Source organism: Bacillus sp. PK3-037, assembly GCF_054161355.1.
In genome coordinates, this window is the sequence record NZ_CP096408.1 from 2,186,078 (window position 1) to 2,301,420 (window position 115,343).

The window sequence follows — 115,343 nt, forward strand, 5'->3', positions numbered from 1 at the left end:
AGCTTACTAAGCAACATATTGTCTCCAATGCCTACTGTGCACATAAGCCCGAACTCTCTCCACATACTGCTTTGGATCGCCTGGCCATTTCTTCAGGATCTTCTTTTCCTGCATCTAAAAAAGATTCATTAATTCTGTTGTTAATTAGTTTTTACCATAACATATAGTTCTATTAATCAATTATAAGAAATTTGTTCATCCTAATGGTTGAGGAGAGTCAACCTCATTTTATCTTCATTCCTTATGATATTTAGTGACATAATTATGTAAAAGTTGTCCTCACTCATGCGAGTCAAAGGGCTTTTTAGTGCTCGTTTGAAAACCCTTCATCCGGATATCTCAATACATCCTTTTCTATACAGGCCTCTGATCACTTGTTCCTCGGTTGATGCCTTTACAAATAATGCTGTGCTTCAAATAGATTATAGGCGAAGTTAATGTTGCTTTTCATCTTGAACGAGACAGTTCAATGATCTAAAGTTGTAAATCGAGCTATAAACAAAGCATCCCGGATGTTACTCTATCACTAAGTCGTAAACTCCTCGTTTGATTCTATAGACAAATTACTTCTAAATTTGCCGTTAATATAACGGCTTTTTCTCATTTCTAAGTAGATAAGCGAATCTTGTTTACCTCCATACAATAGTACTACATTTTTCACTATTGTCTCCTCTGCCCTAGCAAATAAAAAACGGCAGGAATTCTATTCCTGCCGTTTCATATTGTGTACGATTCCGAATGAGCCGGAACAGACACCCCTTCCCTGATTATGTGAGAAATAATAGAGTACGTACTACTTCAATTTTTAAGTTGTCCCACCTTCGGAAAGCTGTATGGGCAAATACGTTTCAAGTGGTAAATCATCAAATTCGCCTTCAATTTGTTTTTCTAAAATCTCAATGGCCGTTTTGGAGATTAATTCAACCGGCTGTTGGATCGTAGTCAATTCTGGCAGAATAGCCTGAATGGTTTCTGTTCCGTCATAACCAATCACTTTTAATTGACCTGGAATGTCTTTTCCACGTTTTTTGGCTTCCGTAATGACTCCGGCAGCTATGATATCATCACTGGCAAAGATTCCATCAACTGCAGGCTGTTCATCAAATAGTTTTGAAATGATGTTCCGATAGTTTTCATGAAACGGCACTTCATATGTAATAGGCTGTCTTCCGTATTCACGCATAACATCTTCATATGCTTTTCTCCTGAGATTTGCAGGTGTTTCAAGTTCAATCGGCCCATTGATGTGAATGATGTGCTGACAGTCCTTTTGTATCAGTAGTTCTGCTGCCTTTTTTCCTCCAGCAAAGTTATCTGAGCCTACGACAGGAACTTTTTCCGATAAGTAATGGTCAATTGCGACAATCGGCAGATTTTGCTGGTGGTAATTGAGTATTCCCCGGTTGTAAGTAACGGCGATGACGCCATCCACTTGATTTCTAATCAGCATTTCGAGATATTTTTCTTCTTTATCTATTCGATTTAAACTGTTGCAAAGCAGCAGTTTATAGCCCATGGACGTGCAGATGCTTTCAATATAAAAGGCGAGTTCACCGAAAAACGGATTGCTGGAGTTTGGAATGATAAGCCCTATTAAATTGGTACGCTTACGAAATAAAGAACGGGCCAAATCATTTGGAAAGTAATTGATTTCTTCCATCGCCTTGTAAACTTTATCTTTTGTTTTTTCGCTAATATAGCCGCGATTATTTAATACCCTCGAAACGGTTGTAGATGAAACTCCCGCTATTTTTGCAACATCATGAATGCTAGGCTTCATTCCCTTTCCCCCTGCTTTACTGAAATGGCTTACAGTACTCATCACGCACTTATTTTAGAGAATCGGACTGACATGTGCAAGGATTTTCCATAGATCATATTGCAATACATAGGTTTGTTCTTTACATTTAGAATTATGAATAAATTTATGTCAACCGGTTGACACATGGAACCGGTTGACATACAATTCTTTTTGAAAGCGCTTTTACATTTTTGTGCAAAAGGAGGGAAATTAATGAATATGAAAAGATTAATGTTAGGAAGTTTGTTGTTGCTGCTCATGTTTGCAGTCTGGGGTTGTAACAAAAGCGACAGCGCAAACAGCAGCGGAAAGAAAACGATTACAATGTGGGTGCACGTATCGGATGATAATGAGGAAGGAAAGGTATATCAAAAGCGAGCGGATGCTTTTAATAAAAAGTACGCTTCAGAAAATGTCGAGGCGAAAATTGAATTCATTCCCCGAAGCGGTAACGGTGGAGGTTATGAAGACAAAGTGAATGCGGCATTAACAACGAACACCCTGCCTGATGTCATCACTTTGGACGGACCAAATACTGCGGCTTATGCGAAATCTGGCGTAATTGCACCTTTGGATGAGTTTATTAAAGACCAGGATGATTTATTGCCAAGTATTAAGCAGCAAGGCACCTACCAAGGGAAACTGTATGCCATCGGCGTCAGTGAATCGTCAGTCGGCATTTACTATAACAAAAAAATGCTTAAGGATGCCGGAGTTGATTTGAAAACGCTACCAACAGTAAAAGATCCTTGGACATGGAAAGAATTTCTTGATCTTTGCAAAAGGCTGAAAAATAAATACGATAAACCAGCTATCGATATGCAATTACAGTCAAAAGACGAAATATTGACTTATGCGCTCTTACCGTTTGTTTGGTCAGCTGGCGGGGATATTCTTTCAGAAAATGGAAAAAAAGCGGATGGCGTCTTTAACAAAAAACCAACCGTTGAAGCGATGACGTTTATACAAACGATGCTTAAAGAGGGCTATACAACACGCACCCCTGTCAAACAAGCGTTTGAAACGGAGAAATACCCGATGAAGATGAGCGGCGTGTGGACAATAACCGATCTGAAAACAAACTTTTCCAACGTCGATTATGGAGTGATGCCATATCCTGTATCGCCAAAAACCAAAAAGCTTGTCTCTCCTTCAGGAAGCTGGCAGTTCGCAATGACACAAGCGTCTGAAAATAAAGAGTGGGCAGCAAAATTAGTAGATTGGATGACGAATAAGGATTCCAATATTGAATTGAGCCGATCGATCGCCGCCCTGCCTGTACGTTATTCATCAGAGAAAGTGCTGACAAAAGAATTTTCTTATGAAATGAATGTCTTTATGCAGCAGCTGAAACAAACAGGCCATGCTCGTCCGGTGACACCGGCATATCCGCAGGTAACTCGAGCATTTCAACAAACAATCGATGACATTAGCTTTTATGATCAAAACCAGGATATTCAAAACGTGCTAGATACACGTGTAAAAGAAATGCAATCTGCCATCGATAAGGCAAACTAACAGGTGGACGCCATGAATAAAACCATATTGAAAGAGACTAGGCCGGCCTTTCCATTAGAAAGAAAGACAGTGAATAAAATACGCTGGCGGGAAAACGCAGTCGCATATATGTTCTTAGGGCCTGCTTTGCTTATTTTATTCATGTTTCTTGTGATTCCTTCCATTATGGCTGTGTACTACGCATTTACAGATTACTATTTGTTAACGCCTGATTTGCGTAAGTTTATCGGCTTTGATAATTTCATCAAACTTTTTCAGGATCCAATATTCTTAAAAAGTTTGGGCAACACCATTACATTTGTCGTCGTTTTGATACCGCTTCAGATCGGGACAGCACTTGGGCTTGCCCTCCTATTGAATAAAAAACGCAAAGCCAACGCTTTTTTCAAAGTCGCATACTTTAGTCCTGTCGTCATGTCACTGGTTGTCATCTCCGTTTTGTGGATGTACTTGCTGAATCCGAATGAAGGTATGATAAATAATGTATTGGCGCACTTCGGTCTATCACCACAGCCTTTCTTGACGAGCCCTAAGCAAGCAATCTTTACGATCGTTGTCGTTTCCGCTTGGCAAGGAGCAGGGTTTCAGATGCTCATCTTTTTAGCTGGTTTGCAAAACATTCCCGAGGATGTCTACGAGGCGGCGCAATTAGATGGCATGAATAAATGGCAGCGTTTTATTTACATTACATTACCTTTGTTAAAACCGACATCTGTTTTTATCTTTATCACAACGCTGATCAGCGCGTTTAAACTCCTTGTTCAGCCCATGGTTATGACTCAGGGCGGACCAGTCAATTCAACGATGACGGTTGTCTATTATATTTATCAAACTGGATTTACCGATCGGATGGTCGGATATGCAAGCTCGATCGCGCTCTTGTTTGGAACAATTATTGGATTGGTGACACTCGCACAACGCAAGTTGGTTAAGGAGGATGAAGACCATTGAGACGTAAGTTCGGGCCTTTGACAATTCTGGAGTATACGTGTCTTGTTTTGCTGGCCGTTCTATTTATCTTTCCGCTCATTTGGATGATTGCATCTTCAATGAAACCGGAAGCGGAAATTTACAATAATATGAACAGCTTCAAAGCGTTTCTGCCCTCTCTTCATCTGGCAGAATGGTTTTCATCCTATAGGGAAGCGCTGACTCGGTTTGATTTGCTTATGTATATTGGTAACAGTCTTTTTTATGGTGTGTGCGTAGCAGCCGGATCTGTTGTGATTAACGGAATGGCAGGGTTTGCATTCGCCAAATTGCAATTTTCAGGGAAAAAGATGCTCTTTGGCATTTTGTTGGCGCTTTTAATTGTACCGTTTGAAACGATTTTAATCTCACAGTTTACAATTATTCATAAAATCGGTTTGGTCGATACACGCCTTGCCGTTATTTTGCCGGCATTAGCGGGGGCATTCAATATTTATTTGTTCAGAAACTTTTTCATGGCAATTCCGGAGGAAATGATTGAATCGGCCAAGCTTGACCGAGCAAATACATGGCAAATCTTCTGGCGGATTATGATACCGATGTCTAAACCAGCTGTCGCCACTGTCGGCACCTTAGCCTTTATCGGCAGCTGGAATGATTATATTTGGCCGCTAATGGTTTTGACGGATAAGTCGAAATTTCCGATTCAAGTTGCGATTACAGCTATCAACAGCACAGAGCCTGTCTACACAAATCAAGTTATGGCTGTATTGACGATTTCCACCATCCCATTGATCTTGATTTATATTGTGGCTCAGCGCTACATTTTGGAAGGTCTTAGCGGTTCAGGAACAGGTATTAAGTAGATAACAATGTTGGGTTAAAGGAGCTGTAGAAATGAAAGGCTCAAAAAGTTTGTATTGGAAACTGAGCGCTTATCTTTTCTTTTTCTTTTTCACATGGTCTTCCAGCTACTCTTTGTTTGCGATTTGGTTGGGACAGGAAGTCAAATTGAATGGATCGGCGACTGGGATTATCTTTTCTGTAAACGCTATCTTTACTTTATGCATGCAGCCTTTATATGGCTTTATCTCTGATAAACTTGGGCTGAAGAAAAACATATTATTTATGATTAGTGTACTTATTGTTTTTACCGGGCCGTTTTATATCTTTATCTACGGGCCGCTTTTACAATATGATGTCTTCCTCGGCGCCATTGTCGGCGGTATTTATCTAGGAACTGCTTTTCTTGCGGGAGTTGGCGCTATTGAAACCTATATTGAAAAGGTCAGCCGAAAATATCAGTTCGAATACGGCAAGACAAGGATGTGGGGTTCACTTGGCTGGGCGGCAGCAACATTTTTTGCAGGACAGCTGTTCAATATCAATCCGAATATCAATTTCTGGATTGCGTCCCTTTCAGCAGTTATATTGGTGGCCATTATTATCTCCATAAAAATTGAGATGACGGATTATGATAAGGAAAGAGCGGATTCAATCCGGTTAAAAGACGTAGGAGGACTTTTTCTATTAAAAGACTTTTGGTTTTTAATGTTGTACGTAATCGGAGTGACATGCGTGTACGGCGTCTATGATCAGCAATTCCCGATTTACTACGCTTCTTTATTTCCCACTTCAGCTATGGGGAATCAAATTTTTGGATATTTAAACTCATTTCAAGTATTTCTTGAAGCGGGCATGTTGTTTTTGGCCCCCTTTATTGTTAACAGACTCGGTCCTAAGAAAAGCTTAATTCTCGCGGGGCTTTTGATGTCTTTCCGAATTATTGGGTCTGGAATTGTCATCGGACCGTTCGGAATTTCATCGATGAAACTTATTCATGCTTTAGAATTACCAATCATGCTGATTGCGATTTTCAAGTATTTAGCCGCCAATTTTGATACACGTCTTTCATCAGTTCTTTATCTTGTCGGCTTTCAATTTGCATCTCAAGTAGGTACATCGATTTTCTCCCCGATTGCGGGTGGTTTATACGACAGTATAGGTTTCCGTCAAACATATCTATTCATGGGAACCCTGGCTCTATGTTTCACAATCATTTCAACCTTTACTTTATTAGATTCAAAGAAAGGCACTGCATATGCTCATCGTTTTCATAAAAACAGATATAGAGAGGATGTCACGAATGGATAGAATCCAACAGGCAGAGGAAGCTTTGAAAAAAGCGGAGGAAAAGATGAACACTCGTTATCGATTAGGGTACCATATTATGCCCCGGGCAAACTGGATAAATGACCCGAATGGGCTTATTCACTATAAAGGAGAATACCATGTCTTTTATCAGCATCATCCGTATGATGAGAATTGGGCCCAAATGCACTGGGGCCATGTAAAAAGTAAAGATCTCATACATTGGGAACATCTTCCGGTTGCTTTAGCCCCTGGTGACTCTTTTGATGAAAGCGGCTGTTTCTCAGGAAGCGCAGTAGATTTCAATGGAAAACTTGCTTTAATTTATACAGGGCATATTGTGATAGATCAAGAGAAAGACATTTTCTATCAAAACCAAAATATCGCTGTCAGTCAAGATGGGATCGTGTTTGAAAAGATTCAGGAAAACCCTGTCATTGCGAAACCGCCGGAAGACAGCTCCCGCCATTTCCGCGATCCTAAAGTATGGAAGCATCGGAACAGCTGGTATATGGTAGTCGGTAATTCAACGAAAGAAAACGTTGGACGAGTTATTTTATACCGCTCGCCCAATTTGCGAGATTGGGAATACAAAGGTGTTCTTGCCCAAAGTGATGGAGATCTCGGCTATATGTGGGAATGTCCTGACTTCTTCGAATTGGGCGGCAAACATGTCTTGCTGATATCTCCGCAGGGTATTGAAGCAGACGGTGATTTATATAAGAATTTGCATCAAACCGGCTATTTAATTGGAGAATATAATGATGAAACCAACGAATTTGTGTATGGCGCTTTTACAGAGCTGGATCACGGCCATGACTTTTATGCTGTACAAACGTTATTAGATGATAAAGGACGCAGAATTGCCATAGGCTGGATGGATATGTGGGAATCTGAGATGCCGACAAAAGCAGATGGATGGTGCGGCGCTTTGACATTGCCGAGAGAATTAACATTGCGGAATGATCATAAAATTTTGATGAATCCTGTGGAAGAAACTAAGTTGTTGCGAGAATCAAACCATCTGGAATGTACGAATCAGTTGATTTCAGGGAATTACTTGGCAAAAACAGCCGAAGAGCTTCTTGAAATTCAAGTCGTGTATGATTTAACAGATTGCAATGCGGAATCAGTAGGTTTGAAGATTCGAGGCCTTGAAGAAGAAGAAACAGCTATCAAATACAACATAACTGATCAAAAGCTCTCACTCGATTGCTCTAAGATGGGGAAATCGCGAGACAGTTTGAGAAATGCGCGGCTAGAAGCAAATGGAAAGCTGACACTGCGTATATTTATTGACAGATCATCAATAGAAGTATTCGCCAACCATGGAGAAATAACGATGACTAGCCGCATTTATCCGAAAAAAGACCGATTGGGAATTGAGCTGTTTTCTGAGAAAGGCGCAGTAAGGGTTGAGGAATTCACCTACTGGACTTTAAAAGACATCTGGAAGGAAGATGAATCGCTTGAAAAAAATATTTTGCATCGGTGAAACACTGATTGATTTTATTCCCGTCCAAAAAGAAAAGGCTTTACAAGATGTCACATCCTTTGAGCGCGTTGCCGGCGGCGCGCCGATGAATGCGGCAATCGCTGCTGCAAAATACGGCGCGCATGCCGTCATGCTGACGAAGATTGCTAACGATCATTTCGGGGATTATATAGTTGGCGTACTTAAAGAAAATGGCGTAGATACTTCTTATATTATTCAAAGCGATGAAGGTGAAACCGGATTGGCATTTGTATCCGTAGACAAGTCTGGGGAAAGAAGCTTTCATTTTTATCGTAAAAATGCCGCTGATTTGCTGCTTTCACCAGATGAGTTGATGTCGGAAAGGTTTAATCAAGGAGATATGCTTCACTTTTGTTCAATCGATTTAGTTGAAAGTCCAATGAAACAAACCCATATCAAAGTTATTGAGGACTTTCAAAAAAATGGTGGAATCATTAGCTTTGATCCCAATATCAGGCTTCCTTTATGGCCTGATGAAGAAAGCTGCCGTGAGACGATTCTCAACTTCTTGCCTCTTGCGGATATTGTAAAAGTGTCCGATGAGGAACTGCAGTTTATCACAAACATTGATGATGAACAAGAAGCAGTCACGTCGCTTTTCACCGGACTTGTTAATGTCGTTGTTCTGACAAAAGGAAGCGGCGGTGCAGCGATTTATTTAAAAAATGGCGAGTCGTACGAACATAAAGGGTTTAAAGTCGCTGTTTCCGATACAACCGGTGCGGGCGATGCCTTTATCGGCGGTTTTTTATCTGAATTGATGTCAATCGGCATATCAAAGGAGACGCTGTGCGAACAAATAAGTAAACATCACCAGCGCTTGCTGACGTTTGCTAATGCAAGCGGAGCTCTCACTGCTTCTGTTAAAGGAGCAATTCACGCTGCACCGGGCAGACAGCATGTACTAAACTTTATTTCGGCGAGGACGGAGATCCAAGAGAAATAAGAACTTAGAAATAATCCACTCATATCACTAAAGAAGAGTGGATTATTTCTCTTGCACTGTACCAACTTTTTAAACCCAATTTAAATTTGTACACTATTAAAACATAACAAGGGGGATATTAATGATAAAAGAAAAAGAGAAAAATGTTAGCCGGAGATGTATATGATCCGTCGGACCCCGAGTTAGCAAAAGACAGACAAAAAGCAAGTCAACTTGTTAGAATTTGCAATCAAACTACAGAAACTGAAGTAGTTAAACGGGTTAATTTATTGAAAGAGTTACTTGGTTCATCAGGAGAAAACGTATATATGCAACCCAATATTAGGTTTGATTATGGATATAACACTTATGTAGGTGATAACTTTTTCGCAAATTTTGATTGGACAATTTTAGATGTATGTGAAGTGCGGTTTGGTGATCATTGTATGCTTGGACCTAGTGTACAAATCTATACGGCTACACACCCACTTCATCCAACAGAACGCAATTCAGGGTTAGAATTAGGAAAGCGATCAGAATATGTGTCGATCGCTTTCTGAAGATTATTGTGATCGTTCGCTAAACCATAAAAAACCTCTAACAATTGTGTATTATCGTCCTTACCCATCTAAGGATCTTTCTCTATAGGTTTATAGCAAACGTCATACTCAATTTCATCTGATGTTTTTTTACTTTCTAAATAACATACCCCGTATTCCTGCAAAAAGTCCTTATAATCTGAAGGTAATTGATTGCCTATATTCATTTTTATTCCTTTGAGTTCTTCGTTTGTATTAATGCTGGGATTTGTTTTTACATCAATTGAAAACTCTTTCAACTTTTATTTGATATTATTGAATCTCGCATTAATACTCCTCCATTTGTATGGAAAACGAGTTAAAGACCTTCTTTACAGTTTTAATCGTCCCAGTCTTCATCCTCTTCCCAATCATCTTTCGCTTCCTGAATCTTATTATAAAAAAATTCAATAAAGCTTTCTGCAGCAGTATCTTTATAACCAATTACCCTATCCCATTCAACTACAGGGCATTCTCCGTCTTTCACTTTATTTGTATCTAGACAGTAAGCAAAGTAATCAACATCTTCAATAACCACAAGTCCATCAGGAAGGCCATAGTGTTCTTTATATTCCTTAGTTCTATTTACAACTGATGCATGATCAAAGTTGTAGCCTAAAACTAAAACACCGAATAAACCACCAGCACCATATTTTTCTAAAAACCATTTATAGCTATTGGGAAGATCGCATTGGAGGATTTCTTCAATGCGATCAATGTTTTCATGACTTGCCCCTTCTGTAAATATAGCATTTTGTTTATTTTCATTAATAAAGTCTTCAACCTTCGAATAAATCATTTAAACACCTCAATTCGCATTCTCAAATTGTTTCGCTCTCCACTTCCAATATCTCTTTCTAAAGCTTTCGTATTGGGCTTTTAAAACCTTATCATTTCTAAAACTTTCACCATCAGACTTAAGCTTATGAATGACATCACTATATTTTGTATGTAAACTGTTCGGGATTTCAAGCATTGGGCCAGGTTCTTCTTGAATCAAGTGATGTAAATTAATCTGTGTGCCATCTTTTGCATAAGGGGCATTCCCGTTTTTCATTAGTTGAAGATTTGTAACGCCGAATTCTGTTTTTTGATTAATATCTATATCTTTCAAAGTATACACTCTTCGGCTTACATCTTTAACTTTCCCCTTCGCCTTTACCTTCCCCTTTATTTCATACGCTTCATACTTTTCTTTATTTAACCATGGTGGATTAATCTTTTGTCCAGTAAACGGCTTTCTTGTTCCATCTGGTAATTTCTTCGCATTAGTCAAAAGTTCATTCTTAAGGTTTTGGCTATCAACCACATTGTATGGTACGTTATCTGCTAGAGCAAGTTTATACTTAGGGTTATACGGAAGCAAATCTGGAATCTTAACGTCCTTCATTTTCTTCCCTGCTTGCCCTGCCTTGTTTATGACCTTACCCGCTGCATCTGCTTTGTTAATGGCTCCTGCACCTTTGGTTCCAAAAACAGCTACAGCCACTGAACCAACAGCATAGGTAACCCATCTTGATCTAGAATAGGCATCTCCATTCACCATATCTTTTTGATATGACTCTTCTATTGCTGCTGAAATAGCGTCATATGTTTTCACTGGATGAATAACTGCATTCCCCAGTGCTGAGAGTGTTTCTCCCGGATCGGTGATGAAGTCCCATATGCCGGTTACAGTGTCTTTACCAACATCATATAAGCCTACTCCTACACCTTTTACGATGTCCCAGGTGATTTCTCCTGCTCCCTCTAGCTGCTTCGCTTGTTCAATTTGTACTGCAAGCTGAACTTGAGCTGGCTCGAGATTCTCGTAGCCTACTTTCTTAGCAATCTCTACATATTCATCTGGGTCAGATACACCGTCATTAAGCTTCTTTTTCAATTCCTTTATTTCACGTTCTTTAGCTTCTTCTTTCTTCACGCTTAAATAAGCTTCAGAATGCTTTTCAATATCGCCTTTTTTCTTATGTATGTCACTTTCTCTATACGCTTTGGCGTTATAGTGAATCGGAGTAGCGTTTTTTCCTTTGCCTGTTGATTCCTGCAGCTTTTAAAGTCTTGCTGAATAAATTGTTCGTTTGGTTCTGTTACAGCGTAGTCTGTTTTTAAATCCTCATCAAGCTTGTTTAGCTTATCAATTGTTTTTTCACGTTTGTCATCTGCGGAAGAAAGTTTGTCTTTGAAGTCTTCTGTTGAGAATATTTCAAGAGGAAGGATGTCATTGATGTCGTTTAATATGTCTTTCATTGCTTTTTTCTGTTCAGACATAATGGATTTTGATTTTGTGTATGCATTCACTAGCTCATGTTCTAAAAAAGATTCTTCTATGTAAGCATCAGACATCTTGGCGTCTTCAAGCTTTGCAGAAACGCTGCTTAAGAAAGCAATCTTCATGTCAATCAGATCAATCCATTGGTCGGTCACGCCAACATGGTCATGATAAAATGCTTTAATGTTATCAGCACCTTTACCAGAAAATTCGCTGTCATCCAGGTCAGTTACGTCTTTAAACGCTTTTCTGAGCTTCACCATTTGTGACCTTAGTTCCTTGTACTCTTTGGTTCTTTTATCCGCTTCAGAAAGCAATGAATCAGCCTCAAATACCTTCATATCATTCTCCTTCCCAGCTCATTCTATGTAAATTTTACCACAAATCTATTTCAATAACAGAAAAAGACAGCCTAAAGTTGACTGCCTTATACATTGTGCTATCTTGTTCTATAATAATTTTCTGCGGTATAGTAGCGCCATTCCCAAAAAGCTTCCCCATTGGAGAGTATATACCGGTCTAGAAATATCTCAAAATTTAAATTTAAAGGTGTATACTCACCCATTTGAAATATAAAGAGATAGTTGGGATCACCTTTATCCAATTTATCTTTGTCAATCAACAAATGGCAGCCTTCTAATAAGTGACCAATTGGGATGCCATTGATCTCTTCAAACAAATCCTCATATTTTAATTCTTCTTCAATCTCTTCAAGGCTAAATAAATAAAGTCCTCCACCTATATTCTCCCCATCAGCTAGTATCTGAAAAATTTTCGCACCATTATGTAATGTAATAAACTTCTGATAATCATCTGGAAGGGTAAGCTGGTGTTTAGCCGCAAAGCTTTGAATGTCATTCAGGGTTGCTTTGTCCTGTGAAAATGTAACGAGGAACTCCATGATATATCCTTCAGGACAAAATAATTTAATGGCTCCTTTTTCATCTAAAGACTTTTCAAACCGTTTACAGTCTTATGAACAAAGTTAGTCAAATAAATCACCCCATATATAAATGATATTATTATCGCAGAATACATGGTAAATGAAACTTAAATACTTTAAGCATTAACAATTTTATTCATGATTGAAGCAGCGTTAGTAGTGAACAAAATATAAGTGTTATTTGCTGTTTTAATCACTACCCTATCCGTAGAGCCATAAGGAAACCCAATCCTAACCGCACTTTTTTCCTCTCCCCCATAGTTTGGATCAAGGAATACATCGTTAATTTCTTTGATTTGAATTTCAATTTTGGATAATTGCCAATTGATTACTAAGTTTTCTTTTGATTTTTCAACTTTAACCCCTATCATAAGCACGTTCCCCTTTTGACTATAAATTCAGTAAAATTTTAACATGACCCGATCAAACATAGACTGAAAAAAGAACATGTTAAGGAAAAATTAAATTCACAATAATTGGATCCCGGATTGTAATTATTCATGTTCTACCGATATAGATAGAGAACAAAAATTCTAAAGAGGAAATGAAGCTGAAGAAAGTAATATTAGGCTTTGCTGCATTCACTTTGAGTTTATCATTGGCTGCCTGCGGCTCAAATGATACTGAAAAAAGTAGTACGAATCTAAAGAAACACAACAAGTTTCTTAGGATGCTAAACAAAAGGAAGCTACTAAAGAAAAAACAGCTGACAAATCCGATTCTAAAGACAAAAAGGAATTAGTGGATGTAACCTTAGACAAGGTTGTTGATGGAGATACGATTAAGGTTAAATACAACGGGAACGTTGATACAGTATGTTACTTACTCGTAGACACTCCTGAGAGTAAAAAGCCAGATTCTTGTGTTCAACCATATGGCGAGGATGTATCTAAATGAAACAAAGAATTGGTTAGCGACGGCAAACTGCAAATGGAATTTGATAAAGGTGACCACCGAGATAAATACGGAAGACTGTTAGCTTACGTTTATGTCGATGGCAAGTCTGTTCAAGAGACATTATTGAAAGAAGGATTGGCCAGAGTTGCATATGTTTATGAGCCAAATACGAAATACATAGACCAATTCAGGAAAGATGAGCAAGAGGCAAAATCAGAAAAGCTTTCTATATGGAGTAAGAATGGTGATGTGACTGACAAAGGATTTAATGCTGTGTTAAACAGAAAAACACTGCGGTTAATAAAGCAACAACATCTAAACCGGCAGCTAAACAGTCTACTACTCCAAAGGCATCAAGTGAAACTTCGACTACTACTGAAAACGAAGCATCTTCAGCGTCAACTGGAGAAACAGAAACGTTTAAAAATTGTACAGAGTTAAGAAAGAAATATCCGAATGGAGTACCTAGCTCGCACCCTGCTTACCAATCTAAAAAGGACAGGGATCATGACAACTATGCTTGTAAACGTTAATTTTGAAAGCCCCTTGTGGCTTTCTTTTTTAGCATGTGATATAAAAAACCCCTCCTCTAAATAGAGGAGAGGAATAATTTATAGAGAACCCCAGATAGATTTACCATCTGTATGTCCGGTTTTTTCATGTATAGTTCTATTTACTAATTGCAATCTGCCTGTATTTTCGTGTGGTGCCATATATACTCTCGTGGAGTTTTCCCATTTTTAATGTCTTGAATCTGATACTTATTGAATTTTTCCGCATGCTCCCAAGTATTAATTGCCTTCAAAGATGCGTTTGCATTCTTAAATTGTGTACCATTTGAAGATTTAATTAGACTCATAGGGAGATTATAATTGTATTTAGATGCAAAACAAGAAAACCTTTATAATTAAATTTCACACCAGTCTTAGAGTGCTTCTTTCCTGCAAGCTTACCATTTCTGACTGCAATATTCTTTGTAGTTGACTTTAACGTTTGCTTAACTAGAAGATTATCTCCGACCCGACTGACAACAGCAATTGCAGGTGGAATTAACCAAGCCCATTGAGCATGATAAGATTCATCTTCCCCTACATCATCAGTTTCTGGTTCAGTGGCGCTTTCAGTCGGAGTTACAACATTCTCTTCAAAATCACTATCAGGAACATTTTCGTCTTCAATGATTTCTTCTTACGTAGCTCCGTCCTCTAATAAATCTTCATAAACAAGAACATCTGCTAAATTATCATAATACGAATCTTCCGAAACATCAGAGTAATCTTCGTATGTATCCTCTTCATACTCGGAATCAACCGGATTTTCATCTGATCCTTGAACTTCTGTTCCAGGTTAAACCGGCTGTTCAATTACTGCGCTTCAGCAAAGTTCGGCAATACAAAAGTTAGCAGCAGAAGCAACTCAAAACGACACTCAAAATCTTCTGATAGCTTTTCATTAAATCCCTCTTTTCTTTAGGATTTTTAACACACTTCCATTCCAGTACAAACGATGTTAAAATAAACAATAATAGGAAGATAATACTTATTTTACAAAAAGTCTTTAGGTTGATCTAGTATAATCTCAGTATCTTCATTTTTAGACTTTATTAACTCTTGAGCAGCTTCTTGTACGATAGTTTTTAAATTATTTGACTTTATTTGGTGTGAGTATGATGAAACAACTGACATCAATACGTCAGCCAATTCAAAAGCCATGTCACCTTGTGCCCCTAAGGAATTATGTTTAATAATGTTCAGCAACCATTCTAGGTCTTCAACACTTTGGATTGGAAAAAGAGAAATCCTATGAATCTCCATAGGGTTCTTATTAACAAGAATTTTTTCGACTTCTTCCTTCTGAATAGCATCTGGATCATTTGGATCAATGCTAGGAATTTTATCAAAATCTAAATTTTCGTCTTGAACTTCTTCATAATCATGTGTGTATAGCTTTGATAAAAATTCATCAAATGAATCTGCAATCTTAAAGTCATTATTTAATTCAAGGTCAAAATAATGAACAGGTGGATTTTCATTAGTTAGACGATAATCTAATGCAACCCAATTGTGTCCATCCCCTTGTATTAACAATAATCTTTGTGGTAGACCCCACTCTTTTATTAGGTATTCACTCTCTAATATGCCTAAATCTTTTCCTATTCCTCTTATATGATCAACTTCAATGTGGTCGTCAGCCCAAGATGTCTCTTGATCTGTTGGGAATGCATTAAAATTAATCAACCCACCATTTTGTTGAATGATCAATTTTTTATATTGTTCAGGCAAAGTTAAGTTTAACTTTTTTTCAACATTCTTTATTTCATTATCACTGATGTCTGTTAACCTAAAAGGATCATATTCACTGCTCTCCCAAAACTCACTCATTGTATTACCTCCTATGGGCTATGTAATGATTCTCCAAGACTATACGCTTTTAAATTCGGAAAGTTTCACCAAAGTTGTGTTGGAAAATAAAACAGGCGGTGATGTTTTTCACTTGAGGTTTGTCTTAGAAGAAAAGCCAGAGAGTATGTGAGGGAAATCTCTGGCCTATAGTGGCTGATATACCAACTATGATACATATACAGGATCCTTTATATGTAGGATGTATTCAAGATAAGGTATATATGTTTAATGACCAGTTTGAGTTACGCCTGATATCTCCTGCTGCTAGAACCAACATTTCTAAAGAGTAAGGAAGCAATCAAAGCTAAAACAAAATAAACAACTACAAACCCGCCCCAGAAGAAAAGCGCTTCATCGAATGGAAATCCAAATAGTCTAAAAATAACCCTGTGAACAATACCGGTAATAATAATCAGTATGCTTGTAGAAATTGCAAAAGTAATATGTTTCATCAAAAACAACTCCTTACGAAAGATTTATTACTCTATCAGAGCAGCCAGCTATTTCTGGATCATGCGTTACACATATGATTGTTTTCCCCATTTTTTTCAACTGATGGAAAAGAGAAAGAATAATGTTCTTGTTGTACTCATCAAGATTTCCGGTTGGTTCATCGGCCAGAATGATATCGCAGGGTTTTAGAATAATCCTAGCTATTGCTACACGCTGTTGTTCACCACCGCTCAACTGGTATACCTTTTTCTTTAAAAAGCTTTTATCTAAGCCTACCATCTCTAGAGCTTCAGATAGCTTGTTTTTGTCAAAGTCTTTTGCGTATGCTGTGGAAAGCAATAAATTCGTTAATACAGTTTCATTATCCATGAGCACATAGTTTTGAAAGATATATCCTAAATTCTCTCTCCTTAACTTCATCACCTCTTTAGATTTAGGATTTTCATAGCCTAAAATCACAACTTCACCTTCATCTGGATAATCTAAGAGGCTGATTATATTTAGAAGAGTGGTTTTGCCAGAACCGCTCTTGCCAACAATAGAAACAAATTCATTTTCCTCTATGTGAATCGAAAAGTTAGAAAGAACTGATTTTCCATCAAAACTTTTGGATATGCTTTTAAGTTCGATCATAATCTGTCTCCTTTTAAAATCTTATTCATGTTTTTCCTGTTCAAATAAAGGCTGAGGAAATACAGAATAATCATCTCAATTCCAATGAACAATACAATCAAGCCTATTAATTCATAGATTTTATAATAAATACTAAAGCAAATTCCTATCAGACAGTTAGACACAGTCGACAATATGATTAAGCTCTTATTTCTAGCCCAGTATGAATATCCAAATATCTCTTTTAGGTAAAGTCGATAAGCATTTGCGCTGTAGTATGACCATATATAAGAGATAAGGAAGGCTACTGACAATATGAGTGTTATTGTTAATCCAATTAGATTCTGGATGAACTGATTTTGAATTCGTGCTATTTGGTCGCTTAATTCTTGATAGACCGATATCGCAGAACCAATCAGCTCTTTTGTATCTGTTTTATCTAAATAAGGGATGATGTGGTCATATGCCATACCTTTTGAGGCATCAGAAAAGAATAAACTTGAGGTTGCATATGCACCTATAACTGATGAATCAACATTATCAGTGAATACTATTGCAATTGGATCAATAATATTGTTTTTATTGTTGCCGAGCATACTATTATAAGTGAAGTATTCTTGATTATTTTGAGTATATATTATTTTGATTTTCAACCGCTCTTTTTTCAGCGTATTCAATGGTTGCTGAATTTCTTTGTTATACATATTGTCTACTTCAACCTTATCGAAGAAAAATTGATCTTTGTAAGCTTTGAGGATTTTTTCTTTGTCCTTAGCGTATTTTTTTGGAACAAGTAAATTCAATGTGTTTTGATCGAAGGTTAACTGTTTTTCAGTAATCGTTTTTCCGTTAATTCCTTTAATGGTGTTTACTTTTAAATAATTAGGACTAATCGTTACGCTTCTTCCGGATGGTGAATAAATTTCATTTTCTTTTGTGGTATTCAATGTATAGAAATAAACTGGAGTTTTCCCATTCATTTTCAGTATTCCATAGTTTTGAGCATCCATTATAAACGCATCTTTATGTCTTTCTAATTCATGATAAAGCTTTCGTACCTTCTCGTTTTTTTCTCTATCAATTTTTAAATCACTGTAGTTTAAACCTGTATTTGCAAAACTGGTTTTATAAACTGTTTGTGTCTTATTCCAATAAGATTGATTGTCTAGCCGTTGTTTTAAATCGAACAAATTAGAGAGGGATGAAGCAAAAATATTAAAAAGTAGGATTGTTATAATTAACTTAAAACCCAATGACAGCCATTGAAACTTTTTAAATGGTATGCCGCCTTTTATCGTGGCGCTTATATTGCTGTTGTTATATAAAATCAAAGTAACAATAATTGTGTATACTATCACTAAGAATGTCGCAATTATTGCATTTCGCATGTACATTTTAACGTACACTGTTAACCAGTCGTTCAGGTTGAATATAAAAGCCAGAATTACAATGAGAAGGGCGCCGCAAACTATGATCATAACAAGTGGTTTTAAAAACATTTTTGGGAAAGTTAACAGTGATTTGGTTTTTGAATATCCCCATAGCTTCTGTAAGAGAAGTTGCTTGCGATTTTTAAGTATGAAATAAAGGATGCCTATAAACAAGATTAACATGGAAAGCAAAGCTAACAAGAGTAATGCGGTGCTGAACACAGCAGAGTCATTTAAACTGATGTTTTCTTCTATACTGACATCGCCATAGTCTGAGAATAGCTTTTTAGCTTGTTCAATTACATCTTCATCCTCGGATGAAATATAAAATCTATTTCCTAACCCTACGTTGTTTATTTGGTTTAAATTGAAGTATCTGATTTTCCAGGTTGATAAAGGGAAATCAATAGTACCAATCAAATTTTTATCTGATTCATTTGCTGTTTTATTGAAATTAGATATAAACCTATCTCTTATTTTGATTGAAGGTTCATCCTTAAGGTTTGAAGCGTAGATATTTAAGGTCTTCTCGTCTAAAAAATTGTATTGAGTAATATTCACGTTCTCCATTTTTGAAAATTCAGCTATATCCTTAATGAAATCATCATTTTTAAAGTGTGCTTTGTTGTAATTAATAATTAGCGTTTGTTTAATAGAGAATAAAGTATAAAAAACTTGCTTATTCAGAGTATAGTGATAGCTGGATATGTTCATTGAGAGTAAAAATAGAATGAACAATATATAAATCGTTTTCTTCATTGGATAGCCTCCATAAAAAGAAATCCGGTGCCTTATATTCAAGTTTTGACGGCACCGGAAGTAGATTAAAAATCACTTTTTTATTGTCTGTTTTATTTCGTATCCCAAAAAGCCCTATTTCCCCAAAGAGTTGCATACACTGAAGCGTAGGTATACCCTTCATCTTTTTTCTTCCATTTAGATGAAAAGAACCTTTCTCCGCCAGCCTGCGCACTTGATTAGAGTCTTTTTAGTATGATTGTAATTGGATTTAACTTGCCCATCTTCGAAATCGTGATACCAAGTACCGCCACCCGCTTTAGTTTTGGTCAATTTCATGATTTGTATTAAATGCCTTGTTTCATCCAAGTTCACTTCTCCGTGTGTAGCCTCATCTGAAGAACTAGCAAAAACGACAGAAGATGATACTAGTAAAGTAGCTCCCAACACCATTGAAGCAAAAACCTTCTTTTTCAATATAACCTCTCCTTTTTGTTTTCACAAGAATATACTGCGTTCTTTCTTGTTAAGTATGAGTATTACACTTAAAAAGTTATGTCACTTCGTGTTGAAAAGACCTTCAATACCAACATGACGAACCACGACAAAAAAACTGATTATGTTACCATATCCCTCCTCCCTCATACACCCAATATAAGGAAAAGTCGGGTTTATTTGATCCCCACAATGACTTTTAATTTTTTTCAAGTTCAAATTTCCTATGAGATTAGAAAGTAAGTGAAGACATAAGGTGATGTAAGCGTGGGAAGTTGAGAGTTAAAATAACGTTTTCGCTCAAATCAGGGATAGATATGCATCATCTAGTTTTAGAGGGAAAGAAAAAAAGCCACTCTTGATTAACAGAGTGAGTTTATGAATGTGTTCTATATAAAACTCTTTAAAATGGGAATTTTATTTAGAGTCAGGAGGAGAAATTTATTCCAACATGCTAGAAACTTACTTGTCTGAATTTTTGATTGTCCCTCGAAAAACTAAGTACTAAAATGGGATATGTTACTAAGAAAGGTGGGATAGTATGGCTAGTTTTAGAAAAAGAGGAACTACATAGCAATACAGAATAAAACATAAAGACCCTTTAACACTAGAGCAAATCGAAGTCTCCAAAAGTGGATTTTAAACAAAAAAAGAGGCACAGTTAGCTGCAAGACAAGAAGAACAAAGATTGATAGGTGATTTAGAAATTAACGGAGGAGAAATCCTTTTAAAGCATTATCTTAAAGATTGGCTCGCTCAATATAAACAAGAAAATGTTAGAAAAAACATTTACATTCTTCACGAACGAAATGTTAATACAAAAATTCTCCCTATTTTAAAGATTAAACTAAAAGATATTAAACCCTTACGTTATCAAAAATTCATTAACTATTTAGCAGACCAAGGATACAAGCAAAAGAACAATTGAAATCATTCACGGGACAATGTTCAACGCTTTAGCTACTGCAGTAAAACCTCTTAAAAAAATTGAAGAAAACCCATGTGAAGGGGTAACAATTCCAAGGGCTAAATCTAAGAAAAAAGAAAAGTTAGAATACATTAAGTCAGATGATATTACCCTCTTCCTTAAAGTTGCAAGACAAGATAATTATTTGTACTATATCTTCTTAAAACTTTACTTGAAACAGGGATGCGAAAAGGAGAAGCAGCTGCTTTACAAAGAAAAGATATTGATCTAAAAAATAACTTCATTAACAAATCTTTAGACTTCCAGGTTAAAGAGGGAGAAGAAATATTCGGGGAAACAAAAACATATGAATCCGAAAGAAGAATTAAAATCAGCAATTCATTAGCAAAAGAATTGACAGCACATATGAACTACTTAAATGATAATAGAATAGTTTTTAATGAAATTTACGAACATGAATTTGACCTAGTTTTTTGCAGACAGGATGGAAAACCTTTGCCTAAGTCTACCCTCTTCAATGCACTCAATCGCATTCTGAAGAAAGCTGGATTAGAAAAAATGCCAATTCATGGTTTAAGACATACTCATGCTGTCCTTCTTCTAGAATCAGGTGCAAGTATGAAGTTTGTTCAAGAAAGACTCGGACATAAAAATATAACCATCACATCAGACGTATACTCTCATATATCTGAGAAGCTTGAAAATACATCAGTGGACGGTTATGAAGAATATATGAATTCACTTATGTCTTAAATTTTTTTATTGTTTTTGGTGGTCAAAAAGTGGTCAAACTAGTTAATTCTAGCTATCTCACTTATTTTGACCACCAAGTTACTAATCTAAAACCCTAATAAATCAAGGTTTATCAAATTAATACTGAGACATATACTGTTCGCGTTCCCAAGGATGAACTTGTGTACGGAACATATCCCACTCAATTTCTTTTGCTTCGATGAAGTGCTCGAATAGGTGCTCGCCTAAGGCTTTGACCATCACTTCGTTTGATTTGAATTCGTCTAATGCTTCAGCAAGTGTTGCAGGCAGGTCGACGATTCCGTTTTCCATGCGCTCTTCTTTGCTCATCACGTAGATGTTGCGGTCGATTGGAGCTGGCGCTTCTAGTTTGTTTTTGATTCCATCTAAACCTGCAGCAAGCAAGACGCTAAGTGCTAGGTAGGGATTCGCAGCTGGATCTACGCTGCGCACTTCAACACGTGTGCTGATACCGCGGGAAGCCGGGATACGGATAAGCGGGCTTCTGTTTTGGGCGCTCCATGCAACGTAGCAAGGTGCTTCATAGCCAGGAACAAGACGTTTGTAAGAGTTCACTGTCGGGTTTGTTACTGCTGTAAAGCTTGTTGCATGCTTCACGATACCTGCAATGAAGTGTTTCGCTGTTTCACTTAACTGAAGATCTGCGTTTTCATCATAGAATGAGTTAACGCCATCTTTGAAGAGTGATAGATTACAGTGCATACCTGAACCGTTCACACCGAACAACGGTTTTGGCATAAAGGTCGCATGCAGACCGTGTTTGCGGGCAATTGTTTTAACAACTAGTTTAAACGTTTGGATGTCGTCACAAGAGCGGACTGCACCAGCATATTTAAAGTCGATTTCGTGCTGGCCAGGCGCTACTTCGTGGTGAGATGCTTCGATTTCAAAGCCCATCTCTTCAAGCTCGAGAACGATATCGCGGCGGCAGTTTTCTCCCAAGTCAGTTGGAGCTAAGTCGAAATATCCGCCTTTGTCGTTTAATTCAAGAGTCGGTTCGCCTTTTTCGTCTAATTTGAATAAGAAGAATTCAGGCTCAGGTCCTAGGTTGAAATCACTGAAGCCCAGGTCTTCCATTTCTTTCAGAATCCGTTTTAAGTTGTTTCGCGGGTCACCTTCGAAAGGTGTGCCATCCGGATTGTAAATATCACAGATGAAACGTGCTACTTTACCTTTTTCAGCTGTCCATGGGAAGATAACAAATGTATTTAGATCAGGATACAGGTACATATCTGATTCTTCGATGCGAACGAAACCTTCAATAGAAGATCCGTCAAACATGACCTTATTATCAAGTGCTTTTGGAAGCTGGCTTACAGGAATCTCAACGTTCTTGATTGTTCCAAGAATGTCGGTAAATTGCAGGCGGATGTACTTGACGTTTTCCTCATTTACTAATTTTACGATATCTTCTCTTGTATACTTTGCCATTTCGTAAAACTCCTCCTCTAAAAGGTAAATGTATATAGCAAAACAGTTGCTAACGGATTAATGAAAGAAGCGGGACATGTCGCCTTGACGGAATGTATTTCCTCTTTGAAAACGGCCGGCTTGCATAAGCTCGTTTTTCAGGAGCTGTCTCAGTTCGTCATCAGACAGATCATGTTTCATTGGTTTCTTCGTCTTCTCATTTTGTTTCTGTTCCGGCTCGGCCGATGCTTTCGCCAGAATTTGTTTAATTCCTGCCATGTTTACACCTTGTTCAATCAGGTGTTTAATTTCTAACAGTTTATCTACATCATGAAATGAGAATAACCGTCTATTCCCTTCGCTTCTAGCTGGAAATATCAGTCCATTTTCCTCATAATACCGAATTTGTCTTGCTGATAATTCGGTCAATTGCATGACAATTCCTATTGGAAATAAAGGCATTGAGCGGCGAATGTTATCACTCATCTCAATTTCCTCCTTTTCTTAACTTAGTTTCATTATAGGTGATGTTATATTTTGTGTCAATAACATGTAAGGATTCTTAACATGAAATTCAGTGAAAATTTTAAACTATTCAAATTAATTTCTTATCCATTAAAGAATCCACTGCACTGCATATGGCATTTTTCACATGCGCATAGGTTAATCCTCCCTGCACATACGCTACATATGGCGGGCGGATAGGGCCATCAGCTGATAATTCAATGCTTGCTCCTTGTATAAATGTGCCCGCTGCCATAATCACATCATCTTCGTATCCTGGCATGTAGGCTGGATAAGGCGTCACGTGGGCATTGATCGGCGATGCATATTGAATGGCCTGGCAAAAGGCAATCATCTTTTCTCTGTCGGAAAACTCAACGGATTGTATCAAATCTGTTCTTTTCGCATCCCATTTCGGGTTTGAAGTGAAGCCCAGTTTTTCAAGGAATCTCGCTGTAAACACCGCTCCCTTTAAGCTTTGTGACACAACGTGAGGCGCCAAAAAGAAGCCTTGATACATTTCCTGGAGCGAATAAAGAGACGCTCCGGCTTCACGGCCGATGCCCGGTGAAGTCATTCGGTATGAACAAGCCTCGATCCATTCAGATTTTCCAACGAGGTACCCGCCTGTTTTGGCAAGACCGCCTCCCGGATTTTTAATAAGAGATCCCGCCATGAGATCGGCGCCTACATGGCAAGGTTCCAGCTCTTCTACAAATTCTCCGTAACAGTTGTCCACAAATACGATAAGATTTTCATTGATTTCTTTTACAAAGCGGATCATTTCTTTGATTTCACTAATTAAGAAAGAAGGACGATTGGCATATCCTTTTGAGCGCTGAATGCCGATCACCTTTGTCTTCGGATTGATAGCTGCAGCGACAGCATCGTAATCTATTTTTCCGTCTTCAGTCAGGTCAACCGCATTGTAGCCGATTTGAAAATCCTTTAGCGATCCAGCATTTTCTCCGCCTCTGACGCCGACAATTTCTTCTAACGTATCATACGGCTTGCCTGTGATATAAAGCAGCTCGTCGCCCGGTCTGAGGACACCGAATAAAGCAATGGAAATCGCATGTGTGCCCGAGATAATTTGAGGCCTGACAAGCCCAGATTCTCCGCCAAACACATCTGCATAAATGCTTTCAAGTGTATCTCTTCCGACGTCATCATAGCCGTATCCTGTAGACGGCGTAAAATGAGTGTCGCTGACCTTGTGTTTTCTATAGCTTTGAAGCACTCTCCATTCATTGCGTTCACTGATTTCTTCTATTTGTTTATGAACGCCGGCAATTTCCGTTTCCACTTCCATTGCTGTTTTTTTTAATAAATCTCCGTGTGTTAAAGTTTCGAACATGTCCTTGTATTCCCTTCTTACATATACTTCTTCAATTCACCGATGATACTTTGCTCTTCTTGTACATATCCTGATATGTCGTACAGTTCGTTTTCTTCATTAAAATGAAAACGGTCAACCATCGTTTCGGATTTGATTCTGGAGAGAAGCTTGCCCTCACTTGCCGGTACCTGCGCTTCAAAAGGCGTTAACAGCTCTTGGCGCAAATAACGCTGGATGGCTTCTTTAAACTTTTCAGCATCCTCCTCAAATCTCGCACTGACCATGATATGATTCTTTCCAACGGACGGGATAAAGTCAGGCAGCTTTTGATCGCGTTTGTTATAAGCCGTCAGCACCGGGATATCATCTGCTTCAAGCTCTTCCAGTAAGCGAAGCACCGTTTTTTCGTGCCCTGTGTACTCCTCATTTGAGGAATCAATCAAATGCAGAATCACATCCGCTTCTTTTACTTCTTCAAGCGTTGAGCGGAATGCAGCGATCAGTGTCGTCGGAAGATCTTGAATAAATCCGACCGTATCTGACAGGAGCACGCTGTAGCCGCTTGGCAGCACCATTTTTCTGGTCATAGGGTCCAGCGTGGCAAACAGAAGGTCTTCTTCATAGCTGTCAGCGCTTGTCAAGCGGTTAAACCACGTTGATTTCCCCGCGTTCGTATACCCGACAAGAGCGATTTGCAGCACACCGTTTTTCTTTCTTCTTTCACGGTAGCGGCTTCTATGGCGAATGACAGCGGATAACTGCGTGTTAATTTCATGAATGCGATTTCTAATATGGCGGCGATCGGTCTCCAGTTTTGTTTCCCCCGGTCCTCTGGCGCCGATCCCTCCGCCTTGCCGGGAAAGGTTGATCCCCTGTCCCGTCAGACGCGGGAGAGCATACTGGAGCTGAGCCAGCTCGATTTGAAGCTTTCCTTCTCTTGTTCTTGCTCTTTTCGCAAAAATATCTAATATCAATTGCGTGCGGTCGATGATTTTCACTTCAATCGCAGTTGCCAAGGACTTTAGCTGGCTTGGTGACAGTTCATCATTAAAAATAAGAAGATCGGCTTCAAGCTCTTCAACGAGCGTCTTCAGCTCTTCAACCTTCCCTTTTCCTATATATGTAGCTGCGTCAGCCCGGTTTCGTTTTTGCGTGACGCTGGTCAATACCGTTCCATCTGCTGTTTTTGTCAGCGATGCAAGCTCTTCCATGGAATTTTCAAAATGCTCATCTGTGATATGCGGCAGCTGACATCCGACTAAAATGGCCTTTTCCTGTCTTGTTTCTTGTTCGTTCAAATGGACGTTCCTTTCTATTGCATATTGGGCAGTAGTATTATCATACCAAACCCTGCATGTGTATACCACAAATCGATTGCTGCGAAAAGCAAGAAATACAATAGAAAAAAAGACCTCTCACAGGAAGAGGTCTATATCGAGCCAGCGGTATCTTCTTTGATTGAAAGATCTTGGCTTTTAATGGTCATCAAATCGCTTTTTAAGTATTGGTCGCCCATTAGAAGTCTCATGGCTTGCGCTCTGATCGATTTTTCTATGACATTTCTGACAAAACGGCCATTGCTGAATTTAATGGGACTTGTTGTGCTTTTGACTGTCATTAAGTAATCCTTTAATTTCCATTCAGCTTCCTGACTGAGCTGGTATTCCCGCTCTGCGATCATTCGTTTCGCAATTTCCATAAGCTGATTGACGGAATAATCCGGGAAATCGATGGAGATGGGAAATCTGGATTGGAGACCGGGATTCAATGATAAAAAATGCTCCATTTCCCGTGAATATCCGGCAAGAATTAAAATGAATTCATGCTGTTTGTCTTCCATATGCTTGACGAGCGTGTCGATCGCTTCTTTCCCAAAGTCCTTTTCGCCGCCCCTTGCAAGGGAGTAGGCTTCGTCTATAAACAAAATGCCGCCTAATGACTTTTTGATTAAATCCCTCGTCTTTTGGGCGGTGTGGCCAATGTATTCCCCGACCAAGTCAGCACGTTCCGCTTCGATCAGGTGGCCTTTTGACAGTACGTTCATTTCAAAGAACAGCCGGCCGATAAGCCGTGCAACTGTCGTTTTCCCAGTTCCCGGATTTCCTTTAAACATCATATGCAGCGCTTGCTTTCCCACCTTCAATCCCTGCTCCGCACGTTTTTGATTGACAAAAATCCAAGCGTATATTTCCTTAATGTTTCGTTTCATTTCCTCCATACCAACCAGTGTGTTCATCTCTTTTTCTATTTCCTTCAAAATGCCGTACTTAGCTTCGTTTTTTTGCAAAGCCGCTTGATATTCCGCCTCTGCCTCAGCATTTGTCAGCACCTGCTTTTGTCCGTTAAGAATAATGTTGATCTGTCCGTTGTTTTTATAAGTCACAGCGCGCTCCAACATTTTCACCTCTCAGTTCTCTCTATATGATATTCAAGCGTATGCCTTATGTGACAAACGCCTATCACGTGTCGAAACAAAATGCTTTTTTTCGGGAACAATGGGGAATCCTGCGCTTTCCCGAGAAATACTTTATTTCTTATTGTATTCACAAACACAGGGTGGACAAACCAAGAGATTTTATTTTCAGCAAATTTGTTAGAACAATCAGCTATGAAGGTGGTATTTCTTCGATGTATAAACCTCAATTAGGATATTTTCAATGCGCAGATATGCTTGTGATGAGCTGGGGAATTTGCGAATTACCAGATATACTTTCCTTTCACTTCAGTAGGTTGACATGAAAGTAAACCCCAGTCTGCATGAACGGCGTCTACTTCAACAGCTGAGCTTCTCTTACTGTTCGTCAATTGTGACAGCTTTTCTTTCGGTCCGTCGAATTTGATTTCTCCCTCCTCAATCAGGATGATTCGTTTACATAAATGTTCAACGTCATCAATTTGATGGGAGCTGAGAAGATAGGATGAAGAAATTTCTGTGTATTCTTCTTTTCGCAGGATATCTAAACCGATTGTCGGCTCATCGAGAAAGAGGATTTTCGGATGATGTATAAAAGCCAGCATTTTTTCGAAAAACACCCGGGGAATCAACTTTCCTGAGAAAAAAGCGTTGACTAATCCTAGGATGATGTCAAATCCCCACACTTCTTCAAATACAAATGCCAATAATCCGATGAAGAACTGGAGAGCAAAATAATAGCACCGAGGAAAAGACTGAGTATAAACGTTAACCCATGCGAACCATTAGTGAGAGATATCAATAGGAAACAAAAAAATGTCTGAACGCTATCTTCAAGCTGACCTCCGAAACCACAGTCGGTCCGTAAAAAGAGACCGTTTGTGTATGTCAGCATCATTTACCCCTCCGCTTTCTGCTGAATTCGATTGAATAACCACCTTTATTAAACCGACTAAAAGACAAACTTTTAGCAACCTTCCTGTCGCATCCTGTTGAATTGTGCGCTTTCCCGAGAAATAATTTTTCGGGTAACAGGGGTTATTTCCTCATTTTTCTGCCGGATGATAATCGTACAAGCAGAAGCGGTCTTTTTTCATATCCTGTAATGAGGTGATGGAGAATGGTTAAAATTTTTATTGACCCAGGTCATGGCGGGTCCGATCCAGGCGCAACAGGCAATGGTCTCCAAGAAAAAACGTTAACCCTGCAAATCGCTTTAGCTTTACGCACGATATTGACAAATGAGTATGAAGGAGTTTCTTTGCTGCTTAGCCGGACAAGCGACCAATATGTCAGCTTAAGCGACCGGACAAATGCTGCAAATAACTGGGGAGCCGATTTCTTTTTATCCATTCACATTAATTCCGGGGGCGGAACAGGTTTCGAAAGCTACATTTATCCGGGAGTCGGAGCACCGACAACGACTTACCAATCGGAGATTCACTCTGAAGTCATACAAGCTGTCGACTTTTCCGATCGCGGTAAAAAAACAGCAAACTTCCACGTATTAAGGGAATCCTCAATGCCTGCCCTGCTTACGGAAAACGGTTTTATTGATACGGTTACTGATGCGAACAAGCTTAAAACGAGCAGTTTTATTCAAAGCTTGGCAAGGGGACATGCAAACGGGTTGGAGCAAGCTTTCAGCCTTCAAAAGGCATCCAACTCAGGGTTATATAAGGTTCAAATCGGGGCTTTTAAGGTCAAAGCAAATGCGGACAATCTTGCAACCAGCGCAGAGTCTAAGGGCTTTGACGCCATTGTGCTCTTAAAGGACGGATTATATAAGGTTCAGATCGGCGCTTTTTCTTCCAAAGATCATGCCGATGCCCTTGCTGCCAGAGCTGAGAATACCGGCTTCGACGCTATGGTCTTCCTAGAATCATAATACTGCTGCGGACGAGCATGCCTGATAAAAAACCCGGTTCCTCTTCATGAGAAACCGGGTTTTTTTATTCAAGAATGTCAACCACGAATTGCGACCATGTTTCCAGACGGTTATAAATGTCTGTTTGTTTTAGTTCAGAAAATTTCATCCATTTACCCGCGATTTGCTCTTTCTCTTTGACTTCCACATGTGAGCCTGGCTTTAATTGAAGCGCAGATAGAATACCGATATGCACTTTGCCGACACTGCTGTCATCATCATTTATCAAACCTAATGTGACAATGGCCTGTTTATTCTCTTCTTCGATTTGCAGTTCTTCATCAAGCTCCCGGTCTGTGTTCAGCTTTAAGACCTCGGCAAAGGATGCAGCTCCTTCAATATGATTCATATGGCCGCCAAAGCCAAGAGAAAGCTTATTGTGAAGACGTGATTCTCCGCCGCCAGCCAGCCGCTCATAAAGGAAAACTTCATCCTCGCGTTTAATGACGACATAAGGAATCGGCTGCTTATAATGAGGATCTTCTTCTGCGTCTCCCCTTCTCATTTCAGAATAGGTCGCCTCAATTTGAGCCATAATTTCTGCTACTCGGGCATCTTCACTGTTTACGCCTTGAAAAGTCAATTTTTCTTTTTTAAACACTTCATCGCGCGGAGCGACCAAGATGATTTCATCCATTTTTCCCATGATTACTGCGTCCTCCTATTTCAACCTTCAAGCCGAAAAGAGCAGATATTATATCTGCTCTTTTTCATCATCAAAGAAAAAGTCATCATCTTTGATCGGCTCAACGGTCGCTTTTTTGTACCCGTTCCCCTTCATGGAGAAGAAGTCATGTGATTTTGTTTTTGTATTTAATCCGTTTAAAACGATCGGATTAATGTCTTCCTCTTCAAAGTAAGGATCAAATCCAAGGTTCATCAGCGCTTTATTCGCATTATAGCGGATGAACTTCTTGACATCGTGCGAGAGTCCGACTTGATCGTATAAGTCCTCGGTATACTCAAGCTCATTCTCATAAAGCTCATTCAAAAGGTCAATGGCAAATTCGCGAAGCTCTGCTTTTGTTTCTTCTGTCTGCTTATTGTAGATTTCTTGAGCGAGAAGTCCGACATAAACACCGTGAATCGCTTCATCACGAAGGATCAGGTTGATAATTTCACCGCTTTGCATCAGTTTTCCTTGTCCGTAGAAATATAACGGATAATAGAAACCGCTATAGAATAGGAAGCTTTCTAAATACACAGATGCAACCATTGCTTTGAACAGTGAAATCTCGTCATCTTTTTTAATCGCTTTGTAGAGTCCGACGATGATTTGCGCTTTTTTCTGCAAAAATTTGTTTTGTTTGACCCATTCGAATACTTCATTAATCGTTTCAGTCGGTGCCAGTGTCATGAAAATATTAGAGTACGATTTTGCGTGAACGGCGTTCTCCATCATCGCCATAAAATTCAGCACGGCTTTCCGCTGGTGGCCGTCTACGTGTTCAGCCACGATCGGCATTCCTGTATTCCCCTGCTCTGTATCAAGAAGAGTCAATCCGGCCAGTACCTTCATATACGTGTCTTGCTCGTTTTTCCCGAGGTACTTCCAAGTGAGGAGATCGCCGTTTAAAGCAATCTCTTCCGGAAGCCAGAACTGTTTCACATTTTGGTTATAGAACATTTGGGTAAAGTCGTCTTCATGCTTTGACCAGTTTGCTGCGTCATAAATTTTCGTCACTATAAACTCTCCTTTAATCAAACAACACAAGAAAGGCAGCTGTCTTGCCCAGTATCTTTCGTTCTTGCATAGTAAATGGTTTTAATTCCTCTGTGATGTGCATACAAATCAATCCGGTTTAAATCACGAGTCGTCATTGTATCTTTTAGGAACAATGTAAAGCTGATTCCCTGATCAACGTGCTGCTGGATTGTCGCGATCATATCTACGACTTTGAACATATCCATATCATAGGCTTCTTTGTAGAAGAACCAGTTATTAGATGCAAGCCCAGGCATTGGGTAGTACGTTTTTGAGTTGCCGTATGTTCTTTCTTCAATCCGTTCCATAATCGGCATGACAGATGCCGTGCTTGACTGAACGTATGAAATCGAGCCTGTCGGCGCAATGCATAATCTGTAGCTGTGATACATGCCGTGTTCAGCGACAAATGCTTTTAATTGTTTCCAGTCCTCTGTCGTCGGGATATGCATACCTTCAAACAGATTTGCGATTTTTTCGTATTTCGGCGAGAAATCAGCTGAAACGTATTTATCGAAGTATTCACCAGTTGCATAAGTTGATCCTTCATATTGATCAAACGTCTCGCCCTTCTCTTTTGCGATCTCTGCAGAACGCTGGATAGAGTAGAAGTTCACCATCATAAAGAATGTGTTCGCAAAGTCGCGCGCTTCTGGACTTTCATACGCGATGCCATTTTGCGCCAGGTATCCGTGAAGGTTCATAGCGCCGAGACCGATTGATTTCATCGCTTTGTTTGCCCGTCTTACAGCAGGTGCATTACGGATATCAGTCGTTTCAGATACGTGAGTTAAAGAATCAGTCGCAAGCTTAACAGTCTTTTCGATGGATTTGTGCTCCATCACGTTGAGAATGTTAAGCGATCCCAGGTTGCAGGAAATATCCAAACCGATTTCATCTTCTACATCGTAGTCTGTGTAAGAAGAAACCTGAGATGCCTGCAGCACTTCAGAGCAAAGGTTAGAAAATTTCACCTTTGAAATATGGTTATTCGCATGTACTTTGTTGACATTATCCTGGAACATGATGTATGGATAGCCTGATTCAGAACGAAGCACCGCAAGTTTTTCGAGCAATTTCCGCGGGTTGATTTTCTCTTTTTTCACCCGGGGGTTGTCGACAAACTTATCGTACATTTCATTCATGTCCATTTCGTCCATGTGCTGTCCGTACTCTTTATAGATGGTATGCGGATAGAATACATAAGCCGCTTTGTCCTCACGCGCAAGCTCAACGAACTTGTCCGGAATGACTACACCGATAGAAAGTGTTTTGACGCGCACATCCTCGTCGGCAGAAATCTTTTTCGTATCGAGAAAATCATTGATATCGCGGTGGAAAATGTTTAAATACGCCGCACCAGATCCTTGTCTTTGTCCCATTTGGTCAGCATAACGGAACGCGTTATCAAGAAGCTTCATAACGCCTACAACGCCTTTTGTGGCATTTTCAACATCTTTGATGGCTTCACCTTTCGCGCGAAGCTTGGACAGGTTAAGAGAAACCCCGCCGCCCAGTTTAGAAAGCTGCATGGAGATATCGATCGCTCTTGAAATGTCATTTAAAGAATCATTGACTTCGAGCAAGAAGCAGCTCACCAGTTCTCCGCGGCGTTTTCTGCCAGCGTTCAAGAATGTCGGTGTGCTCGGCTGATATTCCTGATTGATCATCAGGTTGACATATTCTTTTGCTTTCTCAGTGTCGCCGTTTGCGAAGAACAGCGCAACAATTGAGATCCGGTCCTCATAACGCTCGAGGATTTTTTTCTTGTCATTCGTTTTCAAAGCATAGTCATTATAGAATTTAAACGCACTCATGAAGGAAGGAAAACGAAACTTCTTAGCGTAAGCTGTCTTAAACACTTCTTTAATGTCTTCAAAAGAATAAAGGCTTAAAAATTCTTCTTCATAGTATTGATTTTCAATCAAATAATCCAGCTTCTCTTTTAAATCGTGAAAGAATACTGTGTTTTGATTGATATAATCTACAAAATAGCTATGTACAGCCTCTTTATCCTTATCAAACTGGAATTTTCCATCTTTTTGGATCATGATTTCGTTATTTAACTGGATCCATTTTGGCACTTGATTTTGTGACAACTCTTTCTACCTCCTGAGTAAACAATTCAACGTCTTTAGATGTGCCGCTGAGTTCAAATTTGTGCAAAATCGGCACCTGATATTGTCTTGAAATGGTATCGGCGCTTTTCGCAAAGTTATCGCCCCATACTTTATTGCCGCTCGCAGCGACTCCTAATAAGAGATGGGCGTATTTTTCGAGAAATGATTGTGTTGATGCCGGTACCTGGCCGAAGTTTGTCGTGTAGGTGACCAAAACAAACGGAGTGTCCTGGTGGTCAATTTCGTCCACCTTGCGTATTTTCTGAAAGTCTATTTTATTCACAAAGCGCTGAACATTCCCTGTTTTTGAATCAAATATGATTTGTACCACGTTTTATCACGACCTATCAAAAAATATGAATCTCTCAACTACTAACACTATATATAGTATACTACCCTCTGGCAAAAACACAATATATAGATTCGTTTTAATAAAAAATTCATATTTTCTCTCTGGCACCCTCATCAGGGCCCAAAAAAGAGAGCAGAACGAGAATCATCTCTCATCCTACTCGAAGTGTCGTTTTTAAGCCGATGTATATCATAACATGAAAAAAAACTGCTTAGTAGTCTAGATTTTTTTTTCTTATACTGTCACAGCATTTTTCGCTTTCGACTGTTTCTTCTATTTCTGCGTCAGCGCCGATTTCTTCTAAAACTGCCTTCAATGCGCTTATAATTGAGGCTTCTCTGATTAATTCTTTTCCATTAACAATAATACTCGTTCCATATTCATAGCAGGAATCGTCTTCACAGATTTCTTCCCAGTGATTGACAATAATCTTATGCTTCATCATTTCACCCTCTGTATGTTCTGTGTCAGTATTCAGTTTAGCGGCCTGCGTCTGCTTTGTAAAATTCCATGCTTGTGAATTTTATTCAAGCTCATCAGACGGAAACGCTTTTTTAAGCTTTACCTTGTTATCAGCCTCATTATACTCATAAATTTCTATATTGCCGTCATTTACGATTCCAAAATGATTATTTTCGAGCGGAAATGAACTTGGCTGGGGCGTTTCATAAGAATCTCCGCTATCTGTTTCAATTACTGTTTCATCCCTACCGCACGCACCAAACAATAAGAACACAGCAATCCAGACAAGTGCAATTCTGATTCGTCTCAACTCCGCTTCAGATTCAGAAAACATTCGTTCACTCCTCTTTCGTTCAAATTTTTTACATTATATACACTTTCCCCCTTCTTATGTTCTCATTATAAAAAAGACCACGCAAGATAAAAAACAAGAGAGGCTGCTGTGTTAGCCTTTCAGCCCCTCCCTTTCTTACTTCTGTACATAAATGGATACTGAACCTCCGTTTACATGAAACTCTCCCCATCCATCAGAATGAATCGTAACGGGATCGGAGCGGTTCCCAGTAATGTCATACCATGTCTCGCCGGCATTTTGCTTTCCGACGTACATCCTCTTTGACCCGCCAGGACCGTCTGTGATTAATGCAGCCAATCCTGATTGGGCGGCCGATTGATCACCTTCCCTCGTCCAGCCAATCACATCCTCATGGTCAAAATAATCATGCTGGGTCCCGTATGCATAATGTTTACGCGCTTTTAAAATGGGTTCTATTTTATTTTTGAGCGACGGAATTTCCCTTGACGATGAACCCTTTGTTCCATACATATCTCCATAGAAAACCTGCGGATAACCAGCCTCTCTTGTTAAGATGAAGGCATAAGCGAGGGGCTTAAACCATGTTTGTACAGTCGACTCCAAGGATTGTCCCGGCTGTGTATCATGATTTTCCACAAATGTTACCGCTTGCATCGGATGCTTTGATACGACAGTGCCGTCCAGCAAATGTCTCATATCATAGCTGCCCCCCTGTGAGGATGCAGCCTGCAAATGATAGTGAAGCGGGACATCAAAAACAGATTGCTTAAAATCAGTTTTATTCAAATAGTTTTCGAGCTCGTTCAGGTTATTTTGCCAATACTCTGCAACTGTAAACATTTCCTTTCCTGTTGATTGTCTGACTGCCTTTACCCAATCACTCAGAAAAGAAAATTTAATATGTTTAACAGCGTCGAGCCGAAAACCGTCGAGTTGAAGCTCGTTTGCATACCAGGTACCCCATCTTTTCGTTTCTGCGACAACATCCGGATGATCATAGTCGACGTCTGCATACATCAAATAATCGTAGTTGCCGTTTTCCCTTGATACTTCCCAATCCCATGCCTTTCCATCCCCTCGAAACTTATAGAGGCGGTTCAGCTTTCGGGATTCGTCCCAATCCGCTCCGTCGAAATGGTACCAATGCCACTTAAAATCGCTGTACGTGCTTCCGCGGCCCGGGTAATGAAAGCCTGTCCATGCTTTTATTTGATACTCTCCTGATGATTCCTGATTTCTATCGTTTGGATTCACTTCGACCGCGGTTACATCTTCCGTTGCATCCGCGTCTGCCTTATGATTCAAAACAACATCACCGTATACTTGGATGTTTTGCGAATGCAGGGAGCTGATCGCTGACTGAAGCTCCGGTTTTGTGCCGTATTTTGTCCGCATCGTCCCTTTTTGCTGAAATTCTCCTAAATCGTACAAATCATATGGGCCATATCCATTGTCAGATTGACTCGTTCCTTTGTATGCAGGCGGAATCCATACAGCAGTGATTCCAATTTCAGATAAATGCCCCGCATCTTCTTGCAAGCGTTTCCAATGTTGTCCGTCATTAGGCAGGTACCATTCAAAGTACTGCATCAGCGTGCCATTTACGCTTGCAGCCCAAGTTTTAGATACCGGCAGCGTGACAAACAGTAATGTTAAGAAAAACACCAGACCGCATGATATGGCACGTTTTCGTTTGTGAATCATTTTCCTCTCCCCTTTCCAGCATGATCACAAATCATTGTACAACAATAGGAGTTTTACACAAATAACCAATTTCCTATATTTTTTGTAATCTCTACAGGAACTTCTGCGACACAAAAAACCTCGGGCTTTCAGCCCGAGGTTTTTCAATTTCGTTTTTATCTTTATGGTCTATTCTAATTCAAGCTGGACGTTTTTTTGCGGTGCAAAAGTTGAGATCGCATGTTTATATATAAGCTGCTGCTTACCTTCCGATTCTAGCAATACGGTAAAGTTATCAAAGCCTTTCACCTGGCCGCGCAATTGAAAGCCGTTCAGTAAAAAAACAGTGACATACGTATTTTCTTTGCGGATTTGATTCAAAAACTGATCCTGAATATTAATCGGTTTCATGTTTCGTCCTCCTTGATTCTCTATATCATACAGTTTCGATTAAAGTTGCAGTTTTCCTGCTATATGTGTGAAAATTTCCTTTTTTTTCAGCTCCATATCAACAGGCGGGGTCATATCGAACCAGTCAACCGGCATTTTGTTGCGAAACCACGTCAGCTGGCGTTTCGCATACCGTCTGGAGTTTTGTTTTAATTGCTCGACAGCCTCAGAAAGTGTCACAAATCCGTCAAAATATGCGTACAGCTCCTTGTAGCCGATCGCCTGTATCGATTGACAGTCTCTCAATTTTCGGTCGTAGAGCTGTTTCACTTCCGGAAGAAGTCCGGCTTCCATCATCAGATCGACTCGCTGATTAATCCTTTCGTAAAGCGTGTCTCTGTCCATTGTAAGCCCGATTAATACAGCATTGTACAGCAGCTCCCGCTTTTGCTCTTTTAAATGCTGCGACATCGTTTTACCAGATGTATGTAAAATCTCCAGCGCGCGAATCACTCTTCTTGTATTATTCGGATGAATCGCTTTTGCTGCCTCCGGATCAGCCGCAGCCAGCTTAGCATGAAGGAATTCAGCCCCCTCCTGCGCCGCAGCCTTCTGCATTTCTTCCCGAAACGCCGGATCGTTCGCCTCTTCCGTAAAGGTATAATCGTAAAGGACGGATTGAATGTAAAGCCCCGTACCGCCTACAATCATCGGAAGCTTTCCTTTTTTTGCGATTTCGCTGATTTTATTTCTGACCAAGCCTTGATAATCCGCGGTGGAAAAAGAATCTGCCGGGTCTAGAATGTCAATCAGGTGATGCGGCACACCTTCTATCTCCTGTTCAGAGATTTTAGCTGTCCCGATGTCCATTCCTTTATAAACCTGCATGGAATCCCCGCTGATAATTTCCGCGTTCAAACCCTTAGCAAGCTGAATGCTTAAATTGGTTTTCCCCACTGCCGTTGGTCCGACTAATATGACAACGGGCTGTTTGTTATTTTTCACTATGTATCACTCTCTTTTACAAATCTCCCCCCATTATAGCACTCATCATATATAACCACCTATCCATTTTGCCCTTTTTTTGCAGCAGTAAACATCTCTTCTACCAGCCAAGAGGCTCATTTCCGACGATTTCCCGTGTCTTGCCTTTCAAATGATGGCGATGCGTTTTTTTGCTGTGATTTCGGGGATCGTACACAACACCTCCGTAACGGATCTGAATCGGCTCGTTATAAGCGAGATAAGTGTTTTCTTCAATTTCGTGATAATGTGTGCCGTCAGCCCTGGGAATGGCAGGGCCCGAGATCCCGTAATAGCGGTGGAAATGGCCATTTTCAAACGAAGTAATCCCAGTGAAGTAGTGTGTATGGCGATCCGTATTCGTTCCGTTAGCCGGCTGAGTAAAACCTTCAATGATATGATAATGCCCCTGTTCACCGGTTGTTTTAGCACGATAAGCATGTACGTGAGGCGGCGCCGTGGCCCAGTCAGACTGATACAGGCCCAATGAATTCACTCTCCTTCTTTTTCAGCTGAACGCCCAATCAAATTTGGGTAGGCTGAATACACTGCATCATCTACACTTTATTATTGGAGGAAAGAAAAAATGAACGAAGTGGAATATTTCATTGACGAAAATGATGCAAGAATCTTTGGCAGACCAGGGTTCGGCTACGGGTTTGGACGGCCAGGTTTTGGATTTGGAAGACCTGGGTTTGGCTATGGCTTTGGACGGCCGTTTGGATTTTACGGAGGACCTTTTTTTGGGGGGCTGGTAGGCGGACTTGTAGGAAGTGCTTTATTTAACCCTTATTTTTATGGCGGATATCCTTATCCTCCGTACCCATATTACTACTAAACCCGGCAGACCCCTTATAAAAGGGGTCTTTTTTATCCCCCGAATCTGAGTTGAAATGAATCTCTTGACTCATACATAGGTTTGCACTAATATTTTTCTAGCTGATGATCTTTTCATTACCTTACATTTATCATATTTTGAGTGAGGAGGATTACGATGATGGTCGGTTACTTATTCCTCACAATTGCCATATGCTCAGAATCAATCGGAGCGGCCATGCTGAAAGTGTCTGACGGCTTCAAAAAGTGGAAGCCGAGTGCATTGGTCGTGATTGGTTATTCCCTTGCTTTTTATATGCTGTCGCTTACTTTAAACCGCATCCCTCTAAGCCTTTCATATGCGACATGGAGCGGCGTGGGTACGGTGCTGACGGCCGTTATCGGTGCGAAATTTTTCAAGGAAAAACTGAATGTAAAAGGATTTATTGGGATTGGTCTATTAATTTCAGGTGTTGTGCTGCTTAATTGGCAGTAAGGGAGTGTTGTATATGAGAGGATTTCTTTATTTGGCTCTTGCCATATTATCTGAGGTATTTGGGAGCACAATGCTCAAACTCTCCGAAGGCTTTACGCAATTCTGGCCTATTATCGGAGTGGCTGCCGGATTTCTGTCCGCCTTCACGTTTTTAAGCTTTTCTTTAAGAACCATAGACTTATCAAGCGCTTACGCCACTTGGTCCGGTATCGGGACGGCGCTTACAGCGGTAGTCGGTTTTTTGCTTTTTGGCGAAACCATCAGCTTGAAGGGTATATTTGGGCTGACACTCGTTATTGCAGGCGTTGTGCTGTTAAATCAGTCAAAAGCCCCTAATAAAGAAAAAAAGCAGACGGCCTGTCAGTGACCGTCTGCTTTTTTATGATTGCTCCGATATTTTTACAGAAGCCTCCAGCTGCAGTTCGACGTTTCCTTGAATGGCTCGTGAGATCATGCAGGAAGACTCCGCTTTTTCACAAAGCTTGCGGGCTAACGCAACGTCTTGTTCTGAGGCATCGTGTCTGAGGACTACTGCGGGGCGGTGAATGATTTTTTTGTATGTAAAGATCCCTCTTGTCACATCGACTATGCCTTCTGATTCCATCTGCAGATCTTCTTTTTCCAGTCCGCTTCTTTCCATCATAGCAGCAAGCGTAATAATATAACAGGTTGCCGCTGCCCCGAGAAGCATTTCATCCGGGTTGGTCCCCTCCCCCGGTCCGTCCATTTCTTTAGGAATAGAAATAGACGTAATGAGATTCCCGCTTTCGATTGTGCCGACATCATTGCGTTTTCCCGGCCAATTCGCTTTTAGATAAAAATGATGATCTGCCATTTGATTGCCTCCTTCAATGGATTCCATTTCAGTCTACTGATCTTCCTTGATTTTGTCCTCTGATTTGCTTATTAGGAATATTCTTTTTCAAGTACATGTTTTATCGCCCGGACATAAGAGTAGAATTCACTGGTTTTCGTGTATTTCCTATCTTTATAGTAAAAATCATCAAAAAAGGCTTCTCTCTGTTCACGGCTGATTTCCAGCTGGATACTCAGCCCGGTTTCCCCCCGGTTATTAATGTTATCTGCACTTAATCCTGCAAGGCCGCTTTGAGAGGACGCTAATTCAGCGGAAAACCCTCTTTTTTCAAGAGCTCTGACAATCATTTTCGCCCGCTTACGGTCTGTTCCTCCGACAAGTGTATTTTTCTTTTCTCCTTTATATCCGTGAAAAGCGACAACGTACTGGTGCTCCTTGATCTTCTCTTCAGCCAATGGCTCATCAAAGTTGGTGCTTGTAATGTGCAGCGTTTGATTATCATGTGACTTTAAGCCCTCAAACAGGTAAGTCGAGTAGTCATCGTTGAAATAACGCACAAGCTCACTTACTCCGCCTTCAATTCTTCCGCCGTGCGGAGACATGATTAAAACTTTGCTCCCTTTTTTCTCTTGATAAGAAATATCATAATCAGCAGGGTCCTCATTCTCTGCCAGACTGCTGAAATTTGAATATGTATCCGGCTGGTTAGATGGTTCAGGTTCTAATGAGTAATGAACATATCTTATGAATAAGACTATGGCTAAGACGAATATGACATTTAGTAAAAATCTTCTCATGTTAAACTCCTTTCACAAGAATGGCAAGGTTCATTATATGAGGTATAGTCAATAGGTTTTATCTTACCATTGTATACACCATATCATCAGTGAAAAAGTTCCCGGTTTCAAAAAATCAATTGAATGTCACATTTATCAGCGGTTATATTCAAATATCAGTGAAAAAAGATTGAGAGGAAAAACAGAAAAGGTAGGAATAACCTCACTTGGTAATTAAATGTATAGAGGAATAAGGAAGGTTTTACTAAAAACCAGGCTGTCCGGGATGCATAATCGGACAGCCTGTTATAGTCCTGCGAACCGGGGTTCTTGCTTCCTTGTTCGCACAAAGTCACAGGAGAGGATAGAGTCTAATAAAAACGTTCTGATCTGATGGCTCGTAAAACAAAAAGCTTTAATTTGTGTTTTGCTTTTCTGCCTGACGATAATCGTTCTTTTTGTTATGGTGCCGTCTTTCTTCATATATATAATGCTGATTGGTATCTGATCTTCCAAAGACCGGCGTAAGAAGATATTCATACGATTATCACTCCCTCCTGTTTGATATATATAAATGATAATACGAACAAACGTTCCTTTTCAATACCCAATGATTAACAGTACACATGATTCTTTCGTATCAGATTCAAAAGATTCATAAAAACAAACTCTTGTCCGCCTCCTCTAAAGGACAAACAAACTTACCAAACATATGATCATCTCATAGAGTATACAGAGAACATCATAATAGGAGGAAAATCGATGTTTGGCTACTCTATGGTACAAATGGTGAGAGCAAACGCTCATAAGCTTGATTGGCCGTTGCGTGAAAGCGTCTTGCAGCTCTACAAGCCCTTCAAGTGGACTCCTTGCTTTTTACATCAGTTTTTTGAAACTAAATTAAAAAACAGAAAAAAAATGTCGGTCATCATTGAATTCGAGGAAGGCTGCCATGAGGCCGGCTTTCAAATGGCGGGACAGGTTTTACAAAAAGAAAAACGCAGCAAGCTAAAAAACCGTTTTAACAAAATCAATTGCTGCAGCGCAGAGGTTACCCCTTCAGCATTGCATTCTCTTCTTTCTGAATGCAGCGATATTCGCAAAGTGTATTTAAACCGCGAAGTTAAAGCGCTTCTTGACACAGCAGCCGAAGCAAGCCATGCAAAGGAAGTCGTCAGAAGCGGGCAAACCTTAAGCGGTAAAGGCGTTACAGTCGCAGTCGTCGATACAGGAATCTACCCGCACCCTGACTTAGAGGGAAGAATTATTGGATTTGCCGATATGGTAAACCAAAAAACAGAGCCGTATGATGATAATGGACATGGCACACACTGCGCAGGTGATGTCGCAAGCAGCGGCGCGTCATCTTCCGGCCAATACCGCGGACCTGCACCGGAAGCCAATTTAATCGGAGTAAAAGTGCTGAACAAACAAGGTTCAGGCACGTTAGCGGACATTATTGAAGGCGTCGAATGGTGTATTCAATATAATGAGGACAATCCGGATGAACCAATTGATATTATCAGCATGTCCCTTGGCGGCGATGCGCTGCGTTATGACAATGAACTGGAAGATCCATTAGTCAAAGCAGTTGAAGAAGCTTGGAACGCCGGGATTGTCGTCTGTGTTGCTGCCGGAAATTCAGGCCCTGATCTGCAGACAATTTCAAGCCCTGGTGTAAGCGAAAAAGTCATTACTGTCGGCGCGTTTGACGATAACAATACAGTAAGCAGCGAAGATGATACAGTTGCTTCTTTCTCAAGCCGCGGACCGACTGTATACGGGAAAGAAAAGCCCGATATTTTAGCACCGGGCGTAAACATCATTTCCCTTCGCTCACCGAATTCATATATCGATAAGCTGCAAAAATCAAGCCGTGTAGGGTCTCAGTATTTTACAATGTCGGGGACATCAATGGCAACGCCGATCTGCGCGGGAATCGCCGCCTTAATACTCCAGCAAAATCCAGATCTTACGCCGGATGAAGTGAAAGAGCTGCTTAAAAATGGGGCTGATAAATGGACAGGCGAAGACCCGAATATTTACGGTGCCGGAGCAATCAATGCTGAGAAAGCTATTCCTGGTGAATAAGATTTCATAATCTTCGTGAACACTGCTGGTTCGTTAAAGGGTCAGCAGTGTTTTTTAGCATACATAAGCCGGTATATCCCAGCAGAGTGTAAAACATAAAACAATTGGGAATAGTTACAGTATAGATCAAAAGGAGGAATGACTGATGGCACTCAACAACACTGAGCTTTCTGAATGGTTGAGAGAGCGGATCGGCCAGACGCTTGATATTAGAAAAGGCGAACTGACCAATAACCAAGACGAGATTTCAGATTTGGATCAGATTGTTCTTCACCTTCAAAAAGTGGGCATACGCAGCGCAAACCACCCTGACGACTATGTTGCAAATGACGAACTCGTCCTGGAAGGCGAAGGAACAACCTTTACTGAAGCTGGAGACGTACCGCTTCCGCAGAACGCTTATGAAATTCCTTTATTAGGGGATATTCACATTCACCAAGAAAATGGCGGATTGAAGGTACTGACAGATCGTGCGGTATATACTATTGATGTACAAAACAAATGAAGAAACTTTCACCTGGTCGAAAGAATACAGCGCCTTTGACATTGCTCCAAAGGCGCTTGTTTGCATGGAATCATTTCCTTCCCCGCAAGCCGATATTTTCGTCCCAAAACTATTGAACGGCACCTAAAATAGATATATAGTTTTAGACATAACAGGTTGTCGTTTCCAATGGGATTCTGTTATACAGATTGCGCAAAGCTTTCTTTTACATCTGGTCTAAACTGAATAAATGCATCTGTCTTCATCTATTAGGCGAGGAGAATGAAAAATGGAAAATTTGATGTTTCATCCGCATGCTAAAGAGTTTCATGAAAACCCCTTTTCAGTTTTAGGCCGTTTTAGGGAACACGCACCCATTCATCGATTCGAATTACACCGTTTTGGAAGTACATATCCGGCGTGGTTAATGACCCGTTACGATGATTGCATGGCATTTCTTAAAGACAACCGAATTACAAGAGACGTTAAAAACGTAATGAGCAAAGAACAAATTGAAATGCTCAATGTCAGTGAAGACGTTGATTTTGTATCAGATCATATGCTGGCAAAAGACACACCTGACCATACTCGTTTAAGGTCACTGGTTCACCAAGCATTTACCCCCCGCACCATTGAAAATCTACGCATCAGCATCGAACAAATTACTGAACGATTGTTAGATGAAATGGAAAAAGAAAATGAAACAGACTTCATGGCATCCTTTGCATCTCCGTTACCGTTTATCGTGATTTCTGAAATGATGGGCATACCGAAAGAGGAACGGGCACAGTTTCAAATATGGACCAATGCCATGGTTGATACTTCAGAGGCCAACCGAGAACTGACCAATCAGGCTCTACGGGAGTTTAAAGACTATGTTGGCAAGTTCATTCATGAAAGAAGAATACAGCCAAAAGACGATTTGATTAGTAAACTTGTGCATGCTGAAGAAGACGGCCAAACGTTAAGTGAAAAAGAACTTTACTCTATGCTGTTCCTTTTGGTGGTAGCAGGACTTGAAACGACGGTTAACTTAATCGGATCTGGCATGCTTGCATTGCTTCAGCACAAGGAAGAATTAGAGAAACTGAAACTGCATCCTGAAATGATAGATACAGCCGTTGAAGAATTGCTGCGCTACACCTCCCCTGTCGTTATGATGGCAAATCGGTGGGCCATTGAAGATTTCTCCTACCAAGGCCACTCTATCAAAAAGGGAGACATGATTTTTATAGGAATCGGTTCTGCCAATCGAGATCCTGAACGATTCGAAAATCCAGAAACATTCGATATAACCAGAACACCTAATCGGCATATCTCTTTCGGCTTTGGGATACATTTCTGTTTAGGAGCGCCGCTGGCAAGATTGGAAGGACAAATTGCGTTTAACGCACTGCTGAAACGATTTCCGCAAATTGAACTTACGGTAACGCCAGAAGAGTTGAAATGGAGAAAAAATGCTTTTTTAAGAGGATTAGAACGTCTTCCGGTCTCACTTGCAAGGAAAGATTCACTTTCACACCTCAGCTGATTTCTTCCAGCAGATAAAAATCCCCCTTTTAAAGGGGGATTTTATATTTCCTCAGCGCTTTACCAATTCATCTGCGTTTTCTTCGCTGGCTTCATGTTTTTTGCGAAAAGCCTTAAGGAAATTCGCGTTTACTACGCCTCTGTTTGAGTATAGTTTTTCACAAAACTCCAGCATGGCGCTGGATGCTTTAGATTCTGTTAACATCATCATGTGATTGCTGGAATCGACATCCACCAGATGGAATTGAGGGATTTGCCGCTCCCATTCCTCCCAGTAGGCAGTATCATCCAACGGTATTTTTTCATTTGAAATGGTAAAGTAAATGTCCAAGTCGCCAAGGAATGCCCTGCTTTTATTGCGGAAATAATAACATTTTACCGCTTCAGGATCAATAAGCGGCTGGACAGTGTACGCCTCAAATTCATAAGCATGCTGAGCTTTGACCATTTGGTTAAGCTGAGTCCGTATTCTCTTCTCCGGTTTGGTTAATCCCCGCTTTCTTGCTAAACCAATCAGTTCAGTTAAAAATTCCTCTTCCCCTCTGTCAACATCTACCTCTTCACGGCTAATGAGAACGTCTGTAAGCTTTTCCGGCTGAACAATAGATGCCAGCATTGTATTTATCGTTTGAAGCATTGACGTTTTTACAGAAGACTCATTTTGTTCACGTTCAGGACTGTAAGGGGAATCAATCATGACCATGCTTTTTACAGCAAGCCCCTGGCTTTGCAGCTGGCGTGTTACTTCATATGCGAGCAGTCCGCCTAAAGAATATCCGCCTACATCATAAGGGCCTTCCGGCTGTACGGATCGCATAATGTCTATATAATAGGAAGCCATTTGTTCAATCCCGTGTATAGGAGCATGATTTGTCATAAAGCCCCTGGCTTGAATGCCGTAAAAAGGACGCTGGCTTTTCTTCGCATATGGCGTATAGATTTCTACACCGCCTACTCCTCCATGAAACCAAAATACAGGGCGCCCCCGCTTGCCATCGTTTAACGGTATCAATTCCGGAAATGACCGGCTGACAGTCTGGACTGACTGGTCTTGTACTGTGTTCTCCCGTTTCATTGCTATCAAGTCCACCATATTCTGCACGGTTTGACACGTTTGCAGCTCTGCCAGGCTGATTGACAGGCCAGCTTCTGCTTGCCATTGCTGCAATAACTGTATACAAACGATAGAATCAAACCCGTAATCTTGTAATGCCTTTTGAGGATTTAATTCTTCAGGTGTCATGCCCAATACATCAGATATCATTTGAATATCGTTTCTTTTGTGAGGGGGAATCTCATCATTTGAAAAAGCAGGTGCTATTTCTGGTGACAGAAAGCCATTCCAGCAATTTCTTTTTTCAAACGGATAGGCGGGCAATGATATTCTCCGCGCACCTTTTCCTTGATGAAGCTGCTCCCATGGAATTTGCACTCCTTTTGCCCAGCAAAACGCGATCTTTTCAAGATGGCTTTCAGACAATAGTGTCTGCATCACGATATCGCCCAATGTTCCCTCAAGCAAGGCGCCGATATCTGACAAGCCTTCTTCTGAATTTCCGATAAAGCAAGGTACAGTGCTTTCCGGTTTTTCTGCTTTTTCCGCACCTGTTAGGTACTCTTCCAATCCGAGTACGAGTTCATCCTTACTGCGGATGACCAAGGCCATCCGGTCACTCATCTCTTCTCGTCCGACTTGAAGTGTGTAAGCGTAATTTTGTAAAGACAGTTCTTTTTGCTGCTTTACATAGTCAAGCATCTGTTGAACAACGGCTCTTAGTCTGTCTTGGTTTTTTGCAGAAAGCACCACAATGTGCGGCTCATCTGTATGTTCAATTGCTGGTTCTGTGTTAGAAGGAACATATTCTTCTAAGATGATGTGCGCGTTTATTCCTCCAAAACCATAGCTATTAATGCTTGCTCTGCGTGGTATCGTTCTGCCTGCATCATCCTGTATTTCTTCCCACTGCTGGTTTCCGTCAATCATCCGGAAACGCGTTTCCTTTATTGACACCTGATCATTCAATGAATCAAAACCGGGAATACCAGGTATTGTTTTATGCTGCATCGCCATGCTGACTTTCATAAGAGCAGCCATGCCTGAGACCAGTTCTCCATGCCCGATGCTCGGCTTTAAGCTGCTGATGTAACATGGCATTTCTCCTTGCAGTTGGTGTGAATGCTCCGATTCGAGCTGTCTGTATCCCGATTTCAACGCTTCCACTTCTATAGCATCAGCCACTGGCGATGCGATCCCGTGCGCTTCTATATAAGTCACCGTTTTCGGATCTACTTGCGACCCTTGGTAAGCCTTCTTCATCGCATCCTTCATTCCGACCGGATTAGGCGCGTGCAGTGACATTCCCCTGCCGCCGTGCGATACACCTGTCCCTTTAATGACAGAATAAATATGATCAGAGTCTTCAATGGCTTTTTGTAAAGGTTTAATGATGAGAACCCCTGCACCTTCACTTCGAACAAATCCATTCGCCTCTGCTTGAAAGGACTTGGCTTTTCCTTCCGCACTCAAATATCCCATTGAATCAAAGCTGATAAAGCCCTTTGGTGAGAGCAGAAGGTTCACAGCGCCAACAATGGCTTGCTCACATTCGCCGTTTCGAATGGATTGAATCGCTCTGTGCAAAGCGACAAGAGCTGAGGAACAGGCAGCCTCATAATATTCACTTGGCCCTTTTACATTCAGTGCATAGGAAATACGGTTTGGCATTAAGGAAGGAATCACAACCGCATCGGTATTGCCGGCTGCGACAAAAACTCCTGTCGGGCAGCTGGATAAGGCTTGGCCTGTTATACCGGCGTCTTCCATCGCCTTCCACGCATGTGTCAAAAGCAGAAACTCCTGGGGATCCATTGCCGCTGCTTCTTTCGGTGAAATGCCGAAAAACAGCGGGTCAAACTCACCTATGCCTTCTATAAACCCGCCCCATTGAAGGCTTGACTGCTTCCCATCAGTATTTTCGGTATATTTTCGCCAATCCCAGCGTTCTTCCGGCACTTCAGAAATACAATTCCTCCCGTGAATCAGGTTATCCCAAAATTCCGTTACATTGTTTGCTTTTGGAAACTGCCCCGACATGCCGATAATGGCTATACCGTGTGCCGTAGATTCTTTTGTTTCATCCGTCTTTCTTTCATAGGTTTGCATTTGCTTTATTTTATTTTCTTTTATATTCTGTGATTTCTGCTGTTGCTTGGTCCCTCCAAGCAATTGAACAAAGGATTTTTCATGTTTTTCGGCAAAAAAATCGGCCAGTTCTTGAAGAGTCGGATATTCAAAAAACAATGTAGGATTTAGCTCAATCTTTGTCTCTGATTCCAGCTCTCTTGTCAACGCAATCAATTGGGAAGAATCGATCCCTAAATCCATGATATGAACTTTTGCAAGAGACAGTTTTGATGGATTGGCCGTCTTATCAGCCAGTTTATCTGTGAGATAGCTTCGTATACGGCCTCTTATATCGTGTATTTGAACTTCCTGATTTTCCTCTTCGCTTCCTCGATCTGTTAAGCGGAATTGCTTTAAAGAGTAACCTGAATAGCGCAGCACCGTCTCTGACGCTTCATTCATCACATCTATGTCAAACAGCAGCATTTCACCGGTATTCTTAACGAAAGTAATCATAAGCCAGCAATCTTCTTTTATTTTATTTTTTGTGAATTGAATATCGTTGATTCCAAATGGCAAGAAATGCCCCTTTATGTCTAATTGTTCTATGAAACTGAGAATTGCCAGGTAAGCACTGTTTGTAATCAATGGGCTGACGGTGTAATGATGCGCATTTGCCATTCCGTTTTGAGACAAACGCACTTTTGCAAGGATTGAATTATTGCCTCTGTACAGATGAGTGATGGTTTTATACAAGTCTCCCCACTCAGCGCCGCCGTCGACGGTTTGATACATTTGGTCAATATGATCCAGCTCGGTTAACGAACGTTTTACACTTTCGATATTGACCTTTTTTGTTTCAAAATGATCTTTTTGACATTGCCCGATTGCGGCAGGCTTCCACGTCTCAGATGCCCGCTCACGATACATGATTTGCAAATCGATTGCATGATCTTTCTGAAGAGGATCAGCTTTCACTTCAATTGTTTGCCCTTGGTTTATGACAACAGGATTTAGATAACTTAATTTACTGATACGGCCGCTGATTTCTTCAGGGAACATTTCAAAGAATGCGTCAATCGCAAGACTTGCATAAGTTGCACCGACGAGCACCCGTTCTTTGTTGAACACATGGCCTTGAACGTAAGGCTCATCGTATGCGAATGAATCTTGTATCAGCGGAAGATAAACCGTTTGCTCATCATGCCTTTTCCCTTCTTCATGAGGCAGGGCACCAAATTGAAAGACTGTTTGATGGTCAAATGCATAGTGAGGCAGATTGATCCAGCCAGTTTCATTCCCTTGATGTATATGGTCAAAATGAATCGAAGCCCCCGCAGCCCATTGCTGTGCTGTTAAGCTTGTTTCTTCATGAGCTGACCCTGCATTTGTAGAAATCGCACCTGATTGTAAATCAAAGGATGTATAGATACCATCCTGGAGTGAGCTTTCTTTTGTTTTTTGGAAAATCTCTAGTTTTTCAATCAATTCCTGCGTCGACGATACCGAAAATGCAGCCCGCTGTTCTAAGTCATGGTTGATCCTGTGCAGTGAGCGTACAACTGCTCCAATAGAAGAAGATGGTTTTTTTTCTAAAAACACTCGCAGTTTTTCAAGATAGCTGAGCAGGCTCCATTCCGTTTTCGCAGAAAAAACGGCCAGATATTCCTGCTGATGAGGCACTGGATGTTGCTGCTCAGATGCAGCGCCAATAAATTCTTCTATAATGAGATTCGCATAGGCCCCTCCCGCTCCGAAAGAATTAATCATGCTTCTTCTGGGCAGATGCTTTCCTGTATTGGGATCTTTTATCCGCTGCCACGGCTCTGTTCGTTTTTGCAGATAAAATGCTGTGTTTTCCAGGTCAATATTTGGGTTGACAGGGGCGGCATTAATCGTCGGCACAAGCGTCCCTTTTCTCATCTGCAACAGAACTTTCGTGAGCTGAGAAATGCCGGAAGCCGCCTCCAAATGTCCAAGATTCGATTTTACAGAGCCTATCGCACAAAACTGTTTCTTATTTGTATACTGTTGAAATGCATTAGATAGTGCGATTACTTCAATCGGGTCGCCTAACGCTGAACCATTTGCCGCAGATTCTATATAGCCGATTGTTTCCGGATCAATGCCGGATTGCTGAATGGACTTGGAGATTAATGCAGCTTGCTGCTTCGGGTCTGGCGCTGTATACATCTGCCTTCCGCCGCTATGATTGGCAAAGCTGCTTTTGATGACGGCATAAATATGGTCGTGATCTTCTATCGCCTTAGAGAGCGGTTTTAGCAGGACGGCTCCGACGCCTTCACCCGGAATAAGCCCGCTTCCTGTGCCAAAGCTCTTGCTTTGATTTCCGTTCCCTAAAAGATTTGCGCGCTCCAGCGCATCATATTTTGAGAGATCCAATGTTAAATTGACACCGCCGGCTATTGCCATCGAACAGTTTTTCAGTTTCAAACTCTCACATGCAAGATGGATTGCGTTTAATGAACTGGAGCATGCGGAGCTGACAGCCAGACTTGGTCCTGTCAGGTTAAAAAAATGAGAAACGCGATTTGCAATATGCCAGTCTCCGCCATTAGAGCTCAGCACCGCTTGTTCTAATGAAGGGATATTCCAAAAATACTGATTATACATGTTTCCAACAAAGACACCTACTCCCGTTCCGTTGTCCTGCAGTTCATTTAAACGGATTTGGGAATAGCCGCCGTCCTCAAATGTTTCCCAGACGGTTTCTAAAAATAAACGTAGTTCCGGTGTCATTTCCATTACTTGATTCTGATCCGCTTCAAAAAGATGATGATCAAACGCATGTACGTCTTTTAAAAATCCGCCGTAGCGCTTCTTATCTGACGATTGTAATGATTCTTTCGACAAAGTGTTTACTAAAGATGTCCGCCATCTTGATTGCGGAGCCTCTGTAATACAATTATCCCCAGCTATTAAATGCTCCCAGAGCTCTTTTACGTTTTCAGACATCGGATAACGTCCGCTTATGCCGATAATAGCAATATCTTCTGTGCCGTAATGATTCGGTGCGGTTCTATGAGAAGGGATTGCCTTTACGTTTTTCGCTGTTTCGGTTCCTGCTTTTGGATTCGCCTTTGCTTGCTGCGTTTTCATTAGCTGCAGGTCTCCGCTAAAACGGCGCGTTTGATATGTAAACGGCTGTCCAGATTTTACTGGCTTCGCTTGAATAGAAGTTTCTTTATTTGCGGGCTGTGATTTTTCTTTCAGCAGTGATGTCCGCAGCTTCCCTTCATGCTCCTTTATCAGAAAATCGACGAGTTCTTTCGTATTGCTGTGTTCAAATAAAATTGTTTTCGGAAGCTCACCCGTCAGTTTTTCTAACTCACGAATAAAATTCACCTGCAAAATAGAATCGATTCCATACTTCTCAAACGTTGTTTCTGCATGTATACGCTCCGGTGATAGTTTTATTGATTTTGCTAACGTATGTTTCACAAATTGTGTCGTTTGTTCAAGAAGAGAATCCTTCGTTTGAGAATGATGTTCATCTAGATGGTAATCTATAATTTCTTCTGCTGGTTTTGCTGTTCGCGTTTTTTGACGGACGATTCCGTCACTTTCCGCTGCAATGATCTGCTGGCCGAGCTGATGTGATTGTTCAGCCATAAAGGAGACATAACGAAAGCCCTCACTCTCAAGCACCATTTTCCATGAGTCTGGATATAAACCGGGGCAGCCCGGGATACGCAGATCGGGATCTTCATACAGCCACCAGCCCTCTAACAAGCCGAAGGTCAGGTGTGAATATATATTATGGTCATTAATTTCATTCAGAAGGAGCAGACCGTTTTTCTTCAAAACCGCTTTGGCATTTCTCAATGTCTGCCGGATATTTTTCGTTGCATGAAGCACATTTGCTGCGACAACCACATCGTATCCGCCCGCTTCTATATGTTGTTCAGCCGCCGGCTCTTCCACATTAAATACCTTATACGTCAAATAAGGATTGTCCGGACCGTATGTTTTTTCCGCATGCAGTAAAAACGCCTTGGAGAGATCTGTATAGCAATATTCTTTTATATGCGACTGATAGACTTTCATTTTTTGAAAAACCGCAGCGCTTGTACCGCCTGTTCCCGCTCCGATTTCTAGTATACGAATCCTTGCTTCAGGCTCTTGCTTTAGACGCTCCTGCATAAAGGCAGCCAAGGTGTCTGCCAGCACATCGTTAAAATAGTCAGCGACTTGATTGTTTTTATAGATTCCTTCCACTAACTCCATAGATGAGTTCGGAAAAAGGATATCGGTGGCAGATGCCTTGCCGGTCAGAATATCCGGCAAGGCTTTAAGTGCAGTCTCTACTAACACCACCATGGCTTTCATGTTACTGTCTTGAAGCAAGTCTGCTTTTTTTTCATCCCATTCGTTCCACAATTCATTTATGTCCTCTGTTGAGCGGGTTACGGCGTATCCATTTGACGTTTGTTGAAGAAAACCATGCCGCTCCAAAATCAATAGGCTCTCCTCAAACCATCTGCCATAGAAATTCTGCAGCACCGGCTGGGGCTTATTTTCCTTGAAAAATCCTATGGACTGCAATTGTGCTAACAGCATCTTACAGAGAATGTCTTCTGTGTTTCGCATTGGCGCTTCCCCTCCTATAACAGTTGTTGTATCTTTGTGCTGTCTCCCGGGTGATAGCTTCGCAGTTTCTCAATGGCGGAGCTGTGAGTTTCCGGATACACCTCAATTGTTTCGTCAGTCTGTCCTGAGTCATTGCCCGTTTCGCAGTCTGCCATCTTCATCATCACAAGCTGTTTCAGCGGCCCCCCGAGCAGCAGTTCCAACGCTTCCATCGCTTCAGGGGCTTCAATGGAGCCTATGCCCGCCTGCGCCATTCTTCGCTGATAATCAGGTGAGGAAACAACACCAATGCTGCCCCAATAACTCCAATTGATCACAGCTACTGTACAAGGCCATATTTGTGAAAGCCGATGAGCAAAAGCATCCTTAAAGCTGCAGCCGGCAGCATAATTGCTCTGTCCTGAAGCTCTTGCAAATGATTGTACGGAAGAGAAAAACAAAGCAAAGTCCAACGACTCTTTCTGGAAGACTTGAGCCATTTGCACACTTACATCCACTTTTGCAGAAAGAACATTTCTGAAACGTTCCTCGTCCATATTCATCAGGCTTTGGTCTTGCAAAACGATGGCAGAATGAATGATTCCGTTGACCTCCCGATGTATTTGTTTGATGGCTGCATAAGCGCGTTCCAAGTCCTCTCGGTTTGCGGCATCAGCTTCGATGTAAAACGGAGCCGGCCCTAAACGCGCAAGTCTGTCCAGCTTGCTTTGAATGGATGCATCTTTTGTTCTTCTGCCAATCCAAACAACATGCGCTTGGTATGTTCGAATCATATATTCGCTCCAAGCTTCTCCAATTCCGCCCGCACCGCCTATGACCACATAAACGCCTCCGTGTTTATACTTAGTGTGCACAGGCTGATTGCTGTGTACAGGGATCAGACGCTGTTTGTGCCAGGTTTTGTTCCGATACGCCCAAGTATTTCCCTCTTGATCGAATGGCAAGGAAAAGATTTCAGCCACCGGCCAATTCTCATTTCGATCTACATCGATCAGCTTTGTCTGCCAATTTGTATATTCTTTTGCCATCGAGCCGATCAGACCGTGAAGACCGGCATCAATTGGATTGACAATGTCATGCTGATCAACACATTGCGTATTCGCTGTCACAACCGTCCAGTTTATCGTCTTCTCTCCATAGGCTAAAGAAAGCGTCGCCTTAATGAGCCTGAACAGTTGAATAACGCCTTGGTTTTGGGCTTCAATCATGTCATCACCGATTTCGCACTCCGCAATATGGGAAGGAGAAATCCACACAATATGGTCAAATGCCCCTAATGCTTCAAGCTGGTTTGCCAACTGATGAATCGAATCATGCGGCTTGATGTGCAGCTCTTTGGCAAGCGGGAACTGTCTTTGTACAGCGTTTCTGCTGTTTTCATCCCCACCTAGAATGACAACACGCTCATCTGCAGGCGGAATGATCCTGCTATTCTCCGTTTGCACTTGATCCCATACCGGCGCCATTAGAAGCGCTCCATTCAGAGACGCCTTGCTGTCAGATGGTTTTATTTTTTCCGGGCGTTGTATGTCTTCTTCTATCACTCTTGAGGAGATGCCCTTGATTCTTACACATACCTGGCCTTGTTCATCACATAGATCAATATCCAGCCGTTGTATTCTATCCTCGTTTGGACGCGAGGTGACAGAGACCCACATGTTTTCTGTACATGGGCTATATACTTCAAGCTCCTGCAGTGCAAAAGGCAATGAAAGCTGTTCATCTCTGGAATTCAGCTTTAACCCGACCGACGCCTGTAAAGCAGAATCCGTCATACTTGGATGAAGAATAAATTCGTTCAGCGTTTGAGATATTCCACACGGCAGCGAAAGCTCTGCCAACGCTTGGTTGCGGCCAATGTAAAGCTGCTGTATTCCTTGAAAACCAAGCCCGTATTCTATGCCGATCGCTTTAAATAACTCATAGCACTGTTCATTTGACAGTGTGCTTTGACTGCATTGTGATTGCAGCGCGCTGATATTATGAGAAGGAATATTTCCTGCTTCTCTTATCTCAACCCTGCCCTGACTGTGTACCTTTCGTGCGCACTCACCGTCTTCTGTAAAGATCTCAAAAGCAATTTCACCATCGTGCTGAGGATCAAGACTGATATGCACTTGGACAGGCTGACCGTCCGCCACAATCGGCTGTACCCAAACAACATTTTTTATATGAATGACAGATTGATGATCTTTGAGCCCTCGCACTGCCTGCGAAATGGCTGCATGTACCATCTCAAGATACGCGACCCCCGGCATGACCGGCTTTCCCTTCACCTTGTGGTCGTTGAAAAAGAACTCGGCGCCTGTAAAGATTGAGCTGAAACGCTGCTCTGTCAAATCAGAAGTGTTGGTTTGTACTAATGGGTGCAAACCTGCTGTATCGACAGTTTTTGTCGGTGCCTTTTGTGTGATTGCCTCCTCTTTCATATCCGTTATCCAGTAGCGCTCTTTTGCAAATGGATAGGTCGGCAAGCTGATGCGGTTAGGCAGTTTGCCGCTGTACAGTTTGTTCCAATCTATTTTTAATCCTGCTACCCATAATTCAACCAGTTTTGTATAAACTCCGGGTTCCCAGTCATTTTTGAGTGTTTTCTGAATGTCTTCGTCTGACCTGAGTGTCTGTAATATCCCTTTATTCGCCCTGCCTCTATACATGTTCGCCACATTGGTTTGTCCTTCTATAAAAAGGTGCAGTTTCTTCAGTAAATCTTGAACCGAGACAGCGATAATCCCTAATCTCTCCTCCATTGCATCGCGCCCCTCTTGGAGTGTATAAGCAATATCAGTGAGATCACGATCTGAGATTGAATGTTTGCTGATAAAATCCGCCAATTGCTGTGCTTGGTCCTTCAGGCGATCTTCTTCCTTTGCCGACAAGACAAAGATGCCTGGGTTCTGTGATGTCACTGCTGGCGCTTGTTCAGAAGGAGCAGTTTCTTTTGGAATATATTCCTCAATGACCACATGGGCATTGACACCCCCTATGCCAAATGAACTGACTCCGGCTCGGCGAGGCAGCTCCCGTCCGTTTTCATCCCGCAGCGATTTCCATTCTCTAGATTCCCGCACGATATAAAATGGGCTGTCTTCCAACCTGATATACGGATTGATCGTCTCACTGTGCAGACTTTTTACCAGCGTTTTGTGTTTTAGCTGCAACAGGATTTTGATGACACCGGCTACACCGGCTGCGAGCGATAAATGGCCGATGTTTGTCTTCGCTGAACCCAGTCCGCAATGGCTGGCATGAACAGAAGGATCTCCCGTTTTCTCGTACAGTTCTTTAAATGCAGCCTTCAGCCCGTTAATTTCTACCGGATCGCCAAGTTCCGTTCCGGTTCCATGCGCTTCAATATACGTCACAGTTCTCGGATCGATTCCCGCCTTCAAATAAGCGGTTTTTACGACTTCTGCCTGAGCCTTTGGATTAGGAGTCGTCAGAGAATTCGCGCGGCCTCCGTGATTTACCGCACTTCCTTTGATCACACCGTAAATATGATTGCCGTCGCGTTCCGCCGCCTTTAGTTTTTTCAGGAAGAGGATGCCTGCACCTTCACTGACCGCAAATCCATCGGCTTTATCAGAGAACGTTTTGCATTTTCCTTCTTTGCTCAGAGCCCCGGCTTTATCGTAGGCAATGTGGCCTTGCGGTGTGACAACCGTGTTGACGCCTCCCGCGATCGCCATTTCACAGTTTCCAGCTTCAATTGCACAAACTGCATGATGAATGGCGACCAGTGAGCTTGAACATGCCGTGTCAATCGGTTCGCTCGGCCCATGAATGTTCAGAAAATAACTGACTCTATTCGGTCCGGCAGAAGGACTCATATTAGCAGCCGCTGAGCCTTCGATATCTACATTTGAGAGAAGAGAGCTGTATCCCGTGTTCCCAGTACCGATGAATAAGCCCGTTTTGGTTCCTGATAGGCTTTGGGCTGAATGTCCCGCTTCTTCTATCGCGTTCCAAGCATAGGTCATTAATAGACGCTGCTGAGGCTCCATCTGCTCAGCCTCCAACGGAGAAATGCCGAAGAACAACGGATCAAAGTCGGCTACTCCATCAATAAAACCGCCCCATTTGACGTTCGTTTTATTTGCTTCTTTTAGCGGGTCTCCGTAGTACTCACGCCAATCCCAGCGGTCTTTTGGAACCTCTGTTATACAATCTGTTCCTTCTTTCAAATTCATCCAGTACTCCTCAACATCCTTTGCTTTTGGGAAAACTCCGCTCATCCCTACAATGGCAATGGGTTCGGGCTCAGGCGCATGCTCGGCTGCCTTCTTCACTGGCAGCTCCTTCGGTTTGCCAAAACGGTTTTCGGCTGAAAACCTGATGTCTTTCATGGCTTTTTCCGCAGGCTGTACAGGCAGATCCTCCTTGACAGGCACTGCAAATTGCGCCGAGAATGTATTTTGATATTCTGCTGATAAATACACGGCAAAGGCAGAAACAGTTGCATGCTCAAAGAAAATTGTAGGGGTCAGATCCAGCTTGTATTGTTCATTCAATATATTAGCGAATTCAGTCAAAGTGATTGAATCAAATCCATATTGATTAAACTCCATATCCGGATCAATCTCTTCAGTTTTGATTTTGAGCAATTGAGAGATTGCTTGCTTTAAAATGTCTTGTATTTGGTCCAATAAGCTGTCTTGATCCATTCTTGCTATCTGGGTCACAGGCTCTTGCGCTGGTTTATTCGGAACATCTTCAGAAGGCGGCTTTTGAGACAGCTTTTCTCTCATCATGTCTTTGATACCTTCCATGACAATGACGTTATCTTTACCAAAAGCCAATCCTTTATAAAGTGCCTGAATGCCGTTTTCAGTTCGCATAGCCGTAACGCCCGTATTTTTCATTGTCATTTTTTCAGTTTCTTTATTTACACGCATGCCGCCCTCTTTCCACAGCGGCCAATTGATCGACAATGTTTGGCCGTGTCTGTACATGGCGGTCACAAGCGCATTACGATAAGCGGCATAGCTGTCCATAAATGCATTAGCCATTGCATAATCCGCCTGTCCCGCGCTGCCGGTGATACTAGATATGGAAGAGAAAAGGATAAAGAAATCTAACGCGAGATGCTCGGTTGCCTCATCCACGTTTACGAGCCCTTTTACCTTAGGAGCGAGGACCTGCTTAAGTTCTTCATTTGTTTTATTCATGAGATAGTTGTCTTTAAGCAGTCCGGCACTGTGAATCACGCCATGCAAGTCGCCATAATCAGCTGTGATCCTTGTGATTAACTCAGACGCAGCCTCCGTTTGAGTCACATCAACCCGTCTGTACTCTGTACGGGCACCTAAACGCTGCAGCTCGCTAAGCTGTGATTGCTGATCAGCGCTAAGCGCGGACCTGCCTGTAAGAATCAAAACAGGCTGTTTGACTTGGCTTGCAATTTCTTTCGCAAAAATAAATCCAAGTCCTCCTGCGCCGCCTGTGATGAGGTACACACCCTTATCCCTCCACGGCAATCTGATTACACGGTCAGGCGTATGAATTTCATTTAATTCATTGATGTACCGTTTGCCTTTTTCATATTTAATGCGCTGATCTCCTGTGTTTCTTTTATTCTCTTGGACTATGTCTGCGATCTTATTCATAGTTTCGTTTGAATCGATTTCAATCGTCTGGCCGATCAGCTTTGTATTCTCCAGCCCGGCCGTTTTAAGGAGCGCCGAAAGTCCTGAGAAAGAGTAATGCTTTCTTTGCGCGGAGGTAAGCATTTGGATCAGAACATGGCCTTGCGGCTTGCTTTTGAGGATACTCTGTATCGTCTCAAGCGCTTGTTCGGCATAATCTTGGAATCGCTCTGCCAGACCCTCCCGGTAAGACTCCAATACTATACATTCCGCTCCTTTGAGCTTTGATTCAATGCTGTCTTTTGAGAGTCCGTTCATTTCACAAAGCATGATAATATGCCGTTCATATTCTGGTTCCGGACCGTCTTTGTCGATCTCCCTAGACATCCATTTTTCCTCAAACATCAAAGTTTCCATCGTTTGGTCAGACTCTGCTGATCTAGGATCGCTTTCTGCCGCTCTGAAAGACAAACCTTTTAACCGTACGCAAACATTGCCGTTCTCATCTAAGATATCGATATCCCGTTTTTGCACCTTATCAGTCGCTTTGCTGCCTTCACTGTATCTGGCGTATACCCACATGTTCGAGGAACATGTCCCGAAGACTTCAAGCTCTTGAACCGCAAAAGGCAGCGTCAGCCGGTTATCTCCTGCGCCTGTCAAAATGCTGGATGCCTGTAAAGCGGAGTCCATCAGACCCGGATGCATGCTGAATTGGCTAATTGTATCTAAAACAGAAGGATGCAATGACAATCTTGCCAATACAAAATGTTCAGCTGTATAAATCTTTTCTACACCGCGATAAGCTGGACCGTAGTCAAAACCAATCATTTTATAGGTGTCGTATACTTCGTTTACGGAGAAATGAGTTTGCTGACACTTCTTGCGCAGGGATGCTAAATCAATGACCGGCGTATCCGCAGCAGGATGTAATTCAGCCCCGCCTTGACTGTATACTATTGGTTTGTCACCGGCTGTTTCCGGGTTGCCGTAGATTTCATACGTAATGTCACCATGCTCCTCCGGAAAAAGCCTGATGTGTACTTGCAGCGGCTGCTCCCCGACTACAATCGGCCGCACCCACACTGTGTTTTTGAGCGTAATGCGATACTGACCGTTTTGTACCTCGGCAGCCTGCTCAATGGCAGCTCGCGCCATTTCAAGATGGGCCACTCCCGGCAAGATCCGTTGGCCTTTGACAACATGATCTGCAAGGAAAAACTCTTCTCCCGTATAGATTGAGCTAAACCGCTGTTCAGAGAGATTCGAAGTGTTTTGATGCATTAATGGATGTAACACAGATGCGCTGATGTGAGATGCTTTTTTGTCGGCTTTAACGCTTCCCCTTTTTGCGACATAATCAGAAATCCAGTAACGGTCTTTCGCAAACGGATATGTCGGCAAGCTGATGCGATGCGGCTCATTCTCGCCATACAGCTTCGCCCAGTCCACATCAAGCCCTTTCACCCATAATTCCAGCAGTTTTGCATACTTTCCGCGCTTCATCCATTTTTCAACCGCTTCTTGAATTTCTTCATCTTCCGTCAGCATTTGCAGCGTTCCTTTATCAATCCGCCCTCTATATACATCCTCCACATGATTTTTGCCGGCTGCATAGTCTTTTAGCTTGTCTTGCAAATCCTCAATTGACCCGGAAATGATCCCCAGCCGTTCTTCCATCGCGTCTCGCCCGGCTTGCAGCGTATAAGCAATATTTGCGAGATCTTCGTCTTTGTAAATATGCTGGTCTAACGCTTCAGCCAGCTGCTGTGCGTATTCTTTCAGTCTTGGTTCATTTTTAGCTGATAGGACGAAAATACCTGGATGCTCAGAAGTGATCGACGGTATGCTGCCAGCGTCCGCCTCCGGAATATATTCCTCGATGAGCACGTGGGCATTTACCCCGCCGATACCAAATGAACTGACGCCTGCACGGCGAGGCAGCTCCTGCCCCTGCTCATTCTGTAGCGCTTTCCATTCTTCTGTTTCCCGAACGATATAAAATGGGCTGTTTTTAAGCTGAATATACGGATTGACAGTCTCGCAATGGAGACTTTTCACTAAGGTTTTGTGTTTAAGCTGCATTAAAATTTTAATAATTCCTGCTGCACCGGCTGCAAGCGATAAATGACCGATGTTTGTCTTCGCTGAACCGAGGCCGCAATAATGATTGGCAGAAGTGTCTCCTTCTTTTACACCCAGCCCTTTAAAAGCCGCTTTCAATCCGTTAATTTCAACCGGATCTCCAAGCTCCGTACCTGTTCCGTGCGCCTCAATGTACGTCACCGTTTTGGGATCGATTCCCGCCTTTTGGAATGCCGTTTGAATGACTTCCGCCTGGGCCTTCGGATTAGGCGTCGTTAAAGACGCCGCACGCCCCCCGTGGTTCACTGCGCTTCCTTTTATCACTCCATAAATATGGTCTCCCGCTTCCTCGGCCGCTTTTAACTTCTTCAGAAACAGTATGCCGGCTCCTTCCCCATGAGCAAAACCATCAGCTCGATTTGAGAACGTCTTGCATTTGCCTTCTTTGCTAAGGGCACCCGCTTTATCAAAGCTGATATACACCTCAGGCAGAATAATCGTATTAACGCCGCCGGCTAATGCCATGTCACAAGTGCCTTCCTCGATTGAGGAAATGGCGTGATGGATCGCTACCAATGAACTGGAGCACGCCGTATCAATAGGTTCACTCGGCCCATGCAGATTAAGGAAATAACTGACTCGATTCGGACCGACTGACGGGCTCGTGTTAGCTGCCGCTGACCCTTCTATTGCCGAGTTCGCTTTAGATAAAAGAGAACTGTATCCTGTATTACCCGTTCCGATGAATACGCCTGTTTTCGTGCCTGACAGACTTTTTGCCGAATACCCTGCATCTTCAATCGCTTTCCATGCGTAAGTCAATAATAAGCGTTGCTGCGGCTCCATTTGTTCAGCTTCACGCGGGGAAATGCCAAAGAATAATGGGTCGAATTCCGCAATGCCGTCAATAAAACCTCCCCATCTTACATTCGTTTTATTGGCTTCCTTCGCAGGGTCCCCTTCATATTCGCGCCAATCCCAGCGGTCTTTCGGAATTTCCGTCATGCAGTCCTTGCCTTCTTTTAAGTTCTTCCAGTAGGCATCCACATCTTTTGCCATAGGAAAAATGCCGCTTATTCCGACGATTGCGATTGGCTCGGGCCCGGATTCACTCTGTATGGTTGCCGGATGCATAACCGGCTGCTTTCGGCGTCTTTTTGAGGTGCCATGTATGGTTTTATCCTGTTCAAATGCAGGCTGAGCCTGAGCCTTAGACCTGGTGCGTACAGCTAATGTTTTCGCAAATACCGCTTGATATTCTTCTGACAAATGCTTGCCGAACTCATGGATCGTCGGATGGTCAAAAAAGACGGTTGGCGTCAGCGCCAGTTTATATGCCCGATTGATATGGTTGGTGAATTCCGTCATAGAAATGGAGTCAAACCCATACACCGTCATTTCCGCATGGTCATCAATCGTTTCAAAAGGAACCTTTAACAGCTTGGCGACCTCCCGCTTTAACATCGCCTTTACTTTATCCAGCAAACTCCCTGTGTCAATGCTCTTTGTCGGTTCAGTCATGCTTTCTGTTTCTCTCTTTTCAATAGGTGCTGAGACTGTTTTTGACAGCATGTTTTGTTTTATCTTCTGAACGTTGCCTTCCATCACCATGACCTGGCTTGCCTCACTATTGAACGCTTGATAAAAAGCCTGTATGCCTTGCTTTGCTTCCAGAGGAACAATTCCGGCCAGCTGCACAAGTCTTTTCTCCGTTTCACGATCGACCTTCATGCCGCCCTCTTTCCATAATGGCCAGTTTACAGAAAGCGTTTTGCCCTGCCGCTGACCGTGTTCGGCTAGCGTACTGCGGTATCCGGCATACATATCCATAAATACATTGGCTGCCGCATAGTCAGCCTGACCAATGCTGCCTAAACTTCCCGAAAGAGATGAAAAGAGAATGAAAACATCCAATGCCAAATCCTTGCTGGCTTCATCCAGGTGAACGAGTCCTTTTACTTTAGGCGCCAGCACGTCATGCAAATCTTCTGCTGATTTCTTGGCCAAATAGCTATCTTTAATCATTCCCGCGCTATGAAGAATGCCATCAAGACGGCCATGTTCTTTCTGGATATTGTTCATTAACTGGTACACTGCGATTTTATCGGCAACATCCATTTGCTGATAGGTGATCTCGGCCCCTATGGCGCGAAGCTCTTCAATCTTCCCTCTTTTATTATCATCCAGAGGTGAACGGCCCGTCAGAACGACTGTCACATTTTTCGTTTGTTCAGCAATTTCTTTTGCGAACATAAGGCCTAAGCCACCGGCACCGCCTGTGATGAGATAAACGCCGCCGTCTTTCCACGGCATGCTGATGTTACGGCTTGCCGCTTTCATTTCACTCCAATCTGCAATAAATCGTGTGCCGTTTTGATATCTGATATGGGTGCCGCTGCTTATTTGATTTTCTTTCAGTTTACGGGCGATACTTTCCCCGCTTTCTTCACTGCTGAATTCAATCATTTGTCCGGTCAGCTTAGCCGTTTCTAACTCGGCCGTTTTCAGCAACCCTGTCAATCCAGAAAATAATTGCTGTTCGCCTACTGCGGAGGTCACGATCTGAATCAGAATATCTCTTTTCGGTTTCTCGCGAATCAGCGCTTGCACTTTTCTAAACACCTGTTCCGTATACGAATGAAAACGCCCATCCACTGAAGCAGGTCTTGCTTCCAGGATGAAGACATGGACATGCTCCATTTCTGCTTCGATCTTTTTTCTTATATCCTGATCACATTCACAGAGGAACACGAGATGCTCTGCATATGCTTTATCCGCTTTTCCGCCAGCCTTTTGTTCTTTCCAAACGGGCTGAAGCAATAAGGTTTCTGAATGTGATGATTCTGTTTGTATGTCAGCCTCCATCACTCTTGTTGAAAATCCCTTCATCCGTATACAAACGCTGCCCTGCTCATCGCATAGATCAATATCAACTTTCTGTATCAGATCGCCCGGTTTATTTTTTGAATTGAATTGAACATAAACCCACATATCAGAAACGCATTCATGAAAGACTTCAAGCTCCTCTAAAGCAAATGGCAGTGCAGCTTTAAAGTCTTCACTGTCAGAAAGCTCCGCCCTGGTGACGTTTTGCAAATATTCAGCCGCCTGTAACGCCCCATCCAATAAACTTGGATGAAGAGCATAATCGGCTGCTGTATGAGAGACAGATCCCGGCAGCGATAATTTGGCGAGCAGCTGGCCGTCTCCTTTATAAACGGTCTCCACACTCTTGTATCCGGGACCGTAATCGGCTCCGATCATGCCTTCATAAAATAAGGAGGTGTCCATGAAGCTTTGATTACATTGGTTCTTTATCGCCTCTAGATCCAATACCTCCGCATGCTTTGGCTGAAATAATTCCGCTATTCCCTGGTTATATACAATTGGGTCTGCGTCAGCGGATTCCGGTTCACCATACATCCGATAAAGAATATGTCCGCCGTCTTCATCATAGAGCCCGATGTTTACTGTAACCGGCTCATCTCCCGCTACAACCGGACGCATCCAAACCACATGTTTCAGGCGGATTCCTGATTCCACATCACCTAAACCGCCAATTCCTTGTTCTACAGCGGCTCTTGCCATTTCAAGAGTGACAGCTGCAGGCAAAATCGCCATCCCTTTAATGATATGCTCAGCAATAAAATACTCCTGTCCTGTGAAGCTGGAGCTGAACCGCTGCTCCGATAAAACAGATTTATTCTGGTGCACCAAAGGATGCAAGCGCGGTTCAGCTGTTTTACGATTGCCCGTGCTGATGTCAGGCCAGTACCGTTCTTCAGCAAAAGGATATGTCGGCAGACTCATGCGGCGCGGCTTCGCATTCTGGTAAAGATGGCGCCATTCAACATGAAAACCTTTGGCCCACACTTCGGCAAGCTTTTTCAGTTTGCCTTTGGACATCCATGAAGCAACCAGTTCTTCCGTTTCCTCATCTCCAAGCAAGAGATCAGCGGATTTCACTCGCGTTTTTTCTCCTTGAATACAGCCTTCTGTCAACGGTTGTCCATTCACAAAACGCTCCAGCTGCAGCTTCCATTCTTCCATATCGCTCGCCATAAAAATAACTCTTGTGTCCATCGCCTCCCGGCCGGTCTGGAAGGTGTATGCCAAATCCCTTAAAGAGTGTTGTGTCAGATCATTTTGACTGACAAATGTCAGCAGTTCCTTTACATATGCTTGCAGCCGCTCCCTGTTCTTTGCCGATACCGGAATGAGGTACGGAGGATTTCCTTCATTATCCGCTCTTGTATCTTGGGCATTTTCATATTGTTCAAATATGGCATGAGCGTTCGTTCCGCCAAGCCCAAACGAGCTCAGCGCTGCCCGATGTACACCTTGATTTTTCTGTAGTAATTTTCGTTCGCGGACAACATAAAATGGAGAGCTGTCAAAGTGAATATTCGGATTCGGCTCCTGGCAGTTGATAGTTGGCGCAAGTTCGTTATGAGATAAGCTCATGGCAACCTTAATGCAGCCGGCTAACCCTGCGGCAGTATCCAAATGTCCGATATTGGTTTTCACCGAACCGATTCCGCAAAATTGTGTTTTGTCCGTGTATTGCCTGTACACTTTGTTTAAGGCAGAAATTTCAATAGGGTCGCCTAATTTAGTCCCTGTACCGTGTGCTTCAATGTAGCTGATCGTTTCGGGATGGATATTGGTTTCGTCCAATACGCTCTGTATGACCTCTATTTGGCCTTTTACGCTAGGTGCATAAAAGCCGGCCTTATCAGCTCCGTCATTATTGATTCCTATTCCGCGCATGATGGCGTAAATATGGTCTCCGTCTCTTACCGCATCCACAGCTTTTTTCAATAGGACGACAGCCACACCTTCTCCTCCAGCCATTCCGTCAGCTGCGGCGTCAAATGCCTTAACATGCCCGTCACTTGAAAAATTCAATCCGTTTTGATGCACATAGCCTATTCCTGACTGCGCGTGCAAGGTTGCGCCTCCAACAAGCGCGTATTCAGATTCACCAGCTGTTAGGCTTTTGTACGCTTGATACAAACCCACTAGTGAAGAAGAGCAATTGGAATGAACAAAGTAGCTTGGCCCCTTTAATCCGAGCTTGTGCGAGATCATCGTCGGGATCGTTCCGCTTTGGGCTAATACCCATGAGACATAGCCATCCGGAGATTCATGTCCTTCTGTTCTCTCCTTCGGCAATAACGTTCTGTAGGAATTGTTGCTTGCAGACATATATACACTTGTTTCCGGAATCTCTTTTGCCACATAGCCCGCATCCTCAATTGCTTTCCATGAATGCAGCAATAAGAGACGAAGCTGAGGGTCCATAAACTCAGCATCTTTAGGAGAGATCTGAAAGAAACCTGGGTCAAACAAATCTTTTCCCTCAATCACAGATTGCACAGGAACGTAATCAGGATGTTGAATTAATTCTTCAGGCACTCCGTATTCTCGCAGTTCTTCTTTTGAAAAAAATTGAATACTTTCCTTGCCTTCTTTGATTTGATTCCAGAACTCATGATGATTTTTCGCACCCGGAAACTGGCACGAGATTCCCACAATGGCAATACTGTCTTCAAAATACGGCGGCAGCGCTTGCTGTTCCGTCTGTTCCGTTTGTTTCACCCTCTTCACATTCTGCTTGCTTTCATTTTGAGGAATGGCCGCCGCATCTGTGTTTTTCATTTCAATAATGTATTGGCTGATGGCCCTGATATTGGCGTACTCGAACAGCTCCGTTACACTGAATTCACAGTCAAATTCTTTTTGGATTCGTTCCGCCACGGCCACGGCAAGAAGTGAATCGCCTCCCACATCGAAAAATCCGTCCTCTGGCCCAAAACCGCTGACTTTCAGCATATCCTCCCAAATGAGCTGCACTTTTCTCTCTACTTCTGATAACTGTAAATGTTGTGTTTTTCTATGATTTAAAATGACCTTCCGATGTTCCAATTCCTTGCGGTTCACTTTCCCGCTTGGTGTTAACGGCATTTCATCCAGGCGGATAAAGTGCGCAGGTATCATATATTCCGGCAGGCTGGATTTCAGGCAACGGCGCAAATCGTTTGGATCGATAGGCGGATGTCCAATTTGCTCCGTATAATATGCAGCCAGCTTTTTATGTCCTTCCAGCTGCTTGACCACTACTGCCTGATCTAAAATGCCCGGATATTCACTCAGTTTCGTTTCTATTGCACCTAATTCAATTCGGAAACCTCGGATTTTAACCTGGCTGTCAATGCGGCCTAAATATTCAATATTCCCGTCAGGCAGCCATCTTGCTGAATCACCGGATTTATAAAGCTTGGTCCCAGATTCAAACGGATTGTCAATAAATGTTTCCGCTGTCAGGCCGGGCTGGTTATAATAGCCCCTTGCCAATCCGTCGCCTGCGATACAAAGTTCACCAGGTTTTCCGATCGGAACAGGCTTCAGATGCTGGTCCACGATATAAATCTTCGTATTGGATACAGGCTTGCCGATTGGCGTATGATGACTGGCGATATCTCCTGTTCCGCATCCGAAATAAGTCGCGTAAATGGAGGCTTCTGTTGGTCCGTAAATATTTTCAACACGGCAGTTTTTAAAGATCGAAACTGCCTTTTTCACCAATTCCTTAGGAAAGGCTTCTCCTGCAACCATCATGTATTTGATTGGTCCTTCTTCAGTAAATTTCCTGTTGTCTTTCGCCGTTTCTAAAAATACATGCAGCATGGCAGGAACAAAATTAACATGGGTCACTTGATATTTTTCAATCACATTCATGCACAGCTGCGGTGATTTCTCTCCATCTGGCGGAAGAATAATAAGGCGGCCATTTCCGATAAACCAGCCGAATATTTCCGATATGGATACGTCGAAAACATAATTCGTCTTTAATAAATAAGCGTCCTCAGCAGTGACAGGATACTGGGATTCAAGAAAATTCAGTGTATTCATAATGCTCTGATGCTCTACCATGACTCCTTTAGGCTGTCCGGTACTGCCCGAGGTGTAAATGATATATGCGAGATGATGGGGTTTGACTTCTCGTTTCAATCCACTTTTTTGCTGAGCTGTGTCCGTCTGACTGCAAGCCAAATCGATATTGATGACTTTTACATGGTCATCAGTTAATTTGTTTACTTTGTCATGATCTTTAGATTGTGTAAGGACAATGGACGCTTCACTGTTTTTGAGCATGTACGTTAATCGTTCTTGAGGGAAGTTCGGATCTAGAGGCACATAGGCTCCGCCGGCTTTCAGAATCCCTAAAATTCCGATCAGCATATCAAACGAACGCTCTGTACAAATCCCTACCGGGCGTTCCGGTCCAGCCCCCTGTGCTTGAAGATAAATGGCCAGCGATGTGCTTTTTTGATCTAATTCCTTATATGTAAGAGTCTCCTCTTCGAATACGACCGCTATCGCATCGGGGGTTTTTTTCGCTTTTTCCTCAAAAATCTCATGTATGCACTTGTCTTTGGAGTCATTTGTCTTTGTCGCATTCCATTGCTCGAACAAGCTGATTTGTTCTTGATCTAGCTGTAAAGAGTATGTTTCAAGTGATAAAGACGGATCGTTAATGATGTTTTCAGTGAGTTTGATGTAGTTCTCCATCATTCTTTCAATGGTAGATAATTCATATATATCAGGGTTATACAGAAGATGAAGCACTGTTTCGTTTTCTTGTTCATACACTTCCAGCGCCAGCTCGAATTCCCCTTCTTGCCGAATGTCCTCGATATATTTGATGCCAAGAGCTTGATATTGCTCCAGCATTTTTTGTAAGCCTGCTGTCTGAAAGAAATTCTGGTAGAGAAAGGCTGTTTGAAAAATCGGAGAATCCGCTGCTGAGCGGTCTACATTCAGTTCTCTTACCAGTGCCGGAAACGGGTATGCCGCATGGTCAAGTCCGTCTGCCACTGTCAGCTGCAGGTCTCGAAGGAACTCTTGAAATGTTTGGGTTCCTATCTCTTTACTCCGAACAGCCATCATATTAATAAAGTACCCGATGATCGATTCAAAACCGTCTTCAGGCCGCCCCATTGTCGGGACTCCCACAATGATGTCCTTTTGTTTTGTGTAGTGATGCAGCAGCACTTTATAAATAGAAAGGTACACAACAGATTCGTTCACATCATGAGAACGGGTTAACGACTTTATTTGCTTGCTCAGGCTATGAGGGAGCAAGCTTTTGTAAGCTTGCCCCTTATATTTTTGTGCTGAAGGACGGGGACGGTCGGCCGGCAGCTCAAGAATAGGCAGCGTCCCGGACAGCTGCTCTTTCCAATAAGCAAGATGCTCAGCCCCTTCTCTAGCGCCCAGCATACGGTTTTCCCAGTCAACAAAGTCAGGATAATCGGCCGGTAAAGTCTGCAGCACCAGCTCTTCGCCTCGCAGCAATTGTTGATACGCCTCTAAAAGCGTCGATATAAATGTCAGCATTGACACACCGTCAAATATCATATGATGAACCGTGATAAGCACAATGCATGCCTCATTTGACTGATGAAACAGATATGTGCGCATTAACGGACCAGTTTCCAGATGAAAAGGTTCTTTAGCTTTTTCTTTTAGGTAGGGCAATACCTCAGCTGTATGCATAGCTGAGATATCCGCTTCCTCAAAATGAAGAGCCTGCGACGGCTGAACCGTTTGAAATGGAATGCCATTTTCCTCTTGAATCACACTCGTTAAAACAGGATATTGTTTCTGTACAAACAGAAGGGCTTGCTTGAACGTCTCGACATGTAATTTTTTGCTGACGCGAAAGCATAAAGGAATATTATATGCGCCCATATCAGGAGACATTTTTTGAAGCATCCATAACCCTTTTTGACCTTCTGAAAGCGGGCTTTTCAACTGACGCTTCATGCTTTGAAGATGTTCTTCTACCTCAGTAATCGTTAATTCTCCTGATCTGTAGGCATCGAGAATTTCTTTATGGTTCATACGATTAACTCCCTTCTATGATGTTTTGCACACTCTTAAAATCCAATTTCCCTTGCGCCACCTCTTGCATCAAACCGATGATTTGATCGTCAGTGTACAGGCTGTTGGTTTGATTTTGCGGCAGAGCCTCCGCGCTTCGGTTTTGTCCTGCAGCTTTTAAGGCCACATAAGCAGAAAGCGCTTGGATTGTCTGGAATTCAAGAAGCTCCCGGCCGGTCAGCTTGATCTGAATGGTCTTCTCTAAATGACGCATCAGCTTTCGGCTAAGAATTGAATCCATCCCGTATTCTTGAACGTTTCTTTTGAAACTGATTTGATGCCGTGACAGGCTCAGCTCTCGTTCCAGAAATTGTACGATGATGTCTTGAATGTGTTTCTCTTCATTGGACTCGTCAGTCTCACTTTGGGCGATTTGTGACGATAGCCTACTATTCTTATCTGATGAGATCCAATAGCGTTCCTTTGCAAATGGATAGCCAGGTAACGGAACGATACGCACATTATTGTCTTCATGGAGCAGTTCCCAAGACATATGATTTCCTTTCGTCCACCAATCTGCTATCTTTTTAAAATCTTTTTCTATGACGACCATTTTCAGAGATGTCTCATCTCGTTCTTCTGAAATGTCTTCCACATTCCCTGTATAAAAGGATGTAAATTGACCGAATGATTCACCATTCTTCACCGCTTCTGCAAATTCCTTCAATTTTCGCACCAGTTGTTCCTGATTATTCACTACGATCGCCAGTCTTGCTTCCATTGCTTTTCTTCCAACCTGGAGTGTATACGCAACATCAGGTAATGAAAGGCTGTCATTCTGCTCTGCATACTCAAGCATTTGCAGAACAGCATCGTGAAGCCGATCCTCATTTTGAGCAGAAAGCACGATAACTTGCGGACATTCGGTTGGTTCTTGATGCGCGGATGCCTGCTCATTCGGAATGTATTCTTCAATTACTGCATGCGCATTCGTACCGCTGATGCCCGTTGTGCTGATTGTCCCCATCCTCGGATTATGATTTTTTCTGATCCATGGCTGGTTCTCTTTGTGAAGCACAAAAGGGCTTTCTGCAAACTGAATATAGGGATTGCTCGATTCACATTCATGGGTAGCCGGAATGGTTTGATTTTTCATAGCCATCAGCATACTGATCAAAGCAACCACACCGGAAGCTGCAAATGTGTGTCCGATTAATGATTTAATCGAGCCGATGGTGCAGAATTGCTTCTGTTTCGTATATTTGCTGAACGCACCCGTCAATGCCTGTACTTCAAGCGGATCTCCCAGATTTGATCCAGTGCTGTGCGCCATCACATATTGAATATCCAGCGGATTGATCTGATATTTTTCATAAATGCTTTCTATTAATTCCGCCTGGCTAAAAGGATTGGGAGCTGTCATTCCATTGGTTTTGCCGTCATAATTCACGCCGCTTGCTTTTATACATCCATAAATGTGATCTTGATCTTCAATTGCCTTTGATAATGGTTTCAGCAGAACAGCTGCTACCGCTTCACCAGGCACAAGCCCATTGGCATCCTGGTCAAACACTTTGCATTGTCCATCTGGAGAAAGCATTTCCGCCTTTGTCAGCGCCTCATAAGACATTTGAGAAATATTCAGACTGACGCCGCCGGCTAAAGCCATTTCACAGTCTCCCTGACGCAAGGCTGCGCAAGCCTGATGAATGGCTACAAGTCCTGAGGAACATGCCGCCGTCAACGCCATATTAGGTCCTTTTAAATCTAATGCATATGCAATTCGCGCAGCCAATGTGGCGTTTTGAGTGCCGGTAATGTAATCCGTATCACCGGTTAAGTGGGCATATTCTCCTTCTTCCACACCCACATAAACGCCGCAGGACTTTCCTTTAATCCGGTTTCCCATATATCCTGCGTCCTCAAATGTATGCCATGCTTCTTCCAGAAACAATCGCTGGCGCGGGTCCATACTTTCGGCTTCTTTAGGCGATATGTGAAAAAACAGCGGGTCAAATCGGTCTATGTCTTTCAAAAATGCGCCCCATCTCGGCACTTCTGCTTTCTCTGGATGTCCTTTAACTTCACGCCAGTCCCAGCGGTCTTTCGGAATCTCTGAAATGCATTTTTTTCCGTTTTTCAGATTGTCCCACAATTCATGAACCGAATCAGCTTGAGGAAACCTGCCGCTCATTCCGATAATGGCGATAGGCTCTGTGTAAAGCTGCCGGCCGCTTCTATGGCTGTTTTCTGATTGGAGTGCTGCAGAAACCGGCACTTCTGCTTCAGCCTGATTCTGAGTAGCATCACCCCGGTAAAATTCCTCGATCTGGCCTTTATGATCCGTTAAAAAGAAGCGGATCAATTCTTTTAAAGTCGAATAGCCAAAAAATAAAGCAGGCGTTATCTCGACTTTGTAATAGTCAGTTAACACGTTCGAGAATTTAGCCAAGTAGATGGAATCAAATCCAAAGTCGGCCCAGTTCTTATTCAAGTCTAGCTTGTCTTTTGATATCTTAAGCAAGGTGTGAATATGCGTTTTTAAGTCCATTTCCAAACGTTTTTCAACGCTTAAGTTCTTCATCCCGCCCGATGTTTCTTGTGCAGGCGGGGCTATCATGTCCGGTTCTGGAACGGCTCGTTCAGTCATTCCTAAAAAGCGGCGGACCCGGCTTGGCTGACCGGCGATGATAAGATGCTGCGCATCCTGCTGAGACAAAATGTGTTCAAACATACGTATGCCTTCTTCCGCTTCTAAAAAGCGCTGACCGCTTGACTTCAGGTACATCTCGGTAGTTTCGGCATTCCCGATTGTCATCCCGCCGTCCTTCCAAACAGGCCAGTTGATAACAAACGTATGGCCGTGATGAAGCTTGTTTCTGTAATGTGCATAAGCCATTTGGAACCGATTCCCTACCGCATAATCACAAAAACCAAAGTCTCCTAAAATAGCAGAAGACGAAGAGAAGTAACAGATAAAATCCAGGGTTTCTTTTTTAAACCACTCGTCAAGCGCGATCGTTCCATTAATTTTCGGTTCAATAATGCGCTTGAAGCTATCCTTCTCTTTTTCAAAAATAGAGGACCCGCTCTCGATACCGGCGGCATGAATGACACCATTGATGGTGCCGTACCGGTCTTTTCCGCGTTTCACGCAGTCTCCCATTGCGATCGGATCACACACATCCGCCTCTGCATACATGGCTTCGCCGCCTAAATCCTTCAATACTTTTAGCTGCTTTTGTTTTTCTTTATTGATAGGCGTTCGTCCTGTCAGAATGATGTTTGCGGCATAGTTTTTAGCCAAATGCTTGGCGAATAAATAACCGAGCCCTCCTAACCCGCCTGTAATCAGGTAAGTTCCCCCGGACTTCAATTTGCTGTTGCCGGGCTGTAACGTTGTCTGTTCAATCTGACATACATAACGTTTCTCATTCTGATACAAGACGGTTTGTTCGGTTGAAGCCTGTAATTCCGTCCAGATCTTACTTGTCCAATCATCTATTGATTCTTTTGGAATTTGAGCAGCATCCTGAAAGATTCCTGTCACTTTCGTATTCGGAAGGACTAGCCCGAGTGAACGTTCAAATCCTATCCATGATTCCAGATAACTTCGGTCAAGACCATTTTCAAAACATCCAGCCAATAACACACGGGCAGGTTGAAGCTTCGCGGCCGCCATAGCCTGCAATAAATAGACTGCACAGGAATAATCCTGACTATAGCTTGAATCCTCCGTCGCCCATAAATAGAGGATTGCATCCGGTTCTCCATGTTCTTCCTGTATCCTACGGAAGGCTTTCTCAAAAGTGCCGGGGTCCTTCCGTACAATTTGATAAGAGTATGGAGACTGTTTGCCGTACGTTTCGCCTTGAGAAACAAATATGACCTTGGTCTCTGAATCAAAGCTTTTCACAGCTGAAGCGAATGCTTGTTGCTTGTCTCTGTCAGTCAGAAAACAGACGAGAGTTGTGAAGCTTTTCGATGCGAGAGACACCTGCTGTTCTTTCCATTCTTCTTTAAAGGTCATCACCTCGAAGTCTTCTTGCTCTTGGTGTTCTATATTGTTTTCAAAGGACATTGTTCTCTTTTCAACACCTGGTGCCCAGTAATGCTCCTTCGCAAATGGATATGTCGGCAGGCTGATTCGGATCGGTTTATGAGCTCCGTACAGCTTTGTCCAGTCAAAAGACAAGCCCTTCACCCAAAGATCCAGTAATTTCGTAAATTTCCCTTTGCTCATCCAGGCGTCTATCATCTTCTCCGTATCTTCATCAGCTGATAAGAGCGCTAATGCTTGTTTATTATCGTCGATACGATCGAGATACAGATCCTCTGCTTTCATTTCTATAAAATCTTGCAGCTTGCTCTCTAGATCTTCTATTGATTCGGCAATAAAGCCAAGCCTTTCCTCCATTGCTTCACGGCCTGTTTGCAGCGTAAAGGCAATCCGAACCAGATCTGATTCACTGTACCTTTTTTCGCGAACGGCAGTGAGCAGCTGCTCCGCTCTTTCTTGAAGCCGTTCACTGTTTTTCGCTGACAGCACGATCAGAGCAGGAGGATGACCTTGGGGTGTTTGTGCCCTGGTTTTCGGAATATATTCTTCTAAGATCAGATGGGCATTTGACCCTCCGGCGCCAAAACTGCTTAATCCGGCGCGTCTTGGCACTTCCCGACCGTCAATGATCGGCCGCTTCCATTCACCAAGCTTTTGCTGAACGATAAACGGAGTTTGACTGAATTCAATATTTGGATTCAAACGCTCAGCATGCAATGATGGTGCGATTTGACCGTATCTAAACTGAAACAGTATTTTTGTCAAACCGGCGATGCCGGCTGCACTTTCACAATGACCAATATTGGATTTGCTGGAGCCGATGGCACAGAACTGTCTTTCTTGTGTATCTTCCTCAAACGCTTTTGTTAATCCAGCAATCTCAATCGGATCTCCTAATGCAGTGCCTGTTCCGTGTGCCTCCAGATAACTGATCGTTCTGGCTGGGATATTGGCATGCTGAATGGCTTCTTTAATCAGCTTGGCTTGGGCATTCGGATTTGGAACCGTATATCCGTTGGTTTTGCCTCCGCTGTTAATGGAGCTGGCCTTTATCACCCCATATATATGGTCACCGTCTTCTATTGCTTTTTGCAGAGGTTTTAAAATGACGGCACCCACTCCTTCTCCGTCAACAAACCCATCTGCGTCATCACCGAATGATTTACATTTGTCAGTTTCAGAGAGCATGTTCATGACAGATAAGTTCTGATAGTGAATAGGGTCGACAACTAAATTGACGCCGCCGGCAATGGCGCACTCACTTGATCCGCTGTAAATGCTTTCTAACGCCAAATGGATCGCTGTCAGAGAAGACGAACATGCTGTGTCAATAGCAAGGCTCGGGCCTTGGAAATTCAGCAAATAGGATACCCTGTTGGCAATGGACCAATAGCCGTAGCCAGTAGGATAATTTTTGTTCATTACTCCGGCAAAGACGCCGACTTTTCTGCTTGAGCAGAGCGAGTCTGGCGTGTATCCCGCATCTTCAATACTCGCATAGGCGGTTTGCAGGAATAATCGCTCCTGAGGGTCCATTCTTTCTGCTTCTAGCGGAGAAATTTGAAAGAATAAAGGATCAAAAGTATCCATACCTTTGATAAATCCGCCCCATTTTGTATAAATTGAGCCTTCTTTTCCTTTTTCTTTATCGTAATATGCTTTCCAATCCCAGCGGTCTTTCGGGATTTCCTCTATACAATTTCTTCCTTCTTTTAGATTGTTCCAAAATTCTTCTGCTGTCTCCGCCTGAGGATAACGCCCGGATATGCCGATAATGGCAACATCACGGCTGACCGGTGCTTGTGCCAGTGATGGTGCTTCTTTCTCGCGGCTGCGGCTAAGCTTACGATAGCGCTGGGTTGTGTCAGGCGCCGGCCCAGCCTTCTGTGAAGATTTGTTATGGATTGCTACCGGCTTGTCATTTTTCACTAGACGGTCAAGGCCTGTCAGTCTCATAAGTGCTTCTTTTTTCGTTTTGATTAAGTGTTCCACTAACGCGTCTATTGTCTGATACTCAAAAAATAAAGTGCTGCTCACATGGTCCAGTTCCTTACGCAATGTATTCGTGAGCTGAACAACGACAATGGAATCGATGCCGTACTTTTCAAGCTGTTCAGATGAATCAATTTTACTTGCAGGGATTTTCAATGTTTGTCCGATTCGTTTTTTCATATACTCGGTGCTTTTTTCTATCAAGACGGCATCATTTGATGATCCGCCTATCTCTGAAGCTACGTTTTGGACAGATGCCGTCTCCTTCCTCGCTGAAGAAAAATCCTTTTCTGCAGGAGGCGCCATGTCCATAGCCATACGGCGCACCACTCCGTTGCTTGAGGCTGCTATGATCTGGTGACTGAGGTCATGTGCTGCTTCTGCCGGGAAGAACACGGATTCAAAGCCTTCGCTCTCTAAGACCTCTTTCCATTTGTTTGGATATAGACCAGGACAGCCGGGAATTCGCAGCGCAGGATCTTCATACAGCCACCAGCCTTCCAACAGTCCGAAGGTGATGTGTGGAAACAAGCTGTTTCCCGCCATTTCATTTAGTAACAGCAATCCGTTGTGCTTCATCACATCTTTTGCATGCCGCAGCGTTTGGCGAATATTTTTTGTCGCGTGAAGGACATTAGCGGCAATTACAACGTCAAAGCCGCCTGCCTCGATTTCCTGCTGATCGATCGGTTTTTCTACGTCAAATAGCTGATATGTCAGGTAAGGATTTTCCGTCCCATACTCTTTTTCTGCATGCAGCAAAAACGCCTTTGAAAGATCTGTATAACAATATTCTCCTATATGATTTTGATAGGTTTTCAGTTTTTGAAAGATTCCGGCACTCGTGCCGCCAGTACCTGCGCCTATCTCCATAATGCGAATGGAGGTTTTAGGGTCCTGTTTCAGCCGCTCATCTACGTAAGCTGTTAACGTATCAGCGAGCACTGTATTGAAGTAGTCTGCAACTTGGTTATGCTTATAAATACCTTCCACCAATTCCATTGACGAATGAGGGAACATGATATCCGTCGCAGGCACCTTCCCTGTCAGGATATCCGGTAATGCTTTCAGCATGGCCTCAGCTAATACAACCATCGCTTTTGTGTTGCTGTCTTGGAGCCATTCTGATTTCTTTGCATCCCATTCACTCCAAAGCATGTCTATATCCTCTGCCTTGTCCTTCCTCACCAAAGAATCTCCATCTTTTTTAAGGTAGTCTTGCTGCAGAAGGAATTCGCTGCTTTGCCGGAGCCACTTTTCATAAAACTCACGAGTATTGTTGTTTCGTTGAAGACGTTCAACCGATAATGTATGACCATCAAACAGCCCGGCCGTCTGTAGCTGTGCTAACAGAAGTCTGTAAAGGAGAGCGTCCAGCTCCTCGTGTGTTACTTTTTCTATTTTCCGTGTTTCCGGCAGGCGCCTCTTCAGGCTTTCGGCGTCTATTGAAGGCTGCTGCGGGTAAAGGGTGATGAATTCCTTCTGATTCACGCCTTCGACTGCAACAGGTTTAGTCGTATGAATGAAAGCCGTTTGGCTGACAGGCCCTGAAAGCAGGGCTTCTAACGCTTTCATCCCTTCCTCAGGTTCAATTAAGCCTAAGCCAATTTGATTCATGAGCTGCACATAATTTTCATCTTCGGCCGCTTCACTGTTCCCCCAATATCCCCAATTCATGACGTTAACGGGACAACTCCAGCTTTGGGACAGCCAATAAGCAAATGCATCTGCGAATGCACAGCCAGAGGCATAATGGCTTTGCTTCACATTTTTGATATGGGACACAAGCGAAGAGAAAAATAGAACAAAATCCAAATCCTCCTGCTGAAATACTTGGGCCATATGAACACTTACATCCACCTTTGCCGCCAATCCAGTTCTGAATTCTTCGAGCGTCATATTTTCCAGGCTTTGTTCAAATAAAACCATTGCAGAATGAACGATCCCATGAATATGAGGATGGCGTTTTTTCACTTGTTCATAAGCCTGCTGCAATGAATGCATATCCGCAGCATCGGCTGCAATATAGTAAGGCGCAGGTCCAAGTGCCGAGAGACGGTTTAATTTTGCCTGGATGGCATCATTGATTTGACTGCGTCCAATCCAAACGATCTGCGCCTGATAGCGGCGGATCATATACTCACTCCACGCCTCTCCGATGTACCCAGCTCCTCCAATAACCACATACACTCCGCCGGTTCGATATAACGTATCATTTGATGGGGATTGCTGATAGGGAATCAATTGCTGCTGATGCCATTGGTGATTCCGATAAGCCCACGCGTGCCCAAGACGGTCTGCAGGGAGTGTAAACATCTGTTTGATCGGCCAAGTGCAGCCTTCTTCAAGGTCGATCAGCCGGATCTTCCAATGCGGATATTCCTTAGCCATTGTGCCAATGAGTCCATGAATGCTAGCATGAGCAGGATTGACATCTTCATGCTGAGTAATCGGCTGCGCTTGGACGGTGATAATTGACCATTCCAGCTTTTCCCCGCCATAGCCTAATTGAAGAAGTGCTTTCACAAGCTTAAATACGTGAAGAACGTTTTTTTCCTGTTCTTCAATAAACATCTGCTCTGAGTGTAGCGGGGCAATCCACAGTACATGGTCAATGCTGCCGCACGCTTGCAGTTTGTTCACTATCGTTTCCATGTGATCTGCCGGCTGGATATCCAAAACCACAGCCTGAGGATAGTATTGTTTCATTAACTTCTGTTCGTGCTCAGTCCCCCCTAATAAAACGGCTTGTCCACCGGCAGCCGAGACACCGCTCTCCGCATTTGGAGACACTGGTTCCCAGACAGGAACCATCATTGTATGTCCTATCGATGAAGACCCCGCTGCTATTGCTTCCGGAGATTGAGGTTCTCCTTCCAGCGCTCTAATGGAAGCCCCCTTCATTTGCACACAGACATTCCCATCTTCATCGCATAGATCAATATCATACTTTCTGATTTTGTCCTCTGCCTTACTGTCTGAACTGAATCTAATATAAGACCAGATTTCAGAAGGGCAAGGGGCAAGAATGTTAAGTTCCTGCATTGCAAACGGCAGAGACAGCTTATGGACTTGAGCATCCGTATTGACTGAGCTAACGATAAAACCAATGGATGCATGGAAAGCGGAATCCATCAAACTCGGATGGAGCATGAATTGCTTCTTACCGTCTTCCAAAAGAGCGGGTAAGGAGATTTTTGCAAGCAATTGTTCGTGTCCGATAAGCACTTTTTTAATCCCTTGATAGCCCTCTCCATAGTCAAGCCCTATCTTCCGAAACGCCGCATAGCATTGCTCTGATGTCACTGTGTCCAGACTGCATTCCGCCTGCAGCGCTTTAATATCTAAAACAGGAATGTCCGGTTCAGCCCCTAGGATTGCAGTCCCTTGGCTGTGTATCATCTGGTTTTCATCTTTGCTGTAAATCTCATAGCTGATCTCTCCGCTCTCCTCAGGATAAAGGCCAATATGTATCTCTTTTGGTTCACTTTCAATCGCGATAGGACGAATCCAGACGATGTCTCTGAGCGACACAATTCTTTGTCCCTCTCCCAGATCACCCGCTGCTTTTTCCGCTGCTTCCCTTGCCATTTCTAAATAGGCAACACCCGGCATGATTTTCTGTCCCTGCACAACATGATCAGATAGAAAAAATTCCTTGCCTGTGAAGCTAGAGCTAAAGCGCTGTTCAGAAAAGTCTGACGTATTCCTATGCAACAGCGGATGTAATGCAGAATTCGTTGTTCTGCCGCTGATTTTCGTCTCAGGTGCCGGTATCCAGTAGCGTTCTTTTGCAAACGGGTAGGTTGGAACACTTATTTTAAGCGGCTTGCGAGCGCCGTAAAGTTCATCCCAGTTGACCTGTTTTCCTTGAACCCATGATTCCGCGATGTTCTTCAAATCTCCCGCTTTTGCCCCGGTAAACCCTTGGCCCTCTTTGGCCTGTCCGGTCCAGCAGCGATCGGCTTCTTCACCTTTTACAAATGCTTGAAGTTGATGAATTAGATCCTTTATGTCTTTCACGATGAAGGCTGCCCGCTCCTCCATTTCCACCCGTCCTGCCTGCAGTGTATAAGCAAGCTCAAAAAGATTAATGTCCTCGTGAAGAAACTCAATGAGTTTGCCGGCGTATGCTTGCAGCCTGTCTATATTTCTCGCCGACAAGGGGATAATTGCCTCTTCATATTTCACCGAAACAGAGGCTGAGTCGTTCTCTTTCGGGATGTATTCTTCCAAAATGATATGCGCATTGGACCCTGACGCTCCAAACGAACTTACACCGGCACGGCGGGGATACTTAATCTCCATTCCGTTTTCTGTCAATGCCGGCTGCTCCCATTTCTTTGCTTCGCGCTGAACAAAAAACGGTGATTGATCCAGCTCCAAATAAGGATTCAGCTCTTCTGAGTGTAGGGATGGGACCAGCGTTTTATAATGCAGCTGCAGAACGGTCTTCGTTAACCCGCTGATGCCGGCTGCAGATTCAGCATGGCCAATATTTGATTTCACAGAACCGATCGAACAAAATTGCTGATCCTGCGTATTTCTGCTGAAAGCCTTCACCAATCCTTGAATTTCAATTGGGTCTCCTAAAGAGGTGCCGGTGCCATGCGCTTCCACATAGCCGACCGTACGCGGATCGATTCCTGTTTTTTCTAAGCAGGTTTCTATAACATCGGCTTGCGCTATAGGGCTCGGAACCGTAATGCCGCTGACTTTGCCTACATGATTAATGGCACTTCCTTTGATGACGGCATAGATCCGGTCACCATCCTGTTCAGCTTTTCGCAGAGGCTTTAATAATACCGTTCCAACCCCTTCTCCAGAAACGTATCCGTCACCGCCTTCGCCGAATGTATGACAATAGCCGTCGCTCGAGTGCATCCCCACACTGCCATAGCTGATATATTTAGCCGGATGCAGAGATAAATTGACACCCCCTGCTATCGCAGCCTCACATTCCCCATTCCGGATGCTTTCTATTGCCAAGTGAATGGCAGTCAAAGAAGATGAGCAGACCGTGTCCACTGCCATGCTTGGTCCATGGAAATTACAGTAGTAAGACACTCTATTGGCGATTTGCGCATAGTTCAGGGACAAAGGAAATGGATTTTGTTCGGATAAAGCTTCAGCACCTATAAGGGAATAGTCCTTATGCATGACACCGGCAAAGACGCCGACATGCCGTCTTTTATTGGCGCCTCGCTGTGCAGCAATTGTCTCAGGCGTATAGCCTGCATCTTCAATGGCTTCCCAGCATGTCTCTAAAAACAAGCGTTCTTGAGGGTCCATGGTTTCTGCTTCTCTGGGAGAAATTCTGAAGAATTGCGGATCAAAGCAATCGGCATCCTCAATGAACCCGCCCCATTTTGAAAAAGGCTTTCCTGAAGGTGTTGTCAGTTCATCGAATTCCTTCCATTCCCACCGTGATTTCGGAATTTCACTGATGCAGTCTGTTCCAGCCTTAAGATTTTCCCAAAATTCTTGTAGGTTTTTCGCCTTAGGATAACGGCCTGCCATCCCAATGATCGCAATGTCCTCCGCTTTTTTTGGCGGGGAAGAAAGAGCATCTAAAGACTCCGGCAGTGATGCAGGAGGCTGGCGGACAGCATCGTCCGCCTCTCCAAACAAATAGTTTTCAGCCAAATGCGCTGATAATTCTGCAATCGTTGTATATTCAAACAGCAAAGTGGGAGAGAGATCTTCTCCAACATGAGATCCTATCGCCTGAACAATTTCAAGCAAGGATGGCGAATCTAACCCAAGCTCATAGTACCCGGCGTGAATATCCATTTGTTCTGCCGGTTTTTCAAGCTGTTCAGCCAGCAACTGACGCAGTAACCTTTCAAACGCATTGTATTTCCGGCCAGCGTCATGAGAGACAGAAGTTTCTTTTACCACTCTCTCTTCCTGGAGCTGATCGATTTCTTTTTCAGGCTGAAAGGCCTTCGCATCCCGAACGGACTTGCTTGCGAAGTTTTTGAGTTCGGCTACTTTTTGTCCAGAAGAATTAAAATATTCAATGGTCATATAAGTAAGCTCGTTTTTCTGGCGCACGGAGGAAGCTTGAATGCGCGCCGCACATTCTTTTTGTAATGGCTCCGAAGCTGTAAAGGATTCGAAAAACAAAGGCAGATACACAGTCTGTTCGTTTTTATTTACACTTGAGAGCAAGCCGCTTGACCCTAAACCGCTGCCGTCGATGAGCGTCGGATGAAACATAAAAGCCTCAGAATGAAGCAATGCTTCTTGTCCGACAGATACATCAATCAAAGCGGCCTCTTTAGTTTCATATACCTGTCCTTCTGCTTTCATCATGCCTGTATGCACTAATTCTTGACGGCGGCATTGATCATAGATGTCGTCCAAATTCAGAATTCGGCCGGCCGCTTTTTTCCATTGATGAAGGTCAATCTTTTCCGTGAAAGCAGCTGGTGCTTTATGATGCATCTCGGCCGAAGCATATCGTCTATGACCTGATAACGACTCTCCATGCTGTTTTTGCCCTTCAATTAAGATGGACCAAGCCCCTTTTTTGCTTTCAGACACTTGAATCGTCAGGGCAATGTCATACGATGCTTCCGCGATCAGAGGATAAAAAATGGTCAGATTTTTCAGTTCTAGCTCTTGATAAGCGTAACCATGTTCTTGGAATACTTGATAAATCAGATCTATATAAGCAAGGCCGGGTAATAACGCTTGTCCATATACCTTGTGATTGCACATGATAGGATTATTTAATGAGATGCGCAGTTGTTCAGTTATCATGTTCCCACTCCTCTCTTATTTGAAAGTTTTCCAAAACATTTCTTTAGGAGCACCTTTGTCTGAAAACCCTTGTCCCCGCTCAGTTTGAGCTGATAGGGCTCGATTCTCTGGTATAACGGGCCGCCGATGCAGTGCCGGCAGCGGCAAAGGCTTTCTTCTGATTGGACGATCAGCCGAGTCATCCCAAGCTTCTATAATCAAGTGGGCATTCGTTCCTCCATCGGCAAAACAATTGATCGCTGCAGCCGGCGTTTTCTCTTTCCACTCGGCTTGTGTTTTACAAAAATACAAATCCGTTTCCTCAATATTAAAATGCGTCATTTTCTCATCACCTGACAGGAACGGAACCAATTGTCTATGTTTCAGCATCAAAGCGACCTTAATCAGGCTTGCTATCCCTTCCGCGCATAAAGGGTGGCCGATGTTAGGTTTAACCGACCCCAGCCCTAATGGAGCATTGCAGCGGGAACGGTAAATCGCTTGAATCGCCTTAAGCTCAAGCAAGTCCGTCACAACTGAACCTGATCCATTTGCTTCGAGATAACTGATTTCTTCAGGCTTTTTGCCGCTTTTCTCAAGCGCCGACAGCATCACGTCCTTTTGCGCCTCAAGATTCGGTGCGGATGGGCCTGCCGTTCTTCCGTCATTGTTTACAGCTGCGGCTTTAATGACAGCATAAATGGAATCTCCGTCTTCAAGTGCTTGGCTGACCGTTTTGACTAAAACCATTCCCACGCCTTCTCCTAAAACGACGCCTTCTGCTCGCTTGTCAAATACATGGAAAGACGGCTTGTCACTTAAAAGTCCGCGCTCCTGAAACATTCGATGTGCATCTGTATCGAGCAAACTGACACCGCCGACAACCGCTGCCTCGATATCTCCGCTTCGCAAAGCCTGAATGGCCATATTCAAGCCGACCAATGCAGAGGAACAAGCTGTATCCAGTACAATACTCGGTCCTCGCAAATCAAAAAATTGTGAAACATTAGCGGCTAAATAGTTTTGTCCTCCAGCCACAATCGGATTTCTCGCTTTTGAAAGACTGGATTGATCAGGCTTGTGCTGGCTGCGACCTCCTATATAGACACCAGCCCGCATGCCTTTCATTTCCTTTTCGGTGTACCCGGCGTGATACATCAGCTTCAGACTTTCTTCCAATACTGCCAAAGCCTGTGGGTCCATTGCTCTGACATCATCATCGGACATCAGGAAGAAATCAGGATCAAATCGGTTCAGGTCCTCGATTACCCCGGCATAATACGAGCTGGAATTGCCAAAGCGTTCATGCGGCATAGGTTTGATCTCTGATCGACCGTCACGTATTACATCCCAGTATGCCTCCAGCGTTTCCGCTCCGGGAAATCGGCATGTCAGGCCAACGATCGCGATGTCTTCTGCATGAAGCACCGGTTTTATATCGCTTGCCTTTTGCATTTGCTGTTTCGCCGCGGAAGCCTGATCGGGCGGCAATGATGCCGCATCAGGCACGTGTCCTTTTGAGGCAGCTGAATGTACAGCATCTGGTAAGGCAGATTTATATTCAGAAATCAGCCACTTTGCAAAAGATTCTATTGTGGGGTATTCAAATAAAATAGATGGATCGATATCTCCTTTTAACTTTTGATTAATCTGCTGTAATAGCTGCGCCAAAATAATCGAATCTACTCCGTATTCTTGAAAAGGCTCATCAGTTTCAAGGTCTTCGGCGCCTATCTTCAGCTCGTCAGAAAAAATAGTCACAAGCCATTCTACTGTTCCATGGAACAAGCTTTGAGCGCTGTCTGATTCTCTTGTCTCAGCACGTTGGAAAGCCTTATCCGTCAGTGAGTGCTGCATGAGCTTACCCGGCTGCCATACATCTGTATGGTGAATCGCGGGCAGGACAACAGCTTGTTGTTTTTCAGAAAGAATCTGATCCAGAAGCTGCAATCCCTCCTCGTTATTCAAGCCTAACAGTCCGGTCTGTTCTAAAGCTTTGCTTCGAACCTCGCCTAAGCCGGTCTCCTTCCAATTTGGCCACTGAATGCTGACGATCGGATATTTATCTTTATGTGATTCTGCAAAATAATCCATAAATGCATTCGCCATTGCATAATCAGCTTGTCCGGCCGCAAGCACAGGGACGGTCGCTGATACAGATGAAAATAACACAAAGAATTGCAGCGGCTCATCTTTGAGCAGGTCAAATAAGGTTTGAAGCCCTCCGACTTTCGGCTCCAGCACGGCTTGAATTTCTTCTGCTGATTTTCTTATAAATGCCGGATTATGTTTATTCACTGCCCCGGCACAATGAATCACTCCGCCAATCGCTCCCATCATATGCTGAATCGTCTCGATGCTTTGTTTGACAGCAAGCGGATCGGATAGCTGAAGAGACAGTACTTGTACTTGAGCGCCCATTTCTTCCAACTCTTGGATGGATTTCAATTTCTGAGCAAGCGGCGTGTTTTTCGTTTTAAGAAACTCCCACTGTTCACGCGGGGGCATGACTTCACGGCCGGTGAGAACCAATCGTTTCACCCCGTATGTTTGCACAAAATGACGCGCACACACCAATCCAAGCCCTCTTGTCCCCCCTGTAATCAGCAGCGCCTGGTCTGACGGAAATGATAATTCTTTTTGATTAACAGCATCTGCTGTTCGCTCGTCCAAATATGCGCGATAACGCCGTCCGTCTCGATAACAGACTTCGGTGTCTGTACTGTCAGCATAAAATTCATCTGCAATCAGTCTGGCCAGCTCCTTTTCGGCTGTTACATGGTCTGTGTCCATATGTCTTGATGTAAGGTGACTGTATTCACTTTGGAGCATTCGGTATAGACCAGCCCGGGAAGCACCGGACAGATTAACATCTTTATTTTCATAAGACTCGAGCCCCTTCGTCACACACAAGACAGTCAATTCTTGCTTGTGTTTACGGCCATTCTCAATCAGTTTCTGCAGCCAACTGATCCAGTTTAGCGATTGCTCATGGCTCATTCCGCATCCGATCAAATCCACTGCTCCGCCGACATTTTCCCAGTCGGCGTCTGACAGATGCTCAAGCTCTTGGCTGTCAATGATGCGATAGCTCGAGAAATACAGGGAAAGCTCTTCAGCCAATGACCTTGTTTCTGCGTTTGCCAATATGGCAACCGTTTGGCTCATACGTTCTGCTGATGTAATCGGGCAATCCTGCCACTGTTTTTGTAACAAGCTCTGTTTCGTAGGCCGTACAGCAGATGGCAATGCCGAACGGCTGTCTTTTTCTGCAGCATCTTCAATTGGGAGCCAATAGTATTCTTCTGCAAACGGATAAGCAGGCAGACTGATTCGGCGAGGCATGTGTTCGCCATAAAGCTCGTTCCAGTTTATTCGCAATCCTTTTACCCATAATTCCGCTAGCTTCTCCAGCCTTTTTTTCTCAATCCACGTTTCCAGCAGGGCTTTGGCGTCATTATCTGTTTCAAACACTTTCATTTCACTTTTCTTCGTTTTGACATGCGCGTCATAGATTTCTGTATTCGGAATATCTGCAATATAGTCTTCAAGCGTTTTGATAAGCATTTCTCTCGAATCAGCCAAAAATGCCATTCGGTAGTCCATTGGTTCCCGGCCAGTCTGAAGGGTATATGCCATATCATCCAGATTGATATCTTTATTAGAATCTGCGAAGTCTCTCATCGATTGGGCATAAGCCTTCAGTTGCTGCCTCTTTTTCGCTGAGAGCACAAATAACTTTGAATGATGGCGATCTGGCAATGGATGATTGTTTCTATCAGACTGATATTCTTCAATCACGAGGTGGGCGTTCGTTCCGCTATATCCAAAAGAACTCACACAGGCCCGCCGCGGTTTTCTATCAGCCGTTTCCCAATGCTTAAGCTCAGTGTTTACATACAAAGGCGATTCTTCAAATTGAAAATGCTCATTAGGTTCAGAGAAGTTCAATGTAGGCACCAGCGTTTTATGTTTCATGCACATCAGCACTTTTTGAACACCGGCAACACCCGCTGCCGCTGATGTATGGCCAATGTTGCTTTTCACTGAACCGATCGCACAAAATTGCTTTTTGTCTGTTTTCTCTTTAAAGACGGTTGACAGCGCCTCTAATTCTATTGGATCTCCTTGTTTTGTTCCGGTGCCGTGCATTTCAACATAGCTAATGCTTTCAGGATGGATGCCATATGTCTCATATATATCCCGTTCCAGATCCATTTGGCTTTTCACGCTCGGTGCCGTAATTCCGTTTGTTTTTCCGTCCTGATTAATGCCCGAACCGATAATTACACCATAGATGTGATCACGATCCGCTTCTGCATCTTTCAGCCGTTTCAAAACGAGCGCTCCTGCCCCTTCTCCGGGAACAAAACCATTTGCGCCATTATCAAATGCTTTGCATTGTCCATCAGGAGACAGCATGCCGGCTTCACACATACTGATGTAAGATTCCGGTGTCAGGTATAAGGTGACTCCTCCCACCAGCGCCATATCAATTTCTTTGTTTACTAATGCTTGACGCGCTAAATGTGTACCGACTAGTGAGGATGAGCATGCCGTATCGATCGGAATCGCCGGTCCTTTTAAATTGAGATAATACGGAATACGCGCTGCAGCGATCGCAAAGCTGTTTCCGGTGGCGCTTGCTCTTGCCTGATTCCGATTCAGCAGCACTCCGTATTCATGGCTCATAATGCCAAGATAAACACCGCACTTTTTATTGCTTAACGTTTGCGCATTATATCCGGCATCCTCGAATGCTTTATAGCCTTCCTGCAAAAAGATTCGATGCTGCGGGTCTATCAGTTCAGCTTCTGACGGCGGAATATTAAAAAACAGCGGATCAAAATGTTCAATATCATCCAGCATCCCCAGTGATTTGCAGTAGACTTTCCCCTTTTGATTCAGTGCCGGGTCATAGTATTTGTCTACATCCCACCGTGATTTCGGAATGTCACGGATCGCATTTCTCGCATTGACCAGATGATCCCAATATTCTCTTACATCCTTGGCACCGGGGTATCTGCCTGCCATCCCGACTATGGCTATCGCATCGTCTCGGTAACCTTGATGAGATCGGTCTGGTTTCTGTTCAGGCGCTTTCATCGCTGGCAGCCGAACGGGCTGAATCGAACACTCCGCGGGTTTCGCTTTAGCTGGTGCTTCAGGCTGTTTATTCTCTAGGGAAAGCTCATCCGCTATTTCTTTACTTCTATTACTATGATTGACAACCTCGGCTTTTAACATATTTGCAAACTGACGAATTGTTGGATAATCATAAACTTTGGTAACTGAAAATGATGTGCCATATTGCTTATTGATTGTTTTTATCCATTCTAGTCCTGTAATGGAGTCCATTCCGATATCGATAAAGGTGTCATCGATATCGACCTCTTGGGAATCCATACATAATACTTCAGCAATGCTTTCCTTTAATTCATCATTCAGTGTTTCAATTGTTCCAGCATATTGACTGGAAGCAGAAATTTCCGCAGCAGCATATTGAATGTCTTCAACTGGTTTCTGTTGCTCTGGCTCATGATGGCCTAAAGGCTGCAACGAAATATTATCCGGTTTAGTTGAGATGGATTCCCGTTGGTTCGGTGTATACGTCTCCTCTGATTTTTGCGGATGGTTTTCTGCATTTTCTCCATCAGCTTGTGTGCTTAATTCACCTTTTAAGAAAGCGGCAAAATCACGGATTGTCGGATAATCATAAACCTTGGTCACAAGAAGCGATGTACCAAATTTCTTATTGATTGATTTTATCCATTCGAGACCGGTAATGGAGTCCATGCCGATATCTATGAATGCCTCGTCCGGGTCGATTTCATTTTGATCCATATATAACACGTCTGCTAAGCTTGCCGTCAGTTCATCACATAAGACTTCAGCAGTTATGGTTTGCTGCTTTCTAATCGGCTGCAGCGGTACAGATGTACTTTGCGGTGTTTCCTGACTGCTTGCCATCAACGGCTGCAACGAAATATTGGCAGGCTTACCGCTGACTTTTTCCGGAATAAATGGCTCTTGGATGACTGGCTGTGATGTAACAGCCGGCTTCACCGGTCTTTTTTCAACTGTCTTCACCACAGTTTCTTCTATCCAATAACGGTCTCTTGCAAAAGGATAGGCAGGCAAGCTGATACGGCGCGGCTTACCATTTTGATAAAGCATGTTCCAATCGATATTTAATCCTTTGACCCAGAGGTCTAAAAACTTTGCGAATTTTCCTTTGCGAACCCATGCTTCAATTGTCTTCGCCATATCTTCATCAGCGGCAAAAACTGCCATGGTTTCTTTATTTCGCTTCACTTGTCCCCGATATAAGTGTTCAATGTGTTCTTTTCCAGAGATAAAATCATTCAGCTTTTCTTTAAGCTCCTGCATATTTTCAGCCACAAACGCCAACCGCTCATTCATTGCTTCCCGTCCAACCTGAAGCGTATATGCGATACGAGGCAGATCGGCTTCAGCATAACGCCCCTCACGGAAAGCATCCAGCAATCGTTCCGCCCGTTTTTGAAGTCTCTCTTCATTTTTTGCTGAGAGCACAATAACAGCCGCCTGTCCCGCTGAAGAATGCTCTGGCTCAGATTTCGAAGCATATTCTTCTATTAGAATATGGGCGTTACCCCCTCCGGCGCCAAATGATGAGAGGCCTGCGATTCGCGGATATTCAATTTCTTTTCCATTTACTTCAATGATCGGCTTCTTCCATTCTTCAAGCTCTTGCTGGACTTTGAATGGAGAATTGAAGAAGTCAATATTCGGATTCAGCACTTTTGAATGAAGGGAAGGCGCCAGCTGTCTGTATTTCATTTGAAGCAATACCTTTGTTAATCCCGCAATGCCCGCCGCGCTCTCACAGTGCCCGATATTTGATTTGGCTGAGCCTATGGCACAAAATTGTTTGTCTTTCGTATGTTCTGAGAACACTTTAGCCAGCCCTGTTATTTCAATAGGATCTCCGAGTGAAGTGCCTGTGCCATGCGCTTCGATATAACTGATAGCCCGCGGGTCAATTTTCGCCTCCGTAACCGCCTTTTTAATGACCTCTGCCTGGGCATTCGGGTTAGGGACTGAGTATCCGTTTGTTTTTCCTCCGTGGTTAATGGCTGTGCCCTTAATGACTCCATAAATGTGATCGCCATCTTCAATCGCTTTGGACAATGGCTTAAGGAGTACAGCTCCAACGCCTTCTCCCGGCACATAGCCGTCTCCTCCCTGTCCAAAGCTTTCACACCTGCCTTTGCTTGACATAAATTTGTTCTGTCCAAGCATCAAATATTTATTGGGGTGGATTGAAACATTGACTCCCCCTGCGAAAGCTGCCTCACATTCACCGCGCTGCAAGCTTTGGCAAGCCAAATGTATAGCGGTCAATGAAGAAGAGCACATCGTATCCAGAGCCATACTCGGTCCATGGAAATCGAAATAATAGGATACCCGGTTTGCTACAGAGGATGGATTTCCCGGTAAAGCCAGAGACCGGCCCCGCGCTTGTTCTTGCGCTCCGTACAGCTGATATTCATCGTACATGACACCGACATAAACGCCTACGTTTCCGCCAAGTTCAGCATCCTGTTTACGTCCGAGGTGCTCTCTTGTATATCCGGCATCCTCCATCGTTTCGTAAACACATTGCAAAAATAAACGCTCCTGCGGATCCATTAATTTCGCTTCACGAGGAGAGATATGGAAAAATTGCGGATCAAACTTATCTACATCCTTAATAAAGCCTCCCCACTTGCTGTTCGTTTTTCCCGGTTTGTCCTTATCTTTATCGTAATAAAGACTGTGGTCCCAGCGGTCTTCAGGAATCTCGGTAATACAGTCGTGGCCGTCCCTCAAGTTTTTCCACAGTTCATGGATGTTGTCTGCTTGCGGATAGCGTCCGGAGATTCCGATAATCGCAATCTCTTCCGTTTCTTTTTCAGCAGGCTGCTTTTGCCCGTTTCTTTGCATGGGGACGAATCCGGGCTTTCTGCGGCGAACCGGAATTTCTTTTTTCTCTTCGGTCTCAGAATCTGGCTTTCTATTTTCATCTATTGAAGAAGATGTTTCTGATTCAATCCCCAAGATGTGTAACAGCTTTTCTCTATGTGATTCAGTAAAATACTGTGATAATGACCGAATATTGAGGTATTCAAAGAACAAGGTTTTTGACAATGAACCGAATACTTTTTCTAATTGTCCGGTAACATGCATGATCATAATTGAATCGATTCCGTAATCCTCCATTGGAGCTTCGGCGTCAATCTGGCTGACAGGCAGCTTTGTAACTGAGGAAAGCACACTCTTGAAATAATCCTCTGCTTTTTCTTTCAGCATCTCTTCGTCGGCCCCCATCACGGAACTCGCATTTTCAGTATGCTGAATTTCACTTTTGTGTTTTCCATTTGGAGATGGCCCATTTCCTGTTTGATCCAAAAAGGAATGGATTTTGCTTGCTACGCCTGCAGCCACCATCAGCTTCGATTTTCCTGAGGCCCATCCATGGTATAATGCCTGAATTCCGTCATCTGCTTCCATGGCGACCATACCCGTATCTCTCGTCAGCATCCTTTCGGTTTCAGCATCAACATGCATGCCTCCGTCTTTCCACAGCGGCCAGCTCATGGAAAGGGTTTTCCCGTAGCGCTTATGCTCTGCTGCTTGGACATTCCGGTACTCGCTGAATGTATTCATAAAAGCATTTGCCATTGCGTAATCCGCCTGTCCTGCACTTCCCACTGTCCCGGCATTTGAAGAAAAAAGGATAAAAAAGTCGAGCGGAATATCTTTCGTTGCTTCGTCAAGATGAATCAGGCCGGTGACCTTTGGAGCGAGCACATCTTGAATCTCGTCTTTCTTTTTCTTAATAATGAAATTATCTTTTATAATGCCTGCGCTATGAATGATGCCATTTAAGCCGCCATAGTCCTCTTGAATCTCTTTCGTTAAAGTCATAACAGCTTCTTTTTCAGTCATATCGGTTTGTCTATAAACAACACGCGCGCCCATTTTCTGTAACCTCTGAAGCTGTGACTGCTTTCTTTCATTGAGCGGAGACCTGCCTGTGAGAATCATGACAGCCTCACGCGTTTTGTTTGCAATTTCATTTGCAAATAGGAAACCAAGCCCCCCTGCACCGCCTGTAATCAGATAAACCCCTTTATCCTTCCATGGCATGTCGGTGCCGGGTTGATCAGCTGCCGCCTCTTTCCATTTGCTTACATACCGTTTTCCTTGCCAATATCGGATATGGTTATCATGAGGATATTGCCTGCATTCTGCTAATTTTTCAGCCAGATCGGTTGCAGATATCCCTGAATCAAATTCAATCAGCTGGCCATTGAATGCTGGGTTTTCCAGCTGGGCCGTTTTGAGAAGTCCCGCTAAGCCGTTTAGCAGCTGCGGTTCATCCAATGCAGGAACAGCGACTTGAACGAGCACATTCCCGCCAGGCTTTGAGTTTAGCAGCTGTTGAATGTCTTCGAATAACTGTAAAGCATACGCTTTAAACCGCTCATGAACTGCCTGCCCGCTTTTATCCAATACCGTACAGTCAAACTTGTCCCGGATTCTTTCGATTTGCCTTTCTGTAATATCACAAACAATAACTTTATGCCTCTGATATTCCATTAACTCATTTTTCTCGGAAACAGCTGCTTCTTCCCATATATGCTCGAATAAAAGTATGCCAGTTGCTAAATCTGTCTCGTTTTCTAGAGTTCTGGCAGAATAACCTTTCATTCGCACGCATACCTGGCCCGCTTCATTACACAAATCGATGTCAAGCTTCTGAATACGATCCGCAGCGGTACTGTCCTCGCTGTATTTCACGCGGGCCCACATCGAAGTCTCACAATCTTTGAACATTTGGACATCCTGCAATGCGAAAGGCAGCATTGCTTGGCTTTCTGTCAAACTGGCATCCCCTGTTCCAAGCCTCAGACCGATAGAAGCTTGAAATGCCGCATCAATCATGCTCGGATGCAAAACATAATGATCTTGGGTATGTGAAACGACAGACGGCAACGTCAATTTAGCTAGAGCTTCGTTTGCCCCGACATATATAGTATCAATCGCTCTGTGGCCGTCACCGTACTCAATTCCCATTTCCGCATAAGCGTCATAGCATACAGCAGGCGGCAGAATGCGTCTACTGCAGCTCGCTTTCACCTCTTCAATATTCAGTTTAGGAGCTTCTTCAGTCTGGCAAAGCACAACGCTTCCTTGGCCGTATATCACCGGTTCCTCCCCCGCACTGTCACTCTCCCTGCAGATTTCGAACAAAATATCACCATTGTCTTCCGGATAAAGGTGAACGTATATGTCTGATTGCAGATCTGTGACAGCAACAGGGCGAATCCAAACGATGTCCTGAAGACGAATATCTGCATGCATCTGGTTCGCAGCCGCCTTTTCTGCAGCTGCCCGAACCATTTCTAACAAGGCTGCACCGGGTAAAATGCGCTGACCTTTAATGACATGATCCTTCAAGAAAAATTCACGCCCTGTGAACTCTGAACGAAAACGCACGCCCGACATGTCAGACACATTTTCGTGCAGGAGAGGATGAATGGCATGGCCTAGGGTCAAATTCTGTTTTGGCAAGTCAATCTCTGTCTCTTTCTCCGGCACCCAATACCGCACTTTTGCGAAAGGGTATGTCGGCAAGCTGATCCTCTTAGGTTTGTTTTCCCCGTATAAGAGCTTCCAATCAACCGCAGATCCGCCGGCCCATTTTTCAGCGATCAGGTTTAGATTTTCTTGTTCCAGCCATTTATGTACTGTTTCCGCGGAAAGTGAAATATCACCGGTTTCTTTTGTCATTCGGCCCTTCCAGCAATGCTCAATGGTTTCCTGTCCTTTTAGATATGCTTCTAATTGACCTCTCAATTCTTGAATCCCGCCTGCCAAAAAAGCAACCCGCTCTTCCATCGGCTCACGGCCAATCTGCAATGTATAAGCCACATCTCTGATTTCAATACCCTCATGAAGAAAATCGAGGAGACGTTCCGCATACACATGAAGGCGTTCTTGATTCCGGGCCGAAAGCGGAAGAATCACCGGTGTGGTGTCAGGTACAGACACAGTCTGCTCCGCCGCTTCAGGAATGTATTCTTCTAAAATTATATGTGCATTAGACCCCGTTGCACCGAACGAACTGATGCTTGCCCGGCGCGGATAGATGATTCCCTCACCATTCTCATTGATAACAGGCTGCTTCCAAGTTTCGGTTTTATGCTGCACATAAAATGGCGACTTTTCAAAGTCAACGTACGGGTTCAGCTCTTCTGAATGCAAAGAAGGCACGAGGGTTTGATGGTGAAGCTGAAGGGCGACTTTGCTTAAACCGCTGATACCTGCGGCGGATTCCGCATGCCCGATATTTGACTTGACAGAACCGATTGAACAGAACTGACGATCCTCTGTATATTGGCGGAACGCTTTTACCAGCCCCTGCAATTCGATCGGATCTCCTAAAGACGTACCGGTTCCGTGCGCTTCCACATAACTGACAGTCCGCGGGTCAATCCCTGTTTTCTCCAAGCATGTCTCAATCAGATCAGCTTGTGAAACAGGACTCGGCACAGAAATCCCGCTTACAGTTCCTACATGGTTGACTGCACTTCCTTTAATTACTGCATAAATCCGATCTCCATCTTTCTCGGCCTGGCGTAAAGGCTTTAATAAGACCGCACCAATTCCTTCTGCCGGCACATAGCCGTCCCCATCCTTGCCAAACGTGCGGCAGTGCCCGTCAGTGGAAAACATATCCCAAACACCGTACGTCATATACTTATTCGGGTGCAGAGAAAGGTTAACACCGCCGGCGAATGCGACCTCGCACTCTCCGTGGCGAAGGCTTTCCAACGCCAGATGTACAGCAGTTAAAGATGAGGAACACACCGTATCAACCGCCATACTCGGACCGTGGAAATTGCAAAAATAGGACACTCTGTTGGCAATTTGCGCGTAGTTGAGAGAGAGAGGGAACACATTTTCCTTCGATGCCGCTTCAGCACCGACTAATGTATAGTCCTTGTGCATGACGCCGGCAAAAACGCCTACATGCTGTCTTTTGTTCCGTCCTCTAGGTGTGGCCAACGTCTTCGGCGTGTAGCCAGCATCCTCAATCGTTTCCCAGCATGTTTCTAAAAACAGCCGCTCCTGAGGATCCATTGTCTCCGCTTCTCTAGGCGTGATTCTGAAAAATTGGGGATCAAAGCAATCAGGATCATCAATAAATCCGCCCCACTTAGAAATGCTTTTGCCTGAAGGGGAGGTGATTCCATCAAAGCGCCGCCAATCCCAGCGCGACTCGGGAATCTCGCTAATGCAATCCATTCCCTCTTTCAGATTGTTCCAAAAGTCATGAATATTGTTTGCCTTCGGGTACCGGCCCGCCATGCCGATAATCGCAATGTCTCCCTCCGCTGCCTTCAGAGATGCAGTTCGAGCATAATCCTCTTGTACACGTCTCTTCCGGCTTTCAGCAGTACCGCGATCGATTGCGCGAAAAGCGGCACGCTTTCGTTCATTTTGATCAATACAATGAGAGGAGGAAAAATGCTCACCGTACTCCTGGGCAAGAAACGCTGACAGCTCCGCAATCGTGGTATGTTCAAACAGGAGCGTCGGTGAAAGGCTCTCACCAATTTTGCCACTGATGGTTTCTACCACTTCAAGCAACCCGGAAGAATTCAGGCCCATTTGATAATAGCCGACCTGCTTTTCAATCTGTTCGATCGGCTTATTGATTTTGTCTGCGATTAATTGGCTGACGAATTGTTCAGCTGCCTCGTATGTCCCCGTACTCTCGGCTGACGATGACACCTCTTTGATTCCTTCTGCAGCCTGCGAAAGTTCGGCTGGATCTTTTCTCGCCTCCTGGCTTTGAGGAAAATCCTTGCGGCCTCCATGAATCAGCTCTGCTTCACGCACTAATTTACTTGTGAAGTTTTTCAATTCAGCCACCTTTTCTCTCGAAGCATTAAAAAATTCAAGCGTTACATAAATAAGCTCTTTTTCCTGACGGACAGATGAACGCTTAATTCTTGTCATGCAATGCGTCTGCAAAAGGGCTGAAGCAGAAAAAGATTCATAGAACAGAGGCAAAAACAGCCTCTGTTCCCCTTTAAGCAAGGATGTAAGCAAATTGTTGGCTCCCACTCCGCTCCCATCAATGAGAGCCGGATGAAACATAAAGCCTTCTGCATGAAGCATGGCTTCGGAGCCAAGAGAAAGATCAAGGAGCACACCGTCTTCCTCTTCATAAATATGTCCATTCGCTTTCATATATCCGCTATGCACAAGTTCCTGGCGTCTGCACTGTTCATACACATCATCGAGCTGTACAATCGTGTCCGGAGTTGCTTTGAGGTGATTGAGCTCCAGTGTTTCTTCAAACAGTGCCGGCACGTCGGTGTGCATATCAGCCTTCATATAGAGCTTTTCATCTGACGTTTCTTTATCACGGCGTTTTTCGAAGCCTTTAACTGATATTTGCCAATGCCCTTCATTTTTCTCCGTGCAATCGATATTGAGCATAATTACCGAATCCTGTCTAGCAGTCAACGGCTGGTAAATGGATAAGTTCCGCAGCTGAAGCTCTGAGAAGGAATAGCCGTGTTCTCTGAATATCTGGTAAATCATATCAATATAAGCCAAACCTGGAAGAACATGTTGTCCGTAAACCACATGGTGATAAATAAACGGATTTTTTAACGATAGAGTGAGTTGCTTCGTTATATTTTTCACGTTAGACCTCCACTTCATAAGTATCCCATATGTTTGCTGTGTCCATTTTTAAGGTCTCCTCTTCCGGCTTTGACGCGCCAGCCGAAAACACCTGTTTCTTTAATTCAGGAGGCGATATTGGACTACGCTTAATCACACGCTTTTTATCTTCATCCCACGCCTCTAAAATGACATGGGCGTTTGTCCCCCCATCGGCAAAGCAGTTAATGGCCGCAGCAGGCAGCGGTTCTGTCCATTTTTCCAACGATCGGCTGAACGTGAGATTCGCTTTCTGCTTATCGAAATGTGACATCTCTTGATCACCTGATAAAAATGGAACAACACTGCGCTCTTTCAACATCAGAACAACCTTGATAAAACTTGCGATTCCTTCAGCACAAAGCGGATGTCCGATATTCGGCTTGATTGATCCGAGCGAAAGGGGATTCGCGTTCCCTGAACGGTACACGGATTGAATCGCTTTAAGCTCAAGCAGATCGGTTACCATTGAACCTGATCCGTTTGCTTCAAGATAGCTGATGTCCTCTGGCTGTTTTCCGCTTTTGGCAAGCGCAGCCTTCATGACTTCCTTTTGCGCCTCCAAATTAGGTGTTGCCGGCCCTGCGGTTCTTCCGTCATTATTGACCGAGGCCGCTTTGACCACAGCATAAATGGTATCTCCGTCTTGTATGGCCTGTTTTACCGTTTTTAACAGAACCATTCCGACACCCTCACCTAAAACAACGCCATCAGCACGCTCATCAAACACATGGAAGGATGAACGCTTACTTAAAATGCCGCGCTGCTCAAACAGCCGGTGAGAGGCGTCTGAACCAAGCAAGCTGACACCGCCCACTACAGCAGCTTTCATATCCCCGCTGTGTAAGGCCTGAATAGCCATGTTCATGCCGACTAAAGCTGATGAACATGCTGTATCTAACACAACACTCGGGCCGCGAACATCAAAAAACTGTGAAATATTTGCCGCTACATAATTCTGGCCGACTGTCACGATAGGATTCTTCGCATGAAGAAGACTCTCTTCATCAGGCTTGTGCTGGCTTCTGCCTCCAAGATAGACACCGATGGATTCACCCTTTATTTCATCTGGTGTATATCCGGCGTGATACCAAAGTTTCAAACATTCTTCCAATACCAATAATGCTTGCGGGTCCATCGCCTTTACATCCTCTTCATGGAGCAGGAAGAAATCAGGATCGAAATGGCTGATGTGATCAATGACTCCGGCATAATACGGTGACTGATAACCCCAGCGCTCTTCTGGAACCGGTCCGATTGACGAGCGTCCCTCAGATAATAACGACCAATATGATTCCAGTGTATCCGCCCCCGGAAAGCGGCAAGATAATCCGACAACGGCGATATCATCCTCTGCATAAGAACTCGGTGACGAGGACACCGGCACCTGTCTTCGGCTGACAGAAGCTGGATCCTCCGCAGGGTGAGGTGTGACTGTCTCAGTTCTATTTGCCGAAGATGCTTCCGCATTTTCCGCTATCTTGTCTCCAAACAGAGCAGTCAAGGATTCGGCATAAGATCCTACAAGCCAATCAGCAAAGCGCTGAATTGTTGGATATTCATAAAGAATAGATGGATCGAGCGCTGCGTCTAACTTTCGATTAATACGCTGGAGCAGCTGTGCCAAGATAATAGAATCTACACCATAATCCTGAAATAGATCATCAATTTCCAGGTGTTCGCGTTCGATTCTCAGCTCTTCAGAAAACAAAGCAACAAGCCATGTCCGCGTTTCATCTAATAGCAGCTCATGTTTAGCAGGCTCTGCGTTTTTCCCGATTTTTTCAGGTTGTGATACAAGCAAAGCTTCTTCTTTCAATCCAGGTTCTTGCCGGATCTGCCGCTCCATCAGCCGGTCTGGCTTCCAATTTTCCTGATTCGTTATAGCAGGCAGGACAACCGGCTGCAAGGTCCCAGATAAGATTTGATCCAGAAAACGCAAGCCCTCTGAATTCGTAATGCTCAGCAAGCCGCTTTCTCGATATGCTTGATTTGTCACTTCTCCCATACCGGTTTCTTTCCAATTCGGCCACTGAATGCTGAAGATTGGCGTACTTTCCTTATGTGCTTCTGCAAAATAATCCATATAGCTGTTAGCCATGGCATAATCAGCTTGTCCAGCCGAAAGTGCCGGAATAATGGCCGAAACAGAAGAAAATAATACAAAAAACTGTAGTGGCTCATGACTTACATAGCGATATAGGGTTGTAAGCCCCGACACCTTTGGCTCCAGTACCTGCCGCATATCATCAGCTGTTTTGCGGATAAACGCCAAGGTATCCATGTCCGTTATTCCTGCACAATGAATGACTCCGCCAATTGGCCCCATTGTTTGATTAATTTCATGTAAGGCTTGCTGTACTTGTGTCTCATCAGACAAAGAGAGTGACAGCAGTTGAACTTGTATGCCTTGTGCCTCCAGCTCCCGCACCGCTTGAATTTTCTGCGCCGCAGAGGTATTTAATGTCTCAGCATGAGCCCATTCCTCTCGCGGAGGAAGCTGCTCACGTCCTGTCAAAACCAGCTTTTTGACTCCATAGTGTTCCGCAAAATGCCGGGCGCTTAATAGTCCGATTCCTCTTGTCCCGCCTGTAATGAGAAGCACATGTTCTTCCGGGAAGGTCTGTCGCTCTTCGATTCCTCTCCAGGTTACCGGATGCGCTTTTAAGTAAGCCTGGTACCGCAAGTCCTCTCTGTAGCAAACCTCCGTCTCCTCAGTATCGGAATAAAACTCCTCAGCGATCTGCTTCGCGAGAATCTGAGGATGAACAGAGTCTTCCGCATCCATATGCCTTGATCTCAAATGGCTGTATTCGCTTTGAAGCATACGATACAAACCAGCACGGGAGGCTCCTGTCATCTGCACGGAAGGGTTTTGGAATGATTCCAGCCCTTTCGTCACACAAAGCAGCATGATTCCCTCTTTATGTCCGTCTTCAACCAGCCTTTGAATCCAGCTAATCCAATGTAGCTGTTCTTCCTCGTGTCCGCCGAAACCGATTAAATCCACAAGGCCGTCAAACTGTTTCCAATCATTACTTAACTGTTCATTGTCAATCCGGCTCACATTTAATATGAGATGTTTCGGGAAATGCTTTGATACTTCAGCTGCCAAGTCTGCCGTCTCTTCATTGCTGAGAATCGCAACAGCCCTTGTCCCCGGCGTTTTTGTGGCAATCGGACTTGCGCTCCATTGTTTTGTCAAAACACATGAGGTGCGCTTTTCACTTTGATCAACGAACTCTATGTTGTCCGGTTCTGAAAGACGTTCCTCTGTCGGAAGCCAATAGTAATCCTTCGCAAACGGGTATGAAGGAAGACTCATCAGACGCGGTTTGGCCGCCTCGTCATACAGTTGAGCCCAATTGACCGCGACACCTTTGACCCATAAATCCGCGAGCTTGGCGTATTTCCTTTTTCTGATCCAAGCCTCAATAGCCATTGCCAAGTCCTCATCGGCAGAAAAAATGGCCAACGCTTCTTTGTTTCGATTCGCCTGTCCGCGGAAGAGCCCTTCAGCCCCTTCCTTGCTGTCAACATACGCTTGCAGTTTTTCTTCAAGCTCCTGCATTGTGCCCGCAATACAAGCCATACGTTCATCCATTTCTTCCCGCCCGACTTGAAGCGTGTAGGCGATGCGGTGCAGATCTTGATCTGTATACTTTTTGTCACGAATGGCACCCAGCAATTGTGCAGCCCGATCCATTAGCCTTTGTTTATTTTTAGCCGACAGCACAATAATGTTCGGATGTTCAGTAAGCGCATGTCGGGAACCTGCTTTTGGAATGTATTCTTCAATCACAATATGGGCGTTTACTCCGCCAATCCCAAAAGAACTTATTCCTGCCCGGCGCGGGATTTCGTTTCCGTTCCGGTCTTTGACAGCTTTCCATTCCTCTTTTTCTTGAACTATGTAAAATGGACTGTCAGTAAGCTGCAGGTAAGGATTGAGCGTATCGCAATGCAGACTTTTGGCCAAGGTTTTATGCTTCATCTGCAGCAGTACCTTAATCAGGCCTGAAATACCCGCTGCCAGCTCCAAATGACCGATATTGCTTTTAACTGAGCCGATCCCGCATCGATGATCCGGAACTTCCGGCTGTATGTGCTCATCCATATTAGACAGTTCTTTAAACGCGGCTTTCAGCCCGTTTATTTCTATCGGATCTCCCAATTCAGTCCCCGTTCCGTGCGCTTCGATATATGTGACTGTACTCGGATCTATGCCTGCCCGGCGATATGCACGCACCAGCAAATCAGCTTGCGCTTTCGGATTAGGCGATGTCAGAGTATTGGCTCTTCCTCCGTGATTTTCTGCCGTACCCCGAATGACGCCGTAAATATGATTCCCATCGCGCTCAGCATCTGCCAGCTTTTTCAGCATGACCATTCCGACACCTTCTCCTCTGACATAACCATTCGCATCAGCAGAGAATGTTTTACATCTACCGTCTTTGCTCAGCATGCCAGCTTTGCTGTAGCTAATGTGCGCCTCCTCGGTTAATATCGTATTCACGCCTCCTGCGATTGCCATCTCACAGTCGCCGCTTTGCATAGCAGTCACAGCACGGTGAATCGCAACAAGCGAGCTTGAACAAGCCGTTTCTACCGGTTCACTTGGACCATTGGTATTTAAGAAATAACTCATTCTATTCGGACCGACCGAAGGAATCATATGGCCTGTTGCGGCATGACCTTCAATCGGCAGATTTTCTTTATTAAATAAATCTTTATATCCTGTATTTCCTGTGCCGATAAAGATGCCTGTCCCTGTACCTGAAAGGCTCTGCGGCGAGCATCCGGCATCTTCTATCACCTTCCATGCATATTCCATTAACAGCCTCTGTTGAGGATCTACATAATGGGCTTCACGGGGTGATATCCCAAAAAACAACGGATCAAATTCTGCTACACCATCAATAAATCCGCCCCATTTGATGTCAGTCTTATTGGCTTCTGAGTCAGGATTTCCAAAATGCTCCCGCCAATCCCAACGGTCTTTCGGGACTTCCGTGATACTGTCTTTGCCTTCCTCAAGATTTCTCCAGAATTCATCTATATCATTGGCTCCAGGGAATCGGCCGCTGATGCCGACAATGGCGATCGGCTCATAATCGGCAGTCAGATTTGTGTTTCTTCCCTCTTTTGGCATAACAGTCTGTTTAAAGCGCTGTTTTCTCCTCTTTGTCATGCTTGGCGCCGCAGGAGCTGTTTCTTCATCTTTTTCAGGAACCGATGATATTACGTTCTCCTCAGCAAAAGCCTCCTTGTATTCATCTATCAGATAGTCAGCCAAACTTTGAATCCTTCCATATTCAAAGAAAATGGTCGGCGTCAATTCCAATTGATATGCTTCGTTAATCTGATTCGTAAATACAGTGAATGAAACTGAATCAAAGCCATACTCACTCAGCTCTGTATTGATATCGATATCATCAACGTTCACTTTTAAAATGACGCTGACCATGTGACTCAATGAAGCTCGCAGGCTGTCTGCAACAGGTAAAGAGTTGGATGGTTCATCAATCCCGCTGACAGATGCATCTTGATGCAGCCATTCATCCCGATACTCAGACATTACATATTCAGCCAGGCTTCGTATGCTTCCGTATTCGAAGAAAATGGTCGGCGCTAACTCCAATCGGTACACTTCATTAATCCGGTTTGTAAATACAGTAAACGTAACCGAATCGAATCCGTACTCGCTGAGTTCTGTATTGATATCGATATCTTCAGTGTTTACTTTTAAAATCTCTCCGACCATCTGGATGAAAGACTGTTCCAATTTACGGGCTTGGCTGTTATGTTTATCTGCGCTTTTATGATCCGTCCGTTTGATTTTAGATCCGGAAGAGAGCAATTTTTGCTTCATTTTCGCAAGCTGACCTTCCATCACGAAGACTTGCGGCTTTTCTGAAGCGATTCCTTGATAAAGGGCTCTAATGCCGTGATCACTTTGCATCGGGACCATTCCTGCGTTTTTCAACATACTCTTTTCAATTTCAGCATCAACTTGCATACCGCCCTCTTTCCATAACGGCCAGTTGAAGGAAATGGTTGTGCCGCTCCGCTTCTTAGACACGGCAAGCGCGTTTCTGTACGCGGCAAATGCGTCCATAAATGTATTGGCTGCTGCATAGTCTGCTTGTCCAGTGTTTCCTAAACATCCGGACACAGATGAAAACAAGATGAAAAAGTCCAACTGCCAATCTTTGCTGCATTCATCCAGATAAAACAAACCGTTTACTTTTGGCTGTAACACTTCCTGAAACTCTTTATTTGTTTTGTGCACAATGAAGTGATCTTTTATGATGCCTGCACCGTGAAGAATTCCATTGAGATGGCCGTACGTCTCTTTGATTTCATCCATGAGCCGTGAGACCGCCTTTTGATCTCCAACATCAGCCTGTTTATAGATAACCTCTGCACCCAACTTTCGGAGAGCCTCAAGCTCCTGCTCCTTATGCTCATGTAAGACTGAACGTCCCGTAAGAATGATGGCCGGATGAACGGCTCGATTGGCAATTTCTTTTGCAAACAAAAGACCTAAGCTCCCCGCTCCACCTGTGATAAGGTAAACGCCATTATCCTTCCATGGCATATGAAGCTCAGCAGCTGCCGGACGCGCTGTTTCACGCCAGCCTTTGACAAAGCGGTCACCAGCTTCATATTTGATCTGTTTGTCATCAGGCCTCTGACTGTCGTCTATCAGCTTTTGATGAAGGCTAATGATCTCTTCCGGATTCTCGACCTCAATGACCTGAGCTGTAAGTTTGCTGTACTCCAATTCTGCTGTTTTGAGTAATCCGGACATACCTGCAAACAATTGCTTCTCGCCTTTGCCCGGCACAATCACTTGAATGATCAGATTAGCTTTAGAGCGAATTTTCTTTTGTATGAGTTCAAAAACCTGCTGTGTATAGCTTTGAAAACGTTCAGCGATATTCCCCTCAGTTTCATTCAGCGTAATGACATGGACATTCTGCATGCGGGATGCAATGCCGTCGCTGACCTTTCGTTCGGTTTCACAGAAGACAACGAGATGCTCTCCGTAAGATGTCACCTCTTTAGCGATCACCTCATCCTGCTTATTCCAAACCGGCTCGAGCATTAACCGCTCATGTGTAACTGCAGGTTTTGGCGAATGAACTTCTCCTTCCAACACTCTTGTTGAAAATCCCTTCATCCTTACGCATACGTCCCCAGTCTCGTCAAACAAATCGATATCCGCTTTCTGCACCATATCCCCGCCGTGATCACCGTCACTCAACCGGGCATATGCCCACATCGCAGACGTACATCCTTTGATCACTTCAAGTTCTTCAAGCGCAAACGGCAAAATCAATTTTTGCTCAGTAAATTCCTGCATGATACAGATTGTGGCAGCCTGAACAGCGGAGTCCATCATACTTGGATGCAGCACAAAACGTTCCTGTGTGTCAGAAACAGATGCTGGCAGCTGCAATCGTGCCAAAACCTCTCTGTTTCCGATATTCACTTTCTGAATTCCTTGGAATGCCGGACCATGAAACATTCCTCTGCTTCTGCCTTCCTCGTAAAATTGGTGAGGCGAAAGCTCCTTCCGGCTGCAGCGGCGCTGTAATTCACCAAGATCCCAAGCCGGCTTTTCTGCTGCAGTTATCAGTTCCGAACTGCCTTGACTGTGTATGGCTGAGTCTGACCCTTCTCCGGTACTGTAAATGTAATATGTGATTTTCCCATCCTCTTCTGGAAAGAGACTGATATGCACATGAACCGGCTGACTCTCGACCACTACAGGCTGAACCCACACGGCGTGATTCAATTTGATTCTGACATCCTGTTCGCTCGTGCTGCCTGCCGCCTTGCTTACAGCCATTTGCGCCATTTCAAGGTAGGCAACCCCAGGGAGCACCGGCTTCCCTCTCACCACATGATCTGTCAGATAGAATTCCTCACCTGTAAAAACTGAACTGAATCTCTGCTCAGAAAAGTCTGACGTATTTTGATGAAGCAGCGGATGCAATGCACTGACGCCTGTCTGTTTAGCGGACATTCTTCCCGAAAGCTTGTGATCATCCTGTGATGCCCAGTATCGTTCCTTCGCAAAAGGATATGTCGGCAAACTCATTCTGTTTGGACGCACATCTTTGTAAAGCTGTAGCCAATCAATATGCGCTCCTTTACTCCATATCTCCGACAGCTTGTTCACTTTTCCTTTTGCGATCCACTTCCCAATCAGTTCCGCGCTGTCTTCATCCTCTGTCAGCCATGAAACATCCTTGGCTTGCTGCTTCTCTCCTTGATAACAGCCTTCTATTGGTGAATTTCCATTGATAAAATCAGCCAGCCTTTGTTTTAACTCATCCACATGATCAGCGATAAAGGCAACCCGATATTCCATTGCTTCTCGCCCGACCTGAAGGGTATAAGCAAAATCAGCCAGACGGCCGCTTTCAAGCCCTCTTCTTTCCAAATGAACCAGAATGCCATGTACATACTCATGCAGCCGCTCTTTATTTTTTGCCGATATCGGAATGATGCAGGCCCCTGTTTGTTTCTGATCAGCAGAAACTGTTTTGTATTGCTCGAAAATCGCATGAGTGTTTGTCCCGCCAAGCCCGAACGAACTAAGTGCAGCCCTGTGCGTTTTTATTTCATTACTCAATGCTTTCTTTTGATCGACGACGTAAAAAGGAGAATGAGCTAAGTCTATATTTGGATTCGGCTCCTTATAATTGATGCTAGGAGCAAGCTCATTATGGTAAAGGCTCATCACAACCTTAATGCAGCCTGCCAGCCCGGCGGCCGTATCAGCGTGTCCGATATTGGATTTAACCGATCCGATTCCGCAAAATTGTTTTTTATTTGTATACTGCCTGTAAACTGCCGTCAACGCTGACAGCTCGATTGGATCTCCAAGCTTCGTACCTGTACCGTGCGCTTCCACATAGCTGATGGATTCAGGATGAATATTCGTTTGATTCATGACCTTTTGAATCACGTCCGCCTGTCCTTTTACACTTGGAGCATAAAAACCGACTTTGTCAGCTCCATCGTTATTTACACCTATGCCTCTTAACAACGCATAGATATGGTCGCCGTTTTTTACGGCATCCGCCGCTTTTTTCAGCAATACAACGGCAACGCCCTCACCGCCAATCATTCCGTCGGCAGAGGCATCAAATGCCTTAATATGCCCATCGCTTGAAAAATTCAAACCTGACTGATGCACGTAGCCGATATTTGACTCGGTGTGCAATGTCGCTCCGCCGACCAAAGCATAATTAGATTCACCAGACATCAGGCTTTGATAGGCGGAATGCAATCCGATTAAAGAAGAAGAACAATTGGCATGAACGAAATAGCTAGGCCCTTTCAATCCGAGCTTATGAGAAATCATCGTCGGAATGGTTCCGCTCTGTGCAAGCACCCACGATACATAACCGTCCGGCGTTTCAAGGCTCTCCGTTGTTTCTTTTGGCAGGAGCGCGCGATATGAATTATTGCTTGCCGACATATAAACACTCGTTTCCGGAATCTGTTTGGACACGTAACCGGCATCTTCTATCGCTTTCCAGGAGTGAGTCATGAGCATCCGCAGCTGCGGATCCATAAATTCAGCATCTTTAGGTGATATTTGAAAGAAGCTTGGATCGAACTCGTCCTTCCCTTCAATCGAGGATTTAGCCGGGACATACCGTGAGCTCTCAGTCAGTTCCTCTGAAACACCAAAACTCCGAAGCTCTTCTGTACTGAAAAATTTAATACTTTCCTTGCCGTCTCTCAGGTTCTCCCAAAACTCAGCATGGTTTTTCGCACCTGGAAATTCACACGATATCCCAATAATCGCTACACTGTCCTCATAATAATCCGGAAGATCACCAGTAACATTTTGCATGTGAATAGGCTTATCTGACTTTTCCGCTGAGGCTAAAGTCAAAGAGAAACCAGTATCCGCCATTTGCTGTTCAGTGATATATTTACTGATGCCTTTGATCGTTGAGTATTCAAACAAGTCTGTGACAGTAAACTCACAGGATAGTTCATGCTTGATGCGTTCGGACGCCGTAACAGCGAGAAGCGAATCGCCTCCCACATCGAAAAATCCGTCTTCCTGCTCAATGTCAAAAACGTTCAGTACATCTTGCCAAATAGATAAAATAGTTTCCTGTATTTTCACAGAAGCAACATTCCCTTGCCTTGGCTGCTTCGCTGTCACTTTTTGTTTCTTCAGAGTGTTTCTGTCTATCTTGCCGTTCGGTGTTAACGGCATATGGTCAAGCTGGGTAAAATAAGAAGGCACCATATAGGCTGGTAAACTGTTTTTTAAATAATTCCGCAGCTCCCTTGATGATAGAGATAAATTTGCATCTTTCCCTGTATAATAGGCAGCGAGCTTCTCGTCTCCATCCTGTTCAGCTGCAAGAATGACGCTTTCCTGAATAGCCGGATGTTCATTAAGCCGGCTTTCAATATCGCCAAGCTCAATGCGGAATCCGCGTATTTTCACCTGGTTGTCGATGCGGCCGATATATTCAATCCTGCCTCCCGGAAGCCAGCGTGCCATGTCACCTGTTCTATAAAGCTTTGACCCAGGCTCAAAAGGGCTGTCTATAAATCTTTCATTCGTCAATTCACCCTGTTTGTAATAGCCCTTTGCCACTCCGTCCCCCGCAATGCAAAGCTCTCCCGGGACACCAGCCGGAACAGGCGTAAGCTGCGAATCGGTAATATAAATCCGGGTATTTGCGATAGGACGGCCTATTGTAATATGAGAGCTTTCTTCATTCACACGCTGGACCGCAGACCAGACTGTTGTTTCCGTAGGTCCGAACATATTCCAGGCTTCGCTGCCCGTATTGAGAAAATACTGCTTTAGTTTTTCAGGTAAGGCCTCGCCTCCGCATAGAATCTTGACTCCCTCTTCATTTTTCCAGCCTGAATAAAAGAGCATTTTCCATGTCGCAGGGGTTGCTTGCATGATTGTCGGTCTCAAATCTTGTATGTCGCGCTTCAGTTTTTCAACGTCTTTTGTATGTTCAGTTTGGCAAATATGGCACTGCGCCCCCTTTATCAAAGGGAGATATAGCTCTAAAGCAGCTATATCAAAACAGTAGGTTGTCACAGCAAGCAGGCTATCCGCTGATGAAAGACCAGGCGTCTCACCCATGGAAACGAGAAAGTTTGTCAACGCTTTATGCGGAATCATGACACCTTTTGGCTTCCCTGTGCTGCCGGACGTATAAATGACATAAGCCAAGTTTTCCGGCTTGACGGTGCGCGAAAGAACACGACGATCAAAAGCGGCTTGAGTGATCTCATCCCAGTCCTGATCTAACAAAACTGTCTGAATCCCATTCCAGCTTAAAGTATTGGCCAATTCGGAAGTAGTCAGTGTAATGGAGACTTCACTGTCCTTCAGCATGTATTCCAATCGCTCAGCCGGATAAGACGGGTCTAACGGCACATATGCTCCTCCTGCCTTGAGAATCGCCAATAAACCCACAATCATTTCCAGCGATCGATCCACATAGATACCTGCCAAGCGATCCGGCCCCGCTCCATGCGCCTGCAAATATATGGCCAGCTGTGTGCTTTTTTCATCAAGCTCCCGATACGTCAATGTTTCACCTTTATAGCTGACAGCCGCCCGATTAGGCGTCTTTTTCGCCTGCTGCTCAAATAACTCATGAAAACACGCATGTGGATAATTCTTGTCAGTAGCGTTCCACGTTCTGAGAATCATTTGTTCCTCTTCGTCAGTTAATAAGGCATACTCTTTTAAAGTCTGAGAAGGACTCCCAACAGCCTGTTCTGTTAAATGAACAAAATGATCGAACATAGCGGAAATAGAAGCGGTATCAAACAGCCCAGTATTGTATTTGATGTTCAGCTCCATTTTTTCTTCTTCTCCCCATAGCTCAAACACCAATTCGTATTCACCCTCTTGATGAATACTCTCAACGAAATCAACAGAAAAGGAATCCCTATATTTACTCAACAGACTTTGATAACTTCCAGTTTGAAGAAAATTCTGATAGAAAAAAGCTGTCTGAAAAACAGGTGAACCTGCTTGCTGGCGAGAAATATTCAAATCCCGCACCATTTTTGGAAAAGGATAAGCCGCATGATCCAGTCCATCGAGGATTGTGAATTGCAACCTCGAAACAAACTCAGAAAAAGTTTCTGCCGCTTTCAGTTCACCCCGAATAGGCAGCATATTGAGAAAATGCCCAATAGAGGAATCAAATCGCTCTTCAGGTCTCACCATCGCAGGCATGCCGACGATCAGTTCTTTCTGATCGCAATAACGGCCTAACAGCATCATATAGCAGCTCAGCAATACCGTTGAAACATTTGTAGAATGCTCTTTGGCAAACGATCTGACACGCTTCATTAAACTGCTGGGCAGCCGCCGAGCGTATGTGTCTTCCTTAAACTCTGAAACGGACGTACTGGTGCTTACAGTCGGCAGCTGAAGATTCGGCAATGTGCCCGATAGCTGTTTCCGCCAGTACGAACGATGTTTCTCGCCGTCTTCACCGGCAAGCATGTTCTGTTCCCAAGCAGCAAAATCATGATAAACGGCCGGTGAAACAGACTCTTTCGGCTCCTGTCCTTCTAATAGAAGCTTATAGCTGTCAAAAAGGCTGCGAATAAACGTCAGGGAAGAAATCCCGTCAAAAATAATATGGTGAATAACCACAAGCAAAAAGTGCTCTTCTTCTGATCTGGAAAAAACACGGACGCGCATTAACGGGCTGTTTTCCTTTACATACGGCTCTTTTACTTGTTTTCTAAGATAAGCAGTTGTGTCAGGCTCTTTCATACCCGAAATGTCTTCTGTTTTGATATCAAGAGATAGCGCCGGCTCATTTTTGAGGCAAGGCACTCCGTCTTTTTCTTGAATCACATGCTTTAATATCGGATGCTGTTTCAGCACATGGTGAAAAGCTTGCTTTAAAGTTTCAAGGTGAAGCGATGACGTAAATCGAAAACAGAGAGGTACGTGATACGCGCTATTTTCAGGTGACATTTTTTGCAATGTCCACAAACCTTTTTGAACTTCAGAAAGAGGTTGAAAGGCTGCTTGCTTTTTTTCCGCCTTTTCTGATTGGGGTGCGTCAATGCTGTCTTTGTCACCAGACAGGCTGCTCCGCAAATCTTCTTTTTCAGACAGATAGTTTGCCAGTGATTCGATTGCAGGATATTTATATAACTCTCTGGCTGTAAGTCTGATGCGGTATTTTTTCTCGACCGCCCGCATAAGCTTCATCATCTTGATAGAGTCAATACCGAGGCTTTGGATATTGGTGTTGGGCTCAATCCAATTGCGGGAAACATGAAGCTCATCAGTAAAACAGCGGAGCAGATATTCCTGTATATCTTCTCTTATTCTTTTGGCATCATCTGCTTCTTGTGTCTCTCCCTCACCGTTTATACGGTTCGGTTTGTGAAGCAAGTGGTCGAACTCTCCATTTTCAAATGCCGTTTTCAGCTGCGTGCGCTGAATCTTTCCTATAGCTGTTTTCGGAATCTCTTCTTTATGCACCGGCAGCAAATATTCGGGAGTCACACCGATTGTCTGCGTGACATGGTACTGTATGTTTCTAAGAAGCTGAACGATTTCATCATCATTCATCTGGGTGGAAGTAACGAAGAAGATAGCCAGCTGATCCGTTGTATTGTTATTCACACGGACAGCACAAGCGGCAGTATAAGAAGTTTCGATTTCCGCTAATTCTTCAACTGCGGATTCAATCGCATGGCTGTAGTAATTGACACCATTAATAATAATCGCATCTTTCGTACGGCCCGTAATGGTTAGACGCCCATTGCGCAAAAAACCGAGATCGCCAGTTTCAAACCAGCCATCCTCCGTAAACACACTCTCATTCAAGTCCGGGCGCCGATAATATCCGCTGGTAACAGAGAGGCCAGAGACTTGAAAACGGCCGATCTCGCCTTCCTCAACCAATTCATTATGGTCATCCACAATCCTCATGGAGAATCCAGGAATCGGGGAGCCTATTTCCACAAAACCATCATCATCGCTTGTTGAGGAACGGGTAAACTCACGAGAGAAAATCACGCCGGATGAAGTTTCAGACATGCCCCATGCAGGGCGAATCGCGTCAGCAGGCAATCCGTGAGGTTCTAAAAGCTCTAGCATTCTGCGTCCCACTTTAGCGACCATCGCTTCACCGCCATTGAGCATATAGCGCATGGATGACAGGTCCCAGTTTCGATTTTTCATTTCATCAGAAAAATCAGTGACCAGTCCGAAAGCAAAATTCGGTGCCCACGTAACAGAAGCACGGTAATGATCAATCCAATCAAGCCATTTTAGTGGTTCCATCAAAATCGCTTCACTTGCGACGTTGATTTCTTGGCAGCCAAGATAAACATCCCGCAAATGAAGCATCCCGATGCCTCCGACATGATCAAACGGCATCCAGTTAAACGTGATATCCTCTCTTGTAAAACCTTGCATTTGAATAATGCCTTTCACCATGCTTAAAATATTTTTGTGATTGAGCATGACTGCTTTGGGAGTGCCCGTACTCCCTGAAGTCAGCAGCAGAAGCGCCAAATCTTCAGGATGAGCTTGATGCCAGTCGGTTTCCATCTCATCACAGTAAAGATCCTCGACAGCCAAGGCGCGAAAACCTTCAAGTTCTTGCTCTTTTGCCCAATCAATCATTTCCTGAAGCAATTCCCGACTCGTAATCACCGGCGGCCTGTCAAGAAGTGTCCATGCATCTTTCAGCTTTTGCGTCCCGCTGTTCGACTCTGTATACGTCGGGGCAACAGCTAAAGGCGCCGGAACAATTCCAGTTGAAACACAGCCCCAGAAAGCAGGGATAAATTGTGAATTGTCACCAAGCTGCAAGATCACATTATCCTTTGCTCTCAGGCCAGATTGACGGAACCCCTTCACAATACGCAGCGCATCCTTCCATAAACGGCCATAAGATTGATGAATCTCAGTTCCATCCGGTTGCAGATAAATGATCCCCTTTGTTTCTCCAAGCTCTGCTGCCGTTTTGTATAAAACCTCGGGTATTGTAGCCGGTTGATCTTCGGATATATGTAATGGCTCCCCATAACTGACAGAGGGATTAGATAATCCGCGGGTATTCACATCATTTCTCATAGAGCTGCCTCCATTTCACCTGCACATTTTTATGTATCACACGACGATCGTTTCTAAATCAATTAATTCCCATACAAACCTGTGATTCTCGTTTTGACTTCGTCTTGATGAAATGTTTTCTCATGCATCACGAGCTCCTGTTCTATCACGCTGGGAAGCTGCTCGCGAAGCGGCGCAACCAAGTGGTCTTTTAGTGTAATTAAGGAGTTTCTCGGTTTTTCCGCCAGCTCACGCGCCAGCTCCACAGCATACTCCAAAACTTCAGATCGAGGGAGGACTTTAAAAGGTATTCCTCTTTTTTCGAGATCGGCTCCCCGGTAATTGCCCGCATTCATTAATAACTCCTGCGCCAAGCTGAACCCGAGTTTTTGGGGAACGATAAAAGTAGCTCCCATCCCCGGTGTAAACCCGTATTTCATAAAATTAGTGGTATACACGCTCTCCCTGCTCAGAATAACAAAATCAGCAAAGAGCCCCATGACAAAGCCGCCCCCAATTCCGTGACCCTGCATGGCAGCAATGACGGGAATTCTGCAATCAAGTGCCAAAGAATAGAGATTGTCATCAGTAAACTTGGTGATTCCTTGCTGGATTCTCAGCAAACCTTCTTGTGTTCCACCTGAAGCAAAATAATTGTCGTATCCCGTTAAAATCACTGCTTTATAGCTTTGTTGATTGCGAATGAATTCGAACGCTTGAATTAATCCGTCTGTGAGTTCTTGCGAAAACGCGTTTTTATGAACACGGTCATGCATCTTGACCTGAATAATAGCGGGCTCGATTTCAAAAAGCTCTACAACAGAATGCGTCATGATGTCCTCCTAACGGTTTCTGATTGTATGTATTTCACACAGTTTACGGACTCTTCTCCCAAGGGAACTGCCCCGTTTCAACGTACCTTATGATGCCCATTTGATTTTGAGGGTCGGAAAACATGTCTTGATTTTCAGTTAAAGCCATGGATTTCGTACGGCGCGGGCGGTCATCCAATGAATTGATAAACTGTTTATACCGCGCAATTGCCTTTTTATTTAACCGCCTCAAGCGCAATAAATGCTTTCTCAGCAGGACCTCGCTTTGAGCGTCACAGACATCCACCAAACCCCATTCCATGGCTTCCTGAACAAAAATCGGTTTTGTCATTAATGTCATATAATGCGCTTTTTGATAGCCGATCCTGCGAATCAGAAATGGCAGCACACAAGCTGGATAAAGACCAAATAATAACTCGGACAGACTGAATGATGCAGTTTGATCCGCAATGACAATATCACTGGCAGCCACAAATCCAAGACCTCCGGCATTTACTTTTCCCCGCACATGTGAAATGGTGACAAAAGGACCAGTCTGCAATTTCAGCCACAAATCATAAAGGGGTTCTTGAGAACTCGCTTGTTTTCTGCCGCTTTTCATCTCCTGATATATTTCTTGAAAATCCGCTCCGAAACAAAATACCTCCGGGAGTCCCCCTAAAACAATGACCGTAACGGAAGATGTCTCACATTGATTCATCACTTGTAAACATTCATCGATTAATTGGTCATTGATCGTATTATTAGCGTCAGGACGATGAAAGGTTAGATAGCAAATTGAGTCTTGAAACCGGACCTTAATCGTTTGGTATGTCACGACATCCACCTGTACTTGCGATGAAACTCAGAAATTTCTTCTAAAAACAGCCTCGGCTTTTCTTGATGAAACTGCAATACCCCCGGAATCATCTCAAGATCCAGCTTGACATTACGAGTTCCAAACCGGACCATCCCGCTTCCCTTGAACAGCGTTTCATACTCATCCATTGAAAGATGATATCGATTGTCCAAGTGCTTCTCGATTTCAAATAAGCGCTGGCGTTGTTGGCCTTGAGGCGTTGCAATTCCGCTGTAAAATTCAGAACAGCAGCCCGAACCATAGGCGAAACAGCCGATTCGTTTAGGCGAGTCAAGCTGCGCTTTGTCAATAGTGCTAGCCAACGCCAGAAGCAATGCGGCTCCCATAATGTTTCCGACCCTTTGGCAATAAAGCAATCCAGGCTGTACCCGTTTCAAAAAATCAGTTTCTATCTCGGCCGTTTTCGCCTTTGCCATCTTACGCATCATCGTCCGGTGCGCCCCTTTCACCATCCCGCCAAAAGGCGTATGGTAGGCTAGATATTGAAACGTATCTTCATAATGAGCCCCGGGTACACGTTTTTGATATTCCAAGAACGTTTGTTCACAGCAATCCAAATATGACATTAAAGACAGGTCAGCATCTCCCGCCTCACTGTCGGGAATGGGACGGCACGTATCCATCACTTCGTAGCCGTAATAGCCGTTTGCCCCGGGATCAACTTGAAACACCTCGGGATTTTCGCCTATCAAGACAGCCACTGCTCCCGCTCCGGCACTCGGTTCGGCATAGGACCAATCCTCACTTAAAGCGTCTCCGCCTTCAGCGATTAAAAAACGGGAAATATCACTGGCGATGACCAGTGCTTTGGCACCCGGAGACGTCTGGGATAATATAAAATTCACTGCCATTTGAAATCCGGCAGTTCCTGAATAACAGGCTTGTTTTATTTCGAACAAACGGCAGTTGCGATTGAGCCCTAAATATTCATGGATATAGGTGCTTAATGATTTTCCAAAATCGATCCCAGATTCGGAACAGGTGATCAGCAATTCAATCCTGTCCTTCTCTGCGTCACTTAGTGAATCAATAATCGGCTTAGCCGCATTCACTCCAAAGGTCACAGGATCTTCGTAAGGCAGTGCTACCGCTTTTTCTTTCATTAATAAGTTTTCAAATCTAGCAGTATCTAAATGTCTGTACTTGGCTAATTGCATGACATCAAGGTATGCCGTTCCGCCAAAGACATTCATCGCTTCTATTCCAGCAGAAACCATTTATGATTCGCCTCCGCATTTTTCAATGTTTTGTATACAAACAGCGGTATTCATTCCGCCAAAACCCATGCTTAAACTCAACGCGTTTTTTATGTCGTGTGAAATTGATTGATCCGTCACCCAATGCAAGGAAGGATCAATTGGATCATGTAAATTCCGGCTCGGATGCAGGCGTGATTCTTTCATTTGAAGTAGTACAGAAATAATCTCAACAATGCCTGCTGCACTGAGCCCATGCCCGATTATTGATTTTGTTGCATTTATATAAGCATGAGAAAGACCGCAAGCATGCAGCGCCTTCAATTCAATTTCATCTCCAATGAATGAACCCGTGCCATGGGGGTTTATGTAATCAATTTCTTCAGGTGTGAGACCGGCTCGCCCCAATGCCTTTTGTATGACATGGATCTCCCCTTCTAAAGAAGGATCAGGATTACGGTTCCCGTCTACTTTGATTGACCATCCAGACAATGATGCATAGGGTTTTACGCCCCGGCGGACAGCCGTATCTTTTCGTTCTATCACCAATGCGCCGCAGCATTCTCCATAAATAAATCCATCTCTGTTCTGGTCAAAGGGACGGCACGCGTTTTCTGGCTCATCAGCATATTTATCCGTTCCCATAGCGCCTAAAGCCCTGAGCGCCTCACATTCCATATAGGAAATATCCATTAACGCCCCCAGTGCGATGCAAATATCAACCTCTCCTGACAGGACTTGCTGAATTGCTTGAATCACCGCTAACTGGCCGCTTGCGGAAGCACCTCCCGCCGTATAAGCTAAACCGGTGATTCCAAACTGTTCTGTACAAAGACCGCAAAGATCGCTATCCATAAAAGACAGTGCATATGCTGGCGACATGAAACCAGAGCGGTCCCTATAATTCTCATAAAGCTGGAGGGTCTCTCTTTGCTGAAAGTTCGATCCTCCTGCTACCAGCCCGATACGTGCGGAACCAGCATCGTCTAACTTCGCCTCCTCCCAGGCTTCTGAGAGAGTAACCAAAGCAGCTTGGCTGGAAAATGACGCTTTTCTTAGCAGTTTCTTAGAAAGACGGTCAGGATAAGATAACGAAGGAATTTCAGCTCCAATAAACCGGCTGTCTTTTTGTCTGCCAGGACGCTGCATCACTTCAAAGGCATGCCTCCCAGACAACAACGAAGAAACAAAATCCTCTTTCCCTTGGCCGATCGCTGCCGTTACTCCGACACCGGTCACCAGAATCTCAGGCGGATTGTACTTTGTCATAAAGCACCTCAGCTAACTCGCCGATGTTGTTCACACCAGACAGCTCGACACGAGGGATTTTTAATGATAAATCCTCAAGCACCATGGTTATAATTTCAGCCCTGTCTACAGAATCAGCCCCTAAATCAGCTAATCGATCTTCAGGCTCAAAACGGTGTCCGTCCAATTCCGGAAGAACCTCACAAATATTAGTAATCAATACTTCGAAGACTTTCTGTTTATTCATAACGTTTGTCTCTCCTTTAAATAGAATGTTAAACATGCAGGCTCGGCACATTTTTTCGCAATATTCAATCTTTTTTATTGCACAATAGGCTTTAAAGCGCCTTTTGAGAAAATAATGCAATTCTGTCGTTCAGTAACTTTGCGGTTTCTGTCATTAATATTTTCCCGATGTCATCCACATGACGGTTCCGCCAGCTCTCTAATGCCGAGCCTTTCACCCATTGATTAAAAGCCCCTAACGCCGGGCCGCAGTGAACTTGATAATCGACTTTAGACTCTTCGCTTCCGCTGATCGCCAATTGCGAGCTGTACCTAAAGTACCATCTGAAAATCAATGCCATCTTATGTTTCGGATTCCGTTCAGCCTTCTCAATCTCTGCCGATGGATAGTGTAATTTAATATCTTCATATATTTTTTCGATACTGCGTTTAAAATATTTCTCCTCAAGCTGTGTTAAGGTCTTTTGATCGATCTCACTCAATGATCCAAATCGCTGGTAAAGTTCATGCAGCTTGCTGGCTCGCGCAGGAAAAAACACACCTTTTTTCAGCACTTGCACTTTGCTGCCTGATTCGAACATATCACCCGCTGGCGCATACGCCGTATCTTGAACATTCATTTGCTGCAATAAATCTTTCACTCTGTCACTTGTAGCCGCTTCAACCGTACACTGATTGATTGAGCCGGTTAAGATAAAATCAGCACCGAGCATAAAGGCAGCCATCGCCGCCTCAGGAGTTCCTATTCCGCCTGCCGCACCGACGCGTATTTTTTTGCTATATCGATACTTTTTCATCATTTCGTCTCTTAATAATGTCATCGCCGGCATCAAGCTGTATGCGACACCGCCGTCCGTATGACCGCCTGAGTCTGCTTCCACACAAATATCCTCTGTCACAGGGATCTCCCGCAATAACTCAGCTTCACTCGTTGTGATTTTGTTATCTCTTAAAAGCTTTTCTACC

53 protein-coding genes and 7 pseudogenes (2 of these 60 running past the window's edge) are annotated in these 115,343 nt (G+C 43.6%); 16 read left to right on the plus strand and 44 right to left on the minus strand.

The window, feature by feature from the left end; translation table 11 throughout:
* Both M1D69_RS11400 and M1D69_RS11405 read right to left on the minus strand, forming a co-directional pair.
* A pseudogene (locus M1D69_RS11400) lies at nt 1-133 on the minus strand (DinB/UmuC family translesion DNA polymerase); its annotated part reaches 686 nt to the left of the window's first position; the annotation flags it as partial.
* A 672-nt stretch (nt 134-805) separates the two neighbouring features.
* Nucleotides 806-1,780: a LacI family DNA-binding transcriptional regulator gene (locus M1D69_RS11405; protein WP_458106041.1), complete on the minus strand. Its 975-nt coding sequence runs from the start codon at nt 1,778-1,780 to the stop codon at nt 806-808.
* 234 nt (nt 1,781-2,014) lie between these two features.
* Here M1D69_RS11405 and M1D69_RS11410 point away from each other — a divergent pair, with 234 nt between their 5' ends.
* From M1D69_RS11410 to M1D69_RS11440, 7 genes and pseudogenes are all read left to right on the plus strand, one after another.
* Nucleotides 2,015-3,319, plus strand: coding sequence for an ABC transporter substrate-binding protein (locus tag M1D69_RS11410; protein WP_458106040.1), 1,305 nt, complete (start codon nt 2,015-2,017; stop codon nt 3,317-3,319).
* 12 nt (nt 3,320-3,331) lie between these two features.
* Nucleotides 3,332-4,270: a carbohydrate ABC transporter permease gene (locus M1D69_RS11415; protein ID WP_458106039.1), complete on the plus strand. Its 939-nt coding sequence runs from the start codon at nt 3,332-3,334 to the stop codon at nt 4,268-4,270.
* A complete protein-coding gene (locus tag M1D69_RS11420) occupies nt 4,267-5,115 on the plus strand; it encodes a carbohydrate ABC transporter permease (RefSeq protein WP_458106038.1) in 849 nt (282 codons plus the stop codon). Before M1D69_RS11415 ends, M1D69_RS11420 begins: the two co-directional genes overlap by 4 nt.
* Nucleotides 5,116-5,146: 31 nt before the next feature.
* Entirely contained in the window at nt 5,147-6,403 is a 1,257-nt protein-coding gene (locus M1D69_RS11425) for an oligosaccharide MFS transporter (RefSeq protein ID WP_458106037.1), read from the plus strand.
* The gene (locus M1D69_RS11430; RefSeq protein ID WP_458106036.1) at nt 6,396-7,895 is read left to right on the plus strand and encodes a glycoside hydrolase family 32 protein; all 1,500 of its coding nucleotides are present in this window, start codon (nt 6,396-6,398) and stop codon (nt 7,893-7,895) included. The genes M1D69_RS11425 and M1D69_RS11430 overlap by 8 nt, the downstream gene beginning before the upstream one ends.
* A complete protein-coding gene (locus M1D69_RS11435) occupies nt 7,870-8,862 on the plus strand; it encodes a carbohydrate kinase family protein (protein ID WP_458106035.1) in 993 nt (330 codons plus the stop codon). Before M1D69_RS11430 ends, M1D69_RS11435 begins: the two co-directional genes overlap by 26 nt.
* 143 nt (nt 8,863-9,005) lie before the next feature.
* Nucleotides 9,006-9,371, plus strand: a pseudogene (locus M1D69_RS11440) (sugar O-acetyltransferase); the annotation flags it as partial.
* Here the strand turns inward: M1D69_RS11440 and M1D69_RS11445 are convergent.
* From M1D69_RS11445 to M1D69_RS11465, 5 genes and pseudogenes are all read right to left on the minus strand, one after another.
* Nucleotides 9,359-9,679 (minus strand): annotated as a pseudogene (locus tag M1D69_RS11445) (SMI1/KNR4 family protein); the annotation flags it as partial. The pseudogenes M1D69_RS11440 and M1D69_RS11445 sit on opposite strands and share 13 nt — an antisense overlap.
* 80 nt (nt 9,680-9,759) lie before the next feature.
* Nucleotides 9,760-10,218, minus strand: a complete 459-nt coding sequence (locus M1D69_RS11450) for an SMI1/KNR4 family protein (protein ID WP_458106034.1) — start codon at nt 10,216-10,218, stop codon at nt 9,760-9,762.
* A 9-nt stretch (nt 10,219-10,227) separates the two neighbouring features.
* Nucleotides 10,228-12,029, minus strand: a pseudogene (yobL, locus tag M1D69_RS11455) (LXG family T7SS effector ribonuclease toxin YobL).
* Nucleotides 12,030-12,127: 98 nt separating this feature from the next.
* Nucleotides 12,128-12,681 (minus strand): annotated as a pseudogene (locus M1D69_RS11460) (SMI1/KNR4 family protein).
* Between the two features lie 66 nt (nt 12,682-12,747).
* A complete protein-coding gene (locus tag M1D69_RS11465) occupies nt 12,748-13,002 on the minus strand; it encodes a SunI/YnzG family protein (RefSeq protein ID WP_458106033.1) in 255 nt (84 codons plus the stop codon).
* A 179-nt stretch (nt 13,003-13,181) separates the two neighbouring features.
* Here M1D69_RS11465 and M1D69_RS11470 point away from each other — a divergent pair.
* Nucleotides 13,182-14,061 (plus strand): annotated as a pseudogene (locus M1D69_RS11470) (thermonuclease family protein).
* A gap of 78 nt (nt 14,062-14,139) precedes the next feature.
* Here M1D69_RS11470 and M1D69_RS11475 read toward each other — a convergent pair.
* The 7 genes from M1D69_RS11475 to M1D69_RS11505 form a co-directional block, all read right to left on the minus strand.
* Entirely contained in the window at nt 14,140-14,241 is a 102-nt protein-coding gene (locus M1D69_RS11475; protein ID WP_458106032.1) for an HNH endonuclease, read from the minus strand.
* Nucleotides 14,205-14,387, minus strand: a complete 183-nt coding sequence (locus M1D69_RS11480) for an HNH endonuclease (protein ID WP_458106031.1) — start codon at nt 14,385-14,387, stop codon at nt 14,205-14,207. Before M1D69_RS11480 ends, M1D69_RS11475 begins: the two co-directional genes overlap by 37 nt.
* Nucleotides 14,388-15,072: 685 nt before the next feature.
* Complete coding sequence (locus tag M1D69_RS11485) at nt 15,073-15,909, minus strand: SMI1/KNR4 family protein (RefSeq protein WP_458106030.1); 837 nt, start codon at nt 15,907-15,909, stop codon at nt 15,073-15,075.
* A gap of 263 nt (nt 15,910-16,172) precedes the next feature.
* A complete protein-coding gene (locus tag M1D69_RS11490; RefSeq protein WP_059292718.1) occupies nt 16,173-16,382 on the minus strand; it encodes a bacteriocin-like WGxF protein in 210 nt (69 codons plus the stop codon).
* Nucleotides 16,383-16,395: 13 nt separating this feature from the next.
* Entirely contained in the window at nt 16,396-17,016 is a 621-nt protein-coding gene (locus tag M1D69_RS11495; RefSeq protein WP_458106029.1) for an ATP-binding cassette domain-containing protein, read from the minus strand.
* Nucleotides 17,013-19,184, minus strand: coding sequence for a DUF1430 domain-containing protein (locus M1D69_RS11500; protein ID WP_458106028.1), 2,172 nt, complete (start codon nt 19,182-19,184; stop codon nt 17,013-17,015). Before M1D69_RS11500 ends, M1D69_RS11495 begins: the two co-directional genes overlap by 4 nt.
* Before the next feature lie 177 nt (nt 19,185-19,361).
* On the minus strand, nt 19,362-19,640 hold the full coding sequence (locus M1D69_RS11505) for a hypothetical protein (RefSeq protein WP_458106027.1): 279 nt from the start codon (nt 19,638-19,640) through the stop codon (nt 19,362-19,364).
* Nucleotides 19,641-20,241: 601 nt separating this feature from the next.
* Between M1D69_RS11505 and M1D69_RS11510 the strand changes: the two are divergent.
* Nucleotides 20,242-21,339, plus strand: a pseudogene (locus M1D69_RS11510) (tyrosine-type recombinase/integrase).
* A gap of 117 nt (nt 21,340-21,456) precedes the next feature.
* On the opposite strand, the gene glnA reads toward M1D69_RS11510, so the two are convergent.
* From glnA to M1D69_RS11540, 6 genes are all read right to left on the minus strand, one after another.
* Nucleotides 21,457-22,791: a type I glutamate--ammonia ligase gene (glnA, locus tag M1D69_RS11515; RefSeq protein ID WP_105954294.1), complete on the minus strand. Its 1,335-nt coding sequence runs from the start codon at nt 22,789-22,791 to the stop codon at nt 21,457-21,459.
* A gap of 57 nt (nt 22,792-22,848) precedes the next feature.
* Nucleotides 22,849-23,256, minus strand: a complete 408-nt coding sequence (gene glnR / locus M1D69_RS11520; RefSeq protein ID WP_010334345.1) for a transcriptional repressor GlnR — start codon at nt 23,254-23,256, stop codon at nt 22,849-22,851.
* Nucleotides 23,257-23,365: 109 nt separating this feature from the next.
* Nucleotides 23,366-24,631 (minus strand): methionine gamma-lyase family protein, encoded by a 1,266-nt coding sequence (locus M1D69_RS11525; protein ID WP_458106026.1) that lies wholly within the window; start codon nt 24,629-24,631, stop codon nt 23,366-23,368.
* A 17-nt stretch (nt 24,632-24,648) separates the two neighbouring features.
* Nucleotides 24,649-25,911 (minus strand): GTPase HflX, encoded by a 1,263-nt coding sequence (hflX, locus tag M1D69_RS11530; protein ID WP_458106025.1) that lies wholly within the window; start codon nt 25,909-25,911, stop codon nt 24,649-24,651.
* 131 nt (nt 25,912-26,042) lie between these two features.
* Nucleotides 26,043-27,011 (minus strand): stage V sporulation protein K, encoded by a 969-nt coding sequence (gene spoVK / locus M1D69_RS11535; RefSeq protein WP_458106024.1) that lies wholly within the window; start codon nt 27,009-27,011, stop codon nt 26,043-26,045.
* A gap of 299 nt (nt 27,012-27,310) precedes the next feature.
* A complete protein-coding gene (locus M1D69_RS11540) occupies nt 27,311-27,631 on the minus strand; it encodes a hypothetical protein (protein ID WP_458106023.1) in 321 nt (106 codons plus the stop codon).
* Between the two features lie 515 nt (nt 27,632-28,146).
* On the opposite strand from M1D69_RS11540, the gene M1D69_RS11545 reads away from it, so the two are divergent.
* Nucleotides 28,147-28,914 carry an N-acetylmuramoyl-L-alanine amidase gene (locus M1D69_RS11545; RefSeq protein ID WP_458106022.1) on the plus strand — a complete coding sequence of 256 codons (768 nt, stop codon included), beginning with the start codon at nt 28,147-28,149 and terminating at the stop codon, nt 28,912-28,914.
* A 64-nt stretch (nt 28,915-28,978) separates the two neighbouring features.
* Here M1D69_RS11545 and M1D69_RS11550 read toward each other — a convergent pair whose 3' ends face one another.
* From M1D69_RS11550 to M1D69_RS11595, 10 genes are all read right to left on the minus strand, one after another.
* Nucleotides 28,979-29,599, minus strand: a complete 621-nt coding sequence (locus M1D69_RS11550) for a hypothetical protein (RefSeq protein ID WP_458106021.1) — start codon at nt 29,597-29,599, stop codon at nt 28,979-28,981.
* A gap of 48 nt (nt 29,600-29,647) precedes the next feature.
* The gene (gene nrdF, locus M1D69_RS11555; RefSeq protein ID WP_044155791.1) at nt 29,648-30,637 is read right to left on the minus strand and encodes a class 1b ribonucleoside-diphosphate reductase subunit beta; all 990 of its coding nucleotides are present in this window, start codon (nt 30,635-30,637) and stop codon (nt 29,648-29,650) included.
* Nucleotides 30,638-30,654: 17 nt separating this feature from the next.
* The gene (gene nrdE / locus M1D69_RS11560) at nt 30,655-32,757 is read right to left on the minus strand and encodes a class 1b ribonucleoside-diphosphate reductase subunit alpha (protein ID WP_044155793.1); all 2,103 of its coding nucleotides are present in this window, start codon (nt 32,755-32,757) and stop codon (nt 30,655-30,657) included.
* Nucleotides 32,717-33,109, minus strand: coding sequence for a class Ib ribonucleoside-diphosphate reductase assembly flavoprotein NrdI (gene nrdI, locus M1D69_RS11565; protein WP_059292730.1), 393 nt, complete (start codon nt 33,107-33,109; stop codon nt 32,717-32,719). Before nrdI ends, nrdE begins: the two co-directional genes overlap by 41 nt.
* Before the next feature lie 232 nt (nt 33,110-33,341).
* Complete coding sequence (locus tag M1D69_RS11570; RefSeq protein ID WP_024121497.1) at nt 33,342-33,572, minus strand: hypothetical protein; 231 nt, start codon at nt 33,570-33,572, stop codon at nt 33,342-33,344.
* Between the two features lie 81 nt (nt 33,573-33,653).
* The gene (locus M1D69_RS11575; RefSeq protein WP_024121496.1) at nt 33,654-33,926 is read right to left on the minus strand and encodes a YmzC family protein; all 273 of its coding nucleotides are present in this window, start codon (nt 33,924-33,926) and stop codon (nt 33,654-33,656) included.
* A gap of 135 nt (nt 33,927-34,061) precedes the next feature.
* The gene (gene amyS / locus M1D69_RS11580; protein WP_458106020.1) at nt 34,062-35,612 is read right to left on the minus strand and encodes an alpha-amylase; all 1,551 of its coding nucleotides are present in this window, start codon (nt 35,610-35,612) and stop codon (nt 34,062-34,064) included.
* A 168-nt stretch (nt 35,613-35,780) separates the two neighbouring features.
* Complete coding sequence (hfq, locus tag M1D69_RS11585) at nt 35,781-36,002, minus strand: RNA chaperone Hfq (protein ID WP_003221097.1); 222 nt, start codon at nt 36,000-36,002, stop codon at nt 35,781-35,783.
* 39 nt (nt 36,003-36,041) lie between these two features.
* Nucleotides 36,042-36,986 carry a tRNA (adenosine(37)-N6)-dimethylallyltransferase MiaA gene (miaA, locus tag M1D69_RS11590; RefSeq protein WP_458106019.1) on the minus strand — a complete coding sequence of 315 codons (945 nt, stop codon included), beginning with the start codon at nt 36,984-36,986 and terminating at the stop codon, nt 36,042-36,044.
* Between the two features lie 100 nt (nt 36,987-37,086).
* A complete protein-coding gene (locus tag M1D69_RS11595; protein WP_458106018.1) occupies nt 37,087-37,500 on the minus strand; it encodes a YmaF family protein in 414 nt (137 codons plus the stop codon).
* Between the two features lie 90 nt (nt 37,501-37,590).
* Here M1D69_RS11595 and M1D69_RS11600 point away from each other — a divergent pair, with 90 nt between their 5' ends.
* The 3 genes from M1D69_RS11600 (at nt 37,591) to erbB (ending at nt 38,683) form a co-directional block, all read left to right on the plus strand.
* Nucleotides 37,591-37,842 carry a hypothetical protein gene (locus M1D69_RS11600; protein ID WP_024121492.1) on the plus strand — a complete coding sequence of 84 codons (252 nt, stop codon included), beginning with the start codon at nt 37,591-37,593 and terminating at the stop codon, nt 37,840-37,842.
* A gap of 156 nt (nt 37,843-37,998) precedes the next feature.
* On the plus strand, nt 37,999-38,316 hold the full coding sequence (ebrA, locus tag M1D69_RS11605) for a multidrug efflux SMR transporter subunit EbrA (RefSeq protein ID WP_458106017.1): 318 nt from the start codon (nt 37,999-38,001) through the stop codon (nt 38,314-38,316).
* Nucleotides 38,317-38,329: 13 nt separating this feature from the next.
* Complete coding sequence (gene erbB, locus M1D69_RS11610) at nt 38,330-38,683, plus strand: SMR family multidrug efflux transporter EbrB (RefSeq protein ID WP_024121490.1); 354 nt, start codon at nt 38,330-38,332, stop codon at nt 38,681-38,683.
* Between the two features lie 12 nt (nt 38,684-38,695).
* On the opposite strand, the gene M1D69_RS11615 is transcribed toward erbB, so the two are convergent.
* From M1D69_RS11615 to M1D69_RS11625, 3 genes are all read right to left on the minus strand, one after another.
* The gene (locus M1D69_RS11615) at nt 38,696-39,151 is read right to left on the minus strand and encodes an OsmC family protein (protein WP_458106016.1); all 456 of its coding nucleotides are present in this window, start codon (nt 39,149-39,151) and stop codon (nt 38,696-38,698) included.
* Nucleotides 39,152-39,222: 71 nt separating this feature from the next.
* Nucleotides 39,223-39,930 carry a poly-gamma-glutamate hydrolase family protein gene (locus tag M1D69_RS11620; RefSeq protein WP_458106015.1) on the minus strand — a complete coding sequence of 236 codons (708 nt, stop codon included), beginning with the start codon at nt 39,928-39,930 and terminating at the stop codon, nt 39,223-39,225.
* Nucleotides 39,931-40,215: 285 nt separating this feature from the next.
* Nucleotides 40,216-40,449: a hypothetical protein gene (locus M1D69_RS11625; RefSeq protein WP_458106014.1), complete on the minus strand. Its 234-nt coding sequence runs from the start codon at nt 40,447-40,449 to the stop codon at nt 40,216-40,218.
* A 222-nt stretch (nt 40,450-40,671) separates the two neighbouring features.
* Between M1D69_RS11625 and M1D69_RS11630 the strand changes: the two genes are divergently transcribed.
* The 3 genes from M1D69_RS11630 (at nt 40,672) to M1D69_RS11640 (ending at nt 44,015) form a co-directional block, all read left to right on the plus strand.
* Nucleotides 40,672-42,000, plus strand: a complete 1,329-nt coding sequence (locus M1D69_RS11630) for a S8 family peptidase (RefSeq protein ID WP_458106013.1) — start codon at nt 40,672-40,674, stop codon at nt 41,998-42,000.
* A gap of 145 nt (nt 42,001-42,145) precedes the next feature.
* Entirely contained in the window at nt 42,146-42,505 is a 360-nt protein-coding gene (locus M1D69_RS11635) for a hypothetical protein (protein ID WP_024121485.1), read from the plus strand.
* A gap of 268 nt (nt 42,506-42,773) precedes the next feature.
* Entirely contained in the window at nt 42,774-44,015 is a 1,242-nt protein-coding gene (locus tag M1D69_RS11640) for a cytochrome P450 family protein (protein ID WP_458106012.1), read from the plus strand.
* A 51-nt stretch (nt 44,016-44,066) separates the two neighbouring features.
* Here M1D69_RS11640 and M1D69_RS11645 read toward each other — a convergent pair whose 3' ends face one another.
* The 11 genes from M1D69_RS11645 to fabD form a co-directional block, all read right to left on the minus strand.
* Nucleotides 44,067-51,749 carry a beta-ketoacyl synthase N-terminal-like domain-containing protein gene (locus M1D69_RS11645; RefSeq protein WP_458106011.1) on the minus strand — a complete coding sequence of 2,561 codons (7,683 nt, stop codon included), beginning with the start codon at nt 51,747-51,749 and terminating at the stop codon, nt 44,067-44,069.
* A 14-nt stretch (nt 51,750-51,763) separates the two neighbouring features.
* Entirely contained in the window at nt 51,764-68,251 is a 16,488-nt protein-coding gene (locus tag M1D69_RS11650) for an amino acid adenylation domain-containing protein (protein ID WP_458106159.1), read from the minus strand.
* A gap of 82 nt (nt 68,252-68,333) precedes the next feature.
* A complete protein-coding gene (locus M1D69_RS11655; protein WP_458106010.1) occupies nt 68,334-81,128 on the minus strand; it encodes an SDR family NAD(P)-dependent oxidoreductase in 12,795 nt (4,264 codons plus the stop codon).
* Between the two features lie 15 nt (nt 81,129-81,143).
* Nucleotides 81,144-94,877, minus strand: coding sequence for an SDR family NAD(P)-dependent oxidoreductase (locus tag M1D69_RS11660; RefSeq protein ID WP_458106009.1), 13,734 nt, complete (start codon nt 94,875-94,877; stop codon nt 81,144-81,146).
* Complete coding sequence (locus M1D69_RS11665; protein WP_458106008.1) at nt 94,861-110,016, minus strand: amino acid adenylation domain-containing protein; 15,156 nt, start codon at nt 110,014-110,016, stop codon at nt 94,861-94,863. Before M1D69_RS11665 ends, M1D69_RS11660 begins: the two co-directional genes overlap by 17 nt.
* Before the next feature lie 62 nt (nt 110,017-110,078).
* Complete coding sequence (locus M1D69_RS11670) at nt 110,079-110,828, minus strand: polyketide synthase (protein WP_105954274.1); 750 nt, start codon at nt 110,826-110,828, stop codon at nt 110,079-110,081.
* A gap of 43 nt (nt 110,829-110,871) precedes the next feature.
* Nucleotides 110,872-111,654 (minus strand): enoyl-CoA hydratase/isomerase, encoded by a 783-nt coding sequence (locus M1D69_RS11675; RefSeq protein ID WP_458106007.1) that lies wholly within the window; start codon nt 111,652-111,654, stop codon nt 110,872-110,874.
* Nucleotides 111,642-112,904 carry a hydroxymethylglutaryl-CoA synthase family protein gene (locus tag M1D69_RS11680; RefSeq protein ID WP_458106006.1) on the minus strand — a complete coding sequence of 421 codons (1,263 nt, stop codon included), beginning with the start codon at nt 112,902-112,904 and terminating at the stop codon, nt 111,642-111,644. The genes M1D69_RS11675 and M1D69_RS11680 overlap by 13 nt, the downstream gene beginning before the upstream one ends.
* Nucleotides 112,905-114,152 (minus strand): beta-ketoacyl synthase N-terminal-like domain-containing protein, encoded by a 1,248-nt coding sequence (locus M1D69_RS11685; protein ID WP_458106005.1) that lies wholly within the window; start codon nt 114,150-114,152, stop codon nt 112,905-112,907.
* On the minus strand, nt 114,130-114,378 hold the full coding sequence (locus M1D69_RS11690) for an acyl carrier protein (protein ID WP_024121473.1): 249 nt from the start codon (nt 114,376-114,378) through the stop codon (nt 114,130-114,132). Before M1D69_RS11690 ends, M1D69_RS11685 begins: the two co-directional genes overlap by 23 nt.
* Before the next feature lie 91 nt (nt 114,379-114,469).
* Nucleotides 114,470-115,343 carry the 3' end of an ACP S-malonyltransferase gene (gene fabD / locus M1D69_RS11695; RefSeq protein WP_458106004.1) on the minus strand. Its footprint extends 1,430 nt past the window's final position, so only the last 874 of its 2,304 coding nucleotides appear in the window; the start codon falls outside the window, past its right edge; its stop codon occupies nt 114,470-114,472.

Coding starts and splice junctions, on each gene's coding strand:
- M1D69_RS11405 (WP_458106041.1), bottom strand. CDS start 1,780: ATGAAGCCTAGCATTCATGATGTTGCAAAAATAGCGGGAGTTTCATCT.
- M1D69_RS11410 (WP_458106040.1), top strand. CDS start 2,015: ATGAATATGAAAAGATTAATGTTAGGAAGTTTGTTGTTGCTGCTCATG.
- M1D69_RS11415 (WP_458106039.1), top strand. CDS start 3,332: ATGAATAAAACCATATTGAAAGAGACTAGGCCGGCCTTTCCATTAGAA.
- M1D69_RS11425 (WP_458106037.1), top strand. CDS start 5,147: ATGAAAGGCTCAAAAAGTTTGTATTGGAAACTGAGCGCTTATCTTTTC.
- M1D69_RS11430 (WP_458106036.1), top strand. CDS start 6,396: ATGGATAGAATCCAACAGGCAGAGGAAGCTTTGAAAAAAGCGGAGGAA.
- M1D69_RS11450 (WP_458106034.1), bottom strand. CDS start 10,218: ATGATTTATTCGAAGGTTGAAGACTTTATTAATGAAAATAAACAAAAT.
- M1D69_RS11465 (WP_458106033.1), bottom strand. CDS start 13,002: ATGATAGGGGTTAAAGTTGAAAAATCAAAAGAAAACTTAGTAATCAAT.
- M1D69_RS11475 (WP_458106032.1), bottom strand. CDS start 14,241: ATGGCACCACACGAAAATACAGGCAGATTGCAATTAGTAAATAGAACT.
- M1D69_RS11480 (WP_458106031.1), bottom strand. CDS start 14,387: ATGAGTCTAATTAAATCTTCAAATGGTACACAATTTAAGAATGCAAAC.
- M1D69_RS11485 (WP_458106030.1), bottom strand. CDS start 15,909: ATGAGTGAGTTTTGGGAGAGCAGTGAATATGATCCTTTTAGGTTAACA.
- M1D69_RS11490 (WP_059292718.1), bottom strand. CDS start 16,382: ATGAAACATATTACTTTTGCAATTTCTACAAGCATACTGATTATTATT.
- M1D69_RS11495 (WP_458106029.1), bottom strand. CDS start 17,016: ATGATCGAACTTAAAAGCATATCCAAAAGTTTTGATGGAAAATCAGTT.
- M1D69_RS11500 (WP_458106028.1), bottom strand. CDS start 19,184: ATGAAGAAAACGATTTATATATTGTTCATTCTATTTTTACTCTCAATG.
- glnA (WP_105954294.1), bottom strand. CDS start 22,791: ATGGCAAAGTATACAAGAGAAGATATCGTAAAATTAGTAAATGAGGAA.
- glnR (WP_010334345.1), bottom strand. CDS start 23,256: ATGAGTGATAACATTCGCCGCTCAATGCCTTTATTTCCAATAGGAATT.
- M1D69_RS11525 (WP_458106026.1), bottom strand. CDS start 24,631: ATGTTCGAAACTTTAACACACGGAGATTTATTAAAAAAAACAGCAATG.
- spoVK (WP_458106024.1), bottom strand. CDS start 27,011: ATGTTGGAGCGCGCTGTGACTTATAAAAACAACGGACAGATCAACATT.
- M1D69_RS11540 (WP_458106023.1), bottom strand. CDS start 27,631: ATGCTGGCTTTTATACATCATCCGAAAATCCTCTTTCTCGATGAGCCG.
- M1D69_RS11545 (WP_458106022.1), top strand. CDS start 28,147: ATGGTTAAAATTTTTATTGACCCAGGTCATGGCGGGTCCGATCCAGGC.
- M1D69_RS11550 (WP_458106021.1), bottom strand. CDS start 29,599: ATGGGAAAAATGGATGAAATCATCTTGGTCGCTCCGCGCGATGAAGTG.
- M1D69_RS11570 (WP_024121497.1), bottom strand. CDS start 33,572: ATGAAGCATAAGATTATTGTCAATCACTGGGAAGAAATCTGTGAAGAC.
- M1D69_RS11575 (WP_024121496.1), bottom strand. CDS start 33,926: ATGTTTTCTGAATCTGAAGCGGAGTTGAGACGAATCAGAATTGCACTT.
- amyS (WP_458106020.1), bottom strand. CDS start 35,612: ATGATTCACAAACGAAAACGTGCCATATCATGCGGTCTGGTGTTTTTC.
- hfq (WP_003221097.1), bottom strand. CDS start 36,002: ATGAAACCGATTAATATTCAGGATCAGTTTTTGAATCAAATCCGCAAA.
- M1D69_RS11600 (WP_024121492.1), top strand. CDS start 37,591: ATGAACGAAGTGGAATATTTCATTGACGAAAATGATGCAAGAATCTTT.
- ebrA (WP_458106017.1), top strand. CDS start 37,999: ATGATGGTCGGTTACTTATTCCTCACAATTGCCATATGCTCAGAATCA.
- erbB (WP_024121490.1), top strand. CDS start 38,330: ATGAGAGGATTTCTTTATTTGGCTCTTGCCATATTATCTGAGGTATTT.
- M1D69_RS11615 (WP_458106016.1), bottom strand. CDS start 39,151: ATGGCAGATCATCATTTTTATCTAAAAGCGAATTGGCCGGGAAAACGC.
- M1D69_RS11620 (WP_458106015.1), bottom strand. CDS start 39,930: ATGAGAAGATTTTTACTAAATGTCATATTCGTCTTAGCCATAGTCTTA.
- M1D69_RS11625 (WP_458106014.1), bottom strand. CDS start 40,449: ATGAATATCTTCTTACGCCGGTCTTTGGAAGATCAGATACCAATCAGC.
- M1D69_RS11630 (WP_458106013.1), top strand. CDS start 40,672: ATGTTTGGCTACTCTATGGTACAAATGGTGAGAGCAAACGCTCATAAG.
- M1D69_RS11635 (WP_024121485.1), top strand. CDS start 42,146: ATGGCACTCAACAACACTGAGCTTTCTGAATGGTTGAGAGAGCGGATC.
- M1D69_RS11640 (WP_458106012.1), top strand. CDS start 42,774: ATGGAAAATTTGATGTTTCATCCGCATGCTAAAGAGTTTCATGAAAAC.
- M1D69_RS11645 (WP_458106011.1), bottom strand. CDS start 51,749: ATGCGAAACACAGAAGACATTCTCTGTAAGATGCTGTTAGCACAATTG.
- M1D69_RS11650 (WP_458106159.1), bottom strand. CDS start 68,251: ATGAAGCGTCAGTTGAAAAGCCCGCTTTCAGAAGGTCAAAAAGGGTTA.
- M1D69_RS11655 (WP_458106010.1), bottom strand. CDS start 81,128: ATGATAACTGAACAACTGCGCATCTCATTAAATAATCCTATCATGTGC.
- M1D69_RS11660 (WP_458106009.1), bottom strand. CDS start 94,877: ATGAAGTGGAGGTCTAACGTGAAAAATATAACGAAGCAACTCACTCTA.
- M1D69_RS11665 (WP_458106008.1), bottom strand. CDS start 110,016: ATGAGAAATGATGTGAATACCCGCGGATTATCTAATCCCTCTGTCAGT.
- M1D69_RS11670 (WP_105954274.1), bottom strand. CDS start 110,828: ATGACGCATTCTGTTGTAGAGCTTTTTGAAATCGAGCCCGCTATTATT.
- M1D69_RS11680 (WP_458106006.1), bottom strand. CDS start 112,904: ATGGTTTCTGCTGGAATAGAAGCGATGAATGTCTTTGGCGGAACGGCA.
- M1D69_RS11685 (WP_458106005.1), bottom strand. CDS start 114,152: ATGACAAAGTACAATCCGCCTGAGATTCTGGTGACCGGTGTCGGAGTA.
- M1D69_RS11690 (WP_024121473.1), bottom strand. CDS start 114,378: ATGAATAAACAGAAAGTCTTCGAAGTATTGATTACTAATATTTGTGAG.